We start from the raw sequence: 115343 nt of genomic DNA on the forward strand, positions 1-115343 counted from the left end.
GATCCGGCCACCCTGGACACCAAGTCGATCGCCGAGTTCACCGCCAAGGCGAAGAACCAGTCGACCGTCGACTTCGTCATGAATATCATCCCCACCACCTTCGTCGATGCCTTTGCCAAGGGCGAGATTTTGCAGGTGCTGCTGATCGCCATCCTGTTCGGCGTTGCGCTGTCGCTGCTGGGCGAGCGCGGCAAACCTGTCACCCGTCTGATCGATGATGTCTCGCACGTGATTTTCGGCGTGGTCGGCATCGTCATGAAAGTCGCGCCGATCGGTGCGTTTGGCGCCATGGCGTTTACTATCGGTAAATTCGGGATTGCCTCGCTGCTGCCGCTGGCCAAGCTGATGGGTTCGTTTTACCTCACCTGCGGCCTGTTCGTGGTCGTCGTGCTGGGCTCGATTGCCTGGTACACGGGGTTTTCGATCTTCCGCTTTATTTCCTACATCAAGGAAGAACTGTTGATCGTGCTGGGCACCAGCTCGTCGGAATCGGCCCTGCCGGCACTGATGCGCAAGCTGGAAAAACTGGGCTGCTCGAAATCGGTGGTGGGCCTGGTGGTACCCACCGGTTACTCGTTCAATCTGGACGGCACCAACATTTACATGACCATGGCCGCCCTGTTCGTGGCCCAGGCCACCAACACCGAGCTGACCATCTGGCAGGAACTGACCATCCTCGGCGTTGCCATGCTGACCTCGAAGGGTGCTTCTGGCATCACCGGTGCCGGCTTCATTACCCTGGCGGCGACGCTGGCGGTGGTGCCGACCATCCCGGTGGCCGGCATGGCCCTGATTCTCGGCATCGACCGCTTCATGAGCGAGTGCCGCGCACTGACCAATTTCATTGGGAACGGCGTGGCCACCATCGTGGTGTCGAAATGGGAAAACGAGCTCGACCATGATCGTCTGGCTGCCGAATTGCGTCATCCAAGCCACCTCGATGATGACAAGGAAATGTTCCCGGTGCGTGAGGCAGCGTAAGCGCGCTTTGCAGCCATCAAAGACGCCGGCGCTGCCGGCGTTTTTTATTTGGCGCTTTACCCGCTAACTCCGGAAAACCGCCAGCGCCGCTCTGAGGAAGCCGTCGGCGCTGTCGACGCGATTGCCATCAATGGCCCAGCGCCAACCCAGGTAGTTCGCCAGATAGCGGGTGGCGACGCCATTGAAATGACGCATCCAGCCCTTAAAGCGGCTGTGATAGCTGTTGACGTTTTGTACGTGAATGGCGCCATCGACGCGGATTTTTCGCTTGAGATTGACGGCGCGGTGGGCAATGCCGGCGTCGCGGGTAAACCGGCGGTAGACCGGATTGCCATCGCTGACCAGCAAGGCATCGCTCTGCAGTGTTGGCAGCAAATGACGCTGCAGGCTCGCCGCCTTTAAAGCGCCACGGCCGCCGATAAAATCAATGGTATTGCCGGCGCGGTCGCGCGCCACCACGATATTGACCTGTTCGGCCGAAATGCCGCGCCGGCTGGCGACGCCGCCGCGCCGGCGCGCAGGTCGTGTTAACTGCTTCGCTCCCTTTTGCGACTCGAATAAAAACGTCTCGTCAACTTCGACGATGCCCTGCAGGCTGCGCGGCCGGTCGTACTTGGCCCAGTCGAGAAAACGGTGGCGCCACCGAAAACTGGTGTTTGCATGCACGCCCACTTTATCGGCCGCCCGCTGCACGGTACACGCTGGATCGCGCAAACAATCGAGATAGGTCAGCCAGCGATCTTTATGGCGCAGGCGCGCCAGCGGCGTGCCCGTCAAACTATTAAAGCTGCGCCCGCATTGGCGGCAGCGATAGCGTTGCAAGCCATTGGCGCTGCCGTCGCGATACAGCCTGGTGTTCTGGCAGCGCGGACACTGTAGGCGGTCCTGGCCGGCCTGCTCGATCAGGGCGCAAATGCGTTCGCCGCAAATCGAGTGGGCCATCTCCAGGCAGATTTTCTCGCGCTCGTGCAGGCCCAATGCCCGCAGGCGTCGCAACAGCCGGTCGAAAGCGGCGCGGTCCATGTCACTCCCCTGATCAATGGTCGAGTAACTTGGAGTCGCGCGCGAGAATGAAGTTCAACCGGTGTCCCGACTTTACGGGTAAAGCGCCTTTTATTTAAAACGGTAAATCACATCGACCGATTGCGACAACTTCATCGGCACGATCATCAATAAGCCTTCGCGCTCGGGATCGGCCTTCACCGGATTGCGGTAGGTGACGTTTTGCATGCCGCCCAGTCCCACTGCGCGGGTGACATTTTTCAGCTCGCCGGTGGACACCGCACTGACCAGCCCGAGCTTGCGCCCCACCCCGGCGGCAATCGCCTCGGCGCGCCGGCGCGCCTGTGCCAACGCTTGCGCCGTCAGCTCGGTCTCGATCTGCTCGCGCCGACTCGAATCGAAGCCGATCAGAAAGCCATCGAGGTTGGCCATCGCCAGCAGCGGTGCCACCACCGATTTCCACTTGGCCAGATCGGTCACCTTGACATGGACCCCGCACTTGAGCTCGTACTCCGCCAGCCCCGCCGCTGCCCCTTTGCGCATTTCGCGGCGCACATCGCGCACGTCAATGTCGGTGGCCGGGATACCAACGCCAGCGAGCAGCACGCCGATCTCGGCAATACGCGCCTCGACGCCCTGGCGCGCGGCCTGCGGGTCAGCATCGGCAAGCACAATTTCAACATCGATTTCGCCAAGGTCGGGCGGAACGTAGACCACGCCGCTGCCACTGGTGTGAATAAACGGGTAGTCGGGAAACTCGGCGGCACCTGCGCGGCAGGCAAACACCAGCACTGCAGCAGCGACGGCACAGCGAAGAACAATGGCACTGGACATGGGCTTTCCTTGTAGACAGTTCTGTCTATATTATTGCCAGACGCCGCAATAATCAAGCCATCAAAAGCCAACGCGGGCCAAATAAATATCTAGACAGAACTGTCTGGATTGGCTACCCTCATGATTCAAACAGGAGCACGCCATCGACACCGCCATTCCCAAACCCACCGCCGCCGAACTCGATCTGCTGCAAACCCTGTGGCCGCTGGGCGCCGCCAGCGCCCGGCAAGTACATGAAGCGATGCAAGCCGAACGCCCCGACGTCACCTACGCCACCGTGCTGCGACTCATGCAAATCATGCACGGCAAAGGGCTGCTGATCCGCGATGCCAGCCAGCGCGCGCACGTCTACGCGCCCGCCCAGGCGCAGGAGAGCTTGCAGACCAATCTGCTCAAGGACTTGATCCAGAAAGCGTTCGCCGGTTCGGCCAAGGCGCTGGTGCTGGCCGCGCTGCGCAGCGGCATTTCCAAAAAAGAGCGCGACGATATTGAAAAACTGCTCAAGGATGAGCTGCCATGAGCGCCCTGATCGAGCAACTGGGCTGGGCCCTGCTGCAGTTTATCTGGCAGGGCGCGCTGATCGGCGCCATCGCTGCTCTCGGCCTGCTGGCGCTGCGCAGCAGCCGGCCCCAGGCCCGCTATGCGCTGGCCGGCGCCGCCCTGTTTGCCTGCCTGACATGGCCGGCTATGGCACTGGTGCTGCGCCTGCTGGCGACCGACGGTGTCGGCGCAACTGCGCTTGCCGGCTTGCGCGATCACGGTAGCGCCGCGCTGGCAGGCGCGCCACTGGCCTGGCTGCACGCCAATCTCGGCACCGTGGTGCTGGTCTGGTCTTGCTGTGCTGGCGCCCTGTCGCTACGCATGGCCTTGGGATTGTGGTGGATCGGCCGCGCGGCGCGCAGCCCCCGTGTGAATGCCGAATGGCAGGCGCGCCTGGACAGGCTGGCGCGCCAGTGCGGCATACACGGTCCCGTGCGCCTGCGGCTGGTCGACGGCATCGCCAGCCCACTCACTGCCGGCTGGTGGCGTCCTGTCGTGCTGCTACCCTCAAGCTTGCTCACGGGATTGCCGGCGCCTTTGCTGGAAGCCTTGCTGGCACACGAGCTCGCCCATATCCAGCGCGCCGACTACCTGTTCAACCTGCTGCAAAACGTCGTCGAGACGCTGCTGTTCTATCATCCGGCAGTCTGGTGGCTGTCAGCCCGCATGCGCGACGAACGCGAACTCATCGCCGACGAGCTTGCCGCCAGCCAGGTCGGCAGGCAGCGGCTGGCGCTGGCCCTGTCCGAACTGGAGAAGTGTCAGTTCCCCCCTGCGCCCCTGGTGCTGGGCGCCAATGGCGGCGATCTGAAGACGCGGATCACGCGCCTGCTGCGGCCGGCCGGGCCCGCGCCAAGCTGGCAAGGGGCATTGCCGCTGCTCGGCTTGAGCGCAGCGCTGATCGCCGGCTGCGCGCAACTGACGGCAAACAGCCCGCCCGCCATGCCGGCCGCAGGTGCCATGGTGCCGGATATCCGCGCCCTTATTGATTTCAGCAGCTGCGCCAAACCCGTCTGGCCAGCCCAGTCCCTGCGCGACGGCAACACCGGCGCGGTCGCGCTGGCCCTGCTGGTCGACCCGCAAGGCCAGGTGCGCGCAGCGCGTGTCGCTGTATCAAGCGGTTTCGCGCCCCTCGATCAAGCGGCCCGCGCCGCCCTCGCCCGCTGCAGCTTCAAGCCGGCGCAGGCCAAAGGCATCGCCGTGCCAAGCTGGGCCAAAGTGACCTATACGTGGGCGCTCGATTAAGCCAGCACGGCTAGTAGAAAAACAGGCTGGCGGGATATACGCCGGGCCAGCCTGTTTTGCGCCACGAATGCCTCAGACAATGCCTCAGACGGCCGAGACGTCGATCTGCGCTTCGGTTGCCGCCACCACTTCTTCCTTGGTGACACCAGGGGCCAGCTCGATCAATTTCAAACCGTGCTCGGACACTTCAATGACGCCGAGGTCGGTGATAATCAGATCAACCACCCGCACGCCCGTCATTGGCAGGTTGCACTGCTTGAGGATTTTCGGTGCGGTGCTGCCATCCTTGGCAGTGGCCACGTGTTCCATCACCACCACCACCCGTTTGACGCCAGCGACCAGGTCCATGGCGCCGCCCATACCCTTCACCATTTTGCCCGGGATCATCCAGTTGGCCAGGTCGCCAAACTCTGACACTTGCATGGCGCCGAGAATGGCCAGGTTGATTTTGCCGCCGCGGATCATGCCGAAGGAATCGGCCGAGCTGAAGTACGCTGCACCGGGCAGCTCGGTGACCGTCTGCTTGCCGGCGTTGATGACGTCGGCGTCGACTTCGTCTTCAGTGGGGAAGGGTCCAATACCAAGTAAACCGTTTTCCGACTGCAGATACACTTCGATATCTTTTGGTACGTAATTGGCCACCAGGGTCGGCAAGCCGATGCCCAGGTTAACGTAAAAACCGTCCTGCAATTCTTTTGCTGCGCGCGCAGCCATTTCGTCACGAGTCCATGCCATGTCAGTCTCCGAATTTTATTCAATTATGATTGGTGTGGACGCACGGTGCGCTGTTCGATGCGCTTTTCCGGGTGGGCGTTGACGACGATGCGCTGCACGAAAATGCCGGCCAGGTGCACGTGGTCGGGATCGATCTCGCCGATTTCCAGCAACTCTTCCACTTCGACGACGGTGATCTTGCCCGCCATTGCCACGTTGGGATTAAAATTGCGCGCCGTTTTACGGAACACCAGGTTGCCCGAGCGGTCAGCCTTCCACGCCTTGACCAGCGACACGTCCGACACCAGGCTCTCTTCGAGAATGTAGTCTTCGCCGCCGTACTGGCGCACGTGCTTGCCTTCGGCAACGATGGTGCCGACCCCGGTCTTGGTATAAAACGCCGGGATGCCAGCGCCGCCAGCGCGCAGTTTCTCGGCCAGCGTGCCCTGCGGGGTAAATTCGATGTCGAGTTCACCGGCCAGGTACTGGCGGGCAAACTCTTTATTTTCGCCGACGTAGGACGAAATCATTTTCTTGATCTGGCGCGTCTGCAGCAGCAGACCGAGACCAGCGTCGTCGATGCCGGCATTGTTGGAGATGGCGGTCAGGCCGGTGACGCCGGAATCGCGCAAGGCTCTGATGAGCGCTTCGGGAATGCCACACAGACCGAAACCACCGACGGCAATCGTCTGGCCATCTTTGACGATACCGGCCAGCGCCGCTGCGGCGTCAGGATACACTTTGTTCATACAGTCCCCTTAATATTATTGAGAGCGCCTAACAAAACGCTTTATAGAACGCTTTATAGAACGCTTTATGACCACGTCTCAGCATAAAATACGCCAGCCGAAAGCACAATACCGTAGAACTACCGGCCAATTCAACCTACAGGGTTTATCTCGTTTGCAACCACTCAACGCCACTTACGCGCTCGATTACGAGACCATCTTCCGCTTTGCGCCGGTCGGCATGTGCATCTCGGTCGACCGCGTCATCCAGTCCGCCAACGAGGCGCTCGCTTCCATGTTCAGCTATCCGCTGGCGCTGCTGGCCGGGCAGTCGTTCGCCCTGCTCTATCCCACCATGGACGAATTTCTGCGCACGGGCGATCGCATCGTGCCCATCATGAATGCGCGCGGACGCTATTCGGACGAACGCATCATGCGGCGCGCCGATGGCGAACTGTTCTGGTGCCATGTCAGCGGCCGCGCGCTCGACTGCCGCCAGCCACTGGGCGCCGGCGTCTGGACGTTCGAAGATCTCAGTGAAAAGCGCCCCGTCACCGCCGAGCTGACGCCGCGCGAGCGGGAAATCGCCGCCCTGCTGGTCGAAGGCAAAACCAGCAAGGTGATCGCCCGCGAAACGGACCTGAGCCCGCGGACGGTGGAGATGCACCGCGCCAAGCTGATGCGCAAGTTCGCGGCGTCGACGTCCTCCGAACTGGTGCACAAGCTGGTCGGGGTGTCGCGCTAAGCGCCTGCCGCTGGCGGCTGGGCAGCGTCGATCAGGCTGCGCAGCCAGTCCGGCAGCGGCGTCGATTTTTCCGCAGGAAAATCTACCCACACCACCTTGGCGCCGCCTTCGGCGTGCAGCTGCGCGCCGCCCACCAGGCGGATTTCATGGCTCATCTGAAAACTCGAACGGCCCGCCGGCCCCACCGAGGTGCGCACCTCGATCTCGCCCGGATACTTGAGCTGGCGAATGAACGAGCAATGGGCATTGACGATCACCGGACCGTGCCCGCCCGGATCGGGGGTGGCGCCGATCTGCTCGAACCACTCGATGCGGGCCTGCTCGAGGTAGCGAAAATACACCGTGTTGTTGACGTGACCCATCATGTCCATGTCACCCCAGCGGATTGCCATGCGGGTGACATGGACTGGCGCAGCGCGGCTCATGAAATCATGGCGTCATTGCGCCGTCATGCCATCGTCGGCGGTGATGATGGCGCCATTGATGAAGTGCGACTCTTCCGCAGCAAGCAACAACAGCAGGCCGTCGAGGTCTTCCGGCTTGCCGGCGCGCTTGCGCGGCAACATGCCGATCAGCTTCTTGCCCTGCTCCGTATCGAAGTAATCTTCATTGATTTCGGTGGAGATATAGCCGGGACAGATGGCATTGACGTTGATGTTGTACTTGCCCCATTCGACCGCCATTGCCTTGGTCATCTGCACCACGCCGGCCTTGCTCATGCAATAGATGCCGATCTGCGGCAACACGCGCAAGCCGGCCACCGAAGCGATGTTGATGATGCGGTGCTGCTTCTTGGGGTCACCCTTGGCGCGCGCAATCATGCGCTTGGCGGTTTGCTGGGCGACGAAAAACGCCCCGCGCAGATTGGTGTCCATCACGTAACCGTAGTCTTCTTCGCTGACGTCGACCAGCCGCTGGGTGGTCGAGACGCCCGAATTGTTGACCAGGATATCGATCGGCCCCGCTTCCGTCTCGGCATGGGCGATCGCGCTCTTGATACTGGCCATGTCGGTGACGTCGAGCGCCACCACGTGGGCGGCGCCGCCGTCAGCTTCGATCTCGGCGCGCAATTCCTTGAGGCGGTCGGTGCGCCGCGACGCCAGCACCACCTGGGCGCCGGCACCGGCCAAGGCCTTGGCAAAACGGGCTCCCAAACCACTCGACGCGCCTGTAATCAACGCGATTTTTCCCTCGAAATTCACTTCAATGCCCACGTTCGCTCCTGTGCTAGTCCTGACGATACGTCATCATTACACAAATCATCAGGATTAGATAAGCCGCCCTAATAATGGCTTTAAAATGGGGCGCGCCGTTGCAATCCGCGCCAAAAAGCCGCACACTCGTGCTTAAATTTTTCTAGAGCAAAAAATACCATGACAGAGACCAGCAATCCACTCGAACAGTACGGCCCGCGCGAAGCAATGGAGTACGACGTCGTCGTCGTCGGCGGCGGCCCCGCCGGCCTGTCGGCGGCGATCCGCCTCAAGCAGCTGGCGGCCGCAGAAGGCAAGGATGTCTCCGTCGTCGTGTTGGAAAAAGGCGGCGAAGTCGGTGCCCATATCCTGTCGGGCGCGGTGATGGATCCGCGCGCACTGACCGAACTGTTGCCGAACTGGAAAGAGCTGGGCGCCCCCCTGCACACCGCCGTCAGCGAAGACCGCATCCTGTTTCTGACTGAAACCAAGTCCTACCAGACGCCCGCCTTCATGGTGCCGGCCTGCCTGGAAAACCATGGTAACTATGTGATTTCGCTGGCCAATGTGACACGCTGGCTGGGCCAGCAGGCCGAAGCGCTGGGCGTCGAAGTGTTTCCCGGCTTTCCTGCCGCCGAGATCCTGTACACCGACGACGGCGCCGTCAAGGGCGTGGCCACCGGCAATATGGGGGTCAAGCGCGACGGCCAGCCCGGCCCGGATTTTCAGCTGGGCATGGAACTGCACGCCAAGTACACCCTGTTTGCCGAAGGCTCGCGCGGTCATCTGGGCAAGCAGCTGATGGCAAAGTATGACCTCAATGCGGGCAAGGATCCGCAATCCTACGGCATCGGCATCAAGGAATTGTGGGAAATCGATCCCGCCAAACACCAGCCGGGCCTGGTCATCCACACCACCGGCTGGCCGCTGACCAACGACACTTATGGCGGCTCCTTCCTCTATCACCTGGAAAACAACCAGGTGGCGGTCGGCTACGTGGTTGGCCTGGCCTATGAAAATCCGTATCTGTCGCCCTACGAAGAATTCCAGCGCTACAAGACCCATCCCGCCATTCGGCCGTTTTTCGAAGGCGCCAAGCGCATTTCTTACGGCGCCCGCGCCATCACGGCGGGCGGCCTGCAGTCGCTGCCCAAGCTGGTGTTCCCCGGTGGCGCGCTGATTGGCTGCGATGCCGGCTTTCTGAATATGAGCCGCATCAAGGGTAGCCACGCGGCCATTAAGACCGGCATGCTGGCGGCCGAAGCCGCCTTCGGCGCACTGGGCGAACAGCGCCAGCACGACGAACTGGCCGCCTTCCCCGCCGCCTTCGAGCAGTCGTGGCTGAAGGAAGAATTGCACGTCGCACGCAACGTCAAGCCATGGCTGTCGAAAGGCCTGGTGCTGGGCACCGTCATGACGGGCATCGACCAGATCTTGTTGCGCGGCAAGGCACCATGGACTTTGCACCACAGCCACGCCGACCATGAATGTTTAAAACCGGCCGTCAACTACAAGCCCATCATTTATCCGAAACCGGATGGCAAGCTGACCTTCGACCGCCTGTCGTCGGTGTTTATTTCGAACACCAACCATGCCGAGGACCAGCCAATCCACTTGACGCTCAAGAACGACAGCGTGCCGGTGAACGTGAATCTGGCCGTGTATGCCGGACCAGAAGCGCGTTACTGCCCGGCTGGCGTGTATGAATATGTCGCCACGCCCGAGGGCAAGGAACGGCTGCAGATCAATGCGCAAAACTGCGTGCACTGCAAAACCTGTGACATCAAGGATCCGACCCAGAATATTGTGTGGGTGACACCGGAGGGTGGGGGCGGGCCGAATTATCCGAATATGTAAAACCGTCAAACAAAAGTAAAAATCTACTTTTGTTTGGATTGAAGTGAGGGGCGAAGGGCAAGGCGGCTTGGAGGCGCAGGCGGGCCAGGTCAGAATCACTGGCGGAACCAGTGATTCCGACGGGGAGACGACAACCCGAGTCAGATCAGCTGGCGCCTCGGGGGCGGAATTTTCCGCGACGCCGACGATAAGAGCGGCTGGCGCGCAGGCGCCAGTCCCATTTTTATGTGCACGACGCCCTGTTGTTTGCCCTCACGACCGATGCGGATGATTCAAACGCACTTCCAGGCGCCGCTGCAACGCTTCGAACGCCAGACTCATACACCAGTACAAGGCAGCAGCGGCGAGGTACAAGGGCAGCGGACGGAAAGTGGTGGCGATCACTTCGCGGGTGCTGAGCATCAATTCCGTCATGGTGATCACCGATACCAGCGAGGTGTCCTTGATCAGGCTGATCAGGGTGTTGCTCATCGATGGCACCGCCACCCGCAGCGCCTGCGGCAAAATAATGTGAAGCAGGGTTTGCCAGTGGCTTAAGCCCAGGCTCAGGCTGGCGCTCCACTGGCCGCCGCTGATGCTCTCGATCGCCCCGCGCAAGCTCTCCGACAAGTAGGCAGCGGCATTGAGCGACAGCGCCAGGATGCCAGCGGTGACCGGCGAGAATTCGATGCCGATGCTGGGCAGGCCATAATAAATCACGAAAATCTGCACCAGCAGCGGGGTGCCGCGCATCACGCTCACGTACAGCGCCGCCGGCCGCCGCAGCCATGCACGGGGCGACCGCCGCAGCAAGCCCAGCGGGAAACCGAGCACCAGTCCACCGACCATCGCCGCCACCGCAAACAGCAGCGTGTAGCCGGCGCCCGTGAGCATCAGCGGCGCCGCCTCGCGCAACAGGGCAATCAAGTCCATGCAGCCGGCTCAGGGCGCCGCGCGGCTGACGTCGACACCGAACCAGCGCATCGATATGGCCTTCAAACTGCCATCGGCCGCGGCCGCCGCCAGCGCCTGGTCGAGCGCCGCCTTGAATTGCGGATTGCCCTTGGCGAAGGGAATACCCATCTGTTCGACCTTGCCCACCCGCGCGCCCGCCTTGATGGGCAGACTCGAATGCTTGAGCAGATACGCCACCATCAGACTGTCGTTGAGGGCGGCGTCAACCCGGCCGCTGGCCAGGTCCTGCAGGTTTTCCGGCGCGGCCGGATAACTTTTGATGGTGATGCCACCCACCGCTTTGGCTTGCTGTTCAAAAATACTGCCCTGCCCCACGCCCAGCTTGCGGCCTTTCAGGCTCTCCAGGCTGGCGTACTGGGCCGTATCATCCTTGCGCACGATCAGTTGCGGACTCGAATATGTGTACGGTGTCGAAAAATCGAAGGCTTGCTGGCGCGCTGGCGTGATGCCCACCTGGCTGATGATGACGTCGTATTTTCCCGCCCCCAGACCGGCCAGGATGGCCGACCATTCGGTGGCAAAGAAGGCCGGCCTCAAGCCCATCTTGGCGGCGAGCAGGCGGGCGACATCGACGTCGTAGCCACTTAACTGACCACTTTTCGGATCCTTGAAATTAAACGGCGGATAGGTCCCTTCGAGCGCAACGCGCAAGGTGCCGCGCTGGCCAACGGTGGCCAGCAAATCGGCGGCGGCAGCTGGCGGCGCCAGTGCGCCAGAGACGGCGAAGCCCAGCATGGTCAGCAGAACAAGGCAGCGGCGGCGCGCGTCGAATTCGGGCATGCAAGCGCCGCTAGCGGCGCTCGAGCGGCCGCCACCGCCAGCCATGCGCGTCATCACGCTGCCATCTGGCGGTGGCGGCCGCCGAAACGGTGGCCAACGATCAAGGTGGTGCTGGCGATCAGTGTCGACAGGCCCAGGATGAGCTGCACCAGCCGGTCTTCTGGCAATACCCACAGTTGCCCGGCCGGCGCTTCGGCGCCGGTGGCGGCCGTCAACAGGGGCGCCACCCACTGGGCATCGGCATCGACATCGAGAAAAATGGCGTCGCCGCTGGTTTGCATATAAATATTGCCACCGACGGCCAGGGCGAAACAGACGCCGTAGCCGGTTTCTTGCGCACCGATATGTTCCTGCAGGCTGGCATTGTGCTGGTCGATCCACAGCTCGACATCTTGCGGCGTTTCCAGCGCGCTCCAGGGGACGGGGCGAAAACGGGGCGCAGGCGCAGCATCGGCCTCGCTGGCGGGGATGAAACTTGGAAGCATGGTGACGGTCTAAGAAAGCTAAAGCCCATGCGAAAAATCAAGGGCTGACCGCACATATCGTACGGCATTTTTCTGGTGGCGTACATGTGCAAGCGTGCAGGCACGGGCAGCGGCGCAGCGCAGGTCGGTGGCAGAGGCCAAGGCAAGCAAAAAGGCAGCCGAGAAGGCAGCCGAGGAAGCAAACACGAATGCAGACGCGAATGCAGATGCTAAGGCCGCCGCAACGGCAGACAAAATAGCAGGAGGCAGCGTGAACATTGGCAAACGCACCGGCAAACTCCGGTACCGGACCGCCCCTTACGTGTCCGATTTCGAGCAGTTTATCGATCAATACATGGAGGCCAATCCCGCCGTGGTGGCAGCCCGACAGCGCGGCTGGCAGCAGTGGTGGGACCGGCGCGTCGAACTGGCCGATCTTGCCGTGCCGCTTGCCGACGTGGTGCCGGTCAGGGGCTACGCATACAAGTGAACGTAGGGCTGAACACCGCAGTGAGCACAGCGCCAGCGAGCCGCCGACAAGCGCGGCGGCCCGCTGGCGCTGGCGCTAGCGCCCCCGCCGCTTGCCTTAGTGGACATTCACCTTTGCCATGCGCATGACAAGATAGATGCCATACAGCGCCGCCAGCCCCACCAGGATGTAGATGACGCGGGCGATCGGCGTTGCCACCCCGAACAGGCTGGCGACAATATCGACGCCCGCCAGACCGACCGACGCCCAGTTGAGGCCGCCAACAATCATCAAGGCCATGGCCAGGTAGTCAAGTGCCGATACACCCGTGCTGCGCCGGCCCAAGATGGGCGTTTGGCGGCGTTCGGGGGTGTGGCGGCGATCATTTGCGGGAATGTTCATGGTTGCCATCGTAAGCTCCTTGTATCAGAGGATCGACGCGGCGCCCTACGCGCGACGCCGCGGCCGGCCACGGCGCCGGCATCACGGTTGGACAGCGTTTGCCACAAATAGTTTAACGGGACAGCGAAAAAGCGTGTGCAGCCATTGCGCGCGGCGCGGGCACTAGCCCTTCCAGGTGCGCTGCAAGCCGGTGTCGGCGTGAATCCAGCCACCTTTCGGCCCGGCGCGGTAATAAAAGCCCACGCCACCCTGGCGGAAACTGCGCACCAGTCCGCCCAGCACCTCGGCGTTCAGATTGGCGATGCGGATATCGGCCGCCATGCCGCGGATGTGCAGCGATTGGCGCGCCGCCGGCACGCCCTGCTCAATGAGCTTTGCATTCGAGCGCGCGGTGCGAAATCCCGACAGGATTTCCAGCGGATGGTCGATGCCGTAGCGGGCCACGAAAGCCTGGGTGCCCCACAGCGTTTCAAACAGCTTGGGGTCGATGGGAGCGGTTTCCTTGCCGTTGACGTCGCGCATCAGGTGACACAGTTCCTGGTAGGCGGCGTCGATCACTTCGCCATCTTTCCAGTACAGCACGTTCGCCCGCTCGCCACTCTGGGGACGGATCACCGACAGCGTCCGCGGCCGCAACCAGAATTCGAGATCGAGCGCCTGGGCATCGAAAATGTCGGGCGGTGGCGCCATGTCGGTGGCGGCAGCAGCAGCGGGCGCCAGGCCGGCAGCACGGCTGGGCGTGGCAACCCTGGCATGCGCGTGCACGCTGCTGGTGCCGCTGGCACCAGCAGCACCAGCAGCACCAGCAACACCAGTTGCACCAGTGGCACTGCGGCTGCCGCTGGCACAGCCGATCAGCGGCGTCGACAGCGCACCGAGCGCCGTCAGGGTCAAACCTTGGTATAGAAAATCTCTGCGCGAAGCCATATCAAACGTCTGTCAAATCGAGGCGCTCACTATAGCCGATGCGCTGGCGCCGCACGCCGTCAAGGAGAAAAAAATGCACCACGGATTGTCGAGATCGATGCGCGCAGGGTGAGCGCTTACAGCGATGGATGCGGGTTGCAACTACAGAAGCGCTTGCTGCCGCTGTTGTGGCCGGGGCTGGTACCGGGGCTGGTACCGGGACTTGCATTGAGCTCCTTCCACAACAGATTGCATTCAAGACCGTACGAAGTCTTGTCGCGGCCGGCGTCGTTGTAACCGAAGCGCGCGTAGAACTGCTGGCTGTTGCGGGTGCCATCGATGCGCACGGTGCCCACCCCCCATTCGCGCGCCTTGGCCTCGGCCGCGCGCAGCAGGGCGGTGCCCACGCCGTGGCGCTGCGCCTGCGGCAGGACGTGGCACAGGGCCAGCTTGCCGGCCTGGTTGATAAGGGCAACGCCGACGATGCCGACGCTGCCGATGTCACCCCCAGCAACATGCGGCTGGTCGGCCAGCGCCATTTCGGCCACCACCATGTAATTGGCCGGCACCGCCATCCACGCGGCCACCTGGGCCGGGTGCTTGTTGCCCAGCCAGGCATCGAGTATGGCAGGCTCGTGGCGATGGTCGTCGACGCAGGTTTCCAGTATCGCCAGACGCAACACGGTACAAACGGCGTCGGCGTCGGCGGCCACGGCCGCGCGGGTTGTCAGTCCGATTTTCATGAGGAATGCATAATGGTCAAGAGGAAAAATTATTGCTAACTACCAAGCAGTACATTCCGTGGACTATACACTTAAGCGTGACGACTTGCTGTGCGCACCCCCAGCTCAGGCGTGCGCCCGCACCCGAGTAAGCTTATGACGAAAATGTTGTTCCAAAACTTGTCACACTTCACCATCATGGCAGTCTGTTACTTTTGAGGCATATACACCATGACCGCTCCCCGTTCCCTGTTCAGCCGTCGCCTGCTGCTGGCGTTCACCCTGGCCCCCCTTGTCCTGGCGCTGCCGCTGGCCGCCCGCGCCGCCGACCCCGAGCTGCTCAACGTGTCGTATGACGTCGCCCGCGAATTGTACAAGGACATCAACCCCGCCTTTATCGCCGATTACAAGCAGAAAACCGGCGAAACGGTGGTCATCAAGCAGTCGCACGGCGGCTCGAGCAAGCAGGCGCGCTCGGTGGCCGACGGCCTCGAAGCGTCGGTGGTGACGATGAATCAGGCAAATGACATCGACATGCTGGCCGAGCGTGGCCTGGTGGTCGCCGACTGGGCCAAGAAATTTCCCAACAATGCAGCGCCGTATTATTCGACCATGGTGTTCCTGGTGCGCAAAGGCAATCCGAAAAAGATCGCCAGCTGGGACGACCTGGCCCGGGCCGACGTCAAGGTGGTCATTCCGAATCCTAAAACCGCCGGCAATGGCCGCTACACCTACCTGGCAGCCTGGGGCTCGGTGCTGAAAAAAGGCGGCACCGAAGCGCAGGCGCGCGAGCTGACCGGGCGCATTTTCAAGAACGTGCCGGTGCTCGACGGCGGCGGTCGCGTAGCCACCACCACCTTCACCCAGCGCCAGATCGGCGACGCTCTGGTGACGTTTGAAAACGAGGTGCAACTGGTGCGCGCCGAGTTCGGCGACAATTTCGAAGTGGTCTATCCGGCCACCTCGATCCTGGCCGAATCGCCCGTCGCCGTGGTCGACAAGGTGGTCGACCGCCGCAACGTGCGCAAGCAAGCGACTGCTTACCTGAATTTCCTGTATTCGGATGCAGGCCAGGAAATTGGTGCCAAGCACTTTATGCGCGTGCGCTCGGCCGCCGTGGCGAAGAAATATGCCGCCAATTACAAGCCGATCACCCTGTTCACGGTCGACGAACTGTTTGGCGGCTGGAAAGCAGCGCAAAAGAAACACTTCGATGATGGCGGCGAATTCGACAAAATTTATAGCCAAAAATAGCATGACGGGGACGCGCCGGCGGCGCCCCCTGCTGCAATAAAAACAAGCTAAACAGTAGAAAGCATGGTTATTTTAAAAAGGCCCAGCCGCAGCGCTGGGCCTTTTTTCTGATTAATAGCGAGCCGCAGCACAATTGCGCCCGTGCGGCATAGACATAGCGCAACATGAATGCTATCTTCCAAGTATCCGTATGTTGCCCCAAATCCAGTATCTATCGATCTCCGCCTGCCGCGCGGACCCGATAGTCAATACCGCCAAGAAAAGTTTAAATGAAAAAATTGTTCGCCACCCTGGCGCTGTCGATCGCGACCAGCAGCGCCTTTGCCGGACCGTTTGGTTCGCAATCGGTGCTGGTCGTCGAAGATGACACCGGCAAAGTATTGATCGAAAAGAATGCGAATGCCGTCGTGCCGATTGCCTCGCTGACCAAGCTGATGACGGCCATGGTCGTGCTCGACAAAAAGCAGGATCTCGATGAAGCCATTTCGATCGACAAGGTCGATGTCGACATGCTCAAGCACAGCACCTCGCGGGTGCCGGTGGGCGCCAGCATTGCCCGCCGCGACGTCCTGCAACTGGCGCTGATGTCGTCGGATAACCGCGCCGCCGCCTCGCTGGGCCGCACCTACCCGGGCGGTACCGACGCATTCAAGGCGGCCGTCAAAGCCAAGATCGCCGCGCTGGGCATGACCCAGACCACCATCGAAGAGCCGACCGGCCTGTCGCCGAATAACACCTCGACCGCGGCCGACCTGGTCAAGATGGCGGTGGCGGCCTCGAATTATCCGGAAATCACCCGCATCACCACCGACGCCAAGGACATCATCACCATCAATGGCCGCGGCGTCGAGTACCACAACACCAACCGTTTCGTCGGCGCCAAGGGCTGGGATATCGGCCTGTCGAAAACCGGCTACACCCAGGAAGCGGGCCGCTGCCTGATCATGCGCATCAAGGCGGCCGGCAAGAACGCCACGCTGGTGCTGCTCAATGCGGGAGCGTCGTCGACGCGGGCGTTCGACGCCCTGTCGATTCGCCGTCTGATGAGTGGCGACGCTGCGCCGGCGGTGCGGGTCGCGCGCGGCCATGAAGCACGCGCCGTCAAGGTGTCGCTGCGCTCGCGCCTGGCGCGCCGGCTGAAGGCGCGCGGCGGCAACTAAGTCCGCTCAACCAAGCCTGCTCAGTCACGCTCGTTCAGCGGCGCGCCAGCATGGCGCGCAAGCCGCTGGCGCGGCGTGTTTTACGGACGATCGCTTCGGCCAGGATGCCGGCGGCCGGCGTCACCAAGGTAAAGCGCTGGCGCGCCCGCGTGATCCCCGTATAAATCAGTTCGCGCGCCAGCATGGCGCCGCCCGCCTTGGGTAGCACCATCACGGTGTGGGCAAATTCCGAGCCCTGCGACTTGTGGACTGTCATGGCGTACGCCGTTTCGACATGGCGCAGGCGCGTGGCCAGCACGCTTCTCACCTGTTCGCCCTCGAGAAAATAAACGCGCAGTGAGCCCGCACGCGCCGGGTCGGCCAGGGTCACGCCAATGTCGCCGTTGTAGACCCGGGTGCCGTAGTCATTGCGGGTGACCATCACCGGGCGCCCCACATACCACTCACCGCTTTTGCGGATCAGGCGCGCTGCCTGCAAGCGCTGCTCGATCGCCGCGTTCAAGCCCGCCACGCCCCACTCGCCGTCGCGCACCGCGCACAACAGGCGAAACTCCTCGAAGGCGCGCAGCACCGCCAGCGGCTCGCCGCCGCTGGCCTGCAGGTAGGGGCGGTAGCCCTCGACCGCCAGCTCGACCAGCTGCGGCTGGCGCGCATGCTCGATCCACGCCACCGCTGCGCCTGGGTTACCATCGCCGGCGCCGTCACCGGCGCGCAGCACCTGCTCGGCCAGCGCCACATCGCCATGGTTGACCGCCGCCGCCAAGGCACCAATCGGGCCGCCGAAGCGGTGACTGTGGCGCAGCATGACAGTCTGCTGGGCCAGCGCGCCGGCTTCGCCCAAAAAGCGTGGCGGCAGCGCCTGGCCGGCGGCGGCGATGGCGTAAGCGGCGGTGGCGCTGTCGTAACCGCCGTCTTCGGCGTGTTCGCACAGGTCACCGAGCACTGCGCCCGCCTCCACCGACGACAGCTGGTCCTTGTCACCCAACAGCACCAGGGTGGCGTGCGCCGGCAGGGCGTCGAGGATGGCCGCCATCATTTCCAGGTGCACCATCGACGCTTCATCGACGATCAGCACGTCAAGCTCGAGCGGATTGGCGCGGTGATGGGCAAACAGGCGGGTATCCGGGTGCGCGCCCAGCAGGCTATGCAGGGTGCGCGCCGCGCCAATCCGCTCGGTGCCCGCCTGCAGGTCAAAGCCGGCGCCGCTGTCGGCCATGCGCGCGGCCAGTTGGTACAGCGCCTTGTCGATCGACTGCTTCAGGCGGGCGGCAGCCTTGCCGGTGGGCGCCGCCAGCGCGATACGCAACGGCGCCGCGCCGGCACCGGCCAGCAGCAAGGCCAGCAGGCGCGCCACCGTGTAGGTCTTGCCGGTGCCGGGACCACCGGTGATGATGGCGACGCTGCCACGGGCGGCGATGGCGCAGGCCAGCCGCTGCCAGTCGGTGTCGGTGTCGCTGTCTGCGCCGTCGGCTTTGGCGTCATCGAACAACAGCCCCAGCCAGCGGTGCAGCGCCGCGCTGTCGACCGGGCGCGGTGCGTGCGCGCGCGCGCTGATGGCGGCGGCCACGGTGGTCTCGTCGCGCCAGTAACGGCGCAGGTACAGCCGTTCACCATCGAGTACCAGCGGCTGGTCGTAATCGAACTGGCCCACCTGCCACACCTGGCCGGCGCCCGCCAGCAGCGTCAGCCAACCCTTCACATGCCTCGGTAACGGCGCCGCGCTGGCCGCCAGCGGCGCCCATTGCGCTTCGCTCCAGCCCAACAGTGCGCACGGATCGGCCGCCAGCTCGGCGAGCATCAGGCAGCTGTGGCCGCGCCCTTCCAGCTCCGACAGCAGCACGCAGGCGAGCAGCAGCGGCGCACTGGCGGCGCTGCCGTCAGCCTGCATGGCGCCGACAAAGCGGGCGAACACGCCCGACAGCCGGCGCAACTGGCCCGCCTCGGTCAGTTGCGCCACCTGCTGCCACAGGGCGTCGAGCGCATCGGGAACATCGGCTGCCAGCGCCGCGGCGTGCTGGTTCATGGGGGCGTCTCCAGATCGTCGCGTGCAAGTCCCAGCAAGGCATCGAGGCCATCGAGTAAATCGCGCTCTGGCGCGATCAGGTAGCAGCCGCGCGTGTCGGCATTGGCCACGCCGCGCAGGAACAGGAACACGGCGCCGCCCAGCTGGCGCGCCGGATCGTAGGCGGCGCCCAGCCGGCTGCGCAGCAGGCGGTGCAGCGCCAGCATATAAATGGCGCCCTGCACATCGTAGCGGTGCGCCGCCATCGCGGCCGCCATGGCGGCGCCGGTATAGGCGTTGTCGGTGCCACCGAGCGCGTTGGATTTGTAATCGAGTACCCAGTAGCGGCCCTGGTGCTCGAACACCAGGTCGGCAAAGCCCTTGAGCATGCCGTGCAGCTGGCGCTGCGGCAGCGCTGGCCGCGCCACCCCACCGAGCAGGCGCTGGCAACACAGGCGATCAAGAGCAGTGGCATCGAGGTGCTCGCTAGGGAACCAGAATTCCATCTCCGGCAGCACACCCGTGAGGTTGGCCAGCGCCGCATCGAGGGGCGGCAGAACGGTACTGACCACCAGCCGCAGCCAGGCAATCGCGTCCTGCTGGCGGTTGCCCCAGCCGGCGCGCTCGATGCGGCCAGCGAGGCGGCTGTCGAAATTGGCCGCATGTACGCAATCGAAGCCTTCGGCGGCCATCCATTCGAGCTGCTCGTGCAGAAAATTACCGGCGACGGGACCGCGCGGGAAACGGTGCCACGGCGCCTCGTCGATGCGCGCTGTGACCGCACTGGCGCTGGCACGGGCACTGGCACTGGCACCGGCGTCATCTTCGAGCAGCGTGGCCTCCTGCGCGCGCATCGGTAGCGTCGTGCTGGGGCGACTGAGCGAGGTGAATGAGCCAACCGACCAGTTGCGTTCAAAGCGGCCGTTAAACGGCGTCGGCGGGCGCAGCGGCGCCGCGGCGTGCGGGCGCGCCAGCGCCGTCAGCGGCATGCCATCGCCATCGCCTGCTGCGGTCGCGGCCACGCTGATCACGGCGATCGCTGCGGTGGCAGCGTCGCCGCGCAGGCGCGCCAGGTGCCCCGCAACCTCGCCGGCGGCCATGCGGGCACCGCCGCCAAGCAGGTAGCCGAACGCCGATTCATGCAGGCGGTTTTCGCCGGCCTTGCGGTCGGCGATCGGCGTCACACCCAGCCACAGGAAATGGCGCGCCCGCGTGACGGCCACGTACAGCAAACGCAGGTCTTCCTCCAGGCGCGCGCGGTCGACGGCGGCGAGCGCCTCGTCGCTCAAGAACAGGTCGAGCTGGTGCACGCCGCTGCTGTCGCGGTACGCAAAAAAACTGCGGTTACGGCGCTCGGTGCGGCGTGCGCTGACCGCGAACGGCACATACACCAGCGGGTATTCCAGCCCTTTCGACTTGTGCACGGTGACCACCTTGACCAGCCCGGCGTCGCTCTCCAGCCGCAAGATGCGCTCATCACCGCCCTCGCCCAGGCCAGCCTGCTGCTCGGCGAACCAGCGGATCAAGGCCTGCTCGCCATCGAGGCCGCGGCTGGCCGTTTGCAGCAATTCGGCCAGGTGCAGCAAATTGGTCAGGCGGCGCTCACCGCCCGCCTGCGCCAGCAGGGCCGGTGGCAGGCCAAGCTCGTGAATCAGGCGGCGCAGCATGGCCAGCACGCCCTGGCGCTGCCAGATCGCATGGAGCGCCTTGAGCTGCTCGACGCGCTCTTCCCACGCCAGTTCATCGGTGGCCATGCGTGCCAGTTCGGCCAGCGGCAGGCCAGCGGTGGCGGTGGCAAACGCCGCCCGCGCCAGTGCGCCGTCGAGCGGATTGGCCACCGCGTGCAGCCAGCGCAGCACATCGGCCGCTTCGGCGCTGTCGATCACCGAGTCCTGGTCGGACAAATACACGCTCTTGATCTGGCGCGCCATCAAAGCGCGCCGCACCGCCGCCGCTTCCTTGCGGTCGCGCACCAGGATGGCGATATCGGCTGGTGCGAGCCGCACGAACTGCTGGTCGCGCTCGAAGCCCACGCGCGCATCGTTGAGCAGGCCCACAATGTGTTCGGCGCAGTGGCCGGCAAACAGCGTGCGGTAGGCTTCCACCGCGATGCCGTCGCCGGCCGCCGCGTCCAGCACAATGGCCAGCGCCTGATGGGGCGCAGCAGCGCCGACCAGTTGCTCACGCTGGACGGCGGCTTGCACCGGGTCGAACGGCAGCGGGTGCTCAACGCTGGTGCGAAAGCGGAAGGCGCCACCAGCAAATCCGGCCGGCTTGCCATCGGCCCGGCCCTCGGCATGCATGAACAGGGTATTGACAGCGTCGACCAGCGCCGCCGTCGAGCGGTAATTGGTGCCCAGCTTGTAGTGGCGGCCGGCGGTGGCGCGGCGCGCCGCCAGATAGCTGTGGATGTCGGCGCCACGAAACCCATAAATCGATTGCTTGGGGTCGCCGATCAGGAACAGACCGCGCGCGCCATCGTTGTCGGCCACCCGGTACAACAGGTCGAACACCTCGTACTGGTCGGGCGAGGTGTCCTGAAATTCGTCGACCATCGCCACCGGATACTGGCTGGTGATGCGCGCGCGCAGGGCGGCGCCATTCGGGCCCCGCAGCGCATCCTTGAGCCGCACCAGCATGTCGGCAAAGCCGAACTGGCCGCGGCTGGCCTTGAGCTGGGCCATGCGGCGGGCGACGCTGGCGGCGGCGTGGCCAAGGATGCGGTGCTTGACCGGCACCAGCTGCGCCAGCGCCGCCGCCAGCGCTTCGGTAGCGTCAAAACAGGCCGGTACGGCCAGGATCGAGCCGCCGGTACAGGCGTCCAGAATGCCGGCCGGCGTCAGGCGCTTCCAGGCCGCCACGCTCAGCTCCGGCGTGACCATGGTGGCATCGAGCGCCCACGCGCGCAGCGCTTCGAACCATTTGACCAGCGACTCCGGCTTCATCTTGCCGCCATGCAGACACTTGGGGGCCAGTGCGCGCTGGGCGGCGATCCACTGCTCCATTGCATTGGCCCGGTCGGTCCAGCCAGCCTTGAGCGCGGCCAGGGTGCCGGCCTGGGCCCGTTCGGCGCGCGCGATCAGCGCCGCCAGCGGCTCGTCGCGCACGACTGGCAGGCTGGCCACACGGGGCACCAGTTCGCGCACGGCATCCTTCAGGGCGCCGACGTCGCCGCAGCAGGCCAGCAGCGCGGCCAGCGCGGCGCTGCCGAGCGGGTAGACATTCTGCCGCCAGTAATCATGCACAGCATCCTCGAACAGCGCGTGTTCGTCGGCCACCAGTTCTTCGTCGAACAGGCTGCCCGAATCGAAGGCGTGCTCGCGCAGCATGCGCTGGCACCAGGCATCGATGGTGAAGATGGCCGCTTCATCCATCGTCTCGGCCGCCAGCATCAGGCGGTGCGCCGCCTGCTGGCGCGCGCTGGCGCTGTCAAACGCTGCCGCCAGCGCGGCCAGATAAGGGTCGCTATCGTGTTGACGGCCAGGGTCGGCGCGAAAAAACGCTGCCGCATCGACCAGCCGCTGGCGCACGCGGTTCGACAGTTCGCGCGTGGCCGCGCGGGTAAACGTCATCACCAGAATGTCGGGCGGCAGCAGCGGCCGCCCGAAACCCTGCTCGCCGCCGTGACCCAGCACCAGCCGCACATACAGCGCTGCAATGGTCCAGGTCTTGCCGGTGCCGGCGCTCGCTTCGATCAGGCGCGAACCGTGCAGGGGAAAGCGCAGCGGATCGAGGACGGCGCTGGCGTTGCCTGGCACATCGGTAGAATGGATCGGGGCGTTCATGCTGCGCCCGCCTGCAAGGGCGAGACGGCAGTCTGCTGGCCGATCCACGCCAGCAGCGGCCCGTACAGCGCGTCGGCGCAGGCCAAGGCGTCGGGCTGAGCTGCCAGCGCCGCAAAATCGGGCCACAGGCGGGCCAGGCAGGGGTCACGCTCGACTTCGCCGGCGCGCAAAAACGCCCCTTCGTAGACGGCCCGCGCAGCGTCGCCATTGAGCCAGGCCAGCGCTGTCAGGCAGGCCAGCGGCAGTGGCGCATCGAGGTTGCGGCGCCACAGTGCCACCAGCGCCGTCAGCGTAGCCAGCGCCGCAGCCGGTTCGAGTGGCGCCATCTCGACGATGGCGTCGCGCGCCACCAGGCAGCCGGCCACTGGCTGGCCGCTGGCGGCGGCGGCCAACTGGCGCAGCCACGGCGCAATCAGTTTGTCGGCGCGCGGCTGGCCGTCCTTGTCGAGTACTTTCGAGGAAATGCGCATCAGCCAGGTACGCTCGCCACCGTGCTGGCGCTGGCGCAGGCGGTCGATCCAGTCGTCGATGACGATGGCGCCGGCGCGCTCCCCGGCGGCATCGTCAAAGCGCAGGCTGACCGCCAGCTTGGCCGCGCTTTCGGGCAGCTGCGCCAGCTGCGCCAGCCAGGCGGCGCGTACCGGCACCAGCGCCTCGACCAGTTCGTCCTGCCACATCTGGCCGCGCAGGCCGATCGGCAGCACCCCTTCGCGCGCCAGCCGCGCCGCCCGCGCCGCCAGCGCGGCGCGCACGCCGGCATGGGCATCGGCATCGGCATCGTCCATGCTGTCGTCGAGCAGGCTGTCTTCCAGCGCATAGCGTTCGAGGGCGTCGAAACCGAACGGTTCCTCGTCCTGGCCGAGGGCGTCGTCGTCGACAAAACGGACGTCGAGGCGGCGGCGGAAAAAATAGCGCGCCGGCTGGCGCACAAAGGTGGCCAGTTCGCCCAGCTTGAGTTGATAGGGCGCTTCCAGTACGAACGCTGGCAGCGCAGCACTGCTGGCCGTTAGCGGTGCGTGCGCCAGCCGCCACTCGCTGGCGTAGCTGGGCAAGCCGCCCTCTTCGAAATAGCGGCGGCTAAATGGCTGCAGCGCGTGCACGGTGGTCAGGGTGGCGGGGTCGATATGAAACCCGGCCAGCACGTAATCGCGCAATTGCGACACCAGCACCGATGGCGGCTGCTCGCTGTTGTCGCGCACATTGCGGCCGACCCAGCTCACATACAGCTTGTCGCGCGCTGCCAGTAATGCTTCGAGCATCAGGTAGCGGTCGTCGTCACGGCGCGAACGGTCGCCTGGACGCGCCATGCCGGGCAGCGCCAGCAGATCGAAATCGCTGTGACTGGCGCGGCGGGGGAAATCGCCGTCGTTCATGCCAAGCAGGCAGACCACCCGGAACGGCACCGCGCGCATCGGCATCAGGCTGCAAAAGGTGACGCCACCGGAGACGAACTGGTGGTTCAGGGTGGGCTCATCGAGCGCCCCCAGCCACGCTTCGCGCAGCACCGCCAGTGGCACCGCCTCGTCGAAAGCGGCGTCTTCGCAGGTTTCCTGCCAGCCTTGCAGGGCGCCGTGCAGTTGCGCCAGGGTCAGGCAGTCAGCGTCGTCGGCGCCGTCAAAAAAAGCAGCCAGCAGGGCGCGCCCCTGCTGGCACCACTGGGCCGGACTGCGCGCCTGCGCCAGCGCGGCGCGCCAGGCCAGCAGCGTTTCGATCAGCTGCGCCAGCGAGCCGGCCAGCGCGGCATCGAGGCCGCCCACTTCGGCATACGGTTCGACCCCATCGAAACTGGCGCCGGCGCCGCTGGCGTAACCGAGCAGCATGCGGCGCACGCCGAAAATCCAGGCATTCTGTTCGCCCGCCGAGCCCAGGCCCAGGCCATCGCGGTGCTGCTGGTCGAGCCCCCAGCGCACGCTGGCACCCTCGATCCAGCGGCCCAGCGTGGGCAGGTCGTCGGCCGTCAAGCCGAAGCGCGCCGACACCGCCGGCACGTCGAGCAGGTCGCGCACTTCGCTCTGGCGGCAGCGCTGCTGCGGCAGGCGCAGCAACCACTCGAGCGCCACCAGCAGGGGGTTGACGCTGCGGTCCTTGACGTCGCCGATTTCGAAGGGAATGAAGCGCGCATCATGGCGCCGGTGCTGGTCGAAGACGGCGTGGATGGCGGCCGAAAAGGTATCGATATCGGGCACCATGACGACGATGTCGCGCGGGCGCAGCGGCGCCGGATTGGCCTGCTGCGTGTCGGCGGCGAACCAGCGCAGCAGCTGGTCATGCAGGATCTCCACTTCGCGCTGGGCGCTGTGGGCGATGTGAAATTCGAGCGAACCATCGCCGGCGTCGGCCGCCAGCGGCACATGTTCGGCCAGCGGCGTCAGGTCGCGCACGGCGGCCTGGATGCGCCCCAGCAGGTGCACGCCCGGTTCTTCGGTGAACAGGTCGACCCGCATATTTTCGAAACGCCCCTGGGCGGCGCTGTCGAATTCGTCGAGCAGGCGAATAAAGTCGCGGCCCTGGCGGCCCCAGCTCGCCAGCAGCGGATGGGCGTGCGCGTGCATGTCTTCGATTGGCAGATGCGACAGGTCGGCGCCGCCGCGCGGCCGCTGGCGGCGGTAGGCGGCCTTGAGCAGCTGGCGTCCCTCGATGATGTCGCCCCAGTAGAACTGGCAGGGATTGGGCACCGCCAGCAGCACCTGGCAGTAGCGCGACAGCGCCGCCAATGCCTGCAGGCTCTGGTGCGGCAGCGCCGATATGCCAAACACCACCACCCGGCGCGGCAGCCGGCCCAGCGGCGCCACGCCGGCGTCGCTGGCATCGATGAACAGCTGGTGGATGTCGGCGCGGCCGCTGGCGCGCTGCGCCGGCGCCAGGCTGGCGTGCACCGCCCGCCACAGGCGCGCCTGCCAGCACTGTTCCGGCGGCAGCGGCAAGGCCTCGCCGCCAGCCAGGCGCAGCAGATCGCGCCCGCCAGCCCAGTCTTCCAGCCAGTCGGCGCGGTACACCTGGTACTGGTCGAACAGGTCGGCCAGCCGCGAGGCCAGCTGCAGGCGCCGTTCGGCGTCGCCGGCGCCAAGAAAATGGCGCAACGGTGCGAACACCGGCTCGTCGGCCAGCGCCGGCAGCATGCGCATCAGGCGCCAGGTCAGCGGTCCCTTGTCGAACGGCGAGCGTTTCGGCACCCGTTCGCCGCCCAGCATGCCGCGGTACGCTTCCCACAGAAAGCGCGCCGGCAGCGCCACCCGGGTAGCGGCGCAGACGCCGGCCTGCCCGGCCAGCGCAATCTTGAGCCACTCGGCCACGCCGTTCGATTGCACCAGCACGATTTCCTGCTCGAGCGGCGCCAGCGGATGGCGCTCGAGCCAGCCAAATACGGCGGCGCGCAGCAATTCCATCTGGTTGCCGTGCAAAATCAGCAGGCCGGGCGTGACGGGTGACGACATGGTGCTCCGGTTGGAAAGGCCGCCGTACGGTGACGGCGCGCGGGCACCATTATAAAGAACTGCATCAACCAGTGCGCAAGTGGGCCCTGCCGGCCGCGTCCGACCTGGCCACAAGCTCAGGCAGCACTGACGGCGTACGCCGCGCTGATGTGCTGCACCAGCAACTGGCGGCGCGCCGCCAGCGTCGCCAGCAGGGATTCGGCAGCGTCGAGGGCAACCGCGCGCGCGCCGTCGCCGCCATCGCCGTGGCCATGGCTGGCCAGCGCCGCCGGCACCAGCCGCGCCAGTGGCTCGAGCTGCTCGAGCTGGGCGCAGGTGGCGGCAAAATCGGCGGCACCGACGGCGCGCGCCGCCGCTTTCAGGCGGTGCCCCAGCGCCGCCAGCCGTTCGAGGTCGCCCTGGCGCACGGCATCGGCAATGTCATCGAGACCATCGGCCGAGGCGTCGAGGAACATCATGGCGTATTTGCGCATCTTGTCGGCATTGCCGCCAAAGGTCAGCGCCAGCGCCGCCTGATCGAACACGCCACCAGCGAACGTGCCTGTGTGCCCTGCGCCGATGCCACTGGCGCCGTGCTGGGGCGCCGGCGCCGTCGCCCGCTTGCCAATGGCGCCGGCGATGGCTGAAAACAGGCGCCTGGGCGAGGTCGGCTTGGTGATGAATTCATCCATGCCGGCCGCCAGCGCGCGTGCCTGGTCGGCGCGGCCGGCATTGGCCGTCAGGGCGATGACGACGGCGTCGCGCAGGCGCGGGTCGGCGCGAATCAGTTCGGTGGCCTCGAACCCGTCCAGCACCGGCATCTGCAGATCCATCAACACGCAGTCGAACGGGCGCCGCAGCATCTGGTCGATCGCTTCCTTGCCATTGCTGGCCAGGGTGACGGCGGCGCCGGCCTCCTCGAGCAGTTCGTGCGCCACCTGCTGGCTAAACAGGTTGTCCTCGACCAGCAGGATGGCGGCGCCGGCAATATGGTCGAGCAGCGCGGCGGCGGCCGGCTCGGCGCCGTCGCCGGCAAAATCGATGCCCTGGCACAGGCGGGCAGTGAACCAGAAGGTGCTGCCCTGCCCCGGTGCGCTGCGCACCCCCACAGTGCCGCCCATCAGTTCGACCAGCTGCTTGCTGATCACCAGGCCCAGACCGCTGCCGCCATACTTGCGGGCGGTCGACGGGTCGGCCTGGTGAAACGATTTAAACAGTTCGCCGATTTCGCCCTCGCTCATGCCGATACCCTGGTCGGTGACCTCGAAGCGCAGTACCAGATCAGCGCCGTCAGCGCCGTCAGCATCGTCACCGACGTCGGCATCGACGCCGACGCTCACCCGCACCACGCCGCGCTCGGAAAACTTGATGGCGTTACCGGTAAAATTGAGCAGTACCTGCTCGAGCCGCAGGGGATCGCCGCGCAGCTGGCGCGGCAGCTCGGGCGCGACACTGACCTGCAGCGCCAGTCCGCGCGCCGTGGCCGCCGCTTCCAGCTGCGACGTCAGGTTATGCAGCAGCGTCGGCAACGAGAAATCGATGATCTCCAGTTCCAGCTTGCCCGCTTCGATCTTGGAAAAGTCGAGAATATCGTTGATGATGCCCAGCAGGTGCTGGCCCGCGTGGTGGATTTTTTCCAGGTAATCGCGCTGCCTGCCATCGAGCGCGGTGTTTAACGCCAGGTGCGACATGCCGATGATGCTGTTCATCGGCGTGCGAATTTCGTGGCTCATGTTCGACAAAAAGTTACTCTTGGCCTCGCTGGCGGCGTCGGCCTGTGCCTTCAGTTCGTGCAGCTCGGTGACATCGGTCGACAGGCCGATCACCGCGTGCACCACGGCGTTCTCGCCCGTGCCCTGGCGCAGCGGCACCTTGACGGTCCAGAACTGGCGCACGGCGCCGTCGCGGCGGTTGAACTCGAACTGGCCGGCCTGCTGGCGGCCGCTGGCGAACACTGCGCGGTCGCGCTCCCAGTACTCGTCGGCCAGCGCCGCGGGCAGCACTTCGCGATCGAGGCGGCCAATGACGTCCTGCGGCTGCAAACCCATGGCGGCCGCGCACGGCGGATTAATGTAGGTAAAACGGCGCTCCTTGTCCTTCATGTAGACGTGGGCATCGATATTTTGCAACACCGTGTCGAGCAGCAGGCGCTGGTCGCTCTGCTGGCGCGCTGACCAGTACATGCGGACGAAAAAACTGTAGACCAGCAGGGTGCCGAACAGTCCGACCAGCAGCGCCGCAATCGGCAGGGTGCGGTCAAAACCGTTGTACATGGCGGCGTCGGGCAGCGCGATGCGCAGCTTCCACGGGTGGTCATGCAGATACAGCGGCAGCACCGCCTGGAAGCCGCCCCTGGGCGCCTCGGCGACGCCGTACAGCAGGCGCTCGCCGGGGCCGATGGCGGCGCCGGCGGGGGTGGCGGGGGTGGCGGTTTCAGCTGCACTGGCCGCGTTGGCCGGGGTGACGGCACTAAACAGTGCCATCTGCAGCCCCGCCACACCGACCTGCCCGGACAGGCCTTCGATCAGCGCCGGCACCGAAAAGCCGATGCCGACCGAGCCCAGATAGGCGGCGCGGCGCGCCGTTACGCTGTCGGTCAGGGCGCCCTGGCGGTACACCGGCACGCTCATCCCCATCCGCAGGTGCGGATACGGCAACTGCACCGGCAGCGGCGTGCCGGAGGCGGCCACCGTGCCGCTGTCGCGCGCCAGCGCCAGCGCGGCGCCGATCTCCGGGTGAGCGGCCAGGTCGATGCCGAAGCGCTCGCCCGGCGCCGCCCCCGGCTCCAGATAGGTCAGCACTTCGTAGCGCGCGCGCCGGCCGGACGGACGGATATCGAAATCGCGATAGCCGGCGCTATCGAGACTGCGGTCGGCGCGCACGCCGGCGACGAACTGCGTGCGATCGGCATCGTCGACGGCGGCGGCGAAAGTGACCGCCTCGACTTCGGGAAAGTGGCGCTCGATGCCGAGCGCGCTGACGTAGCGGTGGAATTTCAGGCGCGAGACGGCGCCATCGCTGGCCTGAAACAGCGCCGCAGCACCCCGTGCGAGGTCGCCAAAACTCGACAGGCGCGCACTCAGGCTGGCCTGGGCGCCGCGCGCCAGGCCGTCGAAGCGCTGGCGGGCGTCGTCGCGCACGGTACGGGCAGCGAGCCCATAGAGCACGCAGCCCACCGCCAGCGCCAGCACCATACCTGGCGCCCACAGCAACAGGCGTTGCCTGGCGGCTTGCTTGACCTTGCTGCGCATGGTGGGGCTGATCACTGGCGTCATGGCATAGCCTCGCTGCATGGACGGTGGCGGCGCCGGGATTGCCGCCACGCCGTGCAGCAAAGAATACTATTAATAACGTCAGGAAACCATCAGCACACGTGCTTTCGGGGCCACAATGGCTTTAATGCAACACGCATACGCCCCACCCCGTTCATGAGGCCAGCTTCTGGCCGAACAGCGCCGCATAGGTGGCATCGACATCGATGGTCAGGGCGACCGCCTGTTCGATGCCGATCTGCACGGGCGGCCCCAGCCGTTCGATGACGACGCCGGCACGCCGCACCAGCCGCTCGAGCGCGGTGGTGGTGACGGTGACGTAACGCTCGATGCCATGCTGGCGCCCATACAGCACCATCTCGGCGAACGATTCCATGGTGATCTGCGAGAGCCCAAAGGCCGAGTCGCCGTCGGTTTCGATGGCAAAGCGCGACAGCTCCCAGATGCGCGCATGGACCGGCGCATCGGCGCCGTGCAGCAACTGCGAAAATGAATCCTTGAGCATGTACGGCCCTTCGGTGGGCAGCAGGCGCCAGCAGCCGCGCAGGGTGCCTTTACCGGGCTCGCGGATCATCATGTAAAACGGGTCGAGAGCGTCGTAGCCATCAATTTCCATGCCGGCCAGGACCGGCACTTCCCACCCGAGCCGGTCCTTGAACACCTTGGCCCGCAGCTTGTGCATCTCCCACAGGTCTGGCGATTTGAAGTCCTTGCGAGCGGCGATCTGAATTTGCATTGCCATTTTGAAACCCTCCCCATCTGGTTAAAGTTATGCAGCGCGCATTAAGAATCCGCCTTTTATGGCCGCTGAATAACTAGCAGATGTGATAGCTGGAAAGCAATTGCGTCAGTGGAATACTGCAAGACTCGTAGCCAAACAGGGAGAAAACATGGAACAGGAACTCAACGTGCAACGCGCGCAGGCCCCGATTTTGCCACCATCGTCGCCATCATCGACGGCAGCGTCTGCACTGCCGGCCAGGGCGACCAGCGATGGCCCGGCAGTGCCCGTGCGTGTCAACGGTCCAGTAGCTTTGCGACAATTTCGCATGAGCAAACGCGAAAGCCAGGCCACCTTCTGGGCCCGCTTCGGCGTCACCCAGTCGAGCGGCAGCCGCTTCGAAACGGGCCTGGGGGTGCCGCCGGCAGTGGCGCTGCTGGTCAAGCTGTATGCCAACGGCAAGCTTAACGATGGGGATCTTCTGGGTTGAGGATGCCCAGGGCGATCGCCTTGACCAGTGCCTGCTGGCGCGTGCTGACGTTGAACTTTTGCCGGATATTTGAAATGTGAAAGTTCACCGTCGCCTCGGCACAATCGGTGATGCGCGAAATCTCCCACGACGATTTGCCCGCCATCACCCATTTGAGCACTTCCAGCTCACGCCGGGTCAAGTGCGGCACCGACTCGGCGGCGCTGTGCGCGCGCAGAAACGGCAGTGACGATTCAAAGGCGTAATCGCGCACCAGCGACAGATCGGCCATGTAGCCGGTCAAGCGCTCATTAAATGCGTTACCGGGCTTGATGTCGCTGGCAAAGCTGATCAGGCCGATTTCGCCATTGCAGCCGTGCATGGGAAAAGTGATGCCGGAACGGATGCCGTGACCACTGGCTTCTTCGTAGACGGCCATCTGCTCGCTGCGGGTAAACGCATCCGGTTCCCACACCAGCGGCAGTACGCTGCCCATGCAATGGGCCACGGTGGGATCGACGTAATGGAGTTTTTCTGCTTCGTAACGCTGTCGCCATGCCGAAGAATAATTACTCTGCAAGAAAGAACTTTCAAGATTGGCATGCTTCGATGGCAGCGCCGCAAACATGACCGAGGAAAAACCGAGGTCAGCGGCAACATCAAACAGTGCCGCGCTCCAGGCGGCTTCGGTACGGCTCTCTAGCAACCTCGATAGTTGGCTGAACTCCAGCATCGTTCTCTCCCTATTAAACGCGGCCGCGCGGCAGCACGGCTGGTTGCGTTCAGTATCACAAAGCCTAGGGGAGTTTTAACTAAAAATCAAATTTCAAACGTTACCAACAATGCACTTTGATTGCGCCAAATATTTGTTAAAAAACGTTAATTAGTCGATAGCACCGCCCATTTGTATGGACGGCGGCCAGGGACGCCGCCGTCTGCGACGACATCCCATAACTTTTCCATTGGAAATGTTGTCGTTCTTTTCAGAAATGTTAGCAAGAAATTCGAAATAAGCCGCTGTGCATACTCAACTGCGTGCGGTGGCGGGCCGTTCTGCCATGCGGTCGCGCCATGCCTGGACCTGGCCGAAGCCTTCGGCACCTGGCTTGAATTTCATCAGGCCGCGGGCAAATTCGAGCGCGCACCAGGCGGTGATGTCGGCGATGGTAAAGCGCTCGCCGGCCACGTAAGGGTGGCTTGCCAGTTCGCCGTCGAGCCAGCGCACCGCCTCGCGCATTTTTTCGCCCTGCGACGCCCCGAAGTCGGCAAACTGCGGCTGCTCGAGCATGGCCAGCCCCGGGTGCGTATGGCGCACGCAATTGGCAATCGTCGACAGCAGGTGCAGTTCGACGCGGCGGTCGGCCATTTCAATGAAGGCGCGCTCTTGGGCATCGGTGCCCATCAGGTTCGGCAGCGGGTAGATCGCTTCGAGGTAGCTGCAGATGGCGCGGCTCTCGCACAGCACGCGGCCGTCATCGAGTTCCAGCGCCGGCACCCGGCCGAACGGATTTTTGGCCAGGAAGTCAGCGCTGCGGTGTTCGCTGGCAGTCAAGTCCACCAGCACCGTCTCGATGCCGCTGATGCCCTTCTCGGCAACGAAAATGGCGACCCGGCGCGGATTGGGCGCAAAGCTGCTGGTATAGAGCTTCATGGCGCCACGTCCTTGTTTGACTGCCCCATCTCCACCATGCTGCGGGCGGCGACGGCGAAGCGCTCGGCGGCGTCATCATCGCGCGTCAGGTCGCGCGCCGACGGTGGTTGCAGCAGGCCGGCCTGGACGGCGGGGCGCTGGCGGATCGCTTCGATCCAGCGCTGCAGGTGCGGCAAAGCCTCGGTCGACACCCCCGACCAGTGGTGGGTGCGCACCCAGGCCCAGTTGGCGATGTCGGCAATCGAGTAATCACCGGCGAGGTACTCGTGCTGCGCCAGCTGACGGTCGAGCACCTTGAACAGGCGCCGGCTCTCACCCTGATAGCGGTCGATGGCGGGCTGGATTTTTTCGGGGAAATAGCGGTAGAACACATTCGCCTGGCCCATCATGGGGCCGATGCCGCCCATCTGGAACATCAGCCACTGGGTCACCAGCGAGCGGCCCTTGACGTCGGCAGGCATCAACAGGCCGGTTTTTTCGGCCAGGTAGAGCAGGATGGCGCCCGACTCAAACACGGCAAAGTTATCCAGTGCGCGATCAACGATGGCGGGAATGCGGCCATTCGGATTGATCGCCAAAAACCAGTCTTCCTTCTGGGTGTTCTGCTGCAGGTCGAGCACGTGCAGGGTGTACGGCAGGCCCATCTCCTCGAGCGCGATGGATACCTTGTGGCCGTTCGGGGTGGCGGCGGAATACAGGTCAATCATGAAAAGTCCTTCGAAAAAATGGCAGGTGGAGACGGCGCGCGGGCCAACGGCGGCGGCAGCGAGCAGCCGGTGTGCTGCGATCATAGCCCGATTACGGCGCTGCTGCCCGCTGCTGCCGCGTTGACATGTGTGGCGAATATCTTTAGATTGAGTGACGTTGTGATAATCCATTTACACTGCATGCTGCACGCTGGCTCGGTGCACGACGATTGTAAGCACGCCGTACGTATTTACCCAATGCGGCCGGCGCCGGACCCGCTTCACAGAAACCACCCCTCTCTCTGCCCGACCACAAAGGAATTTCATGCAACGCCGCCCGATCGCCGCCGCCACCGCCCTACTGTCGCTCATGCTTGCCATCCCGCTTTCAGCCACCTCGGCCGCCACCGCGGCCGCCGCACCCAAGGGCGCCCGGCTCGAGCAAACCACCCAGCTGCCGCGCGGCGTGCGTCCCACCCATTACGACGTCGCCCTGGTGCCCGACGCGGCCCATGCCAGTTTCGCCGCCACCGTCACCATCAGCATCGAGGTGCAGCAGCCGACCAACACCATCACCCTCAATGCCACCGACCTGGCGTTCAGCCGCGTCACGCTCACGCAAGGCAGCAGCGTGCCGCAGGTTGGCGCCGTCAGCATCGACGCCGACGCCCAAACGGCCAGCTTCAAGTTTGCCCAGCCGCTGGCCAAGGGCAGCTACCGCCTCACGCTCGACTACACGGGGGTGATCGGCCAGCAGGCGGTGGGGCTGTTTTCGCTCGATTACGACAGCACCAGCGGCAAGCAGCGCGCGCTCTACACCCAGTTTGAAAACTCCGATGCGCGCCGCATGATTCCATCGTGGGACGAGCCGTTCTACAAGGCCAGCTTTACCTTGCAGGCGACTGTCCCCGCCGGCCAGATGGCTGTCAGTAACATGCCGGCGGCGTCGACCACCGTGCTGCCAGACGGCCGCCAGCTGGTCAAATTTCCCGCTACCCCGAAAATGTCGACCTACCTGCTGTTCTTTGGCCTGGGTGACTTCGAACGCGCCAGCACCATGGCCGGCAACACCGAAGTGGGCGTGATCACCACGCGCGGCGGCAAGGACAAGGCGGCCTTCGCACTGGAAGCATCGAAGACCATCCTGAAAGAATACAACGCGTATTTCGGCGTGCCCTACCCGCTGCCGAAACTCGACAACGTCGCCGCCCCCGGTCGCAGCCAGTTTTTTGGGGCGATGGAAAACTGGGGCGCCATCTTCACCTTTGAATACGCCATGCTGCTCGACCCGGCCATCTCGACCCAGTCCGACAAGCAGAATGTGTTCTCGATCGCGGCCCACGAAATGGCGCACCAGTGGTTTGGCGACCTGGTCACCATGCGCTGGTGGGATGACCTGTGGCTCAACGAAGGTTTTGCGTCGTGGATGGAAAGCCGCATGACGGCGCAGCTGCACCCGGAATGGAACACCGAACTGGGCGCCGTTGGCGTGCGCGAAGGCGCCATGGCGCGCGATTCGCTCGCCTCGACGCACCCGGTGGTGCAGCACGTCGACACCGTCGAACAGGCCAGCCAGGCGTTCGACGACATCACCTACGCCAAGGGCGAATCGGTCATCCGCATGCTGGAAAACCATGTGGGCGCCGAAGCCTGGCGCAACGGTGTGCGCCTGTACATGCGCACGCATGCGTATGGCAACACGGTGTCGGACGACTTCTGGAGCGCCATCGAAACGGCTTCGCACAAAAAAGTGCGCGATATTGCCCACGACTTCACCCTGCAGCCGGGCGTACCCTTAATCACCGTCAGCAGCGCCGCCTGCCGCGGCAGCAGCACCCGGGTCGAACTGACCCAGGGCGAATTTAGCCGCGACCAGCCGAACAAGACTGCGCTGCGCTGGCGCGTGCCGGTGACGCTGCAAAGCGTCGGTTCGAGCCGCCCCGTGCACACCATCGTCACTGGCGGCAAGGCCAGCGTGAGCGTGCCAGGCTGCGGTCCGGTGCTGGTCAACGCCGGCCAGACCGGCTACTACCGCACCCTGTATGCGCCGCAGCAGTTGGCCCCGCTGACGGCCGGTTTCGCCACCTTACAACCGATCGACCAGATCGGCCTGATGGCTGACAGCTGGGCGCTCGGTCTGGCCGGCTTGCAGAGCCCTGCCAATTTCCTCGACCTGGCCGACGCCACCGCGCCAACGGCCGATGCGCAAGTGTGGGGCACCATCGCCCGCGTGTTTTCCGCCATCCATGCGTACTACAAGGGCGATGCGGCCCGCCAGCAGCGCTTCGACAACTACGCAATTTCCCGCCTGGCGCCGGTGTTTGGCAAATTGGGCTGGAACGCCGTCACCGGCGAAAACGGCACCGCCGCCAACCTGCGCGAGCAGCTCCTGGTGACGCTGTCGAACCTGAATGACAAGGCCACCATCGCCGAAGCGCGACGCCGCTATCAGGCCGGCGCTGGCGATGACGCCATGCCGGCGCCGCTGCGCAAGGCCATCACCGCAGTGGTCGCCCAGCACGCCGACGGCGCCACCTGGGACGCACTGCGGCGCAGCGCACAAGCCGAAAAATCGCCGATGATCAAGGACCGCATGTATGCGCTGCTGGCCTCGAGCGATGACAGCGTCCTGGCAGGCCGCGCGCTCGAGCTGGCATTGACGGACGAACCGGGCGTGACCAACAGCTCGGCGATGCTGGCAACCGTTGCTGGCAGCCACCCGGAAATGGCCTTCGATTTCGCCCTGGCCAACATCGACAAGGTCAATCAACGGGTCGATGCGACCTCGCGCAGCCGCTATTTCCCCGGCCTGGTCGCCAGTTCGTCGGAGCCGGCCACCATCGACAAGATCAATGCCTATGCCAGCGCCAACCTGGCGCCCGGTTCGCGGCGCGAAGTCGACACCGCAGTGGGCGGCATCCGCTACCGCATCAAGGTACGCAATGAGCGCCTGCCGGCAATCGACCAGTGGCTGACGGCGCACGGCAAGTGAGCACTGCAATGCCGGCACAGCGCACTTGCTTGGCGCTCGGCCTGGCACTGGCGCTGGCTGCCTGCGCGCCACCGGCGGCGCCACCGCCGGCGCTATCGTTGCCGGCAGCGTCGGCAAGGACGGCGCCCGGCGATCGTTTGCCGGCCGCCACCGTGGCCTGGTACCGGCAGGCGCACGCTGGCGGCGCTGCCGTGCTGGCCATTGGTGGTGGCAACGCGGGGAGCAACCCGGCAGTCAGCTCGGCGGGCAGCTCGCGCATCGTCGTCACCGTGCGGCGCGGCGGTCCGCTGGCGCGGCTCGGCCACGATCACGTGGTCGCCAGCGAGCAAATTGGCGGCCTGATTGCACCGAGCCTGGGGCGCGCCGATTTCGGGTTTCGTCTCGATCAATTGACGGTCGACGACCCGCTCCTGCGCGCCCAGGCGCAGCTCGATACGCAGCCGTCGGCCGAAGCGATCGCCGGCACCCGCCTGAACATGCTCAATCGCGTGCTCGAAGCCGAGCTCTATCCAGAGGTGTTGATGCGGGTGACGGTGGCGCCGCTGGCGTCAGGATCTGCTTCAGCGTCAGCGTCAGCGCAATTGTCGATCACCCTGCACGGCGTCACCCGCACGCTGGCAACACCGGTACTGATCGAGCAGACGGCGGCCGGCTTGCGCGCCAGCGGCACGCTGACGCTGCGCCAGAGCGACTTTGGCATCACCCCCATGTCGGTCATGAACGGCGCCATGACGGTGCTTGACACGCTCGAACTGCGCTATCGCATTGAGGCAACGGCGGCGGCGCAGTTTTAAGCCGGTTGCGGCAGCCGGCCGGCGCTGACCTGGCTGGCACGGCGCGCAATCCAGGCATCGACCAGCGCTTCTGCGCCCGCGTGCGCATGCAGTCCCAGCTTGGTGCGCCGCCACAGGATGTCGGCGCCACAAACGGCCCATTCGTGCCGCATCAAATAATCGGCTTCGACGGCAAACAGGCCGCTGACAATTTGCGGCCCCAGGTCGGCACTGGCGCGGCAGCCCTCCAACAGCAGATGGATACGGGTGCCGTAGGCGCGCGCGTAGCGGCGTACCAGCGGCGGCGACAGGAAGCGGTAGCGCGCCAGTATGCTGTCGGCCCAGCTGTCGTATTCGAGCACGGCGCGGCGGTTCGGTAACGGACCGAACAAATCACCACCGGGCAGGCAGGCTGCTGCGCTCCAGTGGCCGTGCTGGTTGCCCAGCGCCGCCGCGATCAGATCGACGGCCTGTTCGGCCAGCGTGCGGAAGGTCGTGATCTTGCCGCCAAGAACAGTCAGGACGGCGGCGGCGCTGCTGTTGCCAGGGCTGTGACCGGCGTCCCAGACCAGCTGAAAGTCGCGGCTGGCATCCTGCGCACTGTCCGCGGATGGCGCTGCCAGCGGGCGCACGCCGGCAAATGACCAGACGACGTCGGCGGCGCTGATCTGCGCGCGAAAATAACGGTTGGCCAGCGCGCACAGGTAATCCGTTTCGGCCGCGCTGATGGCAACGTCGTCGAGGGCGCCGGCAAATTCGACGTCGGTGGTGCCGATCAGGGTGAATTTTTCTTCGTAGGGCAAGGCGAACACGATGCGCCCGTCCGGGTGCTGAAAGATATAGCCGCGCGGGTGATCGAACAGCCGCGGCACCACGATGTGGCTGCCTTTGACCAGTCGCGGCGCCACTGCTGCACCTGCTGCAACCACGCCCGCCGCCAGCAGGCGCCCCGCCCACGGTCCGCTGGCGTCGACCAGGCAGCGCGCATTGACCTGACGCGTTCGGGTGGCCGAGGTCAACGTCGCCTGCCAGTGCAGGGGGTGGCGCTGCACCTCGGTGCAGGCGGTGCGCGTGAGAATGGTAGCGCCGCGCTCGGCCGCATCGAGTGCCGTCAGCGCCACCAGGCGGGCATCATCGACCCAGCCGTCGGCGTATTCGAAACCGCGCACGAATTGCGGCTGCAGAGGGGCACCGGCGCTATGGCGGCGCAAATCTACGGCACGCGAGCGCGGCAGGAAGGCGCGCCGCGCCAGCCCGTCGTAGAGCAGCAGGCCGGCGCGAATCAGCCAGGCCGGCCGCTGGCCGCTGTCATGCGGCATGACGAATGACAGCGGCCACATGATGTGCGGAGCCGACTGCAGCAGTCGTTCGCGTTCGACCAGCGCCTTGCGCACCAGGGCGAACTGGTACTGCTCGAGGTAGCGCAGGCCACCGTGTACCAGTTTGCTCGAGGCCGACGAGGTGTGCGAGGCGAGGTCATCCTTTTCGCACAACACCACCCGCAGCCCGCGGCCGGCGGCATCGCGGGCAATGCCGACGCCATTGACGCCACCGCCGACCACCAGCACATCGCAATCGATCTGTTCCACCATCTGCTCCCCCATATGTCCCTGCATGCGCCGTCCCGGCCCCATTATGGCGCAGTTGCGGCCGCCACTGCGCCAGGCTCGCTCATGTCCCCAGTGCAGCACTGATGTATTCCGGCAGATGGCATCGGTCACCAAAACGTTTTTACGAAAACGCCGCTGGATGCTTTTTTAGGCTGCCGAGTCCGCCGTCATGAATGAATCAGTGCTTTCCAAGCAGCCATCGTGCGCAGAATGTGCGGGGGCGGCGCCGCGCTGGCGCAAAAGGATGCCAAGTTGACAGCCAATTGTCGCTTAAAATACGCACTTGCCCGCGCTCGGGCCGCCGCTGGCGGCGCGAGCTTACTTTTACATATGCAATGGCGGGCCCGTTTGCTGGCTGTCGCCTGTCGCCACCGATAGGATTTCATGCGCGTATTTTTGTTGCTGGCGCTGGCCATGCATCTGCTGATGGGAACGGCGACTGCCGCAACCGGGTTCCGTGAGGTCGCACTGAGCGCGCACGGCAGTTTCGATCTGCTGCCGCACGCCTTGCTGCTGCGCGACGCCGGCGGTGACTTTCCCGTCCAGGGCGACGCCGGCGCCGTCGCCACCTGGAGCGCAAGCCAACCGCGCGCCGCCGCGGTGGCCGCCAGTGGTGGTGCTTACTGGCTGGTGACGACGCTGCGCAATGACAGCGCCACCGACAGCTGGGTGCTGTACCCGAACGACACCTTGATCAACACGGTAGAAGCGCGCCTGTACGGCGATGACGGCAGCGTGCAGCAGGTGGTGACCGGCTTTGCCGCCAGCCATCCCTACCTCCTCCACTACGCCGGCGAGCTGCGCCTGCGGCAAGGCCACCGTTATCAACTGGTGGTGCGCTTTGCCAGCCCGTATTTCGTGCGCGCGCCGCGCTTCGCCATGCGCGAGCAGGCCGACTTTCGCCGCACGGTGGCGCGCGAAAACGTCATCGTCATCGGCGCGCTGGGGGCCCTGGGCGCACTTGCGCTCTACAATTTTTTCATCTTTTGCCTGAGCCGCCGCAGCGCTTACCTGCACTACTCGCTGTACGTGCTGTGCTATGGGCTGGCGTGGGCGCTGCCGTTCAATGTGTTTGCCGACCTGTTCGACTGGCGCATGGTGGGACTGCATTACATACCGTTTTTCCTGCTGCCGGTGTTTTCCACCCTGTTCTATCTGCGCTTTCTGGAACTTAAGACACTGGCGCCGCGCCTGGCCGCCATCAGCCGCATCAACATCGTACTCCCGCTGTTGCTGCTGCCCAGTTCTTTCCTGGCCATTGGCGTGGCCCACCGGCTGGCCACGGTGATGCTGGCCTTTTACATGGTGCTGGCGCTGCTGTGCGGCATCTATGCGTGGTGGCGCGGTTTCCAGCCGGCCCGTTATTTTGTGCTGGCCTACATCGCCGTACTCTCGCCCGGTGTGCTGGTGCTGGCCGCCAACCTGGGCTTGCTGCCGGCAGCCGACTACAACATGCCGATGCTGGTGCTGGTCGGTGGCACCGTCGACGCCCTGCTGCTGGCGTTTGCCCTGGCCGCCCAGATCCGCCTGCTGGGCGACCAGATGGAGCTGACGGTGGCGGCGCGCACCGATGAGCTGGTAAAAGCCAATCTGGCCCTGACCCGGGCCAAGGAACATGCGGAAGTGGTCAGCCGGCACCGCATCGACTTTCTGTCGGCGATGAGCCATGACATCCGCACGCCGATGGCTGGCGTCATCGGCATGCTCAAGCTGGGCCTGCGTGATCCCGCCGTGCGCGGCGAGACTGCCGATTACCTGCGGATCGGCTTGCGCAGCGGCGAATCACTGCTGGTGATCCTTAACGATATTCTCGACTATTCTAAAATCGATGCCGGCAAACTGACCCTGGAGAGCACCAGCTTCGATCTTGCTCGGGTGACCGCCGACGCCACTGCCATCCTGCAGGGCCAGGCCGAAGCGAAGGGCTTGCTGCTGCGGGCCGCCAGCGAAGACGGCTTGCCGCGCTTCGTCATGGGCGACCCCACCCGGGTGCGCCAGATTCTCGTCAATTTGCTGGGCAACGCCATCAAGTTTACCGATGCCGGCGAAGTGCTGCTGACCGTGCGCAGCGCCACCGCGAGCGAAGCCGCGCCGCGCGCCGACGGTAGCGCGGCGCTGGTGTTGAGCGTGCACGACACTGGCCCCGGCATTGCGGCCGATGTACAGACGCGCCTGTTCCAAAAATTCGAACAGGGCGATTATTCGACCACCCGCCGTTACGGCGGCACCGGGCTGGGACTGGCCATCTGCAAGGAACTGGTCGGCTTAATGGGCGGCACCATCAGCGTCGCCAGCACGGTTGGCATTGGCTCGCGCTTCGATGTCGTGCTACCGCTGGCGGCGGCCGCCAGCGCGGCGGCAAACGCCGACGACGAGGGCCGCGCGCCGGCGGTAGCACGCGCCAACGCCATCAGCATCGGCCACACGCGCCAGCTGCGCATCTTGTGCGCCGAAGATGTCGGCACCAACCAGATCATCATCCGCGCCCTGCTCGGCGCCATGGGGCACCAGGTTGTCATCGTCGAAAATGGCGTCGAAGCCATGCAGGCGCTGGCTGCCGATGATTACGACATGGTGCTGATGGACGGCCGCATGCCGCGCATGGATGGTGCCCAGGCCACCGCTTTGATCCGCGCCGGCCAGGCGGCGCCGGCCGCGCCGCTGGCAATTGCCCGCAACCGCCGCGTCCCCATCATCGCCCTCACTGCCAACGCCAGCGACGCCGACTGCCAGCGCTACCTGGCCGCCGGCATGGATGGTTTTCTGTCGAAGCCGGTCGATGAAAAGGCGCTGCACGCATTGATCACCACGACCATCACACAACTGGACGCCGCCGCTACCGCAGCGGCGACCGCCGTCGGCGCCGACGCCGACAAGACAGACGCAGCCGCTGCGCCCGCTGCCCTGGCAGAGGCGGCAGCGCCGGTGGTCATGTTGCCTTTAAAAGGCTTGTCGGCCGCCCACATGCAGCGCATTGCCAGCGCTTTCCTGGCGGAGGCGCCGCGCCGGCTGGCGGAAGCGACCGCGGCGCTGGCCGCCGGCCGGCCGCTGGCAGCGGCCGAAGCGTTCCACGCGCTCAAGGGTAGCGCTGCCTATCTCAGTTCACCGCGCCTGCAGCGGCTAGCCGCCAGCCTGGAACGGCGCGCCGAAGCAGGCGCGGTCGGCAGCGGCGATGCCGAGCTGGCGGCGCTGGCCGCCGCCGTCGACGAGGCGGTACACGGCGTGCGCGTGGCGACGGCGACCGATCCAATCTTGTAGAATCGGTCCATGCACAACGAGCCGCCGCGCGCCAGCGCTGAGAATCACACAGACGAACGCGCTGACGATCACACCGACGAACGCGCTGACGATCACGCTGCAGATCACACCGACGATCACGCTGCAGATCACACCGAAGATCGCGCTCAAAATCACGCGCACAATCACGCGCACAATCACGCCGGCAGTCACCCTGAAAATCCCGCCAACCATGCCGGGCGCAATCGCGCTGGAGGCGACGATGGCGATAACGTCGTCCCTGCCGCACCGGCCCGTGCCTGGGTGCGCATGCCCTCAGGCAAACGGCTCGACTTGCTACATCCGACCGCCGACGACTGGGCCGACGACGATCTGGCGCTGGGTCTGGCCCGCACCTATCGCTGGGGCGGTCACTCGGCGTGGCCGCTACCGCTGTCAGTGGCCCAGCATTCCATCACCGTCATGCTGCTGCGCCGCGCGGCATCCACAACGCCGCTGTCGGCACTGCAGGAGCTGCGCGAGCTGCTCCATGATGCCGAAGAAGGCTTGCTGGGATTCGACTGCATCTCCGTCCTCAAGCCCTTCATGGGCGAGCGCTTTCGCCAGCTCACCAGCAAGCTGGAGCAAGCGGTGTTCGCCCGCTACGCCCTGCCCGCCTGGACCGCTGCAGAGCACGCCACCCATAAAGACGCCGACCGGCTCGCCGCTGCCAGCGAGGCGGTGCACGTGGTGGGCTGGTCGCCCCACGAAGTGCGCCACACGCTGGGCATTACGGTGGCGCCCCTGGCGTGCGATCCACTGCTGGCCGAATATGGCGGCACCGCCTGGGAGCCATGGGCACCGGGACTGGCAGCCCAGCGCTTCATGGCCCAGCTCAATCGACTGCTACAGGACAGCGTGCGCGCGGACTGAACACCCTGTTTAACTTGTACCCCAACCCTCACAGGGGTATCAACACCTTGCCGATCACGTGGATTACCCCATTACTCGCGCGCACATCAGTGGCGACGATGCTCGCTGCCGTCGAGGTGCTGTCGGTGATCGTCAGATTGGCATTGATGGTGATGGTCTGCGGCGCCACCGGCGCCCCTGCCAGGGTCCGGGTGTCGAGTGTCGCGACCGCCGTGCCGAACGGGATGGCGCTAGCGAGAACCTGGACCGGCAGCACGTGGTAAGTGAGCACGGAGGTCAGCTGCGCCGTCGTCAGACCGGTGGGCGCGGCAGCAAAGGCGGCATTGGTTGGTGCAAACACGGTAAACGGTCCGGCACCGCTCAGGGTGGGCGCCAGGCCGGTGGCGACGACGGCACCAACGAGTGAACTGAAGCTCGATGGATTGGCCTGCGCCATCTGCACCACATTCAGTACACCAGGGGCAATCAACACTTTATCGATACCGTGAATGACACCATTGTTGGCACGCACATCGGCCTTGATGACGTTGGCCTGGGTCAGCACGGCGTCGCTGAGGACGACGCCGCTGCTGGTATTGAGTCCCAGGCGGGCTGCCGCACCGTCGAACGTGTAGGCGGTCGGCAAGGTAGCGCCGGCCGATTTCAGGTCAATACTGTAGCGGGTGCCGGCGACGATGTGGTAGTTGAGTATTTTGGCCAGGTCGGCCGCCGGCAAGGCCGCCACCAGCGCGGTGGCGCTGGCAAAACCGAGTTGCGTGGCGAGCGTGGCAAAGGCGGCGTCGGTGGGCGCGAACACGGTCAGGTTGGCCCCGGGCGCGGCCAGGGCGCCGCCCAGTCCCGCCTTGTTGACCGCCGCCAGCAAGGCGTTAAAATTATTGCTTTGCGCCACTTCGGCAAGGTTGCGGTACTTGGTGCTGCTGCCACCGCAGCTGGCCAACAAGGTCGCCATGCTCAACATGCCCAGCCATTTCACCAGCATTTTCAATAGCGAATTCATGATCGTGCCTCCAGAGTGGTTATACGGCTAAGACAGAATCGTCCTGGACAAAGTTCAATGCGCACGTGCCCGGAGTGCGCGATGTCAGGCCCGTCATGATCGAGGTCAAGCCGGCGAAGAGCGCCTGACAAAACCGCCATCCCCGCTTTGCTCCGACCTGCCGTTCAGTCGTACTGTCCTGGCCGACGCGCCTTCTGCTGAAAGTGCTGCCCTAAGTACCGGATTTCATGCAGATTTTTAAGATATCCACATTTTCTGTGGATAACATTGTGGACAAGTAGCCGCCCCGCCCCGGAATGGCCCGTATGGACGCGCTGTCACTTGCCATGCCCGTTCCATGGGCAGCGCATAAAGTCTTTAATAATCATTGACTTGGCTAGCCTGTACAGAGTACCCCCAAGTATTCCTGAGGCAAATTCCTACAGGACTGTCTGTCAGGGGATAAGTCGGGTCCGCTCCACGATTCGACAAGCCAGGTCAACTGTTACACACACCAGGAATTGCTTTGACAAAGGTCGCTGCCTGACTTAGTGTTGGGACATGCATCAACCCGCACAGAAAGACGATGAACCGGGGCTGTTTCTCGACGATGAGGACGCCTCTCCTGCGCAGCCGGTCGCCCATGGCGGCGAACAGTTGCCGCCTTGGCGCGTGCTGATCGTCGATGATGATGTGGACGTCCACGTGGTCACCAAATTCGCCTTGAGCACCACCAGTTTTGCCGGCCGCCGCCTCAGTTTCGTGCACGCCTATTCCGCCGCCGAAGCGCTGGCCAAGCTGCGCGACATTCCCGATATTGCCCTGATCCTGCTCGACGTCATGATGGAGACGGCCGACGCCGGCCTGCAGCTGGCGCGCCAGGTGCGCGAGCAGTTGCATAACGACCTGGTACGGATCGTCTTGCGCACCGGCCAGCCAGGCCAGGCTGCCGAGCACAGCATCATCATTGATTACGATATCAATGATTTCTGGAGCAAGACCGATCTGACCACGCGCAAATTATTCACTACCGTCATTGCCGCCCTGCGTGCCTATGCCACCCTGTCGCAGGCCGCGCGCGCGCGCGATGCGGCAATGGCGCGCCAGGGCTGGCTCGAGCAGCAGCTGGCAACGGCGCGGGCGGCAGCGCCCCTGTTCGCCATCAATGGCGCCGGGCTGGTCACCGATGCCAACCCGGCCGCCGCCGAACTGGCCGGCACCACGCTGGCGCAGCTCATTGGGCGCACCATCACGGCCGCCGAGGCGCCGGTTGAGGCGGGCGTGATGGCCACCATCAAGGCAGCACTGGCGCTCGATGGCGCGTGGGCCGGCGTGATCGCCGTGCGCTTGCCGGGCGGCACAACCACGCTGCGCTGCGCCGTGCGCGCCGATGGCGCTGGCGGCGTGACGGGCTATGCTTGCCCGCTCGGCTGAGGCCGCACGCCTTTACTTCCAGGCATTGCGTGATTTCTCGCGCACCAGCAGGCGCACACTGTCGGGCATGGGCGTGCGCACGTGGCGGGTGTCGGCGTCGACCCACACGCACTCTTCAAAATGCTTGAGCATGGCCGGCGCCAGGAAACGGCTGCGCGCCGCGTACACATGGCGATCGCCCATCTGCGACTGTTGCTTGATGAAAAAGCGGTTCGGCACGATCAGGTGCAGGTGCTGCTTGGCGCGCGTCATCGCCACGTACAGCAGGCGGCGCTCTTCCTCGATATCGTCGCTGCGGCCGGTTGCCATGTCGGACGGAATGCAGCCATCGACGACGTTGAGCACGTGCACCGATTTCCACTCCTGCCCCTTGGCGGAATGGATGGTCGACAAGATCAGATAATCGTCGTCGAGCAAGGGTGGACCGGCGCGGTCGCTGGTCGCCTCGGGCGGATCGAGGGTGATCTCGGCCAGAAATTCTGCACGGCTGCCATAGGCACCCGCCAGTTGCGCCAGTTGCAAGATGTCGGCCGCGCGCACGCTGGCGTCGTCGTGCATGCGTTCGAGGTGCGGTGCATACCACTGTTGTACCAGCTCGATGTCGGCCGGCCAGCGCAGGCCGGCCGTGCGCAGTTGCATGTAGAGGGCGACGAACGGTTGCCAGTCGCCCTGACTGCGTGGCGGCACGGCGAAGCCGGTGAGTGCCGCCACCGCATCGGCGGCCGTGCCGACGGCATCGAGCAGCTTGCTGGCGGTGGCCGGCCCTATGCCAGGGATCAATTGCGCCACGCGGAAGCCGGCCATCCGGCCGCTCGGATTCTGGGCGAAGCGCAACACCGCCAGCACGTCCTTGATGTGCGATGCTTCCAGAAACTTGAGGCCACCAAATTTAACGAACGGAATATTTCGGCGCATCAGCTCGAGCTCCAGCGGGGCGCTGTGGCTGGCCGCGCGGAACAGCACCGCCTGGTCTTTCAGGCGCATGCCCCCTTCGCGGTGCTCGAGCACGCGGCGGCAGACCCAGCGCGCCTGCTCGGCTTCATCGGGAATGAGCACCAGCTGCGGCAAGATGGTCGAGCTGTGGTCGGTCCACAAGGTTTTCGCGTGGCGCTCGAGGGCGGCAGCGATCACCGCATTGGAGGCGTCGAGAATCGGCTGGGTCGAGCGGTAATTGCGCTCGAGGGTGATGCACTGGGCCGGCTGCGAAAACTGGCGCGGGAAGTCGAGGATGTTGCGTACGGTGGCGCCGCGAAACGAATAAATCGACTGGGCATCGTCGCCCACCACCATGACGCCGGCGCCATCGGGCTTCATGCCGGTCAGAATGGCGGCCTGCAGGCGGTTGGTGTCCTGGTACTCGTCGACCAGCACGTGATCGAACAGCGCGCCGAGCGCCGCCCCCAGCTGCGGCTCGGCCGCCATGTCGGCCCAGAACAGTAGCAAATCGTCGTAGTCGAGCACGTTTTGCTCCTGCTTGGCGTCGACATAGGCGCCGAACAGGCGTTTGAGCTCGCTCTGCCACTCCTTGCACCACGGGAAAGTACTCTGCAATACGTCGGCCAGCGTCTCGCCGCTGTTGACGACGCGCGAATAGATTGACAGGCAAGTGCCTTTCAGGGGGAAGCGTTTGGCGGTGGCGGTCAGGCCGATGTCGTGCCGGACCAGTCCCATCAAGTCTTCGGCGTCGCCGCGGTCGTGGATGGTGAACGATTCGTCAAGGCCCACGCTGGCGGCATAGCGGCGCAGCAGGCGCGCGCCGATGGCGTGAAAGGTGCCCGCCCATGGCAGGCTGGTGGGCGGCGCGCTGCCGCGCAATTGCATCACCCGTTGCAGGACGGCGCCGGCGCGGTGGCTCATTTCGCCGGCGGCGCGCCGCGAAAACGTCAACAGCAGGATGCGCTGGGGATCGGCACCGCCCTGGATCAGCCGCGCCACCCGGTGCGCCAAGGTATTGGTCTTGCCGGAGCCAGCGCCGGCAATGACCAGCAGGGGCGCACCGACCCCCGGCACCCGAGCGGCGCCCGCGTGGACGTCAAAGCCGTGTTCGACGGCCGCACGCTGGGGCGGGTTCAGCGCAGCGTAGGGATCAAGCGGATCGGGGCGACCGGACAGGTCATCGGTGGCGGCAAGCGGCGCCCCGGGTAAAGCAACATTGGACATCGTGCGTCAGGGTCTGTAGAATAAAATTCACTGTACATTTATCCAGTAGTGCAGCGCAAGCCTTATTCTGGTTCGCTCGGGCGTTGCACTTACTTTTCGCTTACTTTTTGCTTATTTTTTTGCTTTTATTTTTTTCATTATTTTTTCGCCGCCCCTCCCGCGAGGCCATCGAAGGACCGCAGCGGCCGTCCCTATCGCGCCCCTTGCGGTCGTAAGTATCCGTTTATAAACAGTATTTTTAGATATCCACAATCAATGTGGACAACTGTGTGGATAAGCCCCTCTTGACACGTCGCAGCCCTTGTCTGGCGCGGCTTTCAACAAAGTGCCCGGTTTAAAGGCAAAAATTTTATGCCTTTAAATCAATGACTTACAAAGTCAACCCTGATCCTGGTCAAAATTTATAAAAAAGAATTTCTCGGCACCTTGACGGCCCCGGCGCCGCCCGGCGGCGGCGGCGGCTGTTACTGCAATGACGGCGGCGCCGGGCGCCGTCAGGCCGGCAAAGCGGTGCGCCGGCGCTGCGGATCGAGCAGCACCCGCTCGATCACGTGGGCGGCGACATCGTGCGATTTGAGGTATTCGACGGCCGCCATGGTGTTCGCCGTTTCCTGCACGACAATGGCATGGTCAACGATGTCGCGCGAACGGGCGTCGCTGCGCGCGTGCTTGGACGGTCTTGGCAGGTGCGCCGCAGCGACCGCTTTGTTAAACGTATTCATTGTGCGATTCCTTGCAAAAATTATATACGGCGACTCGCTGGCACTGGGAGTATCTGACAAAAGCGGGCGAAGTCAATGGCAGGATTCCATCGACACCCGCAACATGTGCGCAGGACATTGCTTGAAGCGGTGGCGCTGCCCCCTCGGCCAGCGCCACCACCGCACCCACACTACCATGACTGCGGCGGCTGCATGCGGATCTGGCCATGCTATTTACATCATTCCTTGTGGCATGGACAGTTGTGCTGGCGGCAGCGATAATTGTGCCATGACCGCTACCTCCCGGCCCGGCCCCGCCTCGCTCACCGACCTGTTCTTTTCATTTACCGTGCTGGCGCTGCAGGGCTTTGGCGGCGTGCTGGCCATCGTCCAGCGCGAAGTGGTCGAACGCAAGCGCTGGCTCACGCAGGAAGAATTCATCGAAGACTGGGCGGTGGCGCAGATCCTGCCGGGGCCGAACGTGGTCAACCTGTCGCTGATGATCGGCGGGCGCTATTTCGGCCTGGCTGGCGCCCTGGCGGCGCTGGCTGGCATGCTGGTGGTGCCGCTGATACTGATCTTGCTGCTGGTGACGCTGCATGCGCGCTTTGCCGACAATGTCCACGTTGCCGGTGCCCTGCGCGCGATGGCGGCCGTGTGCGCCGGTCTGATCGGCGCGGCCAGCCTCAAACTGGCCACTGCGCTGAAAACCAGTCCGATCCCCCTGCCTGCCGGCCTGGCCATCGCCGGCGCCGCCTTCGTGCTGGTGGCGCTGCTACAAGTTCGGCTCAGTCTGGTGCTGCTGGGCCTGGGCGGCCTCGGCATCGTGCTGGCCTGGCGTCATCTGGCGCCCGCCAGATGACGCCGCATCTGGTACTGAGCTGGGGCGACTGGTTCGACCTGTTCGCCCACTATCTGATGCTCTCGCTGATGTCGGTCGGCGGCGCCATTTCCACCACCGCCGAGATGCACCGCTACCTGGTCGAGCAGCACCACTGGCTGACAGCTGCGCAATTTAGCCAATCGATCGCCCTGGCCCAGGCCGCGCCGGGGCCGAACGTGCTGTTCGTCGCCCTGATGGGCTGGCAGGTGGGCTTGAACACGGGCAGCACGGCGGCCGCCGCCCTCGGCGTGGCGGTGACCATGGGTGGCATCCTGCTGCCGTCGACCGTGCTGACCTTCGTTGCCGCCCAGTGGGGCCAGCGCAACCGCCATCTGCGCGGCGTGCGCGCTTTCAAGCAGGGCATGGCGCCATTGGTGATCGGCCTGCTGTTTTCCACCAGCTTCATCCTCGGCGCCGCCGGCGGCGTGCCACAGCGCGACTGGCCGCTGTGGTTGCTGTCACTGGCGGCCGGACTGCTGCTGTGGCGCACCAACATCCACGTGCTGTGGGTGCTGGCGACCGGCGCGCTGCTGGGGGCGCTGCTGCTGGTGTAGCTGCTGGTGTAGCGGGCGTTGCCGTGGTTCACGGGTAAAATGCAGCCTGCACACCCAACCGGACACTTCCCATGCACGAACAGCTTGAACTGATCAGCGAACACGCCTGCTTTGGCGGCGTCCAGCGTTTTTATCGTCACCACTCGCGCGCCATCGGTTTGCCGATGCGCTTTTCGATTTTTCTGCCGGCCGCGGCGACGCTAGCATCTGCGGCAACTGGCAGCGGCGAGACTCGCCTGCCGGCGCTGTTTTACCTGGCCGGTCTGACCTGCAATGAAGAAACCTTCATGACCAAGGCCGGCGCCCAGCGCTACGCCGCCGCCGCCGGCATGGTATTGATCGCTGCCGACACCAGCCCGCGCGGCGCTGGCGTGCCGGGTGAAGCCGACGACTGGGAAGTGGGAGTCGCTGCCGGCTTTTATGTCGACGCCACGGTGGCGCCGTGGGCCAGCCATTACCGCATGCACAGCTACCTGCTGGAATTACACGCGCTGGTGGTGGCCAGCTTTGCCGTCGACGCCGCGCGCATCGGCATTTTTGGCCACTCGATGGGCGGCCATGGCGCGCTGGTGATGGCCCTGCGCCATCCCGACCTGTTCCGCTCGGTGTCAGCGTTTGCGCCGATCGCCGCGCCCTCGCTGTGCCCGTGGGGCGAAAAAGCCTTCACCACTTATTTGGGTGGCGATCACGCCGACTGGGCGCAGTACGATGCCAGCCTGCTGATGCGGGCAGCCAAGGCGCCATTTGCCAACGGTATCCTGATTGACCAGGGGCTGGGCGACAAGTTCCTGCGCACCCAGCTGCGCCCTGATGTGTTCGAGAATGCCTGCGCGCAGGCTGGTCAGGCAGTGACGATACGCCGGCATGCGCTGTACGACCATGGTTATTATTTTGTGGCCAGCTTTGTGGGTGAACATATTCAATTTCACGCAAACAACCTTTTGGCCTAAGGAAGATGGGGCAGACATCCCCCCGCAAGCGCGTGTGGGAGCTGGCAGCGCGCGGTGCCAGTGCCATTTCTGCTGAGCCATCACGGCACCGGTAGCAGCACCTGGAATACGGCCACACCGTCACGCCCGCGCCGCTTGGCCTGATACAGGGCGTGATCGGCGTTGGCCAGCAGTTGCTCATGGCTTTCGCCGCCGCTGTAGCGGGCCACGCCGACGCTGGTGGTCACCGCCAGCTGCAGGCCGGCCACATGAAATGGCTTGCGGATGGCGCTGGCGATTTTTTCTGCCAGCAGCTGGCAGTCGGCATCCTCCGTCAGCTCGTTGATGATGATGACGAATTCGTCGCCCGACAGGCGCGCCACGCTGTCGGTGCTGCGCACACCGGCCTGCAGGCGGCGCGCGAATTCCTTCAGGACCTCGTCGCCGACGGCGTGACCGTGGCTGTCGTTGATCGACTTGAATAGGTCGATGTCCAGATACGCCAGCGCCAGCGGCGCACCGTGGCGGTTGCTGCGCTCGATCGCCATGTGCAGCGACTCGACAAACAGGCGGCGGTTGCCGATCCCCGTCAGACTATCGATGCGCGCCAGACGGATCAGCTTTTCCTCGGTGTCTTTCAGGCGCGTCATGTCATGGGTCAAACCGTAAATCCCCACCACCACGCCATCGGCCTGGACGTCCGGCACGTAGGTCGTCTCCAGCGTGCGCAACTGGCCAGCGACCACCATCCTGCTCTCATAGCTCACTTCCCAGCCAGCAAAGGCCTTGTCGAGGTAGCCGCGCGCGGTGGTGTAGTGATCGGCGCCCAGCACCTGCGCCACCGGGCGCCCCGGCAGCGTCGTCGGATCGACGCCCATCCAGGTATCGAAGGTGGCATTGCCGAACCTAAACTTATGCTCACGGTCGATGTATGAAATAAGGACCGGCAAATGGTCGGTGATCAGCTTCAGGCGCCGCTCGCTGTTTTCTTTTTGCAGTTCGGCGGCGCGCCGCTCGGTGATGTCGCGCGCCAGCACATAGATGCCTTCGGTGCGACCGTCGGCGCTGACCTGCGGCAGGTAATCGATCATGAAGTGGCGGTGCGACCGCTCGAACTGCTGGTCGAAATGCTGGCGCTGGCCCAGCATCGCCGCCTTCAGGTGGGGAGCGATGCTGGCGTAGTTGGCTTCTCCCAGCACCTCGCGCACGGTGCGCCCCAGCATTTGCGCCGGCGTCAGCGCCACCAGCGCCTGGTAATGGGCGTTGGCAAACTCGTAGCGCTCGTCGCGGTTGATGTAGGCGATCAGGGCTGGCATATTGTCAGCAATCACATAGGCGCGCTTTTCGCCATCGCGGATGCGCGCCTGGTCCGCCTCGCGCGCGGCCAGCATCTGGTGAAAGGCATCGCCCAGCTCGCCGATTTCATCGCGCCTGCCCGTTTGCAGGATGGCGATGTCGGCACCGCGGCGGCCAATCGCCGCCACCTTCTGGCGCAGCGCTTCAAGCGGTCCGAACATGCGCTCGATCAGCAGCCAGCCCAGCGCGCCGGCCGCCAGCGCCACCAGTGCGGCCGCCGTCAAGGCCTGTGCGCGCAGCGCGATGATGGGAGCAAAGGCTTCAGCGACCGGATAGCGGGCGCCGATGATCCAGTTGGCCGACTTCAGCCGTTGATAGGTAAAGATGCACGCCTCGCCGTCCTTGTTGGTGGCCTCGATGCTGCCTTCGAAGCCGGCCAGTGCGCGCTCGGTGGCCAGATTGACGCCGGCACGCTGACCGATGTTTTGCAGTTCGCGGCGCTTGTCCGGATGGTCGATCAACACGCCGTCGGTGGTCATGATGAACAAAAAGCCCGACTGCCCCGGCCGTAGCCGGTCGATCTGGCGCAGGAAGGGGCTGTCGTGCAAGACCACGCCGCCGGTCAGCACCAGCACCACCTTGCCGGCGGCATCGAACACCGGCGCCGTCACCAGCACCACCGGCTGGCCGCTGCCCGGCTTGCCGAGGCTGCCGGCGCTACCGGCATCGCGAAACGGCGCCGACACGATGCCCTGGCCAGCAGCGACGGTGGCAGCGAACACCGCGCTGGCATTGCTGCTGGCCGGGCTCGCCTCAGGCAGGCTGGCCAGCAGATGGGCCCCCGCGCCGAACGCCGCCAGGCTGAAAAATTCTGCGCGCAGGTCCGCATGGCTGCGCAGATACGCCTGCAGACGGCCGGCATCGGCGCGCGCCGCAGGCGGCAGATCGTCGGCCAGCGCCCGCAACAACTGTTTTTTGGCTTGCAGGCGGTCGTCGATAAAGGCGGCGGCCGAGGAAATGACGGCGCGCTGCTGGTCGCCGACCACCGCCTTCATGTCACGCTCGGCCAGCACGCTCGAGGTCAGGCCCACCAGCAGCGCCGCTGCCATCACCAGCACGACGACGACGGCGGTCATGCGAAATTTCAGATTGCTCGGCAAAAGCGACGTGCCGTGGTTGGACATGGAAGGCTGCTTCAAAAAATTTCTTTGGGGAATCTAACGACCAAGTATGGCATAGCCGCTTGTGACGTCCAATTACACTTTATTGCAACCAAAAGTACTGCTCTGAAAAACAACGGCAGGGGCGCAGCCTAGGAGTCGGCGACGGCCACGGGGATGGCGGCCAGCCTGGCGCGCGACTTGCGTTTTTTCGGCGCCAGCATGGTGCCCTGGCATTCGGCGGTGCCACACAGGCAGGCAAACGCCTGTTTCACCGCCGCCGTATGGCGCTCTTCGTAGACCAGCGCGTAGTTGTAATTGAGCTCTTCACCGGCATCAATATCACGCAGCGCGTGAATGAACACCTTGCCGTTGTCTTCGTAGGCTTCGCAGTTCGGCCCGCAGGCGTGATTGATCCAGCGGGCGTCGTTGCCGGCATCGCCGCCATCGATGACCTGGCCGTCGGCGAGGCTGAAATAAAAGGTGTGATTGACGGGACCGCCAGCGGCGGCCGTGCGCCGCAGCGCTTCCGGCCAATCGATGCGTTGCCCGGTATACTCGATGATGCGTTCGCCCGCGTCGATCGGGCGGGTGGCAAAGACGCCGTTGCCGTGAACAGGCGAACGCTCGACCTTGCAGGGGGCGGCGGCGGGGGCAGGCTGGGGTGGCATGGTCAGTGGTGCAATCGGTGGAGACAGGGACAAGGGCGGTTCAGGCGTCGGCTTCGCGAAATTCATTGGCATTGGCCAGGCCCGCAGCAGCGCTGCCCTGCTCGTGCCGGCGCAACTCGACGCGGCGGATTTTACCGGAAATTGTTTTCGGCAAGTCGCAAAATTCGATGCGGCGAATCCGTTGATAGGGGGCCAGGCGGGCGCGGGCGAAGGCGAAGATGTCCTGCGCCAGCGCATTGCTGGGCGCCACTCCCGCGCGCAGGGTGATGAAGGCCTTCGGCACCGCCAGCCGCAAGGGGTCGGGGCTGGGCACGATGGCCGCTTCGAGCACTGCCTCATGCTCGATCAGCACGCTTTCGAGCTCGAACGGGCTGATGCGGTAGTCGGAGGACTTGAACACATCGTCGTTGCGGCCCACGTAAAAATAATAGCCGTCGGCGTCGACGGTGGCGGTGTCGCCCGTGTGATAGTAGCCGGCCCGCATGACAGCCGCGGTCTTGCCCTGCTCGCCCTCGTAGGCCAGCATCAAGCCCACCAGTTGCGGCTCGAGCAGCACGGCAATTTCACCTTCGCTGGCAGGCTGGTCGTCGCCATCGAGCAGGGCGATGCGGTAGCCGGGCAGCGGCCGGCCCATCGAGCCCGGTTTGACCAGCTGGCCCGGCGTGTTGCCGATCTGCGCCGTCGTTTCGGACTGGCCAAAGCCGTCGCGAATGCGGATGCCCCAGGCCCGTTCGACCTGTTCGATCACTTCCGGATTGAGGGGCTCGCCAGCGCCCACCAGTTCGCGCAGCGGCAACTTCCAGGCCGCCAAGTCTTGCTGGATCATCATGCGCCAGACCGTCGGCGGTGCGCACAGCGAGGTCACGCCGCAGCGGCCGATCACCTCGAAGGCGGCGGGCGCATGAAAGCGCTCGTAATTGAAGACGAAGACAGTGGCGCCGGCATTCCACGGCGCGAAAAAACAGCTCCAGGCATGCTTGGCCCAGCCCGGTGACGAAATATTCCAGTGGACGTCGCCGGCCTGCAAGCCGATCCAGTACATGGTCGACAGGTGGCCGACCGGGTAGCTTTCGTGACTGTGCAAGACCAGCTTCGGTTGCGCGGTGGTGCCGGAAGTAAAGTACAGCAGCAGCGGATCGTGCGCCATTGTCACGCCGTCGGCGCTGAAGACTGCCGCCACCGTGTCGGCCTCGGCCACGTTGTGCCAGCCGGCCACCGGCGCGCCGACGGCGATACGGGTGAGGCGGGCGTCGATGGCGGCAAATTTGGCCGCTTCTGTCGAATCGGCAATGATGTGGCGCACCGCCCCGCGCGCCATGCGATCGGCGAGGTCGGCCGGCATCGCCAGCATGCTGGTCGGTACCATCACGGCACCCAGCTTGATCCCCGCCAGCATGATGTCCCACAGCTCGACGCGGTTCGGCAGCATCAGCAGCACGCGGTCACCGCGCGCCACGCCGCGCTGGCGCAGCCAGTTGGCCACGCGGTTCGAGCGCTGCGCCATATCGGCATAGCTGATGGCGACGTCGCTGCCATCCTCGCCCACCACGCGCAGGGCGATGCGCGGGTTGTCGCGCGCGGCCACATCGAAATAATCGAGCGCCCAGTTAAATTCGGTCAGTGCCGGCGCCTTGTAGCCGCGGTACGCCAGCGCGTAGTCGGTACGGTGGGCCTGCAAAAAATCGCGCGCTTCGATAAAGCGTTGGTAAGGGGTCATGCGGCAATCTCCTGGGAGCGGGCATTCGGGTCTTCAGGTCTTCGGCTGCTTTGGCATTGTAGATGAACAACTGGCGTGCCACCGCGCGTTCGCTTGCAGCACCGCTGTCGCCTATAATTTTGCACCATGGACAATATAACCCACACCATCATCGGCCTCGCCGTCGGCGAAGTCATTTACCGCAGCGTCGCCGTCGATCCCCTCGTCGAGCCCGTCGGGACGGCCGAAACGACCCGCCACCGGCTGCTGCTGACCGCGTGCGCGGCGGCCAGCAATTTTCCCGACCTCGACCTGGTACTGGTCAAGCTGCTGCCCGATCCGCTCGGTTATCTGCTGCAACACCGCGGCCACACCCATACCTTGCTGCTGGAAATTCCCCAGGCGCTGCTGCTGTGTGCGCTGCTGTGGCTGCTGTGGCCCGCCGCACGCCGCCTGCTGCAAGCGAGCAGTCAGGCGCGCACCGGCCTGGCGCTGGCCATCGTCGGCGGCTTCCTGCTGCATATCGGCATGGATTTTCTCAATTCGTATGGGGTCCACCCGTTTTATCCCTTCGATGCCCGCTGGCGCTTTGGTGACCTGGTATTCATCGTCGAGCCGCTGTTCTGGGTGGCGGCCGGGGTGCCGCTACTGATGACGGTGCGCCGCCGTCCGCTGCGCTGGGGCTGGGCCATCGGATTGACCGTGGTGCTGGCAGCGGCGGCGGCGAACGGCGTGCTGCACTGGGCTTCGCTGGTGCTGCTGGCAACGATCGGCCTGGTGACGGCCGCGGCCAGCACCAGGGTAAAAGATAAGAGGGAAAGCAAGGTAAAAAACCAGGTCAACAGCCTGGCCGGTCTGGCCCTCGGTCTGGCCGTGTGCGTCGGTTTCGTCGGCGTGCAGGCGGCCGCGTCGAACGCGGCGCGCGCCATGCTGCAAGATGAAATGGCGCTGCGCGCGCCCGGCGCTCATCTGGTCGACGCTGCCCTGACCGCCTACCCGGCCAATCCGTTTTGCTGGAATTTTGCCGCCATTGAAGTGGGCGCAAGCGGCGACGCTTACCACGTGCGGCGCGGTGTGCTCAGCCTGGCGCCGGCGCTGCTGCCGGTGGCAGCCTGCCCCAGCGGCCTGACTGGCGCCATGCAGGCGGCGCCGGCGCAGGCGATTGCCGTCCTCAGTGACGACGCCGGCAGTTTGTCGTTACTGCGCCAGCGCGCCGCCAGCGACTGCTGGCTCAGTGGCTGGCTGCGCTTTGCCCGCATTCCGCTGCTCCATGGCGCGATCGCCTCGGACCTGCGCTTTAGCAATGCACTGGCACCCAACTTCACCACCATCGACCTCGACCGCTACAACGGCCACGACTGCCCGGCGCCGCTGCCCGCGTGGGGCATGCCGCGCGCCGATCTGCTGGCGCGGTAACATCGGCCCAGCTCAATCCCAGTCGCTGCTGCCACCGCCACCACCATCGCTGCCGCTGTCCCAGCTGCCGCTATCGGTCACGCCGAAGTCGCTGCCGCCCATGTCATAGCCTGATGGCGGCGTATCGTTCTGCAGGGCGCCACCGGCAAAGCCGCTGGCGCCGCTGTCGCTGCGGTTGCCGCCCTCGTGACCCGACTGGCCGCTGTCGGTAAACCGGTGCGCCAGCGCCTGGCCGGCCACCATGCCGGCACCGAGCGCGGCACCAGTGGCCAGGCCACCGAGGATGCCGCTGCCCATGCCGCCCAAGCCACCTACCCCACCCGCCGGGGCCGCCGGCGCGCCATAACCGGCGGCACCACCATACTGCGGTGGCGCCGCGCCCGGCGGATACTGTCCCGGCGCGCTTCCTTGAGGATACTGGGGCGCGCCACCGTTGTAGGCGCCACCATTAAAACCCCCGCTCGCCGCTGCCTGCGCCGCTTTACGCTTGAAGAACATTACGGCCAGCAGCACCAGCGCGCCTATCCCCAGCAGCAAGCCCCACGGTGGCCCCGCCGCCGGCGCTTCGCTCAGCGCCGCCCGCCCATTGGCGCCGTCAAACGAACGCTGCACGGACGCCGGGTTGGCAGCCGGGTTGGCCGCCCCTTTAGCAGCCGCAAGCACCGCCTTCAAGCGCTGCAACGCTTCCGGCTTGGCAAATTTCAGATCGGGGCCGAGCCGCTCGGCGGTAGCCAGTTCAGTCGCCGCGCGCGCCATCTTGCCCTGCTTGGCCAACAGTTCGGCCTCGATGAAGTGGGCCTTCGGGCTGTTCGGATGGGCCGCCAGCACCTGGTCCATCAGTTTTTGCGCCTCGATAAACTTGCCCGCCTCGGCCGCTTCGTACACCTGGTGGATGCTGACCTCCTGCGCCAGGACGGCCGGACTGGCCATCAGCAGTCCCGTGGCCAGCATGCCACTTACTACTGTCATTGCTGCAAACGAACGCATGTTCATGGTGACCTCCCTAAGTAATGCTGCCTATATTGGCGTATTTAAATTAAAAATCAATGCGCGATGACTTAATTTCGCTTAAGCGCACCTTAAAGTTCATACAACAGTGGCGCTGGCGCCCACCTAACTGAACGAAGGGGCCAGAAAGGTGCATGCGCGCCCTTGTTTGAAGCAAATTTAATGTAAGGTGATGGCTGGCCCCGCACCCTGCGGCGCCGACGACCAACCGAATCTGAATGAACGACTATTCCGTCACTGCTTCACCCGCCGTTGTGCCCTCCCCTGCCACTGCGGCAACGACTGATCAACATGCGCAGCATGCCGACATCCTCTACGGCACCGACGCCCCCGAGCTGCTGCGTGAAGAAATCCTGGCTGACCTGTTCGAAGCGAGCGCGCGCCGCACGCCAGCACAGATTGCCCTGATTTACGGCGAGCGCCAGCTCAGCTACGCCGAGCTCGACCTGCTCGCCGCGCGCGCCGCCGCCCGCCTCATCGATGCGGGAGTACGGCCCGGCCACATCGTCGGCCTGTGGATGGCGCGCGGTATCGAGCTGCTGGTGTGCCAGCTGGCCATTGCCAAGACCGGCGCCGCCTGGCTGCCGGTCGACCAGGATACCCCGGTCGAGCGTCTGCTGGTGTGCATGGAAGACGCCGCCGCAGTCGGCGTGGTGACCGCCGCCGCCTTCGCCGCCCAGCTCGACGGCGTGGCGGCGCCCGTCTGGACCCACGAACACCTGCTGGCGCTGCCAGCCGAAGGGGCGCCGGCCAGCGTGCGCGGCGCCGTTTCGCCGGATGCCCCCGCCTACGTCATCTACACCTCCGGCTCGACCGGCAAGCCGAAAGGCATCCTGATCAGCCAGCGCAGCATCTGCCACTTCCTGCGCAGTGAAAACGCCGTGCTGGGCATTCGCGCCGACGACCGCGTCTACCAGGGCTTTTCGGTGGCCTTTGACATGTCGTTCGAGGAAATCTGGATTGCCTACCTGGTCGGCGCCACCTTGTGGGTGGGGCCGAAAGACATCGCCGGCGATCCGGAAACCCTGCCGCGCCTGCTGGCCGCCAACCACGTCAGCGTGCTGCACGCGGTGCCCACCCTGCTGGCCCTGTTTGCCGAAGACGTCGCCACCCTGCGCCTGATCAATCTGGGCGGCGAGATGTGCCCGGATGCCGTGGTCGAGCGCTGGTGGCGCCCCGACCGCCAGATGTTCAACACCTATGGCCCCACCGAGGCAACCGTCTCGGCCAGCCTGGCGCGGCTGACGCCGGGCCGCACCATCACCATCGGCACGCCGCTGCCCAACTACGGCCTGTTGGTGGTGCAGCCGGGCGACGGTCCTTTGACATTGCTGGCGCGCGGACAAATGGGCGAATTGTGCATCACCGGCATCGGCCTGGCTGCCGGCTATCTGGGCCGACCGGACCTGACGGCGGAAAAATTCATTGCCAACCCGTGGGCCAGCGGCGTCCATGACAGCCGCCTGTACCGCACGGGCGACCTCGCCCGCATCGCTGTCGATGGCGACGTCGAGTGCCTCGGCCGCACCGATGACCAGGTCAAGATCCGCGGCTTTCGCGTCGAACTGGGCGAGATCGAAGCGGTGCTGGCGCAGCAGGGCGCGGTCGGCACGGTCGCGGTGTTGCTGCGCCAGGAGGACGGCATCGACCAGCTGGTGGCCTACATCGTGCCAGCGGCGGGGGCCGCCGCGGCAGCGCTGTCCGGCGCGGCCCTGCGCCACACCCTCACCGAGCACTTGCCGCCGTATATGGTGCCGGGCCGCTACGAGCTGCTCAGCGTGATGCCGCGTTTAACCTCCGGCAAGATCGACCGCAAGGCGCTCAAGGCGATGGCGCTGTCGGCGCCGCCGGCCGGGGTGGCGGGCGAATCGGACTTGCCGGAAACGCCGGCCGAAGTGGCGCTGTTCGCCGAACTGGCCAAGCTGTTTCCCGGCCAGCCAATTGTGCGCCAGGCCGACTTTTTTACTGACCTGGGCGGCCACTCCTTCTTTGCCGCGCGGCTCGCTTCGGCCCTGCGCGCGCGCGCCGATTTTGCCCATGTCACCGTGCGCGACATTTATCAGCACCGCAAAATCGGCGAACTGGCCGTCGCCCTGGCCGACGCCCCCGCCGCCGGCGCCGCCCAGGCCGACTGGACGCCACCGTCTGCCTTCCAGCGCTGGCGCTGCGGCCTGGCACAGGCAGCAGCGGTCCCTTTCCTGGTCACCCTGCGCATGGCGCAATGGCTGGCGCCGTTTTTTACCTACCACTTTTTTACCGGTTCGCCGGGCGACTCGATGATGACCGCGGTCGCCGCCTCGATCGGCGTGTTCCTGCTCGCCACCGCGATGGAATTCATCCTCGCCGTGGCCGGCAAGTGGCTGATCGCCGGGCGCCTGCGGGCGGGCAGCTATCGGCTGTGGGGCTTGACCTACTACCGCTGGTGGCTGGCCGACCGCCTGGTCGAATCGGCGCCCACCTACCTGCTGGGTGGCTCGACCCTGTATAACTGGTGGCTGCGGGCGCTCGGCGCCAAGGTCGGCCACGACGTCGTCATCGGCTCGATGACCCTGCGCGCGCCGGATCTGCTGAGCGTTGGCGACAACGTCAGCATCGGCAACGCCGTCAATTTTGAAAACGCCCGCGTCGAACGTGGCCGCCTGCTGCTGGGCATGATTACGGTCGACGATGAGGCGTGCGTGGCTTCCTATGCTGTCCTCGAGGGCAATACCTCGGTGGGCTTGCTGGGTCACCTCGAAGGCCAGGCCGCCCTGCTCGATGGCATGGCGGTGCCGCGTGGCCGCGTCTGGGGCGGCTCACCCGCGCGCGACCAGGGACCGTTCATTTCCGAACTGCCACCGCGCCCGGCCGTCTCGCGCGCCCGCCTGGCTGGCGAAGCGGTCTTTTTCGTCTTCGGCATGCTGCTGGTGTCGACGCTGTTCTTCATGCCAGTGTTTCCCAGCTTCGTGCTGATCGACTGGTTCGATGACCTGGAAATCATGCCATGGCTGGCCGGCGACAGCATCGCCGTGCAGCTGGCGCGCTACTTCATTCTCGCCTTCCCGGCCAGCGCCGTGCTGATTGTGCTGACCGCGCTGGTGTCGGCCGGCATCCGCTGGGGCGCGCTGCCGCGTCTGGAACCGGGCCGCTCGGCCGTGCACAGCCGCACCTATTGCGCCAAGTGGCTGGTCAGCCATATCCAGGAATCGAGCTTGAACGTCTTGCACGGCATTTATGCGACGGTGTTTGCCCCCTTCTGGTATCGGCTGCTGGGCGCCAAGGTGGGGCGCGACGCCGAAATTTCCACCGCCATGGGGGTGGTGCCCGACATGCTCACCCTGGGCGACGAAACGTTTATTGCCGACGCCGTCATGCTCGGCGACGAACAGATCGACGGTGGCTGGATGACCATGCAGCCGACCGTGATTTCGGCGCGCAGCTTCGTCGGCAATGGCAGTTATATTCCCGATGGCACCATCTTGCCGGAACGGGTGCTGGTCGGCGTGCACACCCATGCGCCGGCCAACGGCCGCATGCAAAGCGGCGACACCTGGCTCGGCTCGCCGCCGATCCACCTGCCGGCGCGCGAAGAAGTCAGCGGCTACCCCGAGCGGCTCACTTACCACCCGTCGGCCCTGCGCCGCCTGGGCCGCACGCTGGTCGAAGCATTTCGCATCGTCGCCCCGCACGCGGTGGTGATCGCCGTCGGTTATACGGTGGTGCTCGACGTCGTGCCGATCGCCGGCGCTGGCCGCTGGGGCGAGGTGGTGGCCGACCTGGCGATGGCAGGCCTGATCTATGGCGTCGGCAACTACCTGTTCGTGCTGATCCTCAAATGGGCCTTGCTGGGCCGCTACCGCAAACGGGCCGAGCCGATGTGGACGCCCTTCGTCTGGCTCTCCGAAGGGGTGACCAATCTGTACGAGGGCATCGCCGTACCGAATTTCATGCGCTACCTGCGCGGCACCCCGTGGCTGCCACTGGCGTTCAACCTGCTGGGGGCCAGAATCGGCCGTGGCGTCTATCTCGACACCACCGACATCACCGAATTTGACTGCGTGCACATCGGCGATTACAGCGAACTGAACGCACTGGCCTGTCCGCAAACCCACCTGTTCGAAGACCGCATCATGAAAATCGACACCGTCGAGATCGGCAGCAAGGTCTATCTGGGTCCCCGCAGCGCCGTGCTCTACAGCGCCAAAGTGGGCGACAATGCCCGCCTGGGCGCCCTCACCCTGGTCATGAAAGGCGAGCACATCCCGGCCGCCACCAGCTGGTGCGGCGCACCGGCAGCGCCAGCCCGGTGAAGACGCTGGTGCCGCTGGCCTGGCCGCCGGCAGACGCCGCCGGCGTGGCCTGGGAGGGTGATCTGCTGGCGATTTCGACAGTGGCAACGGGCGGCGACCGCGCAGCCGCGCGCGGCGCCATCCGCGCCGCCGTTGGCGCAGCGACGGCACTGCTCACTGGCGTCGGCGCCGAGCGCATCGAAGTGGCGGGCGCAGCCGGCAGCGCCCCGCATCTGTTGATCGACGGCGGTGCCGCCGCCATCGGCGTGTCGATCAGCCATTGCGCCACGTTGTCGGTGGCCGTGCTGCACCGCGCTGGCGCGGTGGGCGTCGACGTCATGCAGATCGGCATCGGCAACGACTGGGCGCGGGTGGCCTGGGACTACCTGGGACCGGCCACCGCCAGCCTGCTGGCGGCCAGCCTTGACGCCACGCGGCCACTGGCATTTTGCCGCGCCTGGACGCGCCGCGAAGCAGCGCTCAAACTGCGCGGCGAGCAACTGCGCGAATGGTGCGCGGCCGACGCCGCCGACCGCAGTCACCTGGTCGAACTGCTGCTCGGTGACGGCCTGACCGGGGTTGCCGCCGTTGCCACGGCCTGAGGGCGGCGGCGCGTTATACTGGCCGCTGTTGCGCACCCGGCGTTCGCCGCGCGCGCAAACCAGACTATCGCTGCATTTCTATAAAGATCACCATGACCGCCTTGCCCGCCTGCCCCGAATGCCACTCCACCTTTACCTACGACGACGGCGCCCAGCTGAACTGCCCTGAATGCGGCCATGAATGGCAGGCTGGCAGCGCCGGCGCCGATGAAGTCAGCAGCAGCGGTGCGCGCGTCTACAAGGATGCCAACGGCGCGATCTTGCAGGATGGCGACACCGTCACCGTCATCAAGGATTTGAAACTGAAGGGCTCGGCGGGTACCGTCAAGGTAGGCACCAAGGTCAAAAATATCCGGCTGGTCGATAGCGATCACGATATCGACTGCAAGATCGATGGTTTTGGGGCCATGAGCCTGAAGACCATGTATGTGAAAAAAGTGTAATCAGCGCGCGCCTGGCCGCTGATGCCGTTCGCTCAAGCAGCATCGGGAAAGGTGGACAGGCGAACAGCTGGACAAGCGCCAGCCGCTACGGTGCTTGCAGCATGAAGCCGTGGCCGCCCCCCTACGACGGCTCGCCCCGTCCCGCCCCCTCGCGGTCATGCGGGTAATGACGCGCCAGCACAAACCGCGGCAGCCAGGCCTCGCGCCGCACCGTCCAGCTTTCATAGGTGGGCACAAACTGGTCAGGCGCATCGAAGGCTCCGAGGTTGACGATGACTTCGTCACCACTGCGGCCAAATACGGCAGAACCGCAGGTGGGGCAGAAATGGCGTGCACCGTAAGCGCGCGTTGCTCCTTCGATTTGCACGGCCTGCTGGTCAAAGATGGCCGAGGCGTGAAACAGCGCGCCATGGTGCTTGCGACAGTCGAGGCAATGGCACAAGCCCACCCGGTATGGCGCCCCGCTCGCCACAAAGCGCACCGCACCACACAGGCAACCACCGGCAGATAGTTCCATGCTATTTCTCCCCTGGCAGTCCGACCATTAAACCGCAACGGCGGCCGGCCGCGCCGGGATGGTGCGTCCCGTGATCACCGCCGGCCGCGCCAAAAACACCTCAAGCACCCGCTGCACCTGGGGAAACTCGGAAAAGCGGACCAGCTCGGCGGCCTCGTAAAAGCCCACCAGGTTGGCCACCCACGGGAACACGGCGATATCGGCGATGCTGTACGCATCTCCCAGCAGCCACTGGCGGCCCGTCAGGCGCCCTTCCAGCACGCCCAGCAGACGGCGACTCTCGCTGACATAGCGCTCGAGGGGCCGCTTGTCCTGGTAGTCTTTACCGGCAAATTTGTGGAAAAAGCCCAGCTGGCCAAACATCGGGCCGACGCCACCCATCTGCCACATCAGCCACTCGATCGCATGGTAGCGACCGACAGGGTCGGCCGGTATCAGCATGCCGCTCTTGTCGGCCAGATAGAGCAGGATGGCGCCCGACTCGAACAACGCCAGCGGCTGTCCGCCAGGACCGGCCGGGTCGATGATGGCGGGGATCTTGTTGTTGGGATTGAGCGCGATAAATTCGGGGCTGAGCTGGTCGTTGCTGGCAAAATCAATCAGGTGGGGCTCGTAGGCCAGCCCGGTTTCTTCCAGCATGATCGAGACCTTCACGCCATTGGGCGTCGGCAGCGAATAGAGCTGGATGCGCTCGGGGTGGGCGGCGGGCCACCTGCTGTTGACGGCGAATGACGACAATGCATGGTGGGGGGCGGCATCTGGCTGGCGCATGGTGGACTCCTGGAGATCGTTGGCCTTCGATTATGCGGCAAACCACGGGACGCTGCAGCCGCGCACGGGCGGGAAACTCTGTCGTCAACGTGTGCGCTTGCTGGTTTTCCCACGGTCCCCAGCCAGCCATTGAGCGCGGCGTGTGCGCCGCCGGTGCGCAGATCGCCTGCCTGTTTTTTAATCACCCCGATGCCATCGCCGCCGTGCCCGGGGAGGCCACTACAGCGCTGTTGTTTTATCCACAGAATCTGTGGGTAAGCTTCAAAAAAGACAACTTTTTTATAAAAGCCATGATTGCGTTCAACGCCGCCTGCGCACCGCACTAGTCCCTCTGCCGCGCGGGACGCCGTTGTTCCCCCATCGCATCTGTTCTAGAATGCCACACGGTGTGGCCATGACCAGGCGGTCGGGCGCGCGCGCCGCAGCGGGATTTTTCAAAGAGTCGTCCATGTTTGACTGCATTTTCTACCGGACCGGCACCACTGCGCTGGTGCTGGCATGCGCATTGGCATTGGCCAACAGCGCGCTCGCCGCCGTGCCGCCACTGCGCATCGTCGTCGACAGCAGCACTGCCATGCCGATGAGCCAGATCATCGCCGGTGAAGTCACCGAAGGCATCCACTACGACATCGGCGTGGCGCTGGCGGCCCAGCTCGGTACCCGCGCGCGGTTCACCGCGATGCCGCGCAAGCGCATCGGCGTCACGCTCGAGCAGGGCGCCGCTGACCTGTCCTGCCATTTCCTGCCATCATGGCTGCCAGGCAATTTCGACTGGACCGTGCCCTTCATGCCGAACGCCACCCTGCTCATCAGCACGATCGGCTGGCAGGCGCCGGCCAGCATCGATGCTGTACGCGGCATCCCCGTCGGCACCGTGCTGGGCTTTAATTATCCGGAGATCCAGCAGGCGCTGGGCAATGGCTTCGTCCGCGATGATGCCGTCGATGCCATGCAAAGCCTGACCAAGTTTGCTGCCGGCCGCACCCGCCACGCGCTGACGGGGGAGGTGTTCTTTTCCTACCAGCAGCGGCTGCATCCTTATTTGCTGCAGGTACACCGGCCGATCCTGGTGACCCGCTTTGCCGCCCGCTGCGCCATCTCGCGCCACGGCCGCTATTCGGCGCAGCAACTCGACCACGCCATTGGCCGCCTGCAAAAGAGCCACCAGATCGACGCTATCTACGCCAAGTATCGATAAAAGGCGATAACCCCCCAAGCGATCGCACCCCAAGCGATAGCACCCCAAACGCGCCCAGCGCATGACGACAGCTGAAAACCTTCGTTGGCCAGCGGCGCACCCGCGCTTAAGCTGGCTATCCGATGCAAAAGAAGCGCGCCCGCGCCGTCACGCCATGTCCGCCATCATCAAATTTCGACCCGGTTTTTCCATTTTGCCGTTTGACGCCCCGCTGGGCGCCGAAGTGATTGGCCTGGACGTCGGCGCGCCGCTCGACGACGACTTCGCCGCCCTGCACCAGGCGCACCTCGACCACCACGTGCTGGTGTTTCGCGATCAGCACATCAGCCCGCGCCAGCAGGTGCGTTTCAGCCGCCGCTTCGGCCCCCTGCAAATCCACGTGCTGCGGCAGTTTCAGCTGGCCAGCGATGCCGAAGTGCTGATCATCTCCAACATCCGCGAACAGGGCCGGCCGATCGGCCTGGGCGACGCCGGCCACTACTGGCATTCGGACCTGTCGTACAAGGCCGTCCCCAGCCTCGGCTCGATGCTGCACGCCCAGCAGTTGCCGCGCGATGGCGGCGACACCCTGTTCGCCAACCAGCACACGGCCTGGGAGCGCTTGCCCGACGACTTGCGCGCGGCCGTGCGCGAGACGCGCGCCGAACACAGTTACCTGGCCAAATATGCCGAGCTGCAAAAGCGCAGCCCGTGGCGGCCGAACCTGACCCAGGCGCAAATCGACGAAGTGGCGCCCGCCATCCACCCGGTGGTGCGGACCCACCCGGAAACGGGCAGGCTGGCACTATTTGTCAGCGAACACTTTACGACCCGCATCCTCGATGTATCCGCACAACGCAGCGAGCAAGTGTTGCAGGCACTGTTCGACCACAGCACCCGGGACGCGCTGGTGTACCGCCACCGCTGGCAGCCAGGCGACCTGGTGTTCTGGGTCAACCGCAGCGTGACCCACCTGGCGGGCGGTTGCCCGCCCGACCAGCGCCGCATGCTGTACCGCACCACCATCGAAGGCGATGCGCCTTTCTGACCACCACGGAACACGTTCATGACATCAAAACCTCTGCGCGCACTCGCACTCGCTGTCTGCCTGCTCGCCGGCAGCGCCCATGCCGAAGGAAAATTGCGCATCGCCGCCCAATATGGCGTGGTCTACCTGATGCTCAACGTTGCCCAGGACCAGAAGCTGATCGAAAAGCACGGCAAACGCGAAGGCATCGATATCGCCGTCGACTGGATCAAGCTCTCTGGCGGCAATGCCGCCAACGATGCCCTGCTCAGCGGCGCCATCGACATCGCCGGCGCCGGCGTCGGCCCCCTCCTGACCATCTGGGACCGCACGCGCGGGAGACAGGATGTGCGCGGGGTCGCTTCGCTGGGCAATTTTCCGTACCAGCTGATCAGCACCAATCCGGCTGTCAAGAGCATCGCCGACCTGTCCGACAAGGACCGCGTCGCCCTGCCGGCGGCGACCGTGTCAGTGCAGGCGCGCCTCCTGCAAATGGCGGCCGCCAAACAGTGGGGGATCGAGCAGTTCAAGCGCCTCGACCGCTACACCCAGTCACTGCCGCACCCGGACGCCGCTGCCGCCGTGATCGCCGGCGGCACCGAAATCAATGGCCACTTCGCCACCCGGCCCTACCAGGAGCAGGAACTGGCCGGCAATCCAAGCGCCCACATGCTCCTCGATTCGTACGAGGTGCAAGGTGGGCCCGGCTCGTCGACGGTGCTGTATGCCACTGCCAGCTATTTGAAAGACAATCCGAAGACCTACCGCGCGCTGGTGGGCGCACTGACCGAAGCGGCCGCCTTCATCAAGGCCCATCCAGAGCAGGCCGCCGACGCCTATCTGCGCGTCAATACCGTCAAGGCCGGCAGTCCCATCGACCGCGCCCTGCTGCTCAAGGTGATCAGCAACCCGAAAGTCGATTTCAAGGTGGTGCCGCAAAACACCTGGGGCATGGCCGACTTCATGACGCGCGCGGGGGCGCTGAAAAACAGGCCGGCCTCGTGGCGCGACTATTTCTTCGAGCACCCGGCGCTGGCCGCCCGCAGCTGAGATGGACGCCCCTGCCCTGCAATTAATCGCCGAGCCGCTGCTGCGCGCCAGCGCCGTCAGCAGTGATTATCGCGGCAAGGACGGCCCCGTGCGCGCCGTCCACCAGGTCAGTTTCGAGGTGTTTCGGGGCGAACGGCTGGTGCTGCTGGGGCCGTCCGGCTGCGGTAAATCGACCCTGCTCAAGGCCGTCGGCGGGTTTATTCAACCCAGCGCCGGCAGCCTGACCTTGGGCGGACGGCCGATCACGGCAGCCGGGCCCGACCGCATGGTCGTGTTCCAGGAATTCGACCAGTTGGCGCCATGGAAAACCGTCAAGGCCAACGTCATGTTCCCCATGCTGGCAACCGGTACAAAGCGCGCCGAAGCGCAGGAGCGCGCCCTGCACTGGATCGATCTGGTGGGCTTGCGCCGGGTGGCCGAGGCTTTCCCGCACACCCTGTCGGGCGGCATGAAAGCACGGGTGGCGATTGCCCCGGCGCTGGCCATGCAACCGGACATCCTGTTGATGGACGAACCGTTCGCCGCCCTAGACGCCCTGTCGCGCCGGCAGATGCAAGCGCAATTACAGGCGCTGTGGGAGGCACACCACTTCACCATGCTGTTCGTCACCCATTCGATCGAAGAAGCGCTGGTGGTGGGCCACCGCATCCTGCTGCTCTCGCCCCACCCGGGGCGCCTGCGCGCCGAGCTGGGCAGCAGCGAATTCACCCTCGCCAGCGCTGGTAGCAGCGCCTTTCAGGCCGCCGCTGCCCGCATCGACCGGCTGCTGTTCGCGGCACCGCCCGATGGCGCCGCCGCGCCAGTCCAGGGCGCCGGCGTGCTGCACAACGCGGTGTTGTCATGAGCTGGCAGCCGCCCGTGCGCGCCGACATCGAATATGTCTTGCCGCCGTGGCGCGCGGCTGTTGCCAGTGAGCAGGTGGCGCCAGCGCTGACACGGGTGCGGCGCACGCTGACGTGGGCTATGGAGCAGGCGTGGCTGCGCAAGAGCGTGCTGCTGCTGGTGCTGGCGCTGCTGTGGGAAGCGCTGGCGCGCTGGTACAACAATGATTTGCTGCTGCCGGGCTTTCTGCAAACGGCGCGCGCGCTGGCCGACGCCGTCGCCTCGGGTGAAATCATTGGCTATCTGCGGGTGTCGCTGGCGGTGCTGCTCACCGGTTACGGCGCCGGCATCGCCTGCGCCTTCGCGCTGACGGCGCTGGCGATGGCGTCGCGCATCAGCCGCGACCTGCTGGAAACGGCCACCGCCATGTTCAACCCGCTGCCGGCGATCGCCCTGCTGCCGCTGGCGCTGCTGTGGTTCGGCCTCGGCCACGGCAGCCTGGTATTCGTGCTGATGCACGCGGCGACCTGGCCGCTGGCGCTGGCGACCTACGCCGGCTTTCGCAGCGTGCCCGAAACGCTGACCCTGGCCGGGCGCAATTACGGCCTGCGCGGCCTGCGCCTGGTCTTGCAAATCCTGGTGCCGGCGGCGCTGCCGGCCATTTTGGCGGGACTGAAAATCGGCTGGGCGTTTGCCTGGCGCACCCTGATCGCCGCCGAGCTGGTATTTGGCACCACCTCTGGCAAGGGCGGCCTCGGCTGGTATATTTTTCAGAGCCGCAACGAGCTCTACACGGACAAGGTGTTTGCCGGCCTGGCGGCGGTGATCGTGGTGGGCCTGGTGGCCGAACAGGTGGTGTTTCAGGTGCTGGAAAAAATTAGTATTCGCCGCTGGGGCATGCAGCGCTGACGACTGTGGAACGCCGTGGTAAGGGTGATTCAGTCGCGCGGCTCGGTTCGGATGTTTCGTCTATACTCGGCAAAATCCGGGCCTGGCGCGACCTTGGACGCTTGGACGCGCTGACCCGCCACCACCGTTACCGTTACATTTCTGCGCATGAATACTGCAAACAAGGCGACCCGCGGGAGCAGCACCCGCATGTCGACCGGCATCGCCGGCCTCGACGACATTCTCTGCGGTGGCCTCACCGCCCACCGTGTCTACCTGGTGGAAGGCGCGCCTGGCACCGGCAAAACCACGCTCGGTCTGCAGTTTTTGCTCGACGGCGTCAAGGCCGGTGAGTCGGGCCTGTACATCACCCTGTCGGAAACGAGCGACGAACTCGGCGCCGTCGCCCACAGCCACGGCTGGAGCATCGATCCCCTGCACGTGTTCGAACTGGCCACCGACGATGCGCTCGATCCCGAATCGCAGCAATCGGTGTTTCACCCATCCGAAGTGGAACTGGGCGAGACCACCCAAAGCGTGATGGAAATGGTCGACCAAATCAAGCCGGCGCGGGTGGTGTTCGACAGCCTGTCGGAAATGCGCCTGCTGGCCCAAAATCCCCTGCGTTACCGGCGCCAGATCCTCGCCCTCAAGCAGTTTTTTGCGTCGCGCCAGTGCACCGTCCTGCTACTCGACGACAAATCGAACCTGGCCGACCAGCACTTGCACAGCATTGCCCATGGCGTCATCAGCCTCGAGCAGATCGCCCAGGAATTCGGCAAGGAACGGCGGCGCTGCAACGTCATCAAAATGCGCGGCATTAAATTTCGCGGTGGCTACCACGATTACCTTTTAGAGACAGGCGGTATCCGCATGTTTCCCCGCCTGGTGGCCAACGAGCACGCTGCCAGCTTCGTCGCCCGCGTCAGCAGCACCGGTTCAAGCGGTCTCGACGGTCTGTTGGGCGGCGGTCTGACTGCCGGCACCAATACCCTCATCGCCGGTCCGTCCGGCATCGGCAAGACCAGCATGGCGGTCAGCTGCGTGCTGGCCGCCCTCGAACGGGGCGAACACGCCGCCTTCTATCTGTTCGATGAAGGACTGGCCACCTTCCACATCCGCGCCGAAGCGCTGGGCATGGACGTGCAAGCCTACATCGCCAGTGGCCAACTGAATATCTTTCATATTGATCCGGCCGAACTGTCGCCCGGCGAATTCGCCCAAAAGCTGCGCGACGCCGTCGAGCTGTCCCACGTCAGTTTTCTGGTCATCGATAGCCTCAATGCTTACCTGCAATCGATGCCGGGCGAGCAATACCTGATTCTGCAAATGCACGAGCTGCTGTCGTATCTGAACCAGAAAGGCGTGACCACCATGATGCTGCTGGGCCAGCACGGCTTGATCGGCGAAGTGCGCTCTGACATCGATTTGAGCTACCTGAGCGACAGTACCGTGCTGCTGCGTTTTTTCGAGTCGAATGGCCGCCTGCGGCGCGCCGTCACCGTGATGAAAAACCGCACCGCCGAGCACGCCCTGACCATCCATGAACTGCAGCTGGGACCGAGCGGGCTGGTGATCGGCGAACCGCTGCTGGGCTTTGAAGGTGTATTGACCGGCCTGCCCACCTACCGCGGTGCGACGCCCATGATCGAGTTGACGCCGACATGATCAGCAGCAAGGATGAAGAGCGCATCCTGATCCTCTCGCCTTGGGGCCGCGACGGCGAAGTCATGCGCGCCGCCCTGCAGCGCGAGGGATTTCACTGCGACTTGCTGGCGCACTTCGATGCGCTGGCAACGCGCATCCGCGCCGGCGCCGGCGCGGCCCTGGTCACCGAGGAAGCGCTGCACCAGGTCGACCTGCGCGCGCTCGGTGGTTTTCTGGCCGAGCAGGAATCGTGGTCCGATTTCCCCTTCGTCGTGCTGGTATCGAAGCGGGTGGCGCACGACAGCGAGCCGGCGCGCAATGCCTTGAGCGAGCTGGGCAATGTAATCCTGCTCGAGCGCCCCCTCAATGCGCGCACCCTGCACAGCGCCATGGCGTCGGTGATGCGGGGACGGCGCCGCCAGTACCAGGCGCGTGACGTGCTGGCCGACCGCACCCGCACCGCCGAGCGCCTCAGCCGCAGCCAGGCCGAACTGATGCGCCTGAACGAAACGCTGGAAGCACACATTTCTTCACGCACGCGCGAACTGGCCCAGGCCAATGACCGCCTGACCAATGAAATGTTCGAACGCGAGCGGGTCCAGCAAGCGATGGTGCAACTGCAAAAAATGGAAGCGGTGGGCCGGCTGACGGGCGGCATCGCCCATGATTTTAATAACCTGCTCAACGTCGTCCAGGGCAGCATGGACTTGATCTTGATGCTCTCGAACGACGATGGCGCCAAGCGCCGCGCCGAAGTGGCACGGCGCGCGTGCGAACGGGGCGCCAAGTTGACCAGCCAGTTGCTGGCGTTTTCACGCAACCAGACGCTCAACCTGCGGCCGGTCGCCGTCAACGCCATTTTCGACGGCGTGCGCGAACTGGTGGCGGCCTCGCTGGGTTCGCGGGTGGCGCTGTCGTTTGCCGTCGAACCATCGGCTGGCCACGTGTTTGCCGATGCCAACCAGATGGAAATGGCCTTGCTCAACCTCGCCATCAATGCACGCGACGCCATGCCCGACGGTGGTCAGCTGCGCTTTTGCGCCGCCGCGCGCGCCGCACCGGCCGGCTTGCTGGGCGCCGGTGAGTATGTGCGCTTTGCCGTCACCGACAGCGGCAGCGGCATGACAGCGGACGTGGCCAGCCGCGTGTTCGAGCCCTTTTTTACCACCAAGGAAGTAGGGCAAGGCACGGGGCTGGGCTTGTCGCAGGTGTACGGCATGGCGGCGCAGTCGGGCGGCGCCGCCCGCGTGCAAAGCGTGCCGGGACTGGGCACCACGGTGGAAATCTGGCTGCCGTGCGCGGCGCCGCCGGGCCGCGACGACGCCGTCGGCGACGCCCTGGCACCCCCGCCGCATGCGGGCGCGCGCCTGCTGCTGGTCGAGGACGACGACTCGGTGCGCCAGCTGATGGCCGAGTCGCTCGAAGCGATCGGCTACGCGGTGACCCAGGCCGCCGATGGCGAAACGGCACTCGACCTACTGCGCCAGCGGCGCCCCGACCTGTTGATCACCGACTACCTGATGCCCGGCATGACGGGGGCCGAACTGATGCAAAAAGTACGCGCCCAGGCGCCCGACCTGCCGATGATCATCGCCACCGGCTACGCCGACATGAAGGCCATCGAGCAGGTGATTGGCGCGAACCAGTTGCTGCGCAAGCCGTTTCCGCTGGCGGAGCTGGCGGCGACGGTGGCGCGGGCGCTGGATTAGTCACACAAAAGTGAAAACCTACTTTGGTGTGGATTGAAGTGAGAAGCGAAGGTTTGAACCGGCTTACAGGCGAAAAGATAGTCAGGTGGAAATCACTGGCGGAGCCAGATGATGTCCAAGGGGAACGAAAACCCGCGTCGGATCTGACGTCGCCCCGGTTGCTTGGGATGCCACCCGTCAGGTGGAAATCACTGGCGCTGTCAGATGATTTCCAGGGGGACAAAAACCCGCGTCGGGTCATCTGTCGCCTCGTTAGCTGGGGACGCCCCCCAGGGGGAGTGGCACCGGCGGGGTGACTGTGCCGATGTTGCCCTGCCCCAGCGCTGTGCGCGTTTGCGCTTTATACTGTTTCTGTATAAATTATGATCAACCTTAATTAAGTCAATTACCCTTGAAGCGTCTTACTCCCCTTGCCGTCATTGCCGCCACCTGTGTGCTGGCGCTCCTGTATTTCGGTCGTGATGTGCTGCAGCCGATTGCCCTCGCCTCGATCCTCAGCCTGATGATCGCGCCGCTGGTGCGCCAGCTGCGCCGGCGCGGGCGGCTGGGGCAGATGCCGGCCACGCTGGTGGCGGTGCTGATCGCTGCCTGTACCGTCGCTGCCATTGGCACCGTGCTGGCCTTTCAGCTGGCGGCGGTGGCGGGCGACTTGCCGAAATACCGCGCGGCCATTCGCACCAAGATCGAAAAAATGCGCGAAGTGACCGAGCGGCCATTCGCCCGCCTGGAAGCCGAACTCAATTCGGTCTCGCCAAGCACACCCGTGCCTGCCTCCGTGCCGGCGGCGACGACCAAAAAAGGCGTGCCGCCACCGCCGCTCGTACTCAACCCTTCACAACCGGTGCCGGTCGAAATCCGCGCGCCCAAGGTCACCACCAAGGACGCCATCATGCGCGTCGTTGCCTACGCCTGGGGGCCGGTGGGGGAAGCGGGCATCGTGCTGGTCTTGCTGATCTTTATTTTGCTGGAACACGATTCGCTGCGCGACCGCCTGGTGATGTTCGCCGGCCAGTCCGAACGGCGCCGCACCATCAAGGCGCTGTCAGACGCTACCGCCGGCATCTCGCGCTTTTTCTTTTCCCAGCTGGTGGTCAACGTCACCTTCGGCGTCGTGCTGGGCGCCGGCCTGTGGGTAGCCGGCATTCCGCACGCCGCCGTGTTCGGCGCGCTGGCGGCCATGCTGCGCTTCGTACCCTATCTTGGCGTGATGATCGCCGCCGCTGCCATGACCCTGTTCGTCGCCGCCATCGATCCCGGCTGGCAGCTGGCTGTCTCGTGCCTGGCCCTGTTCCTGGTCATCGAGGTGGTGGTGGCGCACGGCGTCGAACCGAAGGTGTACGGCCGCAGCGCCGGCATGTCGCCGCTGGCGATCATTATTTCGGCACTGTTCTGGGCCGCCATCTGGGGCCCGATCGGGCTGCTGCTGTCGACCCCGCTGACCCTGTGCCTGGTGGTGGCCGGCCGCCATGTGCGTGCACTGGAAACCTTCTCTACCCTGCTGGGCCACACCACCAGCATGAGCGCGGCCGAGCGCATCTACCAGCGCTTCCTGCTGGGCGACACCCGCGCCATCCTGGCCGACGCCCGCACCTATCTGCGCCATTCCAGTTTCGCCCGCTATTGCGATCAAATTCTGCTGCCCGGCCTGGTGCTGGCGGTCAGTGACCATGAGCTGGGCCAGACCGACGAAGTGCAGGAAAAGCGCGTGCGCGCCACCATCGCCGAAGTGGCCGCCACCCTCACGCCTGTCTCGAGCGCACCGAACCGGCGCGCGCGCCGGCGCGACGTCTCGCTGCTCGATGCCAATGTCGGCGCCCATCTGCGCCAGATGCGCGAAGCGCGCCTGGGCCGCTGGCAAGGCTCGCTCGACGTCGCCGCCCACTCGGTGGTACTGTGCGTCGGCTTGCCGTCCGAACGCGACGATCTGCTCACCGAATTACTGGTGCGATCGCTACGCGAAGTGGGCGTCGATGCCCGCAGTGTCACCGCCACCATCCCCCGTGAGGCGCCGGAAAACCGCCGCACCGACCTGGTCTCGACCATCTTCCTGGCCTACCCTGCCGCCGACGCCATCGAACAGTGGCTGGTGGCAGCGCACGAAATGCGCAGCGGCTTGCCGCACGCCCTGCTGGCCACCATCCGCCTGCCGTTCGATGAAGACACCCCGCACCAGGCCATCGTCGATGCCCAGGTCGACATGGTGCTGCGCTCGTTCGAAGAAGGCCTGGCCTTTGTGCTGCCTGACGAAAAAGCCAAAAAGCGCGGTGCGGTCCCGGTGGCGATGGCGGCAGCAGCATGACGGCGCCAGTTTCTCTGCAGCGCGCGGCGCGCACCAAGGCCAACACCGGCAGTGCGCGGGTGGGGGTGCTGGTGGGCGTGCTGCTGTGCGCGCTGCCACTGGCGTGGTGGCTGCTGCGCACGGCGCCGGCCGCCCCGGCGCTTGGGGTCGGCACGGGTATCCCGGTGGCGGCGACGGCCGCTGAGCTTGCCACCAGCGTCGCCGCCGGCCGCCGCGTGTTTGTATCGCTGTGCTCGTCCTGCCACCAGATCGGCGCCAACGCCGCCGCCGGCTTCGGCCCGCAACTGACGGGCGTGGTCGGACGCGCGGCTGGCGCCACCACCGACTACGCTTATTCACCGGCCATGAAAGGGGCGCATCTGTTATGGACCGAGCAAAACCTGGCCGCCTACCTGCGCGATCCCGGCAACGTGGTACCCGGGACCCGCATGCGCCTGTGGGGACTGAGCGACGATGAAAAGATCGCCAACCTGCTCGCTTATCTGCGCTCGGTAAAATAGTCGCCGGCCAGCAGGCGCCCGCGCTCGCCGGCGTCGATGGTGACGGGGTCGTAGCGCTCGACAATGGCGGCGGCGCGGGCGATTTGTGCAGTGCCGCTGGCGATCAGCGCCAGTAAATAGCGCGTCGGCGGCGCAGCAGCACTGCGCACAATGTCGGCACTGGGAAAGCCGGCAGCGAGCAGCGCCGTTTGCGCGTCCCTGGCGTGCACACGGTCCTTGAACAGGGCAATGATGGTGTGCTCCACGGTATGCCTCCCCATGTGTGATCGATCAGGATTTTTATGGTAATCGCATGACGGCGCTTACTCGTTAGGAATCGGCTGAATAGGGTGTAGGAGAATCTCCCACCGTCTTACACTTGACCGACGTAACTGCCAGACAAACGACGGCGACGCCATGCCAGGATTTCTTCCATTACAGCGAACGCAAGCGTGCCACCCATGCAAATTCGTCCCGACGACCTCAGCGATCCCGCCATCCACGCCCTGCTCGACGAGCATCTGCGCAGCATGCATGCGCAATCGCCGGCCGGCAGCGTGCACGCGCTCGACCTCGAGCGCTTGCGCGATCCGTCGATCAGCTTCTGGTCGGCATGGGACGGCAGCACCCTGCTCGGCTGCGCCGCCCTGCGTGAACTCGACCGGCAACACGCTGAAATCAAGTCGATGCGCACCCCTGCGGCGCGGCGCCGGCAGGGTGCCGGCAAGGCCCTGCTGACCTACCTGATCGGCGAGGCGCGGCGCCGCCAGTACCGCCGCCTGAGCCTGGAAACCGGCGCCCAGGACGCCTTTGCACCGGCGCGCACCCTGTATGCGAATGCCGGCTTTGTGGCGTGCGGCCCGTTCGGCGATTACCAGCTGGACCCCAACAGCGTGTTCATGACGCGCACGCTGTAGCGCCAGCGCCCGTTTGGCAAGATGGCCAGCCGACCTGTTTGGCTAAAAAGTAAAAAATGCAAACGACGCCGCTCGCGGCCGTGGCCTGCCAAGCGCGTCACCTGGCGCAGCGTCCGGCGGCCGCTGGCAGGCCAATCGCCGGCCCCATCAGCGTCCCGGCGAGCCAGTGACGCAGCGGCGGCAAACTGGTGGACGACACCGGCACCACCATCGGCACTCTTGTTGCCAGCGTGCACACGGTGATTGGCATCATGGTCTGACCCTGGCCGCCTGGACAGCCAGCCCTCGAACGGCCAGCGCTACTTGTGCAGCATGTCGCGGATACGCTGGGCCAGCTGTTCGCGCTGGTAGGGTTTGCTCAGCAGTTGGACGCCCTCGCCCAGCCGGCCGCCGACGATCAAGGCATTGCGCGTGTAGCCGGAAGTAAATAACACGGCCAGCTGCGGCAGCAGCTGCTGCGCCTTCTCGGCCAGCTCGGTGCTGCTAACCGGCCCCGGCATGACGACATCGGAAAACAGCAGGTCGATCGCGCTGCCCGAGCGCGCCGCTGCCTGCAGCACCGCCAGGCCGGCGGCGCCATTGGCGGCGTCGAGCACGCGGTAGCCGAGGCCTTCGAGGGTGCCGACCACGCTGGCACGCACCGCCTCGTCATCTTCCACCACCAGGATCGTTTCATCGCCACCATGCACCGTCACTGGCGCCGTCAGCAGCGCCGGCGCCGGCGCCAGGCGTGAACGCGGCAGGAAAATTTCGATGGTGGTGCCGTGCCCGGCCTGGCTTTCGAGGCGAATATGGCCGCCACTTTGCTTGACGAAGCCGTACGCCATCGACAGGCCCAGGCCAGTGCCATGGCCGACCGGCTTGGTAGTAAAAAACGGTTCGAAAGCGTGTGCCATGACGTCTGCGCTCATGCCGCAACCGCTGTCGGACAGGCGCAGGCGCAGGTATTCGCCGGGCGCAATATCGGCCATGTGGTGCGCTTCGTTCAAGCCCAGCACGGTGTTCCGGATGTCGACCAGGAAGGTGCCGCCGCCCGGCATGGCATCGCGCGCATTCAAGGCCAGGTTGAGGAACACATTTTCCAGCTGGCCCGCATCGACGAACACATTCCACAGGTCGGCATCGTGGCGGTACTCGATGACGATCTGTTCGCCCAGCGCGCGCTGCAACAAATCATCGCGGTCGCGCAGCACACGCAGCGGTTCAAGCGCACTCGGCTGCAGCGGCTGGCGGCGCGCAAACGCCAGCAGCTGCGACGACAGCTTGGCCCCTCGCGCCACCGCCGCGCCGATGCTGGTCAAGCGCTGGCGCAGCTGGACGGCGCTGGGCACGAATTGCTGCAACAGCTGGACATTGCCATTGATGATCTGCAGCACATTATTAAAATCATGGGCGATCCCGCCAGTGAGTTTGCCGACCGCTTCGAGCTTTTGCGCGTGACTCAAGGCCTGGCGCGCTTCTTCGAGGGCAACCGAGCGCTCGGCCGCAGTGCGTTCGGCGGCCTTGCGGTCGGAGACGTCGCGGATAAAGGCGCTGACGGCGAACTGGCTGCCTTCCGGAAAAGCGGCGAGCGCCAGTTCGGCCGGCACCAGCCGGCCCGAGCGGTGCAAGGCGGTCACCTCCCTCACATTCGTGCGTAACCTGCCGTGGCCGCTGGCGATGAAGCGGGCGAAGCCGGCGTGATGGTGGGCGCGCTGCTCGGCGGGGATGATCAGTTCGGCGAGCGGGCGTCCCACCGCCTCGGCGCCGCTCCAGCCGAACATCCGCTCGGCGCTGGCGTTCCAGTCAGTGATGATGCCATCGGCACCGATGGCGATGAAGGCATCGTGCGAATGCTGCAGGATGACGTTGAAGCGGTGCTGCTGCTGGGCCAGCTGCTGGTTGACCAGCCGCATGGCGTTTTCCGCTTCCTTGGCGCGCGTGATGTCGGTATGGGTGCCGATCAGTCGCAAGGGGCGGCCATCGCGCTCGAAGGTGACGGCCATGCCACGCCCCAGGATCCAGCGGTAGCTGCCATCGCGCCCACGCATGCGGTATTCGCAGGCATAGGCGGCACTGCGCTGCTCGACGTAGGCGTCGAGGGTGGCGCGCACGCGCACGGCGTCGTCCGGATGCAGCAGGGTTTGCCAGGTATGGGGGCTGTCGACCAGCTCATGGTCGGCGTAACCGAGCATGCTTTTCCACTGCTTGGAATAAGTGGCGGCGTCGGCTGCGCGGTCCCAGTCCCAGACGCCGTCGCCGGCGCCCTCGAGCGCATACTTCCAGCGAAATTCGCTCTCGCTCAATTGCTCCGTCATGGCAGTGGCCAGGTTGAGCGCGCGCCGGCGGCCGCTGCCCAGTGCCAGCACCAGCATCGCCAGCAGGGTCGAGGCAACGGCGCCGCCGATGGCGATCCAGGCGGCGCCGTTGGTGGCCAGGCGCGCTTCGAGCTGCGCGGTCGAGCCGATATCGACGGTCCAGCGTGCCCCGCCCACGCGAATCTCGCGCACGCTGCGGTAATGCGCCGTGAAGCGCGCCGGCTGGGGATTGGCGCCGTCCGTCGTGTAGAGCAGCGTATCAGTACCCATGCCGGCGCCATCGTAGATCGCCAGCGTCACCTCGGGCGAACGCTCGCCTCCGAGGCCCGCCATCAAGTCATCCATGCGAAACGGCGCCCCCACCCAGCCGAGCAGGCTGGCGCGCCGTTGCGCCAGCGTGGCGGTGGCGGCGCCGCGCTGGTAGACCGGCAGGTACATGACGAAGCCGGACTGGACATCGCGGCCATTTTCCTGGATCAGGCGCACCTTGCCGGAGGCGGCCGCCTCGCCGCTGTCGCGCGCACGCTCCATGGCGGCGCGGCGGATCGGCTCGGTGAGCATGTCGAAGCCCAGCGCCCGCAGGTTCAGGCCGGTGAACGGCTCGATATGGGTGATCGAAGAGTAGACCGGCCGCGCGCCGCCCGGCTTGATGTCATAATCGGCGGCACCGTCGGCGCGCATGGCCGCAACGTGGGCAGCGCGGGCGGCGGCCGGCACCAGCCGCACCAGCGCCAGGCCCTGGATGCCGGGAAAGCGCTGCTGCAGGCCGATGGCATCGACATACAGGCGGAAATCGGCGCGCTGCACCTCCATTTTGCCCAGCAAAAAACCGACGGTATCGCGCTCGACCTGTTCGTAGGTGGCCATGCGCTGCTCGAGGCTGCGCAGGGTGCGGCGCGCCTGCACATCGAATTCGGATTGGCGGTTGCGTTCGATTTGACGTTCAGCCACTTGCCACAGGCTGAAGGTGGCCGCCAGCGCCAGCGCAAAGACGATCAGCGCCAGCGCCTCGGCCTGACGCAGGCGCCAGCGCGCGCCGGGCGCGGCGCGCGGGCGGCGCGCGCTAAAGCGGGACGAGGATGGCGTTGGCGTTGGCAGCGGCGGCGGTCGACTTGAAAACATGGGTGCACGTACAAGCCGCGCTGGCGGCGCCGCGTTGGAAAAGGCCCTATATTAACAAACTAATTCAGCAAATTAATTCAGCAGGCACACTAAGATTAGTTCTCATTAACAATGCCTCGCTCCAGCGGGCGTGCAGGACCGCTCAGGGGGTGAGCACCACCTTGCGGCAGTCATCCTCTTTCTTGTCGAACATGCTGTAGCCGGCCGCTGCATCGCGCAGTTTCATGCGGTGCGAAATGATGGCGTTGGGATGCAGTTTGCCCGCATCGATCGCTTCAAGCAAGGTCGGCATGTGCTGTTGCACATGGGTCTGGCCAGCCTTGAAGCCAATGCCCTTTTCGAACACATCGCCGAACAGAAAGCCGTGGATAAAACCGGCATACACGCCGGGCACGCTGACCATGCCGCCGCGCCGCACGGCGGCGATACACTGGCGCAATGCCTTGCCGCTGCTGCCTTCAAGCTTGAGGTCGGTGAGGATGGTTTCCAGTTTGCTGCCCTTCGCTTCAAAGCCGACCGCATCGACGACGCCATCGACGCCGCGCCCATCCATCGCCTGCAAAATAAAATCGGCAGCATCGCCGTCATCGAAATTGAACGGCACCACGCCATAGGTCTGGACGGCGAAATCGAGTCGGTATTGATTATGATCGACCATGAAAATGCGCTCGATGCCCAGCATGCGCGCCGCTGCTGCCGCCATCAGGCCCACCGGGCCGGCACCAAAAATGGCCAGGCTGCCGCCCCGCTGCACGCCGGTGTTGAGCACCGCCTGGTAGCCGGTCGGCAGAATGTCGCTGAGGAACAGCACCTGTTCATCAGCGAGGTTATGGGGAATCTTGATGGGGCCCACATTCGCTTTCGGCACCCGCACATACTCGGCCTGGCCGCCGGGGATACCGCCATACATATGGCTAAAGCCGAACAGCGCAGCGCCAGAGCGCAGGCTCTTTTTGTTCATGATGGTGCCGCGGTCGGGATTGGTGGTTTCGCAGGCGGAAAACAACTGCATGTCGCAAAAGAAGCAGCTGCCGCAGGCGATCACGAAGGGCACCACCACGCGGTCGCCCCTGGCCAGGGTGGTCACGCCCTTGCCCACGTCGACCACCTCGCCCATGAATTCATGGCCGAGAATGTCGCCACTATGCATGGCCGGAATTTTGCCGCGATACATGTGCAGATCGGAGCCGCAGATGGCTGTTGCCGTCACCTTGAGCAAAATATCATCGTCGCGCTGCAGCACGGGGTCGGGCACATTGTCGACGCGCACATCCATGGCGCCGTGGTAGGTCAACGCTTTCATCTTTACTATCCTTTGGTGAGCAGTGAGGGATCACAAAGGGTAGCAAACGGCGCCAGAAACGCTTGCCGGCGCTCGACCACTGATGACGTAGGAATTGCCTCACAACGTTGTTGCGAGGCACTTTTTGGGCTGTCAGCCTGCTGCGGCCAGCTGGCGCGCGTTGACCCCGCGGCTGACCTGGCGGGCCAGCAAGGCGGCCACCGCGGTGGTGCATACCACCACGTATCCGACCTGCTCAAAGCCTTGCAGACGGCCATCGGCGCCACTGCGGACCAGGTGGCCGGCAATGACGGCAGCGCTGCCGCCGGCGAGTTGCTGGATCGACGCGCTGATGGCATTGAAGGAGCCGCGCATGTGCAGCTCGGGCACCGCGCTGGCCAGCGCCTGGTAGGGAATCATGCGTGAAAAAATGCCGACGAACATGATGACGTTGACCGCCACTACCGCCAGCATGGGCACCGTCGACAAATGGGTATAGATGATCACCATGATGCTGGTGAGCGCACTGCCAGCGTAGAACACTGGCATCTTGCCGCAGGCATCGGCCGCCTTGCCAATCAGCGGACCGGCGACGATGGTGCACAGGCCGGTGATCAAATAAATGGTGGGCAAGTGCTCGAGCGGCACTCCGAGGTTATTGACCGTAAACACGCTACTAAAAGGCATCAGCATGAAACCGCCCGTGGTCAACAGCGCAGTGGTGGCAAACGCCGCCAGGTGGCGGCGCTGGCTGACTGTTTGCAGCAGGTGGCGCAGCGCATTGCGTTCGAGCTTGCCGTCGAGGTGGCCGACCACCGGCTGCAGACGCCAGGCCAGCACCACGCCGCCGATCAGGCCGACCGCCACCATCATGTAAAACGGCGCATGCCAGTCCCATTGGTTGGACAGGTACAGGGCCACCGGGATGCCGAGCACCTGGCTGGCCGAAAAGGCGGTCTGGATCACCGCCATCACCCGCCCGCGCAAGGCGGGGGCGAACAGGTCGGTGGCAATGGCCAGCACCACCGAGCCGATCACCCCGCCAAACAGGCCGGTGACGATGCGCGCCGCCAGCAGCGAATGAAATGACTGCGCCAGGCCACACCACAGCGTGCCCGCCAGAAAACCGACATAAAAAAACAGCAAGAATTTTTTGCGGTCGAAGCGGTCCGCAAAGCCCGCTGCCAGCAAGCCGCTGATGCCGGCACTAAACGCGTAGGCCGAGACAATCATGCCAAAGCGCGCCGGGCTGATGGTCAGGGCCGGCATGATGACGGCGCCCAGCGGCGCCATTACCATGAAGTCGAGAATCACCGCAAATTGCAGGAAGGCCAGCAGGCCGGCGGTGAATTTTTGGTAAGACGTGAAGCGGACGGCTGCGGCAAGGGCGGCTGTAGGGGGAGTCGGTGTCGATGCTGCGGGGGGCGTCGCGGACATGAATGGTCTCGATGATTGCAAACCGAGAAAATAGCAGATATCAGGCAACGGCGCAGACCCGCAGCAAGACGCTCAAGGCAGCCAGCGATGCTTGCCGGCGCCCAGCAAAGCGGCGCGGGTGACGTCATGCTCGAGGCGTTCGAGCCACCAGGCCAGCGCCCTGCCCTGGCTGCTGCGCGCGGGCGCTGCTTGCCAGACGGCACAAAACTGCATCACATGGGGCGCGCGCAGCAGCTCCCTGGCCACCAGGCTGCCATTGCCCAGGTAAGGCCGGGCGTAGGTTTCCGGCAAAAAGCCGACACCGAGGCCGCGCAACTGCGCATCGATTTTGCTGCGCATGTCAGAGACGGTAAACACATCTTGCCCGGGTAACACTGCCACGGTCAGGCCGCCGCCCCGCTCGACCGAATCGGCGAGGGCAACGGCGCGGTGCTGGCGGATTAGCTCGTCGCTGAGCGGTTCTGCCGCCGCTGCCAGCGGGTGTTGCGGGGCGACGGCGAACACGAACGGCACCTCGCCCAGCAGCCGGTGCGGCAAACCGGCCGGCAGCCGCGCATCGATGGCCACCCCCAGCGCCAGGTCGGCCTGGCCGGACGTGAGCGCCGCCAGCGTGCCCGACAGGGTTTCCGTGCGCAGCCGCAAACGGGTCGGCGGCTGCAGGGCGAAAAACGCTTCGCACAGCTCCAGCATCGGCAAGCGGTCGATGACGCTGTCGACGGCAATGGTCAGCTGCGCCTCCCAGCCGGTGGCGACCCGCTTGACCCGGTTGGCCACTGCGTCGATGTCGGCCAGCAAGCGCTGGCCCTCGTGCAGCAGCGCCTTGCCCGCATCGGTCAGGCGCGCCTGGCGCGAGGCGCGGTCGAACAGCAGCACGTCGAGCGCTTCCTCGACCTGCCGCACCCGATAGGTCAAGGCGCTGGGCACCATATTGCCGGCCCGGGCGGCAGCGGCAAAGCTGCCGCTGTCGGCGATCGACTGCAGCATGGCCAGGGTGGCGGGGGTCAGGACATCGCGGGCGGTAGACATCAGCATTCCGATCATTCAAATTATTTGAATGATGCCATCAATCGGGCGCGCCTGCGCGGCAACTTCGGCGCGCCATAATGGTGCCATTGAAGCGTTCAACCATTCACCCCAGGGAGCACACCATGATCACCATTCGTCATTCGCAAGAGCGGGGCCAGGCCGATTTCGGCTGGCTGAAAAGCCAGCACTCGTTTTCCTTCGGCGAGTACTACGATGCCAATCACATGGGTTGGGGCAATCTGCGCGTAATTAATGAAGACAAGGTCACGCCCGGCGCCGGTTTCGGCAAGCACGGCCACAAGGACATGGAAATCATCTCGTACGTATTGTCCGGCGAGCTGGCGCACCAGGACAGCATGGGCAACGTCAAGACCATTCCGCCGGGCGACGTCCAGCGCATGAGTGCCGGCAGCGGCGTGGTGCACTCAGAATTTAATCATGCGGCCGACCAGACCACCCACTTCCTGCAGATCTGGATCCAGCCTAACCTCAAGGGCATCGCCCCCAGTTACGAACAGAAAAGCTTCGCCAGCGCCGACAAGCGCGGCGCCCTGCGCCTGGTCGGTTCGCCCGACGGCGCCGACGGCTCGGTCAAGCTGCATGCCGATGCGGCCATGTATGCCGGCCTGTTCAATGGTGACGAGCACGCCGCCGTGACGCTGGCCGCTGGTCGCAAGGGCTATGTGCACGTGGTGCGCGGCGCCATCGAGGTCAACGGCCACCCGCTCAAGGAAGGCGACGCCGCCCTGCTCGAGCAGGAATCGCAAGTGATGCTGGCCAAGGGCGTCGAGGCCGAAGTCATCGTGTTCGATCTGGCCCCGTAAATCGTCACGGCGGCGCACCGGCCCCTTGCAAATACCGGATATTCGATGTTTGCAAGGGCGCGCGTTAGAGCGGGATCAAATCAACCTCGTCTCTGACCTGACATTCTGCAAATTAGCTCGCTTCATTACCGGGAGAACTTGCATGAATACCGCCAACGGTACCGCCAACGGCAACACCAATGCCGGCCCAGCCGCAGCGGCAGCCGGACAGACCCCCGTCCACAGCGCCCATCTGGGCGACTCTGCCGCCATCACCATCACCATCAACACCGTCACCGTCAGCGACGGCACCATTATTGCCTACAAAGACTGGGGACGCGGCAAGCCGGTGGTGTTCAGCCATGGCTGGCCACTGCAGGGCGATGCATGGGAAAACCAGATGCTGTTCCTGGCCATGCACGGCTACCGCGTGGTGGCGCACGACCGCCGCGGCCACGGCCTGTCGAGCCAACCGTGGGACGGCAACGACATGGACACCTACGCGGACGATCTGGCTACCCTGCTCAACGCGCTCGACCTCGACGACGTCACCCTGGTCGGCCATTCCACTGGCGGCGGCGAAGTGGCGCGCTATCTGGGCCGCCATGGCAGCAGCCGGGTGGCACGCGCCGTGCTGGTCGCTGCCGTAACGCCGCTGTTGCTAAAAACACCGGACCATCCCCTCGGCGTGCCCATCGAAGCCTTCGATGGCATCCGCACCGCCGTGCTGGCGGACCGCTCGCAGTACTTCAAAGAATTGAGCGCGCCCTTCTATGGCGCCAACCGCCCCGCCAGCAAGGTCTCGCAAGGCTTGCGCGATACCTTCTGGGCCCAGGGCATGCAGTGCGGCATAAAGAATGCCTATGATTGCATCAAGCAGTTTTCCGAGACCGATTTCACGGCCGACCTGCGCAACATCGATGTCCCCACCCTGATCATCCACGGCAGCGACGACCAGATTGTGCCGATCGACGCCACCGCCCGCCTGTCTGCCACGCTGATCCCGCACGCCACCTTGACGGTCTACGACGGCGCCCCGCACGGCTTGCCGGCCACCCACAAGGAGCGCCTCAATGCCGACCTGCTGGCGTTTTTGCAAAGTCCGGTAGCGGCGCAGGCCTGAAGCCGGTAGCGCCGCCAGCGCCGCGCTGACGGCTGGGCTGGTGGTGGCGGCGTCAGCGCAACAGTTCGAGCGTCAGCGCAACAGTTCGAGTGTCAGCTCCCAGCGCGCGCGCCAGTCGTCGAGGCAGGCATGCGAACGGAAGGCAGCGCTCAGGCGCGGCAGCGGTACACGGTACAAGTCGTTCAAGCCCAGCGCCAGGGTTACCGGGTTCCACAAGGCCAGCTTGGGCGACTTGCGGGCACTGCCCTTGACGCGGGCACCATCGTCGCCGAACACGCCAAGTGCCTCGCTCATGGCCTTGTCGAGATCAATTTTTACCAGCGGCGCAAACGCTGCCAGCACGTCGTGGCGGCCGATTCCGGCTTGCGATTCCTTTGCCGCTGGCGGCGCTGCCACTGGCACTGGCACGGCGGCACGCGCCAGCGCGGCGGGCAGGCGCTCGATATCGCGCTGCTGAAACAGCAGCGCCGCAAGCGGCCGCCGCAGGCCGCCGGGCGGCAGCACGGCGACGATTTTATACACATCTTTGGTGCGGGTGATCAGCACGTCATCGCTGCCGGCGACCAGTCGGGCGATGTCATCCTGGTAAAAAATCGGCGCCGCGTAACCACCGTTGGCCTCGCCGAACAGCTCGGCGAGACTGGCATCGTAGTCGAGCCAAACGTAAGGCGTCAGGTGGGCGAGCAGGCGGGCCAGATCCCACTGGTCGCCCGTCTGCGCTGCCAGCCAGGCGCAGGCCTGCTCAGTGCTGGCGCGAAACGGCAGCGCTGCAGCTGTTGCCGCTGATGCTGATCCTGATGCTGATGCTGATGCTGATGCTGGCAGGACGTTCGACGGTGGTGGGGCTGGCTGGGTCATGGGGGCGGCATCGGCTGGTAAGAGCGCAATTATCGCCGATCGCCGATCGCCGCGCCCTCGGCGGACCGTTTTCTCAGGAAGCGCGCAGCAGCGCCGGCGCCCGTGCCGGTCGGGCAGCTGGCACCACCGCCGCGCCCCGCTTGCCGGCAAGCTGAAACTGCTGCACCACCGTCTCCAGCGACGCCGCCTGTTCCTGCAAGGCAGCGGCGGCGGCGGCCGCCTGTTCCACCAGCGCAGCGTTTTGCTGGGTGGTGGCATCCATCTGGATCACCGCCTGGTTGATCTGGGCAATGCCGATACTTTGCTCATCGCCGGCCAGCATGATGTCGGCCATCAGGCGGCTGACATTGGCGACACTGGTCACCACTTCTTGCATGGTGGCGCCGGCCTTGCCGACCAGCTCGCCGCCGGCATCGACCTTGGCCACGGAGGTGGTGATCAAGCCCTTGATTTCCTGGGCGGCGGCGGCGCTGCGCTGGGCCAGGTTGCGCACTTCCGATGCCACCACTGCAAAGCCACGTCCCTGTTCGCCCGCGCGCGCCGCTTCGACGGCCGCATTGAGGGCCAGGATATTGGTTTGAAAGGCGATGCCATCGATGACGCCGATGATGTCGACGATGCGCCGCGACGAGTCATTGATGTCGCTCATGGTATCGACCACCCGGGCCACCAGGGCGCCGCCGCGACCGGCAATCTCGGAAGCGTCTTTGGCCATGTCGTTGGCTTCGCGCACATTGTCGGCGTTGTGGCGTACGGTGGCCGTCAACTGTTCCAGCGATGAGGCGGTTTGCTCCAGGTTGCCTGCCTGGTGTTCGGTACGCTGCGACAGATCCATATTACCCACTGCAATTTCCTCGGTGGCGGTGGCAATCGCCAGGCTGCCGGCGCGCACCTGGGCCACCGTGTCGGCCAGCTGGTCGCGCATCGCCTGCAAGCCCCTGAGCATGGTGCCCATTTCATCGTTGCGGCCAATCTCAATGAGCGTCGACAAATCACCGCGCGCCATCGCAGTGAAGTGAGCGTTGGCCTGGCGCAGGGGCAGCATGATGGCGCGCAGCAGAGTGGCGCCCGACCAGATCATGATGACGGCAGCGATCACCACCATGGTCAGCGCCAGCGTCACGGCACGCTGATAGGTCTGCTGAGTCCGCTTAAAATTGACGCTCGCATCGTCCAGCTGGAATTGATCAAGTTTGAGCGCGGCATCGTTGTACTTGCCGAAATAGCCCGTCAATTTTTTTTGCATGAAGGCATCTACCTGCGCCGCATCTTTGCTCTCGATCGCTTTCGCCAGCCCCAGCAGGCCATCGTTGATGTAGGCGGCGCGGGCGGCGCCCGCCACCTTGGCCAGCGCGTCTTCGACGCTATCGCGCGGCAGTGCCAGGTAGGCGGCCCACTCTTTGTCGGAACCGGCGGTAAATTCGCGCGCCCGCGCGAGCGTCGCGTCGATTTGCGGATCGTCGATTTTCAAAGCAGCGCGATCGAGCGTAAACCGGGTACGGGCGAGAAAATTGTTTGAACGGGAGATGGCCGAAGCGGACGGCATCTGGTTGGTAAATATGTCAGACAAGGCGGCATTGCTGCTACGCATGCCGATGATGCCGACCACGCTGACGGCGGCGATCAGCACGGCAAGGATCAACATAGTCGATACCAAGCGCGCTTGCAGGGATATATTTTTGAACATGGTTCTTCCATACGCGGCGCACGGCCGGGCCGGCGCGGCAAACACTGACAGGGCAGTAAATTGAACGGAACGAAGATCGCGCGGGCGCGGGGCGCGGACGAAAAACCATGGTAGCCGTGTGGGTACCGATGTTGAAATTGTAAACAGGAGCTCAGTGAGATATTACCTGCAGGCATCTAAAATCGCAACCTGTCGCAAGGCCGGGCGACAAAAATCGCCGCATTGTTGCATTCACGGTCAGGGCGGCAGCCTCAGCCGCCTGGCAGCAGGAAGCGAAAGCTCGGCTCGATGTGGCGCGCATGGAGCGCCTTGATAATGTCTTCCAGGCTGGCATCCTTGAGCAGCAGAGCGTCAGCGGTGACCTCGGCGATGGCGCCACTGGCAGCGGGCCGGGCCACGGCGGTCACAGCGGTCACAGCGGGCGGCGCGTGGCGGCGCAGGGTCGCCAGCGCCTCGGCGAACCGGGCGCTGTCGATGCTGCGCAAGCCTTCCAGAAAGCCGACCTGGGCGCCCACCGGCGGCGCCATGTCCAGCGCCGGCTCGTCGGCGAACGAGGCGCCCATGCCGGGGTGGATGAAGGCAGCCCATTTGCCGCCCGGCTGGCGGGCCGGCGGCAGGTCGACCACTGTCACCAGCAGGCCATTGCCCTTGTCCTTGTCGTCCGGCAGATATTCGGCGTGCAGCAAGTGGACGAATTCGGCGATGTCGGCGATCGGCATGGCGCTGGCCAGCGACAGCCACAGCTGAAAGCCGTGGCCGGAAATGCTGACGGCGGGCGCCGGCAGTTGCAGCTGGTCGCGCAGCGCATTGGCCAGCACGCACAGGGCGCGCCACTGCTGCTCGCCGCGCACGGCGCCGCCGGCACAAAAATCGAGCACGATGGTGCGCGCCGTGGCCGCTGGCGTGACCAGGTCGAGCGCCAGGGTTTTCAGGCCCAGCAGGTGCTGTTCCAGCTGGCCGGGCAACACAGACTGGCGCTGTTCGCGCTCGGGTCCCTCGAAGCACAGCTGCGGCTGCAGCAGGTAAAGGCGCGCGAGTTCAGAGATTAATGATTGCATGGGTGACCCTTTCCGCCGCCATCATAGCCAATTGCCGCCCCGTTCAGGGTTTTTGCACGGCCAGGCGGGCAAAGCTGGCAATACTGGCCAGTGCGGCGCTGGCAGCGCCCAGCCCCAGCGCCCAGCTGGTGCCGTGCTTGCCCGCCACGGTAAAGCACAGCGCCACCAAAGCAGCACCGCCGGCCTGTCCGAGCAGACGTGCGGTGGCGACGATGCCACTGGCACCGCCCGCGCGCGCCGCTGGCGCGCTGCTCATGATGGCCTTCAGATTGGGCGCCTGAAAAAACCCGAAGCCCAGCCCGCACAACGCCATGCGCCAGCAGATCGAAAGCGACGACGGCGCCGCTGGCATCAACAGCAGCGACAGCAGGCCAGCCGACAGCGCCAGCAAGCCAGCCCCACCCAGCAGGCCAGGCGGATAACGGTCACTGAAGCGGCCGGCGATCGGCGCCATCACCCCTACCATCAGCGCCCACGGCGTGATCAGAAAGCCGGTCTCCACCGGCGAGCGGCCCAGCGCGTGTTCAAAATAAAACGGCAGCGATACAAACGCCAGGCTCTGGGCCGCAAAGGTGCAGACGGCGGTGACGACGGACAGGGCAAACAGGGGCCGGCGGAACAGATCGATCGGCAGCATCGGCGCCGGATGGCCGCGCTGGCGACGCAGCAGCAGCACGAAAAACCCGGCCGATGCCGCCAGCTCGAGGACCAGCACGGGCGCCGGCGCCGCGTGTGCCCCCTCGCCCATCGCCAGCACCAGCAAACCGAAGGCGCCGGCGTTCAACAGCGCCGTGCGCACATCGAAACGGTAGCCGGCCCGGCTGGTCGCTGGCAGAAACCGCAGGCCCAGCACGATGCCGATCAGGCCCAGCGGCACATTGATGGCGAACAGCCACGGCCACGACGACAGCGACAGGATCAGCGAAGCGGCGGTGGGGCCGATGGCAAAGCCGGTGGCGACGATCAGGGCGTTCGCGCCCATGCCCTGCCCCATCAGCCGGGACGGATAAATCGCCCGCAACAGCGCCGTATTGACGCCCATTACCGCGCTGGCGCCCAAACCCTGCAACAGGCGTGCCAGCACCAGCGAAGGCAGGGACCAGGCCGCCGCGCAAGCGAGCGAAGCGGCCGTAAACAGCACCAGCCCGCCAATGCTGACCTTGCGGTAACCGATGATTTCACCGAGCGCGGCGAATGGCAGCATGGTGGCGATCATGGCCAGCTGGTAGACATTGATGATCCACACCGACGCCGCTGGCGTTGCTCCCAGGCTGCTGGCAATGCCGGGCAGGGCGGTGTTGACGATGGCGGTGTCAAGAGCCGCCAGGCCAACGCCAATGGCCAGCGCCGCCATGGCGAGGGCGCGCTCGGCACCGTGCAGGCCATCACGGGTGATAACTTTATTCAAGGAAATACCATGCAGTTTTCATGGAGCAAGTATAGCTGCTCGCGTGCCACTCTGCTGCGTCCGCTACGGACAGATCCTTGCCGCCAATGCAAGAATAGTCCTACGCCAACACGGGACGACAGACGATGGACGCCGCGCTGTCGCCACGTATGATGGTTTCATTGACATTGATCGCATCTGCACCGGCAGCCGCCCGCTCCCCGGGGCAGCAGCCTGCCGTGGCCCATCCTGAGATGCATCGAGGCCTAGTTGGCCATCCCACAACACGACAAGGAGTTACTATGAAACCAGCAATGTCCCCCTCGAAATTGTTTATTGGCGCGATCGTCGCCGCCGCCCTGCTCGGTGCCTGCTCGAAAAAAGACGTCGCTTCGCCCAGCACGGACACCACCTTGAGCGCCCCTGCGCCGACCAGCACCACCACCCCGGCTACCGGTAACGCTGACAGCACCAGCGGCACCAGCGGCACCAGCGGCGCCGGCATGACGGGTGCTTCCGGCACCTCGGGCAGCGGCGCCAGCGGTATGGGCAACAGCGGTATGGGCAACAGCAGCACCACGCCGGGCATGACCGGCACGCCAGCCACGGACGCCAGCAAGGCGCCGGTGCGCAACAACAGCGGCGAGACCCAGGGCACCGCTGGTTCAAGCGTGCCTGCCGCCGACGGCAGCCGCTAAGATTTTTGCAACGCCGGGGCCGGACAGACCAGCCCTTGCGTTGTGCAGTACAGAGGGCGCCCGCGGGCGCCCTCTTTTTTATGGCGCTTGCACCGCCAAGTCCGGAAAACTCCCAGCGCCGCTCTCAGAAAGCCTTCGGCGCTGGCGATGCGATCGCCATCAATGGCCCAGCGCCACTTTTGGCAGCAAATGACGCTGCAGACTTGCCGTCTTTAAGGCACCACGGCCGCCAATAAAATCAATGGTATTGCCGGCGCGGTCACGCGCCACCACGATACTGACCTGCTCTGCCGAGATGCCGCGCCGGCTGGCGACAGCGCCGCGCCGGCGTGGCGTCACCGGAGGTCGCCTGCGCAGAGCGGAAAGCGAACTCGTCGCCGGATAGAACGGGGGCGCGTTTCGCCTCACGCCGCAGGAGCGGCAGCGGCCACCTGCTGCACCAGCGCCGCACGCAGCGCCGCCACCACGGCGCCCCAGTCGCCCGCCTGCTGCTGGCGAAACAGCCGCATCACCCGCGGATACCACGGACTGTCGTCGCGCCCGCGCAGCCAGCGCCAGTCGGTCTGATAGGCCGGCAACATCACCCAGCACGGCTTGCCGAGGGCGCCGGCCAGGTGCGCCACCGCCGTGTCGACGGCGATCACCAGGTCGAGCGCACCGATCACGGCGGCGGTGTCGGCGAAGTCGCCCAGGGCCGGGGCCAGGTCGGTCAGGCTGGCAAACCCGCCCGTGTCCGGCAGCAGCGATAGCGTGCCCTCGCCTTTTTGCAAACTGTAAAACTGCACCCCGGCAACGCTTGCCAGCGGCGCCAGGGTGGCCAGTGCGGCCAGCGAGCGCTCGCCATCGTTTTCAAAGCGGGGGTTGCCCTGCCACGCCAGCCCGACCCGCAGCCTGGCCGAAGGCGCCGCCGCCAGCAGGGCCAGCCCGGCGGCCCCGGCGCCCGCCGGCGCCGCCAGGTAGGGCAAGGTCGCCGGTAGCTGATCGAGCCGGGTGCCGAAGTGATACGGCATGCTCAGCGGCGGCGTCCAGTAATCCCAGCCATCGCGCGGCACCGCATCGTCGACCCCGTAGACCTCGATCCCTTCAAGCGAGGCGAACAGCCGTTGCAAGCCGCTGTGGCAGACGATGCCGACACGCGCGGCCCCCTGCTGGCGCGCCAGCGCGGCGTAGCGGCAAAACTGGATCATGTCGCCATGACCGGCTTCGACTGCAATCATCAGGCTGGCGCCAGCGAGCGGCTCGCCAGTCCAGCGCGGATAAGCAAAATAATCAGCGAAGCGGGCGTACCACGGCCGCCCTTCAAACTCGCGCCAGCCCGCCTCGAAGTCGCCGTCGCGCAGCAGCAGGTAAGCGAGGTTGAAATGGGCCGGCTGGTAGGCCGGCGCGATGGCGATGGCGGCGCGGTAACAGGCTGCCGCCATCGACGCCCGATCCGTGCTGGCCAGCAGCACTCCAAGGTTCGACAGCGCCGGCGCCGACGCTGGATCGAGCAGCAGCGCCTGGCGGTAACTGTGTTCGGCTTCGTCGAAGCGGCGCGCTGCAGCCAGCCAGGCCCCCAGGTGGAGATAGCCATCGACGCGCTCGGGCGCCAGCGCAATGGCGGCGCGGTAATGCTGCTGCGCCTGCGCCGGGTCGAGCGTGGTCAGCAGCAGGCCCAGGTTGATGTGCGCCTCCGGCAGCGCCGGCTGTAGCGCCAGCGCCTGGCCAAACGCCAGCCGGGCGCCGTCGCTGTCGCCGGCGCCCATGCGGCGCACGCCGTCGTCAAAACAGGCGTGAACAAAGGCCTGATGCTGGTCGTCTTGCTGCATGGTGGTGGATTCTCCAGCAAAATAAACAATGATCTGGTGGCAGTGCCACACTATAGCCGCAGCGCGTCCTTGTTCACAGATTCAGATTTGCAACTTTGGCCAAACTATTCCACACTAGCGGTCCGAAACGTCCTCGAGCCGCCTTGTTCACCACTTCCGTCCCCCTGCCAGGCAATGACGTCAACCTCGACCTGCTTGAGCGCTGGCTGAGCGGCTGGAGCCTGGCGCGCGGGGCGCCGCTACCGCGCCGCCATGGCGGCGGCCTGGTGGTGGAGGTGGGGCGCGCCGACCAGTTGCGGCGCCATGTATTTGTCGACGCCGGTGCCGCCTTGCAAGACTGTGCGCGCAGCATCGACGCCCCCTGCATTTTCCTCAAAGCGACGGTCGACATGGCCACCCTGCGCCAGGCGCTGGCGCCGCGCTGGCAGATCGAAACGGCGCGTTACCTGATGCGCTGCGACGGCCCGATGGCAGCGGCGCCGCTACCGGCCGGCTACCGCGAGCAGCGCACGCGCGCACACGGCGCCAGCGTGCTGCGCCTGTTCGATGCGAGCGGCGCGGTGGTCGCCTCGGGCCAGCTGGTGGTGTACGGCGCCTGCGCCGTCTTCGACCAGATCGAAACGGCCGCCGCCCACCGGCGCCGGGGCCTGGGCCGCTACCTGATGGGCGCGCTCGATGCACTGGCGTGCGCGGCCGGCGTCAGCGAACGGCTGCTGGTGGCCACCGACCCCGGCCGCGCCCTGTATCTGCCACTGGGCTGGCAGGTACTGGCGCCCTATTCGACGGCGGTGCTGGCGCCACAGTTGGCCGATACCATTGCTGGTGCGCCGTTGCGCTGGCGCCAGTAAGACCCGCTACACCTCATCCCCCCTTTTTTAGGAGCAGCCATGACCGAGCCAGCCCGCCCTCCCGTGCCACCGTTCACGCGCGCGAGCGCCATTCTCAAAGTCCGCCTGGCCGAAGATGGCTGGAACAGGCGCGACCCGGTCCAGGTCAGCCTGGCCTACACCGCCGACAGCGCCTGGCGCAACCGCGCCGAGTTCGTCAACGGCCGCGAACAGATCGCCGCTTTCCTCAGCCGCAAATGGGCGAAGGAGCTCGACTACCGGCTGATCAAGGAATTATGGGCCTTTGACGGCCATCGGATCGCCGTCCGTTACGCCTACGAATGGCATGACGACTCTGGCAACTGGTTCCGCTCCTACGGCAACGAAAACTGGGAATTCGACGACAACGGTTTGATGGCACGCCGCTTTGCCTGCATCAACGATTTGCCCATCCAGGCCGACGAGCGCAAGTTTCACTGGCCACTGGGACGGCGGCCGGACGACCATCCGGGCCTGTCCGAGCTCGGACTGTGAAGGCGGCGCGCTGCTGAAAAGAGAAAACACCGGCGTGGTTGCCCTCGTATTTGAACGATGGTGGGGAGCCGGGGCCGGCGATAATCGCCGTTCATTGAAGATTTTTGAAAGCACAACATGGCTTCGTCCACCACAGCTGCCGCCAGCACCACCGCCGCCAACACGACCACTGTCTCCACCGACGTCGCCGCCAAGGTCAAGCAGGCGCTGGCGCCGGCTGCCGCCGCCAGCCAGAAGGTCACTGCAGCGCTGGCGCAGGGCCAGGCCAAACTGTCCGGACTGGGCCAGCTGAAAAGCGCCATCGCCGACTTTCAGACGGCCACGCAAAGCCTCGGCAGCCCGAGCAATACCGATAAAACGAGCAGCAACGGCGACACCAGCAGCAAGCTGCAATCGTTCGTCACTGCATTTAACACCCTCAACAGCAAACTGCAGAGCTTGCAAAAAAGCGACTTGAAGGGTGATCCCGGCTTGACCCTGGCCAGCGCCCAAGTGGCACAAAACCTGCGCAACAGCGGTCCCGGTGCCGGCGCTGCCGCGCTGGCCAAGGCGGGTATCAGTATCGACAGCAGCGGCACCATGAAGCTTGACAGCACCAAGCTGGCAGCGGCGCAGGCGGCCGACCCGGCCGCCGTCAATGCCCTGCTGGCGCCCGCCACCGGTACCAGCGCGGGCGGGATTGTCGCCCAGCTGGGCGGCCGGCTGGGCGAACTCAACAGCGGCAATGGCACCGTCGCCCGCGAACAGGCGAGCGCCGGTAAACAGGTCAGCGCCCTGACCACCCGCGAAGCGGCCATCAGCAAGACCCTGACCGCCCAGGCCAGCGCCCTGGCGGCGTTCTACACCCAGCAAGCGGGCATTGACGGCAGCGGCACCCCCAGCTCGCTGTTCGACATGCTGGCCTAGTACAGTGCTTGTAATTGACTGCCGGTAATAATTATCGACATCGCAAATGCGAATAATTATCATTCCACGAAACTACTGTGACTGGCAACCGCTCCGCTTTGCGGCGGAGAAGCTGAATGGTCACACCCAAATTTTCATGGAGTAATAATGCGTGTGACTGCCTGTTCGCCGTTCCGCTCCACCTGCCCCCTGCGACCACGCCCGCCGGGTCGCCTGCCTGGCGCTGGCGCTGCCTGCGCTCAGTGCGCTGGCGGCCGACCCGGACGAGGTCGCGATCGATGCAGCGCCGCAGGTGCTGCAGAGCGGTACGCTGGGGCACGTGGCTGATGGGCGGCGGCGCCATCGTCTGGATGTTCGACAGCCTGGTCGGCTTTCACCTGACCGTGCCGGCGCGCCGTCCGATGGCCGGCATGGCGGCAAACCGCGCGGCAAACGCTGCAGCAGGCACCGGCGAAAACACCGGCAAAAGCTGGTGGCAACGCCGGCAAAGCGCCTGGCGCATCCGCCGGAGCGCCGGCGGCGCCAGGCGCAACGTCGATCTGCACCGGGCGTTCAGCCTGTGGACCTGGGGGCTATTGTGCGTGCTCGCCTTCTCCGCTTTTTCCCTCAACCTGTATAGAAAGTGTTTAATCCGCTGCTCAAGAGCGGGTTGACGGTGACGCCGTCGCCGTTTGAGCGCAGCGGCGCGGCTGGCCGGCGGCGGCCGGCGCTGCCTTTTATGCGCCGAACTATGGCATCTATGGCGTCGCGTTCTTTCAGCCGGGCGACGAGCACGGCGCCGGCGGCGGCGGCCCGCCCTACCTGTGTTACGACGGCGATGGCCGCCTGCTGGGCAAGCGCCGGCCGTGGCAGGGCAGCGCGGCCAACCTGTTCGTGCAGGCGCAGTTTCCCCTCCATCCGGGGCGCATCCTGGGCTTACCGGGCCGCATACTGATTTCCTGCATGGGCCTGGTGGTGGCCATGCTCAGCGTCACTGGCGTATCGATCTGGTGGAGAAAGCGCGGGGCGCGACGGCTGGTGGCACGCCACAAAAAAGCGCAGAGCGGCGCATGAGTCCCACATGTGTACTAATGTATCTGCAAAGCTATAAAAGCAACGCTTGTGTAAATTTTGGTAAAGCAGCAACATGGGCCGGGGCCGGCTGCGCTACGCTGCGCGTGGTTCGGCGACGTTCGTCCGATCCACACCCACGCCACACTTTTTTCCGGTCCCTCCATGTCCAACTGTTTGTTATCACTCTGTCTCGGCGGCGTCGCCCTGATCCACGCCGACGCTTTCGCGCAATCGGCCACCGCGCCGGCGCCGGCACCGGTGACCACCGCCGCGCCGCCAGCGGCCCAGGTGCTGCCCGCCGTCACCGTCACCGGCGAGCGCCCCACCAACCGCATCGACCGCCAGGTCTACGATGTGCGCTCGGACATCTCGAGCAGCAACGGCAGCGCCGCCGATGCCTTGAACAACGTGCCGTCGGTGGCGGTCGACCCGGATGGCAGCGTGACCCTGCGCGGCAGCAGCAATGTGCAAATCCTGGTCGACGGCAAGCCCTCGGCCATGCTGCAGGGCGATAACCGCGGCGCCAGCTTGCAGGCGATGGCCGCCGACGACATCGAATCGATCGAAGTGATCAACAATCCGGGCGCCCAGTTCGGCAACGAAGCCGGTGGCGGCCCCATCCTCAACCTGGTGATGCGGCGCAACCGCCGGCCCGGCGGCAGCGGCGTCGCCAATGCCAACCTCGGTGCAGCCGGCCGTTACAACAGCGCCGTGTCCGGCACGTATAACGAAGGCGCCTGGGGTTACCAGGGCGGCATCAATGTGCGCCATGACGGCCGCAACTCGGTCGCCGACGTCAGCCGCGACCGCCTCGACCCCGTCAGCGGCGCCATGCTGCACAGCAGCCAGCAATCAAACGGCAATGGCCTCAACGACTCGGTCGGCATTAACAGCACCGTCAGCTACAACATCGGCGCCAACGATAGCGTCAGCGCCACCGTCGCCTTGCTCGGCCGCAGCAACAACCAGCAGGGCCGCGACCGTTACATCTTCGATGGCCTCGACGGCGCCGTCCAGAGCGACTACCAGCGCCGCACCGCGCGCGCGGGGGATAGCCGCAACAACAGCTGGGGCGCGCGCTACGATCACAAGGGAGCCTTGCCCGGCGAAACGCTCAAGCTCGACCTGCGGGTTTCGTCTTCCAGCAACGTCAACGACAGCGATTACGCCAACACCTACGCCGTATTCGCTCCCGGCGCCTTCGACAGCCAGGCGCGCCAGCACAGCGACATGCGCAACCGCATCGTCGACTTCACTGGCGACTACGAGCGGCCACTGGCCGGTGGCGCCGCCAAACTGGGCTATAAACTGGCCAGCAACCGCAGCGACAGCGACACCCTGTATACCGACCTCTTCGGTGGCCTGGCGGTGCCGAATGCTCGCCGCAGCAGCAACTATGAACTCGAAGAAAACACCGCCGCGCTGTACGGTTCGTGGCAAACCCGCATCAACGAGCGCTGGGGTGCGCTGGCCGGCCTGCGCGCCGAATACACCGACCTCGACATCCACCAGCTGCAGGGCGGCGGCGCCGCCAAAAACAGTTATCTGAACCTGATGCCGAGCCTGTTCGCCACCTACAAATTGAGCGAGCTGAGCAACCTGCGTTTCAGCTACGCCCACCGGCTGCGCCGGCCCAGCGCCGTCGACCTCAATCCGGCAGTGATCTACCGCGATGAATTGAATGTTTTCGCCGGCAATCCCCATTTAAAACCGACCCAGACCGATTCTTTCGAGCTCGGTTATGAAACACGCATGGGCGGCCTCGAAACCAATCTGCGCGGCTACTTCCGGCGCGACACCGACGCCATCGTCGACTACCGCTATTTCTTGGATGACAACGTGCTGCTCACCACCCGTGCCAACGGCGCCGGCAGCCGCGCGGGCGGCCTCGAATTTACCGTCAGCGGCAAATTGACGCCGCTGCTGACCGTCAACGGCAGCGGCAACCTGGCGCACAGCGAGCAAACCACGCAAGATAGCAACGGCATATTCAGCAGCCGCAGCGCGAATGCCTTGAGCGGCCGCGCGCGCCTCAATTACCAGTTCGATGCCGCCAACCAGCTGCAGCTGGCCTTGCAGATGCAGGGCAAGACCCTGTCCGGCCAGGGCTATCGTTCACCCAACTCGACCTTGAACCTGTCGCTGCGCCATGTGCTGACGCCGCAGCTGACGCTGATCGCCAACGTCACCGACCTGTTTAAAACCAACAAGGTGGAAACCGTGGTCGACAGCGCCGCCCTGCGCGAGACCAGCACCCGGCGCTTCGACGGTCGGCTGTTGTACGTCGGCCTGTCGTACCGCTTCGGCGGCCCGCCGGCACGCGCGGCGGAAGACGGCGCCCGCCTGCGTGGCCGTGGCCCGGGTGGCCAAGGCGGTCCCGGCGGCCCCGACATGGGCGGCCCCGGCGGACCCGGGCCGGACGGCGCCTGAGGCCGACCTTACCGCGATATCAGCCGATATCGATGACGCGCTTGCCCAGCGCGCTGCCGTCGACCTGCGCGTCGTGGGCAGCGTGGGCATGTGGCTGCCGCCAGCGAAGCCTCCAGGCTGGCGCCGCCGACAGTATCGTAGACCACGTCAAAGCCGACCCCGTCGGCATGCGCGGCCACGTAGTCGGCCACCGTGCCGGCCTTGTAATCGATGGGGGTGGCGCCAAAGCCGCGCACGATGGCGTGCTTGCCGGCCGAGGCGGTGGCAAATACCTCGGCGCCGCGGGCACGGGCGATCTGCACGGCCACGTGGCCGACGCCGCCGGCGCCAGCATGGAGTAGCACGCGCTGGCCGGCCGCTACTTTGGCACGGTCAACCAGACCTTCCCACGCAGTCAGAAACACCAGCGGCAAGGCGGCCGCTTCGCGCATGCTCAAACTGGCCGGCTTGTGCGCCAGCGTGCTGGCGTCGACCGCCACATACTCGGCCAGCGAACCGGGCAGGTCGCGCACGCCGCCACTCATGCCACATACCTCGTCGCCCGCCTTAAAATCGGTCACGCCCGCGCCGAGCTGTTCGATCACCCCGGTCAGATCGGCGCCGAGGATGGCCGGCAGTTCTCGCGTGGCGTGAGGCGCTGCGCCAATGCGAATCTTGCGATCGATCGGATTGACGCCGCTGGCGATGACCTTGACCAGCACTTCGCCGTGGCGCGGCAGCGGGCGCGCCATGGTGCTGTCGATAAATGTGCCTTCGGCATAGTCTTTGAGCAGCAGCGCCCGCATCGTCTAGCTTGACATCGCTATCTTTCGAATAAGTTGCAGCTGCACGGTGCGGCCGATATGCATGGTGGACAATAGTGACCGATCGTCGCTCAACCGGCAATCAGGCACTTTTTTGGAACCTAGGGACCCGAAAGTAACCATGACGCTTCCTACCGTCCGTTCCCCGCCGCAACCGCTGCACATCAGCGAGATTGCCCACCGCGCCGCATTCACCGGCTGCTGGCGCCCAAGTGGACCTCGATGGTCATTGATGTACCCAGTTTCGGCGCCCTGCGCACCGGGCAGTGGCAGCGGGCCATGCCAGGGGTGTCGAAAAAGATGCTGACCCAGACCCTGCGCGAGCTCGAAGGTGACGGTCTGATTGTCCGCACCGTGCACCAGCTGGTGCCGTCGATGGTCGACTATGCCTTGATGCGGCGGGGACAGGGCTTCGTCGAGCCGCTGATGGTGCTCTACGGCTGGGCGCAGACGCATGCGGCGCTGCTCGACGAACTCGAGCGCAACCGCGCCGCCGCGATGCCCACCGGGCTGCCCGCCGCGCCGTGCCCGCTTACGCCGTCTGCAGCGGCCGCCAGCGCAATGCAAGCGACGGCAACAGCAGCGCCGCCAGCAGCAGCGCCAGCGCCAGCGGCAACTGCTGCAGCACCGGCGTGGCGCACGCAGTGAGCCAGTGCGATGCGACCACCGCGCGCACCTGCGCCAGCCGCGCCGCCAGGGGCGCGGTGGCGTTATCGATGGCAACATCGTCGAGCACGAACACCGGCGGCGCCGTCGGCGTGCCCTGCTGCAGCTCGGCGCTTTCCTGCGCCGCCAGCGCCACATAGGCGTCGTCAAAGGCCAGCCAGGCGGCGTCGAGCTGGCGCCGTTGTTGCGCCTGCGCTTGCCACGCTGCGAAGCTGAACTTGATTCGCGCGATCGGGTGCAATTGCGCCAGTGCGCTTTTCAGACTCATATAGTCGAGATAAGTACGAATCACGGCGGCGCGCAGCTGTTCGTGCTTGCGCGCCGTATCGGCGCCGCCCGCCGCACCGGCCGCCCACGCCCGCACGCGCAACAGATAATCGACCTGCTGGCGGCCGATTTCCAGCCGCAGCGCGCGCTCGTAGCGCCGCTCAAGGCGCTCAGCGATCTGCGCCGGTCCCTGCAGCGACAAGCTCGCTGCGAGCGGCTGCGCAGCATCGCGTACCAGCGCGCGCCGCATGCTGGCGATGCGCTCGTCGATGTGCTCGGCTGTCGCCTGCGCTGCGCCGGCCACATCGGTCATGGCGCGCGCGCGCGCCGCCACGGCGCTCCTGAGAGCGGCGTTGCTGGCGTCGGCCAGCTGCGGCCCGCTGCGCGCTGGCTGCAACAGCAGGCGTCCGCCGGCCAGCGCGATGGCAATGAGCAGCAGGTAAGCGGCGTGGCGCGCCAGGGCGCGCGCCGGCACGACTAACGATGACTGACCGACACTTACAAAAGATGCCATAGCGGGTGCGCGAAAGAAACCAAAAGTGCAGTGTAAACACAATTGATCCGGCGCGTCAGGCTGTTGAGCGGGCACCGTTGCAACGGCGCCCGTCGCTCAGGCGGTCACGGGGGTTTTGTGCAGGCCCGCATACTTAATGCCGAAAAACAACACAAACGCATAGCACAGGGCCGGCACCGCAAAACTCAGGCGCAGGCCGTAGGCGTCGGCCAGCAAGCCCTGGGCGAACGGCACCAGGGCGCCGCCGACGATCGCCATGCACAACATGCCAGAGGCCTGGCCGGTAAATTTGCCCAGCCCGTGCAGGGACATGCTGAAGATGGTGGGAAACATGATCGAATTGCACAGCCCGATGGCGAGGATGGCGACCATGGCGAGCGTGCCGCCGGCCAGCATGGCGGTGACCACCAGGGCGATGGCCAGGCTGGCGTTAAAAGCGAGCGCCTTGCCCGGACTAACCCGGCGCATCACCACAAAGCCGATGAAACGGCCGATCATGGCGCCCAGCCAGTACAGGCTGACGTAGCGCGCCGCCTGCGCCGCCGGCAGGCTGGCAACCCCCGGCTCCCCCAGAAAGCTGACCAGGAAGCTGCCAATACTCACTTCGCCACCGACGTACAGAAATAGCGCCAGCGTGCCCCATAACAAGTGCCGGTGGGCCAGCATGCCGCCGCCATCGCTGCGCCCGGCAGGTGCGCCCGCAGCGCCACCGCCGATGGCCGGCAGGCGCACGGCAGCCATCACCAGCGCCAGTGTCAGCAGCGCCGCCGCCAGCGCCAGGTAGGGGCCCTGCACGGTGGCGATTTCAGCCGCCTTGCCGGCGCCTGGCGTGCTCGTCGACAGGATCAGCAGGCTGCCGACGAACGGGCCGACGGCCGTACCGAGCGAATTGAAGGCCTGGGTCAGGGTCAGCCGGCTCGATGCCGTACGCGCCGGGCCGAGCGCCGTCACGAAGGGATTGGCCGCCACCTGCAGCGTGGCGATGCCGGCGGCGAGCACGAAAAACGCCAGCAGGAACAGGCTGTAACCGCTGCGCGAGGCGGGATAAAACAGCGCGCAGCCGGTGGCGGCGATCAACAGGCCCGTCACCGCGCCCTTTTGGTAGCCGATGCGGCGAATCAGCGCGCCGGCCGGCATCGATACCAGAAAATAGGCGCTGAAAAAACACAGCTGCACCAGCATCGCCTGCACATAGCTGAGCGTATAAATCGCCTTCAGGTGCGGGATCAGCACGTCGTTCAGCGAGGTCAACAGTCCCCACATGAAAAACAGCGAGGTGATGATCACCAGTGCGCTGCGTTGCGGTGCGGCGCCGGGTCCGCCGTCAGCAGCGCCGTGCGCAGACAAGTGGGCGGACCCCGCCGCGCCACCGATCATTGCGGCGCCCTCGCATGCGGCCGGCGGCCGTGCAACTGCTGGCGCAGCTGCTTGCGATGTTCGGCGCGGCTAAAACGCTCGCGCTGCTCGTCGCTAACGGGTACCAGCTTCGGTACCCGTTGTGGCTTGCGGTCGGCGTCGACCGCCACCATGGTGAAGTAACAGCTGTTGGCATGGCGCACGGTGCGCTGCTGGATGTTTTCAGCGACCACGCGGATGCCCACTTCCATCGAGCTGGTGCCGGTGTAATTGACGCAGGCAAGGAAGGTAACCAGTTCGCCCACATGGATCGGTTGCAGGAACATCACTTCATCGACCGACAGGGTGACGACATAGCTGCCCGAATAGCGGCTGGCGCAGGCATACGCCACGCTGTCGAGAAATTTGAGGATGGTGCCGCCATGAACATTGCCGGAAAAATTGGCCATGTCGGGGGTCATCAGGACCGTCATTGTGAGCTCGTGGTCGGCCCGGAGTGCTAGTTCTGCCATGGTGAATGTGCGCGATAGTGGGTGGCTGGAGGGCATATCGTAGCCGATGCCGCCCGAATCGGCCCGATCGCCACCCGCAGCTGGCGCGCCGCGCGCCTTACAACGCCGCTGCCGCTTCGCTGACCGCCGCTGCCAGCACCAGCTGGCGGGCGTTGGCGAACCCCACCACCGCTTTCAATTCGGCACGCAGCTGCGCTGCAATGTCGGCGCTGACACGGGTCGCTTGCAGGGCCACGCGCGCGGGCATGCCTGCCGTTAGCAAGGTCTGCTTGGTGGCGCCGAGGTTTTTTGTCAGCGCGGTAAAATCGCGCGCCACCTGCGCCAGCGCCAGCGCGCCACTGGCAAAGCTTGCCTGCTGCGCGGCGCTCAATGGCGCAGCCGTCGCCAGCGCTTGCGTCAGTAGCTGGTGGCTGGCGCCGGCCGCAGCGGCAGCGCTGCCAATGTCGGCGGTCGATGCCTGCATGTCGAGCGTAGCGAGGACGGCGCTGGCCGCCCTGCCCGCCGCGGCCACGCCGACGGCGTCGAACAGCATGGCGTTGGCCGCCTGGTCGGCATGGATCAGCTCGACAAATTTCCCCAAAAATTCTTCCGGTGGCGTTTCGTGCGAAAGGGAACTGTAGGTGGTGCCGCCATTGCCCAGCTGGCGCGCGCCAGCTGGCAAGGCGAGCGCGCAGGCGGCGCCGATGAGGACGATGGTGCTGGTGCGCATCAGGCGCCGATGAATACGATGCATATTGCTTGCCTTGTTTAAGATCATCACTGCCTCAAAAGCTTTCTCTCTATAAATGTAGAATAAAATAAAATTTTATTTTATGCAACATCGACTTGACTGATCGCGCCTTCAAAGGAGGCCGCAGCGCCCCGCGTGCCAAGCTGGCATCGCTGCAGGACAGCAGCGACAGTTTCTCCATCCATCTCACTGCAACGGCTCGCATGCGGGCGCGGTTCGACGTCTGCTGCGCCGACCTGAGCGGATTTCGTTCTAACCAGCGCTAGCAACCCGGCATCAGCGACTGAGCCGGTCGAGGCGCAGCCGGTCGCGCTCGTCGCCAACCGCCCGGCTGGCCAGCCAGACGGCGCCGCCAGCGGCCAGACCACTGCTGCCGGCCAGCAAAAAAAGCAGCAGGATCTGGTATTTGACGGCGCTGAGCGGGTCCATGCCGGCGAGCAGCTGGCCGGTCATGATGCCGGGTAACGTGATGATGCCGGCCGCCGCCATCTGGTTAATCACCGGAATCAGGCCCTTCCTCACGGCGTCGCGCGTCAGCGGTGCCAGCGCTTCGCGCAAGGTGGCGCCCAGCGCCAGGCGCCCTTCGATGCGCTGGCGGGCGCCAGCGAGGTCGCCCAAAAAACTGTCGAGGGCGACACTGGCAGCATTGAGCACACTGCCCAGCACGATGCCCATCAGGGGAATGGCGTAGCGCGCATCGTGCCACGGCGTCGGCCGGATCGCCGTGAGCAGCGCCAGCAACACGGTACTGGTGCTGGCGGCGCTGACGACGACGGCAGCAATGCGCGCATTGCCCCAGCGCTGCAGCCGCTGGCGCGGGCGCGCCGCCACTTCGCGCACGGTGGCGGCCATCATCAGGCCGATCGCCGCCAGCGTCAGCGCCGCCGAGTCGCTGGCAAACAGCCAGCGCAGCAGCAGCCCCACCAGCAGCAACTGGATCACCATGCGCAGCGCTGCCACCAGCAACTGGCGGTGCAGGCGCAGGCCGAAGGCGAGCGAGATGATGGCATCGAGCACGATCAGGCTGGCGGCAATGGCCAGATCGACTGCACCGAGTTCGACCGCGCTCATGGCGCCACCAGCTGGCCGTGCTGCATGCGCAACTGGCGCTGCGCCATGCGCGCGGCCTGTTCCTGCGAATGGGTCACCAGGATGATGGCCATGCCGCGCGCCTGCGCCGCCTGCAGCACCGCCTCGAGCGCCAGCGTGGTGGTGGCATCGAGCGCTGCGGCCGGCTCATCGAGCATCAGCACGCGCGGCGCGCCCGCCAGGGAACGGATCAGCGCAAGCCGCTGGCGCTCGCCGGTCGACAGCAGCGCCAGTTCAGCCTGCAGGATGCCGCTTTTGAGTTTGAGTAAAGGCAGCAGCGCGGCGGCGCGCTCGAGCTGGTCGGCGCGCAGGTGCTGCGCCGCAGTCGCTTCCCACCAGGCTGGCTCGGCCGACTGGTAGACCACCTGCGCACGCCAGGCGGGCGCCGTCAGGCCACGGCGGGCGACGCCGTCGAGCAGCAGCTCGCCGTCGCACGGATCGAGATCGGCAACCATCCGCAGCAACACGCTTTTTCCGGCACCGGACTCCCCCACCACCGCCACGCATTCGCCAGCGTCAACCGTAAAGGAGAGCGGCCCGGCGTGCGCCGAACGCAGCTGTTGCACCACCAGACGGGGCGCAGGGTCGGCGTGGTGAGCATGGTGAGCATGGTGAGCACCATGCGCGGCTTGGTGGGAGGTCGATGGCATGGTGATCCTGTAAAGCGCGACAGTGCGTCACTATACAGGGGGTGCGCGCCGGCCGTCGCAGGCGACCGCGCACGAGCAGTCGCACCGCCCTGTCTTAAAACTCTTCCCAGTCGTCGCTTGAGACGGCGCTGGTGCGTGGCGTGCGTGGTGTGCGTGGAGCAGGCTGGGCGGCAGGGGCGGCAGCCGATGCCGCAGCGCTTGCAGCCGCTGTGACCACCGACGCGGCCGGCGCCGATTTGGCAGGCGCCCTGGCCCTGGCCAGGGCTGCCGGCCTGGCCAGCCGGGCCGGCGCTTTGTGCGCCGCCGCAGACGGCGCCGCTGCCGGGATTTGATTGACCGGCGCCGCCATCGCCTTGTCGAGCTTAAACACGCTTACCACCTGTGCCAGCTTGACTGCCTGTTCCTGCATCGACGCTGCTGCCGCTGCCGATTGCTCGACCAGGGCGGCGTTTTGCTGGGTTGCTTCATCCATCTGGCCGATGGCGCGGTTGACCTGTTCAATGCCGCCCGACTGCTCTTCGCTGGCGGTGGTGATTTCGCCCATGATGTCGGTCACCCGGCGAATACTGTTGACCACTTCTTCCATGGTGGCACCGGCGCGGTCGACCAGTTTGGTGCCCGCTTCGACCTGTTCACTGGACGCGCCAATGAGTTCCTTGATTTCTTTCGCTGCCGCCGCCGAGCGCTGCGCCAGCGTGCGCACTTCCGACGCCACCACGGCAAAGCCGCGTCCCTGCTCGCCGGCGCGGGCCGCTTCCACCGCGGCATTCAAGGCCAGGATATTGGTCTGGAAAGCGATGCCATCGATGACGGCAATGATGTCGACGATCTTGCGCGACGCTTCGTTGATGGCGCCCATGGTGTCGATCACCTGGCTGACCACGGCGCCGCCCTGGACGGCGACGTCGGCGGCGGCGATCGACAGGGTGTTGGCCTGGCGTGCGCTGTCGGCATTGTTGCGCACGGTGGTGGTCAGCACCGCCATCGAGGCGGCGGTCTGTTCGAGCGCGCCAGCCTGCTGGCCGGTGCGGCCGGACAGGTCGAGGTTGCCGGCGCTGATTTCCTGCGAGGCCAGCGCAATCGTGTCGGTGCCGGTGCGCACTTCGCTGACGATCGACGTCAGGCTGTCGTTCATGTGGCGCAGCGCGCGCAGCAAGGCCGCCGTTTCATCGTTGCCGGAGTTGTCGATGTGGTGCGACAGGTCGCCCGCCGCCACCGTCTGCGCCACCCCGACGGCGGCGCGGATGGGACGCACGATGCCAACCGTGAGGCGCCAGCAAAACGCTCCGCCGAGCAGCACGGCGCACAGGGTGAGCATGCTGATGAGACGCGTGCTGGCGTTCGAGGTCGCTTCGATGGCCGCGGCGGCGCCGTCGATGCTGCTGTTTTGCATACCGAGCAACTCGTGAATCGATTCCTGATAAGCATGCGAAGTGGGCAAAAATTCCTTGTCGAGCACACGCGTCGCTTCATCGGCGTTGCCATCGGCCTTGGCCTTGACGGCGGCATCGCGCAAGCGGAAAAATTCCTTGCGTTGACCCATGATCTTGTCGAACAGCTGCTTTTCCGGTCCCGCCAGGATCAGCGGTTCGATTTTTTCCAGCAGTTCGCCCGACTCGCGCGTCGTCAGCGCCGTGTCGTCCTTGAAAAAAGCACCGAGCGACGGATCACTGCTCTTGGCAATCGCCGCGGTGCGGCGCACGGCCCCGTAAATACGCGTGTACCACTCGGCGATCAGGCGCTCTTTGGCCAGCGACTGGCTCAGCACCGCATGGGTGTCGCGCGAGATGTGCTGCAGGCGCCAGACGCCCGTACCGGCAATGACGACGGTGAGCGCCAGTACCAGCGCAAAGCCAATGGCAAGACGCTTGCCGATCGTGAGGTTGGCGAAAAAGCCCATCAGATATGCTCCAAGGTAGCAGAACCATAAATACTGAAAGTATCGGTATACTACATGCTTCTTGGAAACTTTTTAAGGGTTGCCGACTTTAATGGCGCTGCTGTTGCAGCCGCCGCACGCCAGTTTGCCCGATCCGTGTGCCTATTTGCCAGCATTGACAAGCAGGCCAAGCGGCGTGCGCGCGTCACGCTGATGGCGCCTTCATCGTGCGTTCATCGTGCGTTCATCGTGCGTTCATCGTGCGTTCATGTCTTCCCCGCCTGCTGGCCGGGCGCGAGCCACACAAACGCACAGGCGCTGGCGGCGACAGCGGCGAGCGCACCCACCACCATCGCCACCTGAAACGCCGCCTGCAGCGCGGCGCCGTGGGCGACCAGGATGGCGCTTGACAGCGCAGTCGCAATGAGCCCGCCGGTGCGGGCGACGGCGCTGTTAAAACCGGAGGCGATGCCACTGTGCCGCGCGCCGACGGCGCCCAGCACGGCGTTGGTCAGGGGCGCCACCGCACCGGCCATGCCCAGTGAAATAAGCAGCATGGCCGGCAGCGTGCCGCTCCAGTAACTGGCGGCACCGCTGATGCGCAGCGCCAGCAAAAAGCCCAGTGCCACCAGCGCCGGCCCCACGGTCAATGGCAGGCGCGCACCCAGTCGGGCCGCCAGCCGACCCATCAGCGGCGCCGTCAAGGCAATTACCAGCGGCATCGGCAGCAGGGCGGCGCCGGCCTCAGTGGCGCTATAGCCGTGCAGATCGATGAGCAGATAGGGCAGCAACAGCAGCACGCCGCCGAGTGCGCCGTACAGTAAAAACGTCACCAGATTGAGGCCGGCAAAGGCGCTGGCAGCGAACAGGTCAAAGGGCAGCATGGCAGCGGCGCCGCGGCGGCGCTCCCACCACAGGAAGGCGGCCAGCAGGGCGACGCCGCACGCCACTGCGGCCCAGACCAGAGCGCCGGCGCCGCCGTGCGTCGACGTGACCGCGGAAACCAGCGTCAAGCCCCAGGTCAGCGCCGCCAGGCCCGCCGTCACCAATAGCGCGCCGCCCCAGTCAAGTGGCGCCGGCGCGGTCGCGACCTGGCGGTCGATGAAGCGCGCCCCCAGGTAGAGGGCGCCGGCGGCGATCGGCACATTGATGAGAAACATGGCGCGCCAGCCGACCAGGTCGATCAGCCAGCCACCGGCCAGCGGGCCGATGGCGCCGGCAGCGGCACCGGCCGCGGCCCAGGTGCCGATCGCCTTGCCGCGCGCCTCGCCACTGAAACTGCTGCCCAGGATCGCCAGGCTGGTCGGCATCAACAACGCCGCGCCGATCCCTTGGGCGATGCGCGCTGCCAGCAGCGAACGCAGGTCGGGCGCCGCCGCGCACAGCATTGACGCCGCCAGAAACAGGCTCACACCGATGAGCAGCAGGCGCCGGTGGCCCCAGCGATCACCGGCGGCGCCGCCGATCAACAGCAGCGCGCTCAAAGGCAGCAAATAACCGCTGACGATCCACGACAGGTTCAGCGCGTGGTCTGGAAAGCTGCGCGCAATGGCCGGCAGGCCGACATTGACGACCGCACCGTCGACGAACGCCAGGCTCGACGCCAGCACCGTGGTGGCCAGCACCATGCGCGGATGGGCGCTGGCCGGGGCGGCGGCGGCTGGCGCGCGCGCCTGGGCAATGGCGCGGTCGCACAACGGCAGGATGGCGGCGCTCATGGCACCGTCATGGCGTGATCATCGGTCGGCCATGCCGCACGCATGCCGCGTGCATGGGACACTCACGCCGCACTGACCGCGGCTTGAGGGGACGCCGCCTGCGCGTTCAGATACCGGTGCACCTGCGCCACCACGGCAGCGCCCTCGCCGACCGCCGCCGCCACCCGTTTGACGGAGCCGGCCCGCACGTCACCGATGGCGAACACGCCCGGCACCGAGCATTCCAGCGTATCGGGGCGGCGGCCAGCGCGCCCGGCGCCGTCAGGGCCGGCGTCGATCAAGGCCTGGCCGGTACACACAAACCCGTGGCCATCGAGCGCGATCGGACATGCGCCCAGCCAGGCGGTGTTGGGGTCGGCACCGACAAACAGAAACAGCGAGCGGGTCGCCATCTGCACGTGCGCCCCATCCGCGCCAGCACCGCCAGCACCACCAGCACCACCAGCACCAGCACCAGCGTGGCGCCAGCGCACCCCGCTCAAGCTGCCACGCTCGCCCTGCAGCTGCAGCAGTTCGCAGTGGGTATGCAGCACGATGCGGGGGTTGGCATGGATGCGATCGACCAGATACTGCGACATGCTCGCTGCCAGCGCGCCGCCGCGAATGAGCATGTGTACGGTGCTGGCGTGCGAGGCCAGAAACACCGCTGCCTGCCCGGCCGAATTGCCGCCACCGACCAGCACCACATCCTGCCCCTCGACCAGCCGCGCTTCGATCGGCGAGGCCCAGTACGACACGCCACGGCCCTCGAAGCGTTCGAGGTCGGCGATGGCGGGCCGCCGGTAGGCCGCGCCGCTGGCAATGATGAGGGCGCGCGCCTGCACGCGGCGGCCGTCCTCCAGCTGCAACTGGTGAAACAGTCGCGCCGGTCCGGCGCAGTCGACGCTCTCGACCGCTGCCGGCACCAGCACCTCGGCGCCGAATTTTTCGGCCTGGACAAACGCCCGCCCGGCCAGCGCCTGCCCGGAAATCCCGGTCGGAAAGCCCAGATAATTTTCGATGCGGGCCGAAGCACCGGCCTGGCCACCAAAGGCGCGGGTTTCCAGCACAATCACCGACAGCCCCTCGGAGGCGGCATACACGGCCGCCGCCAGCCCGGCCGGACCGGCGCCGACGATGGCGACGTCGCGCACGGGAGCGTCATCAAACTCGCACAGGCCAATGGCCCTGGCCACTTCGCGCTCGCTCGGATTGCGCAACAGGCTGCCGTTCGGACACACCACCAGCAAGGCGCCATCGGTGTGGGCGGCGTAGCGCTGCGCCAGCGCAGCGCTGGCAACATCGCTGGCAACATCGCTGGCAGCAGCGCTGGCCAGGTCGACCACCGTGTGCGGCTGGCCATTGCGCGTTAAAAATCCGGCGACCCGGATCAGCTCGGGCGCCGCCGCGTTGCCGATCAGCAGCGGGCCGCCTGCCCCCGACTCGATCAGCATGACGCGGCGCAAAATCAGCGCGCGCATGATCAACTCGCCGATCTCGGCCTCGGCCACCAGCAGGGTACGCAGCCGCTCCGGCTCGATCAGCAGCGCCTCCAGCGGCCCCTGCGCGCGGGCATCGACGAAGGCCGGCTTGCCAGACAGTTGCCCCACCTCGGCGAGAAATTCGCCGGCGCCCCGCAGCGCCACCGGCACGTCATTGCCGAGGCCGTCACGGCGGCTGACGGCGACGGCGCCGCTGAGCACCACGAACATGCCGGCCCCGCGCTGGCCCGCCTCGAACAGCACGGCGCCGTCGGCCCACTGTCGACGCGCGCCAAATGGCAGCAGGTGCGCGATCTGCGCCGCCGTCAGCACGGGAAAGGCCTGGTGACGGCGACTGGCCAGCGTGCTCGCTGGCGAGGCGCCGTCAGCGACAGACTTCAGGGCGGCGTCGCTGGAGCCGCTGTCGGCGTGGAACATCATGTGTGCGCTCTGCCATCGGTGGAGGAAGGTCATGGTGCGCGTGCAAGGGCGCAGGTATCCGGCGGCAGCTGCTGGCACCGCGTTGCGGACCATGATAGCGCGAAGCGGCGTCCTGCGAATCGATGCGCGCCTATCGTGCGGACCCGTCGTGCGGACCCGTCGTGCGCGCCATGGCAGGCTCGCCGATGGCGGGCGCCTTCAGCCGCCGTGCAGGCCGCCATCCACATAAAATTCGCGCCCGGTGCAGCGCGCAGCGCCGTCCGAGGCCAGGAACAGCGCCATCGCCGCCACATCCTCGACCAGCACCGGCTGATGCAGGCACTGGGCCGCCAGGATCTGCGCCTGCGCCTCTGGCGTGTGCCAGCGCTGCTGGCGCGCGGTGATGACGGTGCCGGGGACGATGCAGTTGACGCGGATGCGCTGGCCGCCAAGGTCACGCGCCAGACCGCGCGTCATGCCTTCAATCGCCGCCTTGGCGGTCATGTAGAGCGCCAGGCGCGGCAGCGCCAGGTGCCATGAAATCGAGCCGACGTTGACAATGACGCCGCCGCCAGCGGCGGCCATCGCCGGCGCTGCCGCCTGCGCGCAAAAAAACTGGTGGCGCAGGTTGACCGCCATCCGCTCATCCCAATACGCTGGCGTCACCGCGGCCACATCGTGGCGGTCGTCGTTGGCGGCATTGTTGACCAGTACATCGATGCCACCGGCGAGCACGTCGGCCTGCGCCAGCGTCGCCGCCAGTGCCGCCAGATCGGTCAGATCGCAGCTGATGAAACGGGGCGCGTGCACGCAGTCGGCCAGCGCCTGCTCGAGCGCGCGCGCGGGCTCCTGCAAAATATCGAAAAACACCACGCGGGCGCCCTGCCTGGCGAACGCCGTGACGATGCCAGCGCCGATGCCGCTGCCGCCGCCGGTGACCAGCACGCGCTTGCCGGCCAGGCTGGGATACACGTTGCTCATGGCTGCTCCCCTTTCAACAAGCCGCGCTGCGCCAGGTTGGCATACAGGGCGCGCACGCCGAAGGTCCACGGCGCAATGGCGTCGGCGTACTGCACATGGTTGACCAGCGCACCGAGCGCCGGGCTGCTGATGGTCACGCGGTCACCGAGGTGGTGGGTAAAGCCGTGGCCGGCGCCATCGCGGTCATCGATGGGCGAAAACATGGTGCCCAGAAACAGCATGAAGCCATCGGGATAGTGGTGATGGCTGCCGATCGTCTGCCGCACCAGCGCAAGGGGATCGCGGCTAATTTCGCGCATGTGGCTGATGCCCTCGAGGATAAAGCCGTCGTCCGCCCCTTCGATGCGCAGGCTGACATCGGCCGCCCGCACGCTATCGATCGTAAAGCGCTGGTCGAACAGGCGGATCAAGGGGCCGATCGCGCACGAGCCGTTGTTGTCCTTGCACTTGCCCAGCAACAGGGCGCTGCGGCCTTCGATATCGCGCAGGTTGACATCGTTGCCCAGCGTCGCCCCCACCGCCACGCCCAGGCTGTTGACGGCCAGGACGATTTCCGGCTCCGGGTTGTTCCAGTGCGAATCGCGGTGCAGGCCGACGTCGGCACCAAACCCCACCGCCGACATCGGCTGCGACTTGGAAAACACTTCGGCGTCGGGGCCGATGCCCACTTCCATGTACTGCGACCACATGCCGCGCGCCAGCAACTCGCGCTTGAGCTCGGCGGCAGCGCTGGAACCGGGCACGATGGTCGACAGGTCGGCGCCGATCGTCGCCTGCAGTGCCGCGCGCAACTGCTGCGCCTGCTGCGGGGCGCCGCCGGCCTGCTCTTCGATCACGCGCTCGAGCAGGCTGACCGCGAAGGTCACGCCGCACGCCTTGATCGCTTGCAGGTCGCACGGCGCCAGCAGCCGTGGGCCACTGCTGTCGTGCTGGCCGAGCGTGCGCGCCAGCGCCGCCGTCAGCGGTCCCAGCGATGGACCAGCGGCGCCGCGCACCAGCGCCAGCAGGTCGCTGCGCTCGCACAGGTCGGCCATGGTGGCGGCGTGCGCACTGATATCGATCAGTTCGCCGCCACGCACGGTGACCACGGCGGGGCCGTCGGTGGCGCTGCGGGTGACGCTCGCCGTCGCCGCACCGAGCCAGACGCGGCCAACCAGCAGCGCTTCATCGAGGTCGTACGGCAAACAGGAAGATAATTCAATCGTGCCAGACATGCTCGTTCTCCGGTTAGCGGTGTTCTGCGCGGGTGGCCACATCGACCCACACGGCCAGTGTCAAGATGGCGCCCTTGACGATCATTTGCCAGTAGGCGTCGACGTCGAGCATCGACATGCCGTTATCCAAACTGGCCATCACGAGGGCGCCGATGAGGGCGCCGTGGACGGTGCCGGAGCCGCCCCGCATCGAGGTGCCGCCGATGAAGCAGGCGGCAATCACATCGAGTTCGCCAGTGGTGCCGGCCGACGGCGAGCCGGCTGCCAGGCGCGCCGTGTTGATGATGCCGGCCAGCGCGCACATCAAGCCCATCAAGCCAAAGATCCACAATTTGATGCGCCGCACGTCGATGCCGGACAGGCGCGTTGCTTCCATATTGCTGCCGACGGCATAGACGCGGCGGCCGAACACCGTCTGCGTGGCGATATAGCTAAACACCGCCAGCAGCAGCAGCAGCAACAGCACGGGAAACGGGATGCCCTGGTAGCTGTTGAGGGTGCGCACGAAGGCCAGCAACACCAGCGCGATCAGCAGCAGCCGCAGGCCGTCCTGCCAGGCGGGCGCCAGCGGCAGTTGATGGGCGGCCAGATTCAGGCGCCGTCGCCAGCGCAGCAGCACCGCCACCAGCAACAGGGCAAGGCCCAGCGCGACCCCGCCCGCCGCCGGCAGATAACCCTGGCCCAGCTGCACCATTTCCGCCGACACCGGCGCAATGGTCAAACCGCCCGTCAGTCCCAGCACGACGCCGCGGTAAGCCAGCATGCCGCCGAGGCCGACGATGAACGAGGGGATGCCGGCATACGCCACCAGCGTGCCGGTGAACATACCGAGCAGCAGGCCGGCCGCCAGAACCACCGCCACCGTCAGCGGCAGCGGCAGATGGTGGCTCACATCCATGACGGCGGCGGCGCCCCCGAGCAAACCGAGCAGGGAGCCCACCGACAGGTCGATTTCTCCGGCGATGATGACGAAGGACATGCCGCAGGCAAGGATGCCGGTGACGGCCATCTGCCGCATCAAGTTCGACAGATTGCGCGGCGAAATGAAACCACCGCCCGTGCGCCAGCTGAAAAACAGCCAGATCAGGGCGATGGCGACGAGCAGCGCGATGATTTTATAGCGCGCGAATAATTGTTTGACGAGCAGAAAATTCATGGATTCCCATCACTGGTGTCGAGCGCCGCCGCCAGCAGCGTCTCCTGACGCAGATCGTGATTGATAAAGTCGCCGCGCAGCCGCCCTTCTCCCATCACCAGCACGCGGTCGGCGATGCCGATCACCTCGGCGAACTCGGACGACACCATGATGATGGCAACCCCCTGGGCGGCCAGGGCGAACATCAGCTTGTAGATTTCTACCCGCGCACCAACGTCGACGCCGCGCGTCGGTTCGTCGAGAATGAGCACCTGCGGCGCCGTCAGCAGCATCTTGGCCAGCACCGCCTTTTGCTGGTTGCCGCCCGACAGGCTGGTAATCGGCAGGAAGGGACTGGCCGCCTTCAAGCCCAGCCGGGCGATCTGTTCGCGCACGGTGCGCAATTCGGCAGCGCGGTCGATGCGGGTCAGGCGGGCAAAGCGTTGCAGGATGGCCAGCGTGATGTTCTGGCCGACGTCGAGGTCGCGCACGATGCCGTGCTGCTTGCGGTCTTCCGGCACCATCGCAATACCGGCGCGAATCGCCCGCAGCGGCGTGCTGGTATCGACCGGCTGGCCGTGCAGCCACACCTGGGCCTGGCAGCGTCCCCGATAGGCGCCGAACAGCGCCGACACCAGCTCGGTGCGGCCAGCGCCGACCAGCCCGGCGATGCCGACAATCTCGCCGTGCCGCACCGCCAGCGACACATCGTCGACGCGCTTGCGCTGCGGCCGCTCGGCATCCATGCAGCTGACATGGCGCGCTTCGAACACCACCTCGCCCAGTGCACGCGGCTGGCGCGGATACAGCTGGCGCAGGTCGCGCTCGACCATCTGGCCGATGATGCGCCTGACGTCGAGCTCGGCCATCGGCGTGGTGGCGATGTGCTTGCCATCGCGGAGGACGACGATGGTGTCGCAGACGGCGGCCACTTCTTCAAGCTTGTGCGAAATATAGATGCAGGCCACGCCCCTGGCCTTGAGGCTGCGGATGATGCCCAGCAGGACGGCAATTTCGGACGTCGTCAGCGACGACGACGGCTCGTCGAGGATCAGCAGCCTGGCCTGTTTATTCAAGGCCTTGGCGATCTCGATCAGTTGCTGGTGGCCGCCGCCGTACTGCTTGACCGGCAGCACGACGTTGACATCGTCGAGCTTGAGCTCGCCCAGCAACTGCTCGGCACGGCGGTGCATGGCCGGATAATCGAGGCGGCCGCCGGCCAGCGTCAGCTCGTTGCCGAGAAAAATATTCTCGGTCACCGACAGTTCCGGCACCAGCATCAGTTCCTGGTGGATGATGACCAGCCCGGCCGCCTCGGTATCGCGCACCGAGCTGGCCACCAGTGGCCGGCCCCGCCACCAGATCTCGCCCGTCCAGCTGCCATGCGGATAGACTGCCGACAGCACCTTCATCAGGGTCGATTTGCCGGCACCGTTTTCACCGCACAGGCCGATGCATTCGCCGGGGCGGATGGCAAGGTCGATGCCATCCAAGGCAACGGCGCCGTCAAAGTGCTTGACGATGCCTTTCATGTACAGCAGGTAGGCAGATGCAAGGTCAGTCATGCGGGCTCACAGGGCGGGACGGGCGGCGGCGGCTGGTTTGCTACGCTGGTTTGCCACGCTTATTTGCCCGTGAGC

Annotated in this window: 98 protein-coding genes (2 of these 98 running past the window's edge); 41 read left to right on the top strand and 57 right to left on the bottom strand. The window is 65.5% G+C overall.

Annotated features, from left to right (window positions below):
* Positions 1–981: the 3' portion of a dicarboxylate/amino acid:cation symporter gene (locus ACP7BZ_RS14865; RefSeq protein WP_426114445.1), read on the top strand. Its footprint begins 321 nt before the window's first position; 981 of the gene's 1302 nt are visible here — the last part of the coding sequence; its start codon lies beyond the left edge, outside the window; its stop codon occupies positions 979–981.
* A gap of 63 nt (positions 982–1044) precedes the next feature.
* On the opposite strand, the gene ACP7BZ_RS14870 is transcribed toward ACP7BZ_RS14865, so the two are convergent.
* Positions 1045–2004, bottom strand: a complete 960-nt coding sequence (locus ACP7BZ_RS14870; protein ID WP_426114447.1) for an IS1595 family transposase — start codon at positions 2002–2004, stop codon at positions 1045–1047.
* 90 nt (positions 2005–2094) lie between these two features.
* The gene (locus ACP7BZ_RS14875; RefSeq protein ID WP_426114449.1) at positions 2095–2817 is read right to left on the bottom strand and encodes an SIMPL domain-containing protein; all 723 of its coding nucleotides are present in this window, start codon (positions 2815–2817) and stop codon (positions 2095–2097) included.
* A gap of 142 nt (positions 2818–2959) precedes the next feature.
* Between ACP7BZ_RS14875 and ACP7BZ_RS14880 the strand changes: the two genes are divergently transcribed.
* The gene (locus ACP7BZ_RS14880) at positions 2960–3337 is read left to right on the top strand and encodes a BlaI/MecI/CopY family transcriptional regulator (RefSeq protein WP_426114760.1); all 378 of its coding nucleotides are present in this window, start codon (positions 2960–2962) and stop codon (positions 3335–3337) included.
* The gene (locus ACP7BZ_RS14885; protein WP_426114451.1) at positions 3334–4602 is read left to right on the top strand and encodes a TonB family protein; all 1269 of its coding nucleotides are present in this window, start codon (positions 3334–3336) and stop codon (positions 4600–4602) included. Before ACP7BZ_RS14880 ends, ACP7BZ_RS14885 begins: the two co-directional genes overlap by 4 nt.
* Positions 4603–4686: 84 nt before the next feature.
* Here the strand turns inward: ACP7BZ_RS14885 and ACP7BZ_RS14890 are convergent, their stop codons facing one another.
* Positions 4687–5337 carry a 3-oxoacid CoA-transferase subunit B gene (locus ACP7BZ_RS14890; RefSeq protein ID WP_426114453.1) on the bottom strand — a complete coding sequence of 217 codons (651 nt, stop codon included), beginning with the start codon at positions 5335–5337 and terminating at the stop codon, positions 4687–4689.
* Positions 5338–5360: 23 nt separating this feature from the next.
* Positions 5361–6065 (bottom strand): CoA transferase subunit A, encoded by a 705-nt coding sequence (locus ACP7BZ_RS14895; protein ID WP_426114455.1) that lies wholly within the window; start codon positions 6063–6065, stop codon positions 5361–5363.
* 154 nt (positions 6066–6219) lie between these two features.
* Between ACP7BZ_RS14895 and ACP7BZ_RS14900 the strand changes: the two genes are divergently transcribed.
* Positions 6220–6789 (top strand): LuxR C-terminal-related transcriptional regulator, encoded by a 570-nt coding sequence (locus ACP7BZ_RS14900; RefSeq protein ID WP_426114457.1) that lies wholly within the window; start codon positions 6220–6222, stop codon positions 6787–6789.
* Here ACP7BZ_RS14900 and ACP7BZ_RS14905 read toward each other — a convergent pair.
* Positions 6786–7214 (bottom strand): acyl-CoA thioesterase, encoded by a 429-nt coding sequence (locus ACP7BZ_RS14905; protein ID WP_426114459.1) that lies wholly within the window; start codon positions 7212–7214, stop codon positions 6786–6788. The genes ACP7BZ_RS14900 and ACP7BZ_RS14905 overlap by 4 nt on opposite strands.
* A gap of 12 nt (positions 7215–7226) precedes the next feature.
* Positions 7227–8003 carry an SDR family oxidoreductase gene (locus ACP7BZ_RS14910; RefSeq protein WP_426114461.1) on the bottom strand — a complete coding sequence of 259 codons (777 nt, stop codon included), beginning with the start codon at positions 8001–8003 and terminating at the stop codon, positions 7227–7229.
* A 159-nt stretch (positions 8004–8162) separates the two neighbouring features.
* Here ACP7BZ_RS14910 and ACP7BZ_RS14915 point away from each other — a divergent pair, with 159 nt between their 5' ends.
* Complete coding sequence (locus tag ACP7BZ_RS14915) at positions 8163–9839, top strand: electron transfer flavoprotein-ubiquinone oxidoreductase (RefSeq protein ID WP_426114464.1); 1677 nt, start codon at positions 8163–8165, stop codon at positions 9837–9839.
* Between the two features lie 252 nt (positions 9840–10091).
* Here ACP7BZ_RS14915 and ACP7BZ_RS14920 read toward each other — a convergent pair whose 3' ends face one another.
* The 3 genes from ACP7BZ_RS14920 to ACP7BZ_RS14930 form a co-directional block, all read right to left on the bottom strand.
* On the bottom strand, positions 10092–10751 hold the full coding sequence (locus ACP7BZ_RS14920; protein ID WP_426114466.1) for an amino acid ABC transporter permease: 660 nt from the start codon (positions 10749–10751) through the stop codon (positions 10092–10094).
* 9 nt (positions 10752–10760) lie between these two features.
* Positions 10761–11528: a transporter substrate-binding domain-containing protein gene (locus ACP7BZ_RS14925; RefSeq protein ID WP_426114762.1), complete on the bottom strand. Its 768-nt coding sequence runs from the start codon at positions 11526–11528 to the stop codon at positions 10761–10763.
* 98 nt (positions 11529–11626) lie between these two features.
* Positions 11627–12058, bottom strand: coding sequence for a hypothetical protein (locus ACP7BZ_RS14930; RefSeq protein WP_426114468.1), 432 nt, complete (start codon positions 12056–12058; stop codon positions 11627–11629).
* A 250-nt stretch (positions 12059–12308) separates the two neighbouring features.
* Between ACP7BZ_RS14930 and ACP7BZ_RS14935 the strand changes: the two genes are divergently transcribed.
* Complete coding sequence (locus tag ACP7BZ_RS14935) at positions 12309–12527, top strand: DUF3460 family protein (RefSeq protein ID WP_426114470.1); 219 nt, start codon at positions 12309–12311, stop codon at positions 12525–12527.
* A 96-nt stretch (positions 12528–12623) separates the two neighbouring features.
* Here ACP7BZ_RS14935 and ACP7BZ_RS14940 read toward each other — a convergent pair whose 3' ends face one another.
* From ACP7BZ_RS14940 to ACP7BZ_RS14950, 3 genes are all read right to left on the bottom strand, one after another.
* On the bottom strand, positions 12624–12908 hold the full coding sequence (locus ACP7BZ_RS14940; RefSeq protein ID WP_426114472.1) for a DUF378 domain-containing protein: 285 nt from the start codon (positions 12906–12908) through the stop codon (positions 12624–12626).
* Between the two features lie 162 nt (positions 12909–13070).
* Positions 13071–13835, bottom strand: a complete 765-nt coding sequence (locus ACP7BZ_RS14945) for a YcbK family protein (RefSeq protein ID WP_426114474.1) — start codon at positions 13833–13835, stop codon at positions 13071–13073.
* Between the two features lie 116 nt (positions 13836–13951).
* The gene (locus ACP7BZ_RS14950; RefSeq protein WP_426114476.1) at positions 13952–14557 is read right to left on the bottom strand and encodes a GNAT family N-acetyltransferase; all 606 of its coding nucleotides are present in this window, start codon (positions 14555–14557) and stop codon (positions 13952–13954) included.
* Positions 14558–14767: 210 nt separating this feature from the next.
* On the opposite strand from ACP7BZ_RS14950, the gene ACP7BZ_RS14955 reads away from it, so the two are divergent.
* Together ACP7BZ_RS14955 and ACP7BZ_RS14960 are read left to right on the top strand one after the other, a co-directional pair.
* Positions 14768–15790 (top strand): sulfate ABC transporter substrate-binding protein, encoded by a 1023-nt coding sequence (locus ACP7BZ_RS14955; RefSeq protein ID WP_426114478.1) that lies wholly within the window; start codon positions 14768–14770, stop codon positions 15788–15790.
* 269 nt (positions 15791–16059) lie between these two features.
* The gene (locus tag ACP7BZ_RS14960) at positions 16060–16950 is read left to right on the top strand and encodes a serine hydrolase (RefSeq protein ID WP_426114480.1); all 891 of its coding nucleotides are present in this window, start codon (positions 16060–16062) and stop codon (positions 16948–16950) included.
* 34 nt (positions 16951–16984) lie between these two features.
* Here the strand turns inward: ACP7BZ_RS14960 and recD are convergent, their stop codons facing one another.
* From recD to ACP7BZ_RS14985, 5 genes are all read right to left on the bottom strand, one after another.
* The gene (gene recD / locus ACP7BZ_RS14965; protein WP_426114482.1) at positions 16985–18973 is read right to left on the bottom strand and encodes an exodeoxyribonuclease V subunit alpha; all 1989 of its coding nucleotides are present in this window, start codon (positions 18971–18973) and stop codon (positions 16985–16987) included.
* Positions 18970–22737, bottom strand: coding sequence for an exodeoxyribonuclease V subunit beta (recB, locus tag ACP7BZ_RS14970; RefSeq protein ID WP_426114484.1), 3768 nt, complete (start codon positions 22735–22737; stop codon positions 18970–18972). The genes recD and recB overlap by 4 nt, the downstream gene beginning before the upstream one ends.
* Positions 22734–26171 (bottom strand): exodeoxyribonuclease V subunit gamma, encoded by a 3438-nt coding sequence (recC, locus tag ACP7BZ_RS14975; RefSeq protein ID WP_426114486.1) that lies wholly within the window; start codon positions 26169–26171, stop codon positions 22734–22736. Before recC ends, recB begins: the two co-directional genes overlap by 4 nt.
* 116 nt (positions 26172–26287) lie before the next feature.
* On the bottom strand, positions 26288–29425 hold the full coding sequence (locus ACP7BZ_RS14980; protein WP_426114488.1) for a CHASE domain-containing protein: 3138 nt from the start codon (positions 29423–29425) through the stop codon (positions 26288–26290).
* A gap of 151 nt (positions 29426–29576) precedes the next feature.
* On the bottom strand, positions 29577–30164 hold the full coding sequence (locus tag ACP7BZ_RS14985) for an acyl-homoserine-lactone synthase (protein WP_426114490.1): 588 nt from the start codon (positions 30162–30164) through the stop codon (positions 29577–29579).
* Between the two features lie 148 nt (positions 30165–30312).
* Between ACP7BZ_RS14985 and ACP7BZ_RS14990 the strand changes: the two genes are divergently transcribed.
* The gene (locus ACP7BZ_RS14990; protein WP_426114492.1) at positions 30313–30633 is read left to right on the top strand and encodes an XRE family transcriptional regulator; all 321 of its coding nucleotides are present in this window, start codon (positions 30313–30315) and stop codon (positions 30631–30633) included.
* Here the strand turns inward: ACP7BZ_RS14990 and ACP7BZ_RS14995 are convergent.
* The 3 genes from ACP7BZ_RS14995 to ACP7BZ_RS15005 form a co-directional block, all read right to left on the bottom strand.
* Positions 30608–31345 carry an autoinducer binding domain-containing protein gene (locus ACP7BZ_RS14995; RefSeq protein WP_426114494.1) on the bottom strand — a complete coding sequence of 246 codons (738 nt, stop codon included), beginning with the start codon at positions 31343–31345 and terminating at the stop codon, positions 30608–30610. The genes ACP7BZ_RS14990 and ACP7BZ_RS14995 overlap by 26 nt on opposite strands.
* 294 nt (positions 31346–31639) lie before the next feature.
* A complete protein-coding gene (locus tag ACP7BZ_RS15000) occupies positions 31640–32263 on the bottom strand; it encodes a glutathione S-transferase family protein (protein WP_426114496.1) in 624 nt (207 codons plus the stop codon).
* The gene (locus tag ACP7BZ_RS15005) at positions 32260–32970 is read right to left on the bottom strand and encodes a glutathione S-transferase family protein (RefSeq protein WP_426114498.1); all 711 of its coding nucleotides are present in this window, start codon (positions 32968–32970) and stop codon (positions 32260–32262) included. The genes ACP7BZ_RS15000 and ACP7BZ_RS15005 overlap by 4 nt, the downstream gene beginning before the upstream one ends.
* A 304-nt stretch (positions 32971–33274) precedes the next feature.
* Between ACP7BZ_RS15005 and ACP7BZ_RS15010 the strand changes: the two genes are divergently transcribed.
* Together ACP7BZ_RS15010 and ACP7BZ_RS15015 are read left to right on the top strand one after the other, a co-directional pair.
* Positions 33275–35941: a M1 family metallopeptidase gene (locus ACP7BZ_RS15010; protein ID WP_426114500.1), complete on the top strand. Its 2667-nt coding sequence runs from the start codon at positions 33275–33277 to the stop codon at positions 35939–35941.
* Positions 35942–35949: 8 nt separating this feature from the next.
* The gene (locus tag ACP7BZ_RS15015) at positions 35950–36735 is read left to right on the top strand and encodes a YceI family protein (protein WP_426114502.1); all 786 of its coding nucleotides are present in this window, start codon (positions 35950–35952) and stop codon (positions 36733–36735) included.
* Here ACP7BZ_RS15015 and glpD read toward each other — a convergent pair.
* Complete coding sequence (glpD, locus tag ACP7BZ_RS15020) at positions 36732–38330, bottom strand: glycerol-3-phosphate dehydrogenase (RefSeq protein ID WP_426114504.1); 1599 nt, start codon at positions 38328–38330, stop codon at positions 36732–36734. The two genes, ACP7BZ_RS15015 and glpD, sit on opposite strands and share 4 nt — an antisense overlap.
* A gap of 378 nt (positions 38331–38708) precedes the next feature.
* On the opposite strand from glpD, the gene ACP7BZ_RS15025 reads away from it, so the two are divergent.
* On the top strand, positions 38709–41582 hold the full coding sequence (locus ACP7BZ_RS15025) for a 7TM diverse intracellular signaling domain-containing protein (protein WP_426114506.1): 2874 nt from the start codon (positions 38709–38711) through the stop codon (positions 41580–41582).
* A gap of 9 nt (positions 41583–41591) precedes the next feature.
* Positions 41592–42473 (top strand): hypothetical protein, encoded by an 882-nt coding sequence (locus ACP7BZ_RS15030; protein ID WP_426114508.1) that lies wholly within the window; start codon positions 41592–41594, stop codon positions 42471–42473.
* 28 nt (positions 42474–42501) lie between these two features.
* Here the strand turns inward: ACP7BZ_RS15030 and ACP7BZ_RS15035 are convergent, their stop codons facing one another.
* Positions 42502–43470, bottom strand: a complete 969-nt coding sequence (locus ACP7BZ_RS15035; RefSeq protein WP_426114510.1) for a fasciclin domain-containing protein — start codon at positions 43468–43470, stop codon at positions 42502–42504.
* 540 nt (positions 43471–44010) lie between these two features.
* Here ACP7BZ_RS15035 and ACP7BZ_RS15040 point away from each other — a divergent pair.
* Entirely contained in the window at positions 44011–44883 is an 873-nt protein-coding gene (locus tag ACP7BZ_RS15040; RefSeq protein WP_426114512.1) for a response regulator, read from the top strand.
* 12 nt (positions 44884–44895) lie between these two features.
* On the opposite strand, the gene ACP7BZ_RS15045 is transcribed toward ACP7BZ_RS15040, so the two are convergent.
* Entirely contained in the window at positions 44896–47043 is a 2148-nt protein-coding gene (locus ACP7BZ_RS15045; RefSeq protein ID WP_426114514.1) for an ATP-dependent helicase, read from the bottom strand.
* A gap of 494 nt (positions 47044–47537) precedes the next feature.
* Complete coding sequence (locus ACP7BZ_RS15050) at positions 47538–47765, bottom strand: hypothetical protein (protein WP_426114516.1); 228 nt, start codon at positions 47763–47765, stop codon at positions 47538–47540.
* A gap of 268 nt (positions 47766–48033) precedes the next feature.
* On the opposite strand from ACP7BZ_RS15050, the gene ACP7BZ_RS15055 reads away from it, so the two are divergent.
* The 3 genes from ACP7BZ_RS15055 to fghA all read left to right on the top strand — a co-directional run bounded on the left by ACP7BZ_RS15055 (position 48034) and on the right by fghA (position 50131).
* The gene (locus tag ACP7BZ_RS15055) at positions 48034–48606 is read left to right on the top strand and encodes a chromate transporter (protein WP_426114518.1); all 573 of its coding nucleotides are present in this window, start codon (positions 48034–48036) and stop codon (positions 48604–48606) included.
* Entirely contained in the window at positions 48603–49181 is a 579-nt protein-coding gene (locus tag ACP7BZ_RS15060) for a chromate transporter (RefSeq protein ID WP_426114520.1), read from the top strand. The genes ACP7BZ_RS15055 and ACP7BZ_RS15060 overlap by 4 nt, the downstream gene beginning before the upstream one ends.
* Positions 49182–49252: 71 nt before the next feature.
* Positions 49253–50131: an S-formylglutathione hydrolase gene (gene fghA / locus ACP7BZ_RS15065; protein WP_426114522.1), complete on the top strand. Its 879-nt coding sequence runs from the start codon at positions 49253–49255 to the stop codon at positions 50129–50131.
* Between the two features lie 80 nt (positions 50132–50211).
* Here fghA and ACP7BZ_RS15070 read toward each other — a convergent pair whose 3' ends face one another.
* The 3 genes from ACP7BZ_RS15070 to ACP7BZ_RS15080 all read right to left on the bottom strand — a co-directional run bounded on the left by ACP7BZ_RS15070 (position 50212) and on the right by ACP7BZ_RS15080 (position 54954).
* The gene (locus tag ACP7BZ_RS15070) at positions 50212–52590 is read right to left on the bottom strand and encodes a diguanylate cyclase domain-containing protein (protein WP_426114524.1); all 2379 of its coding nucleotides are present in this window, start codon (positions 52588–52590) and stop codon (positions 50212–50214) included.
* 128 nt (positions 52591–52718) lie between these two features.
* Complete coding sequence (locus ACP7BZ_RS15075; RefSeq protein WP_426114526.1) at positions 52719–53237, bottom strand: SET domain-containing protein; 519 nt, start codon at positions 53235–53237, stop codon at positions 52719–52721.
* Between the two features lie 40 nt (positions 53238–53277).
* Complete coding sequence (locus ACP7BZ_RS15080; RefSeq protein ID WP_426114528.1) at positions 53278–54954, bottom strand: AMP-binding protein; 1677 nt, start codon at positions 54952–54954, stop codon at positions 53278–53280.
* A gap of 126 nt (positions 54955–55080) precedes the next feature.
* Between ACP7BZ_RS15080 and ACP7BZ_RS15085 the strand changes: the two genes are divergently transcribed.
* Positions 55081–56349, top strand: coding sequence for a metal-dependent hydrolase (locus tag ACP7BZ_RS15085; protein WP_426114530.1), 1269 nt, complete (start codon positions 55081–55083; stop codon positions 56347–56349).
* A 12-nt stretch (positions 56350–56361) separates the two neighbouring features.
* Here the strand turns inward: ACP7BZ_RS15085 and ACP7BZ_RS15090 are convergent, their stop codons facing one another.
* Positions 56362–57342 carry a tetratricopeptide repeat protein gene (locus tag ACP7BZ_RS15090; RefSeq protein ID WP_426114532.1) on the bottom strand — a complete coding sequence of 327 codons (981 nt, stop codon included), beginning with the start codon at positions 57340–57342 and terminating at the stop codon, positions 56362–56364.
* A gap of 233 nt (positions 57343–57575) precedes the next feature.
* On the opposite strand from ACP7BZ_RS15090, the gene ACP7BZ_RS15095 reads away from it, so the two are divergent.
* From ACP7BZ_RS15095 to ACP7BZ_RS15105, 3 genes are all read left to right on the top strand, one after another.
* Positions 57576–61646, top strand: coding sequence for a Pls/PosA family non-ribosomal peptide synthetase (locus ACP7BZ_RS15095; protein WP_426114534.1), 4071 nt, complete (start codon positions 57576–57578; stop codon positions 61644–61646).
* Positions 61616–62227 (top strand): 4'-phosphopantetheinyl transferase family protein, encoded by a 612-nt coding sequence (locus tag ACP7BZ_RS15100; RefSeq protein ID WP_426114536.1) that lies wholly within the window; start codon positions 61616–61618, stop codon positions 62225–62227. The genes ACP7BZ_RS15095 and ACP7BZ_RS15100 overlap by 31 nt, the downstream gene beginning before the upstream one ends.
* Before the next feature lie 92 nt (positions 62228–62319).
* Positions 62320–62670 (top strand): zinc ribbon domain-containing protein YjdM, encoded by a 351-nt coding sequence (locus ACP7BZ_RS15105; protein ID WP_426114538.1) that lies wholly within the window; start codon positions 62320–62322, stop codon positions 62668–62670.
* 121 nt (positions 62671–62791) lie between these two features.
* On the opposite strand, the gene ACP7BZ_RS15110 is transcribed toward ACP7BZ_RS15105, so the two are convergent.
* The gene (locus tag ACP7BZ_RS15110) at positions 62792–63187 is read right to left on the bottom strand and encodes a GFA family protein (protein ID WP_426114540.1); all 396 of its coding nucleotides are present in this window, start codon (positions 63185–63187) and stop codon (positions 62792–62794) included.
* Between the two features lie 27 nt (positions 63188–63214).
* Positions 63215–63958 (bottom strand): glutathione binding-like protein, encoded by a 744-nt coding sequence (locus tag ACP7BZ_RS15115; RefSeq protein WP_426114542.1) that lies wholly within the window; start codon positions 63956–63958, stop codon positions 63215–63217.
* 448 nt (positions 63959–64406) lie between these two features.
* Between ACP7BZ_RS15115 and ACP7BZ_RS15120 the strand changes: the two genes are divergently transcribed.
* The 9 genes from ACP7BZ_RS15120 (at position 64407) to ACP7BZ_RS15160 (ending at position 75077) form a co-directional block, all read left to right on the top strand.
* Complete coding sequence (locus ACP7BZ_RS15120) at positions 64407–65156, top strand: substrate-binding periplasmic protein (protein WP_426114544.1); 750 nt, start codon at positions 64407–64409, stop codon at positions 65154–65156.
* Between the two features lie 154 nt (positions 65157–65310).
* Positions 65311–66183, top strand: a complete 873-nt coding sequence (locus ACP7BZ_RS15125) for a TauD/TfdA dioxygenase family protein (RefSeq protein WP_426114546.1) — start codon at positions 65311–65313, stop codon at positions 66181–66183.
* A gap of 18 nt (positions 66184–66201) precedes the next feature.
* Complete coding sequence (locus tag ACP7BZ_RS15130; protein WP_426114548.1) at positions 66202–67212, top strand: ABC transporter substrate-binding protein; 1011 nt, start codon at positions 66202–66204, stop codon at positions 67210–67212.
* Position 67213: 1 nt separating this feature from the next.
* Positions 67214–68056 carry an ABC transporter ATP-binding protein gene (locus ACP7BZ_RS15135; protein WP_426114550.1) on the top strand — a complete coding sequence of 281 codons (843 nt, stop codon included), beginning with the start codon at positions 67214–67216 and terminating at the stop codon, positions 68054–68056.
* Entirely contained in the window at positions 68053–68943 is an 891-nt protein-coding gene (locus ACP7BZ_RS15140) for an ABC transporter permease (protein WP_426114551.1), read from the top strand. Before ACP7BZ_RS15135 ends, ACP7BZ_RS15140 begins: the two co-directional genes overlap by 4 nt.
* Before the next feature lie 147 nt (positions 68944–69090).
* Positions 69091–70590, top strand: a complete 1500-nt coding sequence (locus tag ACP7BZ_RS15145) for an ATPase domain-containing protein (protein ID WP_426114553.1) — start codon at positions 69091–69093, stop codon at positions 70588–70590.
* Positions 70587–72278 carry a response regulator gene (locus ACP7BZ_RS15150; protein ID WP_426114555.1) on the top strand — a complete coding sequence of 564 codons (1692 nt, stop codon included), beginning with the start codon at positions 70587–70589 and terminating at the stop codon, positions 72276–72278. Before ACP7BZ_RS15145 ends, ACP7BZ_RS15150 begins: the two co-directional genes overlap by 4 nt.
* 391 nt (positions 72279–72669) lie before the next feature.
* On the top strand, positions 72670–74577 hold the full coding sequence (locus ACP7BZ_RS15155) for an AI-2E family transporter (RefSeq protein WP_426114557.1): 1908 nt from the start codon (positions 72670–72672) through the stop codon (positions 74575–74577).
* Positions 74574–75077 (top strand): c-type cytochrome, encoded by a 504-nt coding sequence (locus tag ACP7BZ_RS15160; RefSeq protein ID WP_426114559.1) that lies wholly within the window; start codon positions 74574–74576, stop codon positions 75075–75077. Before ACP7BZ_RS15155 ends, ACP7BZ_RS15160 begins: the two co-directional genes overlap by 4 nt.
* On the opposite strand, the gene ACP7BZ_RS15165 is transcribed toward ACP7BZ_RS15160, so the two are convergent.
* Positions 75056–75322: a hypothetical protein gene (locus ACP7BZ_RS15165; protein ID WP_426114561.1), complete on the bottom strand. Its 267-nt coding sequence runs from the start codon at positions 75320–75322 to the stop codon at positions 75056–75058. The genes ACP7BZ_RS15160 and ACP7BZ_RS15165 overlap by 22 nt on opposite strands.
* 195 nt (positions 75323–75517) lie before the next feature.
* On the opposite strand from ACP7BZ_RS15165, the gene ACP7BZ_RS15170 reads away from it, so the two are divergent.
* Positions 75518–75973 carry a GNAT family N-acetyltransferase gene (locus ACP7BZ_RS15170; protein ID WP_426114563.1) on the top strand — a complete coding sequence of 152 codons (456 nt, stop codon included), beginning with the start codon at positions 75518–75520 and terminating at the stop codon, positions 75971–75973.
* A gap of 97 nt (positions 75974–76070) precedes the next feature.
* On the opposite strand, the gene ACP7BZ_RS15175 is transcribed toward ACP7BZ_RS15170, so the two are convergent.
* From ACP7BZ_RS15175 to ACP7BZ_RS15195, 5 genes are all read right to left on the bottom strand, one after another.
* Positions 76071–76226 (bottom strand): hypothetical protein, encoded by a 156-nt coding sequence (locus ACP7BZ_RS15175; protein WP_426114565.1) that lies wholly within the window; start codon positions 76224–76226, stop codon positions 76071–76073.
* Between the two features lie 46 nt (positions 76227–76272).
* On the bottom strand, positions 76273–79392 hold the full coding sequence (locus ACP7BZ_RS15180) for a CHASE domain-containing protein (RefSeq protein WP_426114567.1): 3120 nt from the start codon (positions 79390–79392) through the stop codon (positions 76273–76275).
* Positions 79393–79534: 142 nt separating this feature from the next.
* Positions 79535–80695 carry a zinc-dependent alcohol dehydrogenase gene (locus ACP7BZ_RS15185; RefSeq protein ID WP_426114569.1) on the bottom strand — a complete coding sequence of 387 codons (1161 nt, stop codon included), beginning with the start codon at positions 80693–80695 and terminating at the stop codon, positions 79535–79537.
* 132 nt (positions 80696–80827) lie between these two features.
* Positions 80828–82111: an MFS transporter gene (locus ACP7BZ_RS15190; protein ID WP_426114571.1), complete on the bottom strand. Its 1284-nt coding sequence runs from the start codon at positions 82109–82111 to the stop codon at positions 80828–80830.
* A gap of 72 nt (positions 82112–82183) precedes the next feature.
* Positions 82184–83137: a LysR family transcriptional regulator gene (locus tag ACP7BZ_RS15195; RefSeq protein ID WP_426114573.1), complete on the bottom strand. Its 954-nt coding sequence runs from the start codon at positions 83135–83137 to the stop codon at positions 82184–82186.
* A gap of 122 nt (positions 83138–83259) precedes the next feature.
* On the opposite strand from ACP7BZ_RS15195, the gene ACP7BZ_RS15200 reads away from it, so the two are divergent.
* Together ACP7BZ_RS15200 and ACP7BZ_RS15205 are read left to right on the top strand one after the other, a co-directional pair.
* Entirely contained in the window at positions 83260–83961 is a 702-nt protein-coding gene (locus tag ACP7BZ_RS15200) for a pirin family protein (protein WP_426114575.1), read from the top strand.
* Positions 83962–84223: 262 nt separating this feature from the next.
* Complete coding sequence (locus ACP7BZ_RS15205; RefSeq protein ID WP_426114764.1) at positions 84224–85063, top strand: alpha/beta fold hydrolase; 840 nt, start codon at positions 84224–84226, stop codon at positions 85061–85063.
* 72 nt (positions 85064–85135) lie between these two features.
* Here the strand turns inward: ACP7BZ_RS15205 and ACP7BZ_RS15210 are convergent, their stop codons facing one another.
* The 4 genes from ACP7BZ_RS15210 to ACP7BZ_RS15225 form a co-directional block, all read right to left on the bottom strand.
* Positions 85136–85921, bottom strand: a complete 786-nt coding sequence (locus ACP7BZ_RS15210) for a hypothetical protein (protein ID WP_426114577.1) — start codon at positions 85919–85921, stop codon at positions 85136–85138.
* A 73-nt stretch (positions 85922–85994) separates the two neighbouring features.
* Positions 85995–87608 (bottom strand): methyl-accepting chemotaxis protein, encoded by a 1614-nt coding sequence (locus tag ACP7BZ_RS15215; RefSeq protein WP_426114579.1) that lies wholly within the window; start codon positions 87606–87608, stop codon positions 85995–85997.
* A gap of 251 nt (positions 87609–87859) precedes the next feature.
* Positions 87860–88666, bottom strand: coding sequence for a hypothetical protein (locus ACP7BZ_RS15220; RefSeq protein ID WP_426114581.1), 807 nt, complete (start codon positions 88664–88666; stop codon positions 87860–87862).
* A 43-nt stretch (positions 88667–88709) separates the two neighbouring features.
* Positions 88710–90020 carry an MFS transporter gene (locus tag ACP7BZ_RS15225; protein ID WP_426114766.1) on the bottom strand — a complete coding sequence of 437 codons (1311 nt, stop codon included), beginning with the start codon at positions 90018–90020 and terminating at the stop codon, positions 88710–88712.
* A gap of 335 nt (positions 90021–90355) precedes the next feature.
* On the opposite strand from ACP7BZ_RS15225, the gene ACP7BZ_RS15230 reads away from it, so the two are divergent.
* Positions 90356–90751: a hypothetical protein gene (locus ACP7BZ_RS15230; protein WP_426114583.1), complete on the top strand. Its 396-nt coding sequence runs from the start codon at positions 90356–90358 to the stop codon at positions 90749–90751.
* 159 nt (positions 90752–90910) lie between these two features.
* On the opposite strand, the gene ACP7BZ_RS15235 is transcribed toward ACP7BZ_RS15230, so the two are convergent.
* A complete protein-coding gene (locus ACP7BZ_RS15235; protein WP_426114585.1) occupies positions 90911–91090 on the bottom strand; it encodes a hypothetical protein in 180 nt (59 codons plus the stop codon).
* Positions 91091–91155: 65 nt separating this feature from the next.
* Positions 91156–92559 carry a tetratricopeptide repeat protein gene (locus ACP7BZ_RS15240; protein ID WP_426114586.1) on the bottom strand — a complete coding sequence of 468 codons (1404 nt, stop codon included), beginning with the start codon at positions 92557–92559 and terminating at the stop codon, positions 91156–91158.
* Positions 92560–92702: 143 nt separating this feature from the next.
* Between ACP7BZ_RS15240 and ACP7BZ_RS15245 the strand changes: the two genes are divergently transcribed.
* From ACP7BZ_RS15245 to ACP7BZ_RS15270, 6 genes are all read left to right on the top strand, one after another.
* Positions 92703–93407, top strand: a complete 705-nt coding sequence (locus tag ACP7BZ_RS15245) for a GNAT family N-acetyltransferase (protein ID WP_426114588.1) — start codon at positions 92703–92705, stop codon at positions 93405–93407.
* Between the two features lie 39 nt (positions 93408–93446).
* Positions 93447–93920, top strand: coding sequence for a DUF1348 family protein (locus ACP7BZ_RS15250; protein ID WP_426114590.1), 474 nt, complete (start codon positions 93447–93449; stop codon positions 93918–93920).
* 117 nt (positions 93921–94037) lie between these two features.
* On the top strand, positions 94038–94826 hold the full coding sequence (gene fliD, locus ACP7BZ_RS15255) for a flagellar filament capping protein FliD (protein WP_426114592.1): 789 nt from the start codon (positions 94038–94040) through the stop codon (positions 94824–94826).
* 326 nt (positions 94827–95152) lie between these two features.
* Positions 95153–95479: a hypothetical protein gene (locus tag ACP7BZ_RS15260; RefSeq protein WP_426114594.1), complete on the top strand. Its 327-nt coding sequence runs from the start codon at positions 95153–95155 to the stop codon at positions 95477–95479.
* A 175-nt stretch (positions 95480–95654) separates the two neighbouring features.
* A complete protein-coding gene (locus ACP7BZ_RS15265; RefSeq protein WP_426114768.1) occupies positions 95655–95879 on the top strand; it encodes a PepSY domain-containing protein in 225 nt (74 codons plus the stop codon).
* 162 nt (positions 95880–96041) lie between these two features.
* Positions 96042–98309: a TonB-dependent receptor domain-containing protein gene (locus ACP7BZ_RS15270; protein WP_426114596.1), complete on the top strand. Its 2268-nt coding sequence runs from the start codon at positions 96042–96044 to the stop codon at positions 98307–98309.
* 8 nt (positions 98310–98317) lie between these two features.
* Here the strand turns inward: ACP7BZ_RS15270 and ACP7BZ_RS15275 are convergent, their stop codons facing one another.
* Positions 98318–99094 carry an alcohol dehydrogenase catalytic domain-containing protein gene (locus tag ACP7BZ_RS15275; RefSeq protein WP_426114598.1) on the bottom strand — a complete coding sequence of 259 codons (777 nt, stop codon included), beginning with the start codon at positions 99092–99094 and terminating at the stop codon, positions 98318–98320.
* Between the two features lie 240 nt (positions 99095–99334).
* On the opposite strand from ACP7BZ_RS15275, the gene ACP7BZ_RS15280 reads away from it, so the two are divergent.
* Positions 99335–99760 carry a winged helix-turn-helix transcriptional regulator gene (locus ACP7BZ_RS15280; protein WP_426114600.1) on the top strand — a complete coding sequence of 142 codons (426 nt, stop codon included), beginning with the start codon at positions 99335–99337 and terminating at the stop codon, positions 99758–99760.
* Here ACP7BZ_RS15280 and ACP7BZ_RS15285 read toward each other — a convergent pair.
* From ACP7BZ_RS15285 to xylF, 14 genes are all read right to left on the bottom strand, one after another.
* Positions 99645–100559 carry a hypothetical protein gene (locus tag ACP7BZ_RS15285; RefSeq protein WP_426114602.1) on the bottom strand — a complete coding sequence of 305 codons (915 nt, stop codon included), beginning with the start codon at positions 100557–100559 and terminating at the stop codon, positions 99645–99647. The genes ACP7BZ_RS15280 and ACP7BZ_RS15285 overlap by 116 nt on opposite strands.
* Before the next feature lie 96 nt (positions 100560–100655).
* Positions 100656–101936, bottom strand: a complete 1281-nt coding sequence (locus ACP7BZ_RS15290) for a sugar MFS transporter (RefSeq protein ID WP_426114604.1) — start codon at positions 101934–101936, stop codon at positions 100656–100658.
* Complete coding sequence (locus ACP7BZ_RS15295) at positions 101933–102388, bottom strand: acyl-CoA thioesterase (RefSeq protein ID WP_426114606.1); 456 nt, start codon at positions 102386–102388, stop codon at positions 101933–101935. The genes ACP7BZ_RS15290 and ACP7BZ_RS15295 overlap by 4 nt, the downstream gene beginning before the upstream one ends.
* Before the next feature lie 136 nt (positions 102389–102524).
* Positions 102525–103160, bottom strand: a complete 636-nt coding sequence (locus tag ACP7BZ_RS15300) for a hypothetical protein (protein WP_426114608.1) — start codon at positions 103158–103160, stop codon at positions 102525–102527.
* 273 nt (positions 103161–103433) lie between these two features.
* Positions 103434–104228 (bottom strand): ABC transporter permease, encoded by a 795-nt coding sequence (locus ACP7BZ_RS15305; protein WP_426114610.1) that lies wholly within the window; start codon positions 104226–104228, stop codon positions 103434–103436.
* On the bottom strand, positions 104225–104896 hold the full coding sequence (locus ACP7BZ_RS15310) for an ABC transporter ATP-binding protein (protein ID WP_426114612.1): 672 nt from the start codon (positions 104894–104896) through the stop codon (positions 104225–104227). The genes ACP7BZ_RS15305 and ACP7BZ_RS15310 overlap by 4 nt, the downstream gene beginning before the upstream one ends.
* A 94-nt stretch (positions 104897–104990) precedes the next feature.
* On the bottom strand, positions 104991–106796 hold the full coding sequence (locus tag ACP7BZ_RS15315) for a methyl-accepting chemotaxis protein (RefSeq protein ID WP_426114614.1): 1806 nt from the start codon (positions 106794–106796) through the stop codon (positions 104991–104993).
* Positions 106797–107041: 245 nt separating this feature from the next.
* Positions 107042–108493 carry an MFS transporter gene (locus tag ACP7BZ_RS15320; RefSeq protein WP_426114616.1) on the bottom strand — a complete coding sequence of 484 codons (1452 nt, stop codon included), beginning with the start codon at positions 108491–108493 and terminating at the stop codon, positions 107042–107044.
* Positions 108494–108555: 62 nt separating this feature from the next.
* Complete coding sequence (locus tag ACP7BZ_RS15325) at positions 108556–110391, bottom strand: FAD-dependent oxidoreductase (RefSeq protein WP_426114770.1); 1836 nt, start codon at positions 110389–110391, stop codon at positions 108556–108558.
* A 201-nt stretch (positions 110392–110592) separates the two neighbouring features.
* A complete protein-coding gene (locus ACP7BZ_RS15330) occupies positions 110593–111354 on the bottom strand; it encodes an SDR family NAD(P)-dependent oxidoreductase (RefSeq protein ID WP_426114618.1) in 762 nt (253 codons plus the stop codon).
* Entirely contained in the window at positions 111351–112568 is a 1218-nt protein-coding gene (locus ACP7BZ_RS15335) for a fumarylacetoacetate hydrolase family protein (protein ID WP_426114620.1), read from the bottom strand. The genes ACP7BZ_RS15330 and ACP7BZ_RS15335 overlap by 4 nt, the downstream gene beginning before the upstream one ends.
* 13 nt (positions 112569–112581) lie before the next feature.
* A complete protein-coding gene (locus ACP7BZ_RS15340) occupies positions 112582–113724 on the bottom strand; it encodes a sugar ABC transporter permease (RefSeq protein WP_426114622.1) in 1143 nt (380 codons plus the stop codon).
* Positions 113721–115244 (bottom strand): D-xylose ABC transporter ATP-binding protein, encoded by a 1524-nt coding sequence (gene xylG / locus ACP7BZ_RS15345; RefSeq protein WP_426114772.1) that lies wholly within the window; start codon positions 115242–115244, stop codon positions 113721–113723. The genes ACP7BZ_RS15340 and xylG overlap by 4 nt, the downstream gene beginning before the upstream one ends.
* 83 nt (positions 115245–115327) lie before the next feature.
* On the bottom strand, positions 115328–115343 hold the 3' end of the coding sequence (gene xylF, locus ACP7BZ_RS15350; protein ID WP_426114774.1) for a D-xylose ABC transporter substrate-binding protein. It continues 971 nt past the right edge of the window; only the last 16 of its 987 coding nucleotides appear in the window; the start codon falls outside the window, past its right edge; the stop codon is at positions 115328–115330.

Origin of the sequence: Massilia sp. PWRC2 (genome assembly GCF_049896725.1) — a bacterium.
GTDB lineage: Bacteria > Pseudomonadota > Gammaproteobacteria > Burkholderiales > Burkholderiaceae_D > JAFCUW01.

Coding starts and splice junctions, on each gene's coding strand:
- ACP7BZ_RS14870 (WP_426114447.1), bottom strand. CDS start 2,004: ATGGACCGCGCCGCTTTCGACCGGCTGTTGCGACGCCTGCGGGCATTG.
- ACP7BZ_RS14875 (WP_426114449.1), bottom strand. CDS start 2,817: ATGTCCAGTGCCATTGTTCTTCGCTGTGCCGTCGCTGCTGCAGTGCTG.
- ACP7BZ_RS14885 (WP_426114451.1), top strand. CDS start 3,334: ATGAGCGCCCTGATCGAGCAACTGGGCTGGGCCCTGCTGCAGTTTATC.
- ACP7BZ_RS14890 (WP_426114453.1), bottom strand. CDS start 5,337: ATGGCATGGACTCGTGACGAAATGGCTGCGCGCGCAGCAAAAGAATTG.
- ACP7BZ_RS14895 (WP_426114455.1), bottom strand. CDS start 6,065: ATGAACAAAGTGTATCCTGACGCCGCAGCGGCGCTGGCCGGTATCGTC.
- ACP7BZ_RS14905 (WP_426114459.1), bottom strand. CDS start 7,214: ATGAGCCGCGCTGCGCCAGTCCATGTCACCCGCATGGCAATCCGCTGG.
- ACP7BZ_RS14915 (WP_426114464.1), top strand. CDS start 8,163: ATGACAGAGACCAGCAATCCACTCGAACAGTACGGCCCGCGCGAAGCA.
- ACP7BZ_RS14920 (WP_426114466.1), bottom strand. CDS start 10,751: ATGGACTTGATTGCCCTGTTGCGCGAGGCGGCGCCGCTGATGCTCACG.
- ACP7BZ_RS14925 (WP_426114762.1), bottom strand. CDS start 11,528: ATGCTGGGCTTCGCCGTCTCTGGCGCACTGGCGCCGCCAGCTGCCGCC.
- ACP7BZ_RS14930 (WP_426114468.1), bottom strand. CDS start 12,058: ATGCTTCCAAGTTTCATCCCCGCCAGCGAGGCCGATGCTGCGCCTGCG.
- ACP7BZ_RS14940 (WP_426114472.1), bottom strand. CDS start 12,908: ATGAACATTCCCGCAAATGATCGCCGCCACACCCCCGAACGCCGCCAA.
- ACP7BZ_RS14945 (WP_426114474.1), bottom strand. CDS start 13,835: ATGGCTTCGCGCAGAGATTTTCTATACCAAGGTTTGACCCTGACGGCG.
- ACP7BZ_RS14950 (WP_426114476.1), bottom strand. CDS start 14,557: ATGAAAATCGGACTGACAACCCGCGCGGCCGTGGCCGCCGACGCCGAC.
- ACP7BZ_RS14955 (WP_426114478.1), top strand. CDS start 14,768: ATGACCGCTCCCCGTTCCCTGTTCAGCCGTCGCCTGCTGCTGGCGTTC.
- ACP7BZ_RS14960 (WP_426114480.1), top strand. CDS start 16,060: ATGAAAAAATTGTTCGCCACCCTGGCGCTGTCGATCGCGACCAGCAGC.
- recD (WP_426114482.1), bottom strand. CDS start 18,973: ATGAACCAGCACGCCGCGGCGCTGGCAGCCGATGTTCCCGATGCGCTC.
- recB (WP_426114484.1), bottom strand. CDS start 22,737: ATGAACGCCCCGATCCATTCTACCGATGTGCCAGGCAACGCCAGCGCC.
- recC (WP_426114486.1), bottom strand. CDS start 26,171: ATGTCGTCACCCGTCACGCCCGGCCTGCTGATTTTGCACGGCAACCAG.
- ACP7BZ_RS14980 (WP_426114488.1), bottom strand. CDS start 29,425: ATGACGCCAGTGATCAGCCCCACCATGCGCAGCAAGGTCAAGCAAGCC.
- ACP7BZ_RS14985 (WP_426114490.1), bottom strand. CDS start 30,164: ATGGCAATGCAAATTCAGATCGCCGCTCGCAAGGACTTCAAATCGCCA.
- ACP7BZ_RS14990 (WP_426114492.1), top strand. CDS start 30,313: ATGGAACAGGAACTCAACGTGCAACGCGCGCAGGCCCCGATTTTGCCA.
- ACP7BZ_RS14995 (WP_426114494.1), bottom strand. CDS start 31,345: ATGCTGGAGTTCAGCCAACTATCGAGGTTGCTAGAGAGCCGTACCGAA.
- ACP7BZ_RS15000 (WP_426114496.1), bottom strand. CDS start 32,263: ATGAAGCTCTATACCAGCAGCTTTGCGCCCAATCCGCGCCGGGTCGCC.
- ACP7BZ_RS15005 (WP_426114498.1), bottom strand. CDS start 32,970: ATGATTGACCTGTATTCCGCCGCCACCCCGAACGGCCACAAGGTATCC.
- ACP7BZ_RS15010 (WP_426114500.1), top strand. CDS start 33,275: ATGCAACGCCGCCCGATCGCCGCCGCCACCGCCCTACTGTCGCTCATG.
- ACP7BZ_RS15015 (WP_426114502.1), top strand. CDS start 35,950: ATGCCGGCACAGCGCACTTGCTTGGCGCTCGGCCTGGCACTGGCGCTG.
- glpD (WP_426114504.1), bottom strand. CDS start 38,330: ATGCAGGGACATATGGGGGAGCAGATGGTGGAACAGATCGATTGCGAT.
- ACP7BZ_RS15025 (WP_426114506.1), top strand. CDS start 38,709: ATGCGCGTATTTTTGTTGCTGGCGCTGGCCATGCATCTGCTGATGGGA.
- ACP7BZ_RS15030 (WP_426114508.1), top strand. CDS start 41,592: ATGCACAACGAGCCGCCGCGCGCCAGCGCTGAGAATCACACAGACGAA.
- ACP7BZ_RS15035 (WP_426114510.1), bottom strand. CDS start 43,470: ATGAATTCGCTATTGAAAATGCTGGTGAAATGGCTGGGCATGTTGAGC.
- ACP7BZ_RS15040 (WP_426114512.1), top strand. CDS start 44,011: ATGCATCAACCCGCACAGAAAGACGATGAACCGGGGCTGTTTCTCGAC.
- ACP7BZ_RS15045 (WP_426114514.1), bottom strand. CDS start 47,043: ATGTCCAATGTTGCTTTACCCGGGGCGCCGCTTGCCGCCACCGATGAC.
- ACP7BZ_RS15050 (WP_426114516.1), bottom strand. CDS start 47,765: ATGAATACGTTTAACAAAGCGGTCGCTGCGGCGCACCTGCCAAGACCG.
- ACP7BZ_RS15055 (WP_426114518.1), top strand. CDS start 48,034: ATGACCGCTACCTCCCGGCCCGGCCCCGCCTCGCTCACCGACCTGTTC.
- ACP7BZ_RS15060 (WP_426114520.1), top strand. CDS start 48,603: ATGACGCCGCATCTGGTACTGAGCTGGGGCGACTGGTTCGACCTGTTC.
- fghA (WP_426114522.1), top strand. CDS start 49,253: ATGCACGAACAGCTTGAACTGATCAGCGAACACGCCTGCTTTGGCGGC.
- ACP7BZ_RS15070 (WP_426114524.1), bottom strand. CDS start 52,590: ATGTCCAACCACGGCACGTCGCTTTTGCCGAGCAATCTGAAATTTCGC.
- ACP7BZ_RS15075 (WP_426114526.1), bottom strand. CDS start 53,237: ATGCCACCCCAGCCTGCCCCCGCCGCCGCCCCCTGCAAGGTCGAGCGT.
- ACP7BZ_RS15080 (WP_426114528.1), bottom strand. CDS start 54,954: ATGACCCCTTACCAACGCTTTATCGAAGCGCGCGATTTTTTGCAGGCC.
- ACP7BZ_RS15085 (WP_426114530.1), top strand. CDS start 55,081: ATGGACAATATAACCCACACCATCATCGGCCTCGCCGTCGGCGAAGTC.
- ACP7BZ_RS15090 (WP_426114532.1), bottom strand. CDS start 57,342: ATGAACATGCGTTCGTTTGCAGCAATGACAGTAGTAAGTGGCATGCTG.
- ACP7BZ_RS15095 (WP_426114534.1), top strand. CDS start 57,576: ATGAACGACTATTCCGTCACTGCTTCACCCGCCGTTGTGCCCTCCCCT.
- ACP7BZ_RS15105 (WP_426114538.1), top strand. CDS start 62,320: ATGACCGCCTTGCCCGCCTGCCCCGAATGCCACTCCACCTTTACCTAC.
- ACP7BZ_RS15110 (WP_426114540.1), bottom strand. CDS start 63,187: ATGGAACTATCTGCCGGTGGTTGCCTGTGTGGTGCGGTGCGCTTTGTG.
- ACP7BZ_RS15115 (WP_426114542.1), bottom strand. CDS start 63,958: ATGCGCCAGCCAGATGCCGCCCCCCACCATGCATTGTCGTCATTCGCC.
- ACP7BZ_RS15120 (WP_426114544.1), top strand. CDS start 64,407: ATGTTTGACTGCATTTTCTACCGGACCGGCACCACTGCGCTGGTGCTG.
- ACP7BZ_RS15125 (WP_426114546.1), top strand. CDS start 65,311: ATGTCCGCCATCATCAAATTTCGACCCGGTTTTTCCATTTTGCCGTTT.
- ACP7BZ_RS15130 (WP_426114548.1), top strand. CDS start 66,202: ATGACATCAAAACCTCTGCGCGCACTCGCACTCGCTGTCTGCCTGCTC.
- ACP7BZ_RS15135 (WP_426114550.1), top strand. CDS start 67,214: ATGGACGCCCCTGCCCTGCAATTAATCGCCGAGCCGCTGCTGCGCGCC.
- ACP7BZ_RS15140 (WP_426114551.1), top strand. CDS start 68,053: ATGAGCTGGCAGCCGCCCGTGCGCGCCGACATCGAATATGTCTTGCCG.
- ACP7BZ_RS15145 (WP_426114553.1), top strand. CDS start 69,091: ATGAATACTGCAAACAAGGCGACCCGCGGGAGCAGCACCCGCATGTCG.
- ACP7BZ_RS15150 (WP_426114555.1), top strand. CDS start 70,587: ATGATCAGCAGCAAGGATGAAGAGCGCATCCTGATCCTCTCGCCTTGG.
- ACP7BZ_RS15160 (WP_426114559.1), top strand. CDS start 74,574: ATGACGGCGCCAGTTTCTCTGCAGCGCGCGGCGCGCACCAAGGCCAAC.
- ACP7BZ_RS15170 (WP_426114563.1), top strand. CDS start 75,518: ATGCAAATTCGTCCCGACGACCTCAGCGATCCCGCCATCCACGCCCTG.
- ACP7BZ_RS15175 (WP_426114565.1), bottom strand. CDS start 76,226: ATGATGCCAATCACCGTGTGCACGCTGGCAACAAGAGTGCCGATGGTG.
- ACP7BZ_RS15180 (WP_426114567.1), bottom strand. CDS start 79,392: ATGTTTTCAAGTCGACCGCCGCCGCTGCCAACGCCAACGCCATCCTCG.
- ACP7BZ_RS15185 (WP_426114569.1), bottom strand. CDS start 80,695: ATGAAAGCGTTGACCTACCACGGCGCCATGGATGTGCGCGTCGACAAT.
- ACP7BZ_RS15190 (WP_426114571.1), bottom strand. CDS start 82,111: ATGTCCGCGACGCCCCCCGCAGCATCGACACCGACTCCCCCTACAGCC.
- ACP7BZ_RS15195 (WP_426114573.1), bottom strand. CDS start 83,137: ATGTCTACCGCCCGCGATGTCCTGACCCCCGCCACCCTGGCCATGCTG.
- ACP7BZ_RS15200 (WP_426114575.1), top strand. CDS start 83,260: ATGATCACCATTCGTCATTCGCAAGAGCGGGGCCAGGCCGATTTCGGC.
- ACP7BZ_RS15210 (WP_426114577.1), bottom strand. CDS start 85,921: ATGACCCAGCCAGCCCCACCACCGTCGAACGTCCTGCCAGCATCAGCA.
- ACP7BZ_RS15215 (WP_426114579.1), bottom strand. CDS start 87,608: ATGTTCAAAAATATATCCCTGCAAGCGCGCTTGGTATCGACTATGTTG.
- ACP7BZ_RS15220 (WP_426114581.1), bottom strand. CDS start 88,666: ATGCAATCATTAATCTCTGAACTCGCGCGCCTTTACCTGCTGCAGCCG.
- ACP7BZ_RS15225 (WP_426114766.1), bottom strand. CDS start 90,020: ATGGCGGCGCTGGCCATTGGCGTTGGCCTGGCGGCTCTTGACACCGCC.
- ACP7BZ_RS15230 (WP_426114583.1), top strand. CDS start 90,356: ATGAAACCAGCAATGTCCCCCTCGAAATTGTTTATTGGCGCGATCGTC.
- ACP7BZ_RS15240 (WP_426114586.1), bottom strand. CDS start 92,559: ATGCAGCAAGACGACCAGCATCAGGCCTTTGTTCACGCCTGTTTTGAC.
- ACP7BZ_RS15250 (WP_426114590.1), top strand. CDS start 93,447: ATGACCGAGCCAGCCCGCCCTCCCGTGCCACCGTTCACGCGCGCGAGC.
- fliD (WP_426114592.1), top strand. CDS start 94,038: ATGGCTTCGTCCACCACAGCTGCCGCCAGCACCACCGCCGCCAACACG.
- ACP7BZ_RS15260 (WP_426114594.1), top strand. CDS start 95,153: ATGGGCGGCGGCGCCATCGTCTGGATGTTCGACAGCCTGGTCGGCTTT.
- ACP7BZ_RS15270 (WP_426114596.1), top strand. CDS start 96,042: ATGTCCAACTGTTTGTTATCACTCTGTCTCGGCGGCGTCGCCCTGATC.
- ACP7BZ_RS15275 (WP_426114598.1), bottom strand. CDS start 99,094: ATGCGGGCGCTGCTGCTCAAAGACTATGCCGAAGGCACATTTATCGAC.
- ACP7BZ_RS15280 (WP_426114600.1), top strand. CDS start 99,335: ATGGTCATTGATGTACCCAGTTTCGGCGCCCTGCGCACCGGGCAGTGG.
- ACP7BZ_RS15285 (WP_426114602.1), bottom strand. CDS start 100,559: ATGGCATCTTTTGTAAGTGTCGGTCAGTCATCGTTAGTCGTGCCGGCG.
- ACP7BZ_RS15290 (WP_426114604.1), bottom strand. CDS start 101,936: ATGATCGGTGGCGCGGCGGGGTCCGCCCACTTGTCTGCGCACGGCGCT.
- ACP7BZ_RS15295 (WP_426114606.1), bottom strand. CDS start 102,388: ATGACGGTCCTGATGACCCCCGACATGGCCAATTTTTCCGGCAATGTT.
- ACP7BZ_RS15300 (WP_426114608.1), bottom strand. CDS start 103,160: ATGCATCGTATTCATCGGCGCCTGATGCGCACCAGCACCATCGTCCTC.
- ACP7BZ_RS15305 (WP_426114610.1), bottom strand. CDS start 104,228: ATGAGCGCGGTCGAACTCGGTGCAGTCGATCTGGCCATTGCCGCCAGC.
- ACP7BZ_RS15310 (WP_426114612.1), bottom strand. CDS start 104,896: ATGCCATCGACCTCCCACCAAGCCGCGCATGGTGCTCACCATGCTCAC.
- ACP7BZ_RS15315 (WP_426114614.1), bottom strand. CDS start 106,796: ATGGGCTTTTTCGCCAACCTCACGATCGGCAAGCGTCTTGCCATTGGC.
- ACP7BZ_RS15320 (WP_426114616.1), bottom strand. CDS start 108,493: ATGAGCGCCGCCATCCTGCCGTTGTGCGACCGCGCCATTGCCCAGGCG.
- ACP7BZ_RS15325 (WP_426114770.1), bottom strand. CDS start 110,391: ATGTTCCACGCCGACAGCGGCTCCAGCGACGCCGCCCTGAAGTCTGTC.
- ACP7BZ_RS15330 (WP_426114618.1), bottom strand. CDS start 111,354: ATGAGCAACGTGTATCCCAGCCTGGCCGGCAAGCGCGTGCTGGTCACC.
- ACP7BZ_RS15335 (WP_426114620.1), bottom strand. CDS start 112,568: ATGTCTGGCACGATTGAATTATCTTCCTGTTTGCCGTACGACCTCGAT.
- ACP7BZ_RS15340 (WP_426114622.1), bottom strand. CDS start 113,724: ATGAATTTTCTGCTCGTCAAACAATTATTCGCGCGCTATAAAATCATC.